At 74.4% G+C, this 113,185-nt stretch carries 109 protein-coding genes, 3 tRNA genes and 1 other RNA gene (2 of these 113 cut by a window edge); 58 read left to right on the forward strand and 55 right to left on the reverse strand.

Annotation, left to right across the window (positions count from 1 at the left end; translation table 11 throughout):
• From ACOACO_RS13955 to panB, 3 genes are all read left to right on the forward strand, one after another.
• Positions 1-165, forward strand: the 3' portion of a protein-coding gene (locus ACOACO_RS13955; protein ID WP_420296879.1) for an antibiotic biosynthesis monooxygenase family protein. 192 nt of this gene lie to the left of the window's left edge; only the last 165 of its 357 coding nucleotides appear in the window; its start codon lies beyond the left edge, outside the window; its stop codon occupies positions 163-165.
• Between the two features lie 8 nt (positions 166-173).
• Positions 174-1,217 carry a zinc-dependent alcohol dehydrogenase gene (locus ACOACO_RS13960; RefSeq protein WP_420296880.1) on the forward strand — a complete coding sequence of 348 codons (1,044 nt, stop codon included), beginning with the start codon at positions 174-176 and terminating at the stop codon, positions 1,215-1,217.
• Between the two features lie 142 nt (positions 1,218-1,359).
• A complete protein-coding gene (panB, locus tag ACOACO_RS13965; RefSeq protein ID WP_420296881.1) occupies positions 1,360-2,241 on the forward strand; it encodes a 3-methyl-2-oxobutanoate hydroxymethyltransferase in 882 nt (293 codons plus the stop codon).
• 42 nt (positions 2,242-2,283) lie between these two features.
• Here the strand turns inward: panB and ACOACO_RS13970 are convergent, their stop codons facing one another.
• Entirely contained in the window at positions 2,284-2,499 is a 216-nt protein-coding gene (locus tag ACOACO_RS13970; protein WP_420296882.1) for a hypothetical protein, read from the reverse strand.
• A gap of 46 nt (positions 2,500-2,545) precedes the next feature.
• Between ACOACO_RS13970 and map the strand changes: the two genes are divergently transcribed.
• Genes map through ACOACO_RS13990 form a run of 4 tightly spaced genes read left to right on the forward strand, consistent with a single transcriptional unit; the run spans position 2,546 to position 6,850 of the window.
• The gene (gene map, locus ACOACO_RS13975) at positions 2,546-3,397 is read left to right on the forward strand and encodes a type I methionyl aminopeptidase (RefSeq protein WP_420296883.1); all 852 of its coding nucleotides are present in this window, start codon (positions 2,546-2,548) and stop codon (positions 3,395-3,397) included.
• 50 nt (positions 3,398-3,447) lie between these two features.
• On the forward strand, positions 3,448-5,079 hold the full coding sequence (locus ACOACO_RS13980) for a circularly permuted type 2 ATP-grasp protein (RefSeq protein ID WP_420296884.1): 1,632 nt from the start codon (positions 3,448-3,450) through the stop codon (positions 5,077-5,079).
• Positions 5,073-6,008 carry an alpha-E domain-containing protein gene (locus ACOACO_RS13985; protein WP_420296885.1) on the forward strand — a complete coding sequence of 312 codons (936 nt, stop codon included), beginning with the start codon at positions 5,073-5,075 and terminating at the stop codon, positions 6,006-6,008. The genes ACOACO_RS13980 and ACOACO_RS13985 overlap by 7 nt, the downstream gene beginning before the upstream one ends.
• Positions 6,009-6,010: 2 nt before the next feature.
• On the forward strand, positions 6,011-6,850 hold the full coding sequence (locus tag ACOACO_RS13990) for a transglutaminase family protein (RefSeq protein WP_420297240.1): 840 nt from the start codon (positions 6,011-6,013) through the stop codon (positions 6,848-6,850).
• A gap of 48 nt (positions 6,851-6,898) precedes the next feature.
• Here the strand turns inward: ACOACO_RS13990 and ACOACO_RS13995 are convergent, their stop codons facing one another.
• Positions 6,899-7,345, reverse strand: coding sequence for a tetratricopeptide repeat protein (locus ACOACO_RS13995; protein WP_420296886.1), 447 nt, complete (start codon positions 7,343-7,345; stop codon positions 6,899-6,901).
• A 73-nt stretch (positions 7,346-7,418) separates the two neighbouring features.
• On the opposite strand from ACOACO_RS13995, the gene rnpB reads away from it, so the two are divergent.
• From rnpB to ACOACO_RS14030, 7 genes are all read left to right on the forward strand, one after another.
• Positions 7,419-7,822, forward strand: an RNA gene (gene rnpB / locus ACOACO_RS14000) — RNase P RNA component class A.
• A gap of 128 nt (positions 7,823-7,950) precedes the next feature.
• On the forward strand, positions 7,951-8,373 hold the full coding sequence (locus ACOACO_RS14005; protein WP_420296887.1) for a PPOX class F420-dependent oxidoreductase: 423 nt from the start codon (positions 7,951-7,953) through the stop codon (positions 8,371-8,373).
• A 5-nt stretch (positions 8,374-8,378) separates the two neighbouring features.
• On the forward strand, positions 8,379-9,272 hold the full coding sequence (locus ACOACO_RS14010; protein ID WP_420296888.1) for a M23 family metallopeptidase: 894 nt from the start codon (positions 8,379-8,381) through the stop codon (positions 9,270-9,272).
• A 57-nt stretch (positions 9,273-9,329) separates the two neighbouring features.
• The gene (locus tag ACOACO_RS14015; RefSeq protein ID WP_420296889.1) at positions 9,330-10,004 is read left to right on the forward strand and encodes an endonuclease; all 675 of its coding nucleotides are present in this window, start codon (positions 9,330-9,332) and stop codon (positions 10,002-10,004) included.
• Between the two features lie 109 nt (positions 10,005-10,113).
• Positions 10,114-11,895, forward strand: coding sequence for a thiamine pyrophosphate-requiring protein (locus ACOACO_RS14020; protein WP_420296890.1), 1,782 nt, complete (start codon positions 10,114-10,116; stop codon positions 11,893-11,895).
• A gap of 52 nt (positions 11,896-11,947) precedes the next feature.
• A complete protein-coding gene (locus ACOACO_RS14025; protein ID WP_420296891.1) occupies positions 11,948-12,253 on the forward strand; it encodes a hypothetical protein in 306 nt (101 codons plus the stop codon).
• Between the two features lie 54 nt (positions 12,254-12,307).
• Positions 12,308-13,117 (forward strand): YidC/Oxa1 family membrane protein insertase, encoded by an 810-nt coding sequence (locus ACOACO_RS14030; RefSeq protein WP_420296892.1) that lies wholly within the window; start codon positions 12,308-12,310, stop codon positions 13,115-13,117.
• Positions 13,118-13,130: 13 nt separating this feature from the next.
• Here the strand turns inward: ACOACO_RS14030 and ACOACO_RS14035 are convergent, their stop codons facing one another.
• Positions 13,131-15,881, reverse strand: a complete 2,751-nt coding sequence (locus ACOACO_RS14035; protein ID WP_420296893.1) for a SpoIIE family protein phosphatase — start codon at positions 15,879-15,881, stop codon at positions 13,131-13,133.
• Between the two features lie 182 nt (positions 15,882-16,063).
• A complete protein-coding gene (locus ACOACO_RS14040; RefSeq protein ID WP_420296894.1) occupies positions 16,064-16,969 on the reverse strand; it encodes a hypothetical protein in 906 nt (301 codons plus the stop codon).
• 162 nt (positions 16,970-17,131) lie between these two features.
• On the opposite strand from ACOACO_RS14040, the gene ACOACO_RS14045 reads away from it, so the two are divergent.
• The 3 genes from ACOACO_RS14045 to yaaA all read left to right on the forward strand — a co-directional run bounded on the left by ACOACO_RS14045 (position 17,132) and on the right by yaaA (position 19,768).
• Positions 17,132-18,271, forward strand: coding sequence for a zinc-dependent alcohol dehydrogenase (locus tag ACOACO_RS14045; protein ID WP_420296895.1), 1,140 nt, complete (start codon positions 17,132-17,134; stop codon positions 18,269-18,271).
• Between the two features lie 14 nt (positions 18,272-18,285).
• Entirely contained in the window at positions 18,286-18,912 is a 627-nt protein-coding gene (locus ACOACO_RS14050) for a hypothetical protein (protein ID WP_420296896.1), read from the forward strand.
• Positions 18,913-18,991: 79 nt separating this feature from the next.
• Positions 18,992-19,768 carry a peroxide stress protein YaaA gene (yaaA, locus tag ACOACO_RS14055; protein WP_420296897.1) on the forward strand — a complete coding sequence of 259 codons (777 nt, stop codon included), beginning with the start codon at positions 18,992-18,994 and terminating at the stop codon, positions 19,766-19,768.
• Between the two features lie 63 nt (positions 19,769-19,831).
• On the opposite strand, the gene ACOACO_RS14060 is transcribed toward yaaA, so the two are convergent.
• Genes ACOACO_RS14060 through ACOACO_RS14075 form a run of 4 tightly spaced genes read right to left on the reverse strand, consistent with a single transcriptional unit; the run spans position 19,832 to position 24,506 of the window.
• Complete coding sequence (locus ACOACO_RS14060) at positions 19,832-21,046, reverse strand: bifunctional RNase H/acid phosphatase (protein ID WP_420296898.1); 1,215 nt, start codon at positions 21,044-21,046, stop codon at positions 19,832-19,834.
• Positions 21,043-21,789, reverse strand: a complete 747-nt coding sequence (locus tag ACOACO_RS14065) for a zinc ribbon domain-containing protein (RefSeq protein WP_420296899.1) — start codon at positions 21,787-21,789, stop codon at positions 21,043-21,045. The genes ACOACO_RS14060 and ACOACO_RS14065 overlap by 4 nt, the downstream gene beginning before the upstream one ends.
• The gene (locus ACOACO_RS14070; protein ID WP_420296900.1) at positions 21,786-22,943 is read right to left on the reverse strand and encodes a Nif3-like dinuclear metal center hexameric protein; all 1,158 of its coding nucleotides are present in this window, start codon (positions 22,941-22,943) and stop codon (positions 21,786-21,788) included. Before ACOACO_RS14070 ends, ACOACO_RS14065 begins: the two co-directional genes overlap by 4 nt.
• Before the next feature lie 30 nt (positions 22,944-22,973).
• Positions 22,974-24,506: an AMP-binding protein gene (locus ACOACO_RS14075; RefSeq protein WP_420296901.1), complete on the reverse strand. Its 1,533-nt coding sequence runs from the start codon at positions 24,504-24,506 to the stop codon at positions 22,974-22,976.
• Positions 24,507-24,660: 154 nt separating this feature from the next.
• Between ACOACO_RS14075 and ACOACO_RS14080 the strand changes: the two genes are divergently transcribed.
• From ACOACO_RS14080 to ACOACO_RS14090, 3 genes are all read left to right on the forward strand, one after another.
• Entirely contained in the window at positions 24,661-25,119 is a 459-nt protein-coding gene (locus ACOACO_RS14080) for a hypothetical protein (RefSeq protein WP_420296902.1), read from the forward strand.
• A gap of 53 nt (positions 25,120-25,172) precedes the next feature.
• Positions 25,173-26,603, forward strand: coding sequence for a sensor histidine kinase (locus tag ACOACO_RS14085; RefSeq protein WP_420296903.1), 1,431 nt, complete (start codon positions 25,173-25,175; stop codon positions 26,601-26,603).
• Between the two features lie 112 nt (positions 26,604-26,715).
• Positions 26,716-27,387, forward strand: a complete 672-nt coding sequence (locus ACOACO_RS14090) for a response regulator transcription factor (RefSeq protein WP_420296904.1) — start codon at positions 26,716-26,718, stop codon at positions 27,385-27,387.
• Between the two features lie 145 nt (positions 27,388-27,532).
• On the opposite strand, the gene ACOACO_RS14095 is transcribed toward ACOACO_RS14090, so the two are convergent.
• Both ACOACO_RS14095 and ACOACO_RS14100 read right to left on the reverse strand, forming a co-directional pair.
• Positions 27,533-28,078 (reverse strand): hypothetical protein, encoded by a 546-nt coding sequence (locus tag ACOACO_RS14095; protein ID WP_420296905.1) that lies wholly within the window; start codon positions 28,076-28,078, stop codon positions 27,533-27,535.
• Positions 28,079-28,232: 154 nt separating this feature from the next.
• The gene (locus ACOACO_RS14100; RefSeq protein WP_420296906.1) at positions 28,233-28,673 is read right to left on the reverse strand and encodes a class I SAM-dependent methyltransferase; all 441 of its coding nucleotides are present in this window, start codon (positions 28,671-28,673) and stop codon (positions 28,233-28,235) included.
• Positions 28,674-29,133: 460 nt separating this feature from the next.
• On the opposite strand from ACOACO_RS14100, the gene ACOACO_RS14105 reads away from it, so the two are divergent.
• Positions 29,134-29,583 (forward strand): hypothetical protein, encoded by a 450-nt coding sequence (locus tag ACOACO_RS14105; protein ID WP_420296907.1) that lies wholly within the window; start codon positions 29,134-29,136, stop codon positions 29,581-29,583.
• Between the two features lie 101 nt (positions 29,584-29,684).
• Here ACOACO_RS14105 and ACOACO_RS14110 read toward each other — a convergent pair whose 3' ends face one another.
• The 8 genes from ACOACO_RS14110 to ACOACO_RS14145 all read right to left on the reverse strand — a co-directional run bounded on the left by ACOACO_RS14110 (position 29,685) and on the right by ACOACO_RS14145 (position 34,903).
• The gene (locus ACOACO_RS14110) at positions 29,685-30,266 is read right to left on the reverse strand and encodes a carboxymuconolactone decarboxylase family protein (protein ID WP_420296908.1); all 582 of its coding nucleotides are present in this window, start codon (positions 30,264-30,266) and stop codon (positions 29,685-29,687) included.
• Entirely contained in the window at positions 30,253-30,585 is a 333-nt protein-coding gene (locus ACOACO_RS14115; protein WP_420296909.1) for a hypothetical protein, read from the reverse strand. Before ACOACO_RS14115 ends, ACOACO_RS14110 begins: the two co-directional genes overlap by 14 nt.
• Before the next feature lie 27 nt (positions 30,586-30,612).
• Positions 30,613-31,107: an SRPBCC family protein gene (locus ACOACO_RS14120; protein ID WP_420296910.1), complete on the reverse strand. Its 495-nt coding sequence runs from the start codon at positions 31,105-31,107 to the stop codon at positions 30,613-30,615.
• Positions 31,104-31,592: an ArsR/SmtB family transcription factor gene (locus ACOACO_RS14125; protein ID WP_420296911.1), complete on the reverse strand. Its 489-nt coding sequence runs from the start codon at positions 31,590-31,592 to the stop codon at positions 31,104-31,106. The genes ACOACO_RS14120 and ACOACO_RS14125 overlap by 4 nt, the downstream gene beginning before the upstream one ends.
• A 318-nt stretch (positions 31,593-31,910) precedes the next feature.
• Positions 31,911-31,984 (reverse strand) — tRNA-Val (locus ACOACO_RS14130).
• A gap of 216 nt (positions 31,985-32,200) precedes the next feature.
• Positions 32,201-32,716: a peroxiredoxin gene (locus ACOACO_RS14135; RefSeq protein ID WP_420296912.1), complete on the reverse strand. Its 516-nt coding sequence runs from the start codon at positions 32,714-32,716 to the stop codon at positions 32,201-32,203.
• Between the two features lie 57 nt (positions 32,717-32,773).
• Complete coding sequence (locus ACOACO_RS14140) at positions 32,774-34,402, reverse strand: AMP-binding protein (RefSeq protein WP_420296913.1); 1,629 nt, start codon at positions 34,400-34,402, stop codon at positions 32,774-32,776.
• Between the two features lie 105 nt (positions 34,403-34,507).
• Entirely contained in the window at positions 34,508-34,903 is a 396-nt protein-coding gene (locus ACOACO_RS14145) for a DUF3052 domain-containing protein (RefSeq protein ID WP_420296914.1), read from the reverse strand.
• Between the two features lie 306 nt (positions 34,904-35,209).
• On the opposite strand from ACOACO_RS14145, the gene aceE reads away from it, so the two are divergent.
• On the forward strand, positions 35,210-38,011 hold the full coding sequence (gene aceE / locus ACOACO_RS14150; RefSeq protein WP_420296915.1) for a pyruvate dehydrogenase (acetyl-transferring), homodimeric type: 2,802 nt from the start codon (positions 35,210-35,212) through the stop codon (positions 38,009-38,011).
• A 128-nt stretch (positions 38,012-38,139) separates the two neighbouring features.
• Here aceE and ACOACO_RS14155 read toward each other — a convergent pair whose 3' ends face one another.
• On the reverse strand, positions 38,140-39,120 hold the full coding sequence (locus ACOACO_RS14155) for an alpha/beta fold hydrolase (RefSeq protein WP_420296916.1): 981 nt from the start codon (positions 39,118-39,120) through the stop codon (positions 38,140-38,142).
• A 127-nt stretch (positions 39,121-39,247) separates the two neighbouring features.
• On the opposite strand from ACOACO_RS14155, the gene ACOACO_RS14160 reads away from it, so the two are divergent.
• The 6 genes from ACOACO_RS14160 to ACOACO_RS14185 all read left to right on the forward strand — a co-directional run bounded on the left by ACOACO_RS14160 (position 39,248) and on the right by ACOACO_RS14185 (position 46,034).
• Positions 39,248-40,570, forward strand: a complete 1,323-nt coding sequence (locus tag ACOACO_RS14160) for a PucR family transcriptional regulator (protein WP_420296917.1) — start codon at positions 39,248-39,250, stop codon at positions 40,568-40,570.
• A gap of 79 nt (positions 40,571-40,649) precedes the next feature.
• Positions 40,650-41,834: an acyltransferase domain-containing protein gene (locus ACOACO_RS14165; protein ID WP_420296918.1), complete on the forward strand. Its 1,185-nt coding sequence runs from the start codon at positions 40,650-40,652 to the stop codon at positions 41,832-41,834.
• Positions 41,834-42,841 (forward strand): beta-ketoacyl-ACP synthase III, encoded by a 1,008-nt coding sequence (locus ACOACO_RS14170; protein WP_420296919.1) that lies wholly within the window; start codon positions 41,834-41,836, stop codon positions 42,839-42,841. Before ACOACO_RS14165 ends, ACOACO_RS14170 begins: the two co-directional genes overlap by 1 nt.
• 154 nt (positions 42,842-42,995) lie before the next feature.
• A complete protein-coding gene (locus tag ACOACO_RS14175) occupies positions 42,996-43,238 on the forward strand; it encodes an acyl carrier protein (RefSeq protein ID WP_277498925.1) in 243 nt (80 codons plus the stop codon).
• Positions 43,239-43,293: 55 nt separating this feature from the next.
• Complete coding sequence (locus ACOACO_RS14180) at positions 43,294-44,541, forward strand: beta-ketoacyl-[acyl-carrier-protein] synthase family protein (protein WP_420296920.1); 1,248 nt, start codon at positions 43,294-43,296, stop codon at positions 44,539-44,541.
• Complete coding sequence (locus ACOACO_RS14185) at positions 44,541-46,034, forward strand: acyl-CoA carboxylase subunit beta (protein WP_420296921.1); 1,494 nt, start codon at positions 44,541-44,543, stop codon at positions 46,032-46,034. The genes ACOACO_RS14180 and ACOACO_RS14185 overlap by 1 nt, the downstream gene beginning before the upstream one ends.
• Before the next feature lie 102 nt (positions 46,035-46,136).
• On the opposite strand, the gene ACOACO_RS14190 is transcribed toward ACOACO_RS14185, so the two are convergent.
• The gene (locus ACOACO_RS14190; RefSeq protein ID WP_277498939.1) at positions 46,137-46,655 is read right to left on the reverse strand and encodes a DUF3145 domain-containing protein; all 519 of its coding nucleotides are present in this window, start codon (positions 46,653-46,655) and stop codon (positions 46,137-46,139) included.
• Between the two features lie 218 nt (positions 46,656-46,873).
• Here ACOACO_RS14190 and ACOACO_RS14195 point away from each other — a divergent pair, with 218 nt between their 5' ends.
• From ACOACO_RS14195 to ACOACO_RS14230, 8 genes are all read left to right on the forward strand, one after another.
• Positions 46,874-48,379 carry a pyridoxal phosphate-dependent decarboxylase family protein gene (locus ACOACO_RS14195; protein ID WP_420296922.1) on the forward strand — a complete coding sequence of 502 codons (1,506 nt, stop codon included), beginning with the start codon at positions 46,874-46,876 and terminating at the stop codon, positions 48,377-48,379.
• Positions 48,379-49,686, forward strand: coding sequence for a lysine N(6)-hydroxylase/L-ornithine N(5)-oxygenase family protein (locus tag ACOACO_RS14200; RefSeq protein ID WP_420296923.1), 1,308 nt, complete (start codon positions 48,379-48,381; stop codon positions 49,684-49,686). Before ACOACO_RS14195 ends, ACOACO_RS14200 begins: the two co-directional genes overlap by 1 nt.
• Complete coding sequence (locus ACOACO_RS14205) at positions 49,683-50,246, forward strand: GNAT family N-acetyltransferase (protein WP_420296924.1); 564 nt, start codon at positions 49,683-49,685, stop codon at positions 50,244-50,246. The genes ACOACO_RS14200 and ACOACO_RS14205 overlap by 4 nt, the downstream gene beginning before the upstream one ends.
• Entirely contained in the window at positions 50,243-52,075 is a 1,833-nt protein-coding gene (locus ACOACO_RS14210) for an IucA/IucC family protein (RefSeq protein ID WP_420296925.1), read from the forward strand. The genes ACOACO_RS14205 and ACOACO_RS14210 overlap by 4 nt, the downstream gene beginning before the upstream one ends.
• Before the next feature lie 44 nt (positions 52,076-52,119).
• Positions 52,120-53,505 carry an acyltransferase family protein gene (locus ACOACO_RS14215; protein ID WP_420296926.1) on the forward strand — a complete coding sequence of 462 codons (1,386 nt, stop codon included), beginning with the start codon at positions 52,120-52,122 and terminating at the stop codon, positions 53,503-53,505.
• 22 nt (positions 53,506-53,527) lie between these two features.
• Positions 53,528-56,746: a response regulator gene (locus ACOACO_RS14220; protein WP_420296927.1), complete on the forward strand. Its 3,219-nt coding sequence runs from the start codon at positions 53,528-53,530 to the stop codon at positions 56,744-56,746.
• Positions 56,747-56,827: 81 nt separating this feature from the next.
• The gene (locus tag ACOACO_RS14225; protein WP_420296928.1) at positions 56,828-57,241 is read left to right on the forward strand and encodes a hypothetical protein; all 414 of its coding nucleotides are present in this window, start codon (positions 56,828-56,830) and stop codon (positions 57,239-57,241) included.
• Between the two features lie 55 nt (positions 57,242-57,296).
• The gene (locus ACOACO_RS14230; RefSeq protein ID WP_420296929.1) at positions 57,297-57,560 is read left to right on the forward strand and encodes a DUF3072 domain-containing protein; all 264 of its coding nucleotides are present in this window, start codon (positions 57,297-57,299) and stop codon (positions 57,558-57,560) included.
• Positions 57,561-57,583: 23 nt separating this feature from the next.
• Here the strand turns inward: ACOACO_RS14230 and ACOACO_RS14235 are convergent.
• Positions 57,584-57,657 (reverse strand) — tRNA-Ile (locus ACOACO_RS14235).
• Positions 57,658-57,783: 126 nt separating this feature from the next.
• Here ACOACO_RS14235 and ACOACO_RS14240 point away from each other — a divergent pair.
• Both ACOACO_RS14240 and ACOACO_RS14245 read left to right on the forward strand, forming a co-directional pair.
• A complete protein-coding gene (locus ACOACO_RS14240) occupies positions 57,784-58,701 on the forward strand; it encodes an NAD-dependent epimerase/dehydratase family protein (RefSeq protein ID WP_420296930.1) in 918 nt (305 codons plus the stop codon).
• Positions 58,702-58,711: 10 nt separating this feature from the next.
• Entirely contained in the window at positions 58,712-58,939 is a 228-nt protein-coding gene (locus tag ACOACO_RS14245; RefSeq protein WP_420296931.1) for a hypothetical protein, read from the forward strand.
• Between the two features lie 138 nt (positions 58,940-59,077).
• On the opposite strand, the gene ACOACO_RS14250 is transcribed toward ACOACO_RS14245, so the two are convergent.
• From ACOACO_RS14250 to ACOACO_RS14290, 9 genes are all read right to left on the reverse strand, one after another.
• Positions 59,078-60,109 carry a GNAT family N-acetyltransferase gene (locus ACOACO_RS14250; protein WP_420296932.1) on the reverse strand — a complete coding sequence of 344 codons (1,032 nt, stop codon included), beginning with the start codon at positions 60,107-60,109 and terminating at the stop codon, positions 59,078-59,080.
• Positions 60,110-60,244: 135 nt separating this feature from the next.
• A tRNA-Asn gene (locus tag ACOACO_RS14255) sits at positions 60,245-60,317 on the reverse strand.
• Positions 60,318-60,440: 123 nt separating this feature from the next.
• Positions 60,441-60,986, reverse strand: a complete 546-nt coding sequence (locus ACOACO_RS14260) for a hypothetical protein (RefSeq protein WP_420296933.1) — start codon at positions 60,984-60,986, stop codon at positions 60,441-60,443.
• The gene (gene dnaG, locus ACOACO_RS14265) at positions 60,983-62,896 is read right to left on the reverse strand and encodes a DNA primase (RefSeq protein WP_420296934.1); all 1,914 of its coding nucleotides are present in this window, start codon (positions 62,894-62,896) and stop codon (positions 60,983-60,985) included. Before dnaG ends, ACOACO_RS14260 begins: the two co-directional genes overlap by 4 nt.
• An 11-nt stretch (positions 62,897-62,907) precedes the next feature.
• The gene (locus tag ACOACO_RS14270) at positions 62,908-64,269 is read right to left on the reverse strand and encodes a deoxyguanosinetriphosphate triphosphohydrolase (RefSeq protein ID WP_420296935.1); all 1,362 of its coding nucleotides are present in this window, start codon (positions 64,267-64,269) and stop codon (positions 62,908-62,910) included.
• 94 nt (positions 64,270-64,363) lie between these two features.
• Positions 64,364-65,350, reverse strand: coding sequence for a hypothetical protein (locus ACOACO_RS14275; protein WP_420296936.1), 987 nt, complete (start codon positions 65,348-65,350; stop codon positions 64,364-64,366).
• Positions 65,351-65,497: 147 nt separating this feature from the next.
• Positions 65,498-66,658 (reverse strand): tRNA dihydrouridine synthase DusB, encoded by a 1,161-nt coding sequence (gene dusB / locus ACOACO_RS14280; protein WP_420296937.1) that lies wholly within the window; start codon positions 66,656-66,658, stop codon positions 65,498-65,500.
• A gap of 52 nt (positions 66,659-66,710) precedes the next feature.
• On the reverse strand, positions 66,711-67,457 hold the full coding sequence (locus ACOACO_RS14285) for a hypothetical protein (RefSeq protein WP_420296938.1): 747 nt from the start codon (positions 67,455-67,457) through the stop codon (positions 66,711-66,713).
• A 121-nt stretch (positions 67,458-67,578) separates the two neighbouring features.
• Entirely contained in the window at positions 67,579-68,976 is a 1,398-nt protein-coding gene (locus ACOACO_RS14290; protein WP_420296939.1) for a glycine--tRNA ligase, read from the reverse strand.
• 185 nt (positions 68,977-69,161) lie between these two features.
• Between ACOACO_RS14290 and ACOACO_RS14295 the strand changes: the two genes are divergently transcribed.
• The 4 genes from ACOACO_RS14295 to ACOACO_RS14310 are packed head-to-tail and all read left to right on the forward strand — an operon-like array spanning position 69,162 to position 72,720.
• Positions 69,162-70,409 carry a metal ABC transporter solute-binding protein, Zn/Mn family gene (locus tag ACOACO_RS14295; protein WP_420296940.1) on the forward strand — a complete coding sequence of 416 codons (1,248 nt, stop codon included), beginning with the start codon at positions 69,162-69,164 and terminating at the stop codon, positions 70,407-70,409.
• Positions 70,406-71,359, forward strand: a complete 954-nt coding sequence (locus ACOACO_RS14300; protein WP_420296941.1) for a metal ABC transporter ATP-binding protein — start codon at positions 70,406-70,408, stop codon at positions 71,357-71,359. The genes ACOACO_RS14295 and ACOACO_RS14300 overlap by 4 nt, the downstream gene beginning before the upstream one ends.
• Positions 71,356-72,231, forward strand: coding sequence for a metal ABC transporter permease (locus tag ACOACO_RS14305; protein ID WP_420296942.1), 876 nt, complete (start codon positions 71,356-71,358; stop codon positions 72,229-72,231). The genes ACOACO_RS14300 and ACOACO_RS14305 overlap by 4 nt, the downstream gene beginning before the upstream one ends.
• A gap of 24 nt (positions 72,232-72,255) precedes the next feature.
• Positions 72,256-72,720 carry a Fur family transcriptional regulator gene (locus ACOACO_RS14310; RefSeq protein ID WP_420296943.1) on the forward strand — a complete coding sequence of 155 codons (465 nt, stop codon included), beginning with the start codon at positions 72,256-72,258 and terminating at the stop codon, positions 72,718-72,720.
• Between the two features lie 19 nt (positions 72,721-72,739).
• Here ACOACO_RS14310 and ACOACO_RS14315 read toward each other — a convergent pair whose 3' ends face one another.
• Positions 72,740-73,540, reverse strand: a complete 801-nt coding sequence (locus ACOACO_RS14315) for an isoprenyl transferase (RefSeq protein ID WP_420296944.1) — start codon at positions 73,538-73,540, stop codon at positions 72,740-72,742.
• Between the two features lie 38 nt (positions 73,541-73,578).
• Here ACOACO_RS14315 and ACOACO_RS14320 point away from each other — a divergent pair, with 38 nt between their 5' ends.
• Entirely contained in the window at positions 73,579-74,043 is a 465-nt protein-coding gene (locus tag ACOACO_RS14320; protein WP_420296945.1) for a MarR family winged helix-turn-helix transcriptional regulator, read from the forward strand.
• Between the two features lie 4 nt (positions 74,044-74,047).
• Here the strand turns inward: ACOACO_RS14320 and recO are convergent, their stop codons facing one another.
• Complete coding sequence (gene recO, locus ACOACO_RS14325; protein ID WP_301799783.1) at positions 74,048-74,812, reverse strand: DNA repair protein RecO; 765 nt, start codon at positions 74,810-74,812, stop codon at positions 74,048-74,050.
• A gap of 110 nt (positions 74,813-74,922) precedes the next feature.
• Between recO and ACOACO_RS14330 the strand changes: the two genes are divergently transcribed.
• The 3 genes from ACOACO_RS14330 (at position 74,923) to ACOACO_RS14340 (ending at position 78,340) form a co-directional block, all read left to right on the forward strand.
• Positions 74,923-75,726 (forward strand): ion transporter, encoded by an 804-nt coding sequence (locus ACOACO_RS14330; RefSeq protein ID WP_420296946.1) that lies wholly within the window; start codon positions 74,923-74,925, stop codon positions 75,724-75,726.
• A 134-nt stretch (positions 75,727-75,860) separates the two neighbouring features.
• On the forward strand, positions 75,861-77,339 hold the full coding sequence (locus ACOACO_RS14335) for a hypothetical protein (RefSeq protein ID WP_420296947.1): 1,479 nt from the start codon (positions 75,861-75,863) through the stop codon (positions 77,337-77,339).
• Positions 77,336-78,340 (forward strand): phosphatase PAP2 family protein, encoded by a 1,005-nt coding sequence (locus tag ACOACO_RS14340; protein ID WP_420296948.1) that lies wholly within the window; start codon positions 77,336-77,338, stop codon positions 78,338-78,340. The genes ACOACO_RS14335 and ACOACO_RS14340 overlap by 4 nt, the downstream gene beginning before the upstream one ends.
• Here the strand turns inward: ACOACO_RS14340 and leuA are convergent.
• On the reverse strand, positions 78,327-80,030 hold the full coding sequence (gene leuA / locus ACOACO_RS14345; protein ID WP_420296949.1) for a 2-isopropylmalate synthase: 1,704 nt from the start codon (positions 80,028-80,030) through the stop codon (positions 78,327-78,329). The two genes, ACOACO_RS14340 and leuA, sit on opposite strands and share 14 nt — an antisense overlap.
• 218 nt (positions 80,031-80,248) lie before the next feature.
• Here leuA and ACOACO_RS14350 point away from each other — a divergent pair, with 218 nt between their 5' ends.
• Genes ACOACO_RS14350 through ACOACO_RS14360 form a run of 3 tightly spaced genes read left to right on the forward strand, consistent with a single transcriptional unit; the run spans position 80,249 to position 82,507 of the window.
• Positions 80,249-80,752 (forward strand): flavodoxin family protein, encoded by a 504-nt coding sequence (locus tag ACOACO_RS14350; RefSeq protein WP_420296950.1) that lies wholly within the window; start codon positions 80,249-80,251, stop codon positions 80,750-80,752.
• Positions 80,753-80,807: 55 nt separating this feature from the next.
• Complete coding sequence (locus ACOACO_RS14355; protein ID WP_420296951.1) at positions 80,808-81,650, forward strand: septum formation family protein; 843 nt, start codon at positions 80,808-80,810, stop codon at positions 81,648-81,650.
• Positions 81,647-82,507: a septum formation family protein gene (locus ACOACO_RS14360; RefSeq protein WP_420296952.1), complete on the forward strand. Its 861-nt coding sequence runs from the start codon at positions 81,647-81,649 to the stop codon at positions 82,505-82,507. The genes ACOACO_RS14355 and ACOACO_RS14360 overlap by 4 nt, the downstream gene beginning before the upstream one ends.
• Before the next feature lie 56 nt (positions 82,508-82,563).
• Here ACOACO_RS14360 and era read toward each other — a convergent pair whose 3' ends face one another.
• From era to ACOACO_RS14410, 10 genes are all read right to left on the reverse strand, one after another.
• On the reverse strand, positions 82,564-83,499 hold the full coding sequence (gene era / locus ACOACO_RS14365; protein WP_420296953.1) for a GTPase Era: 936 nt from the start codon (positions 83,497-83,499) through the stop codon (positions 82,564-82,566).
• Positions 83,496-84,320, reverse strand: a complete 825-nt coding sequence (locus ACOACO_RS14370) for a siderophore-interacting protein (RefSeq protein ID WP_420296954.1) — start codon at positions 84,318-84,320, stop codon at positions 83,496-83,498. The genes era and ACOACO_RS14370 overlap by 4 nt, the downstream gene beginning before the upstream one ends.
• A 54-nt stretch (positions 84,321-84,374) precedes the next feature.
• Positions 84,375-85,013 (reverse strand): GNAT family N-acetyltransferase, encoded by a 639-nt coding sequence (locus ACOACO_RS14375; protein ID WP_420296955.1) that lies wholly within the window; start codon positions 85,011-85,013, stop codon positions 84,375-84,377.
• A gap of 16 nt (positions 85,014-85,029) precedes the next feature.
• Positions 85,030-86,319 (reverse strand): class I SAM-dependent methyltransferase, encoded by a 1,290-nt coding sequence (locus ACOACO_RS14380; RefSeq protein ID WP_420296956.1) that lies wholly within the window; start codon positions 86,317-86,319, stop codon positions 85,030-85,032.
• Positions 86,316-87,707, reverse strand: a complete 1,392-nt coding sequence (locus tag ACOACO_RS14385; protein WP_420296957.1) for an FAD-binding oxidoreductase — start codon at positions 87,705-87,707, stop codon at positions 86,316-86,318. Before ACOACO_RS14385 ends, ACOACO_RS14380 begins: the two co-directional genes overlap by 4 nt.
• Before the next feature lie 116 nt (positions 87,708-87,823).
• Positions 87,824-88,177, reverse strand: a complete 354-nt coding sequence (locus ACOACO_RS14390) for a cytidine deaminase (RefSeq protein ID WP_420296958.1) — start codon at positions 88,175-88,177, stop codon at positions 87,824-87,826.
• Positions 88,174-89,469 (reverse strand): hemolysin family protein, encoded by a 1,296-nt coding sequence (locus ACOACO_RS14395; protein WP_420296959.1) that lies wholly within the window; start codon positions 89,467-89,469, stop codon positions 88,174-88,176. The genes ACOACO_RS14390 and ACOACO_RS14395 overlap by 4 nt, the downstream gene beginning before the upstream one ends.
• 14 nt (positions 89,470-89,483) lie before the next feature.
• Positions 89,484-89,939: an rRNA maturation RNase YbeY gene (gene ybeY, locus ACOACO_RS14400; RefSeq protein WP_420296960.1), complete on the reverse strand. Its 456-nt coding sequence runs from the start codon at positions 89,937-89,939 to the stop codon at positions 89,484-89,486.
• Complete coding sequence (locus ACOACO_RS14405; protein ID WP_420296961.1) at positions 89,936-90,991, reverse strand: PhoH family protein; 1,056 nt, start codon at positions 90,989-90,991, stop codon at positions 89,936-89,938. The genes ybeY and ACOACO_RS14405 overlap by 4 nt, the downstream gene beginning before the upstream one ends.
• A gap of 108 nt (positions 90,992-91,099) precedes the next feature.
• Positions 91,100-91,438 (reverse strand): histidine triad nucleotide-binding protein, encoded by a 339-nt coding sequence (locus ACOACO_RS14410; RefSeq protein ID WP_420296962.1) that lies wholly within the window; start codon positions 91,436-91,438, stop codon positions 91,100-91,102.
• A gap of 140 nt (positions 91,439-91,578) precedes the next feature.
• Here ACOACO_RS14410 and ACOACO_RS14415 point away from each other — a divergent pair, with 140 nt between their 5' ends.
• Positions 91,579-92,478 (forward strand): Gmad2 immunoglobulin-like domain-containing protein, encoded by a 900-nt coding sequence (locus ACOACO_RS14415; protein ID WP_420296963.1) that lies wholly within the window; start codon positions 91,579-91,581, stop codon positions 92,476-92,478.
• Positions 92,479-92,530: 52 nt separating this feature from the next.
• Here the strand turns inward: ACOACO_RS14415 and ACOACO_RS14420 are convergent, their stop codons facing one another.
• The 3 genes from ACOACO_RS14420 to hrcA are packed head-to-tail and all read right to left on the reverse strand — an operon-like array spanning position 92,531 to position 95,560.
• Positions 92,531-93,274, reverse strand: coding sequence for a 16S rRNA (uracil(1498)-N(3))-methyltransferase (locus ACOACO_RS14420; RefSeq protein ID WP_420296964.1), 744 nt, complete (start codon positions 93,272-93,274; stop codon positions 92,531-92,533).
• Between the two features lie 8 nt (positions 93,275-93,282).
• Positions 93,283-94,473: a molecular chaperone DnaJ gene (dnaJ, locus tag ACOACO_RS14425; RefSeq protein ID WP_420296965.1), complete on the reverse strand. Its 1,191-nt coding sequence runs from the start codon at positions 94,471-94,473 to the stop codon at positions 93,283-93,285.
• Between the two features lie 58 nt (positions 94,474-94,531).
• Positions 94,532-95,560, reverse strand: coding sequence for a heat-inducible transcriptional repressor HrcA (gene hrcA / locus ACOACO_RS14430; RefSeq protein WP_420296966.1), 1,029 nt, complete (start codon positions 95,558-95,560; stop codon positions 94,532-94,534).
• A 172-nt stretch (positions 95,561-95,732) separates the two neighbouring features.
• Between hrcA and ACOACO_RS14435 the strand changes: the two genes are divergently transcribed.
• From ACOACO_RS14435 to ACOACO_RS14450, 4 genes are read left to right on the forward strand one after another with little or no spacing between them, the layout of a single operon-like run.
• Positions 95,733-96,434, forward strand: a complete 702-nt coding sequence (locus tag ACOACO_RS14435; protein WP_420296967.1) for a hypothetical protein — start codon at positions 95,733-95,735, stop codon at positions 96,432-96,434.
• 39 nt (positions 96,435-96,473) lie between these two features.
• Positions 96,474-97,355, forward strand: a complete 882-nt coding sequence (locus ACOACO_RS14440) for an MBL fold metallo-hydrolase (RefSeq protein WP_420296968.1) — start codon at positions 96,474-96,476, stop codon at positions 97,353-97,355.
• Between the two features lie 48 nt (positions 97,356-97,403).
• Positions 97,404-98,261, forward strand: a complete 858-nt coding sequence (locus ACOACO_RS14445) for a DUF3097 domain-containing protein (RefSeq protein WP_420296969.1) — start codon at positions 97,404-97,406, stop codon at positions 98,259-98,261.
• 16 nt (positions 98,262-98,277) lie between these two features.
• Entirely contained in the window at positions 98,278-98,838 is a 561-nt protein-coding gene (locus ACOACO_RS14450; RefSeq protein ID WP_420296970.1) for a DUF4870 domain-containing protein, read from the forward strand.
• Between the two features lie 57 nt (positions 98,839-98,895).
• Here ACOACO_RS14450 and hemW read toward each other — a convergent pair whose 3' ends face one another.
• From hemW to ACOACO_RS14465, 3 genes are all read right to left on the reverse strand, one after another.
• Positions 98,896-100,137: a radical SAM family heme chaperone HemW gene (hemW, locus tag ACOACO_RS14455; protein ID WP_420296971.1), complete on the reverse strand. Its 1,242-nt coding sequence runs from the start codon at positions 100,135-100,137 to the stop codon at positions 98,896-98,898.
• Positions 100,138-100,160: 23 nt separating this feature from the next.
• Positions 100,161-101,117 carry a 3,4-dioxygenase subunit beta gene (locus ACOACO_RS14460; RefSeq protein WP_420296972.1) on the reverse strand — a complete coding sequence of 319 codons (957 nt, stop codon included), beginning with the start codon at positions 101,115-101,117 and terminating at the stop codon, positions 100,161-100,163.
• A gap of 101 nt (positions 101,118-101,218) precedes the next feature.
• Entirely contained in the window at positions 101,219-103,048 is a 1,830-nt protein-coding gene (locus tag ACOACO_RS14465; RefSeq protein ID WP_420296973.1) for an AMP-dependent synthetase/ligase, read from the reverse strand.
• A gap of 161 nt (positions 103,049-103,209) precedes the next feature.
• Here ACOACO_RS14465 and ACOACO_RS14470 point away from each other — a divergent pair, with 161 nt between their 5' ends.
• Complete coding sequence (locus tag ACOACO_RS14470; RefSeq protein ID WP_420296974.1) at positions 103,210-103,680, forward strand: hypothetical protein; 471 nt, start codon at positions 103,210-103,212, stop codon at positions 103,678-103,680.
• The gene (locus ACOACO_RS14475; RefSeq protein ID WP_420296975.1) at positions 103,677-103,976 is read left to right on the forward strand and encodes a transcriptional regulator; all 300 of its coding nucleotides are present in this window, start codon (positions 103,677-103,679) and stop codon (positions 103,974-103,976) included. The genes ACOACO_RS14470 and ACOACO_RS14475 overlap by 4 nt, the downstream gene beginning before the upstream one ends.
• Positions 103,977-104,006: 30 nt before the next feature.
• Here ACOACO_RS14475 and ACOACO_RS14480 read toward each other — a convergent pair whose 3' ends face one another.
• Positions 104,007-104,903, reverse strand: a complete 897-nt coding sequence (locus ACOACO_RS14480; protein ID WP_420296976.1) for an aminoglycoside phosphotransferase family protein — start codon at positions 104,901-104,903, stop codon at positions 104,007-104,009.
• Positions 104,900-105,745: a helix-turn-helix domain-containing protein gene (locus tag ACOACO_RS14485; protein ID WP_420296977.1), complete on the reverse strand. Its 846-nt coding sequence runs from the start codon at positions 105,743-105,745 to the stop codon at positions 104,900-104,902. Before ACOACO_RS14485 ends, ACOACO_RS14480 begins: the two co-directional genes overlap by 4 nt.
• Positions 105,746-105,797: 52 nt before the next feature.
• Here ACOACO_RS14485 and ACOACO_RS14490 point away from each other — a divergent pair, with 52 nt between their 5' ends.
• A complete protein-coding gene (locus ACOACO_RS14490) occupies positions 105,798-106,436 on the forward strand; it encodes a TIGR03086 family metal-binding protein (protein WP_420296978.1) in 639 nt (212 codons plus the stop codon).
• Positions 106,437-106,485: 49 nt separating this feature from the next.
• Here ACOACO_RS14490 and ACOACO_RS14495 read toward each other — a convergent pair whose 3' ends face one another.
• The gene (locus ACOACO_RS14495; protein WP_420296979.1) at positions 106,486-107,424 is read right to left on the reverse strand and encodes a serine/threonine dehydratase; all 939 of its coding nucleotides are present in this window, start codon (positions 107,422-107,424) and stop codon (positions 106,486-106,488) included.
• Positions 107,421-109,313: a translation elongation factor 4 gene (gene lepA, locus ACOACO_RS14500; RefSeq protein WP_420296980.1), complete on the reverse strand. Its 1,893-nt coding sequence runs from the start codon at positions 109,311-109,313 to the stop codon at positions 107,421-107,423. Before lepA ends, ACOACO_RS14495 begins: the two co-directional genes overlap by 4 nt.
• Positions 109,314-109,513: 200 nt before the next feature.
• Between lepA and rpsT the strand changes: the two genes are divergently transcribed.
• Positions 109,514-109,774 (forward strand): 30S ribosomal protein S20, encoded by a 261-nt coding sequence (gene rpsT / locus ACOACO_RS14505; RefSeq protein ID WP_420296981.1) that lies wholly within the window; start codon positions 109,514-109,516, stop codon positions 109,772-109,774.
• A gap of 106 nt (positions 109,775-109,880) precedes the next feature.
• Here the strand turns inward: rpsT and holA are convergent, their stop codons facing one another.
• Together holA and ACOACO_RS14515 are read right to left on the reverse strand one after the other, a co-directional pair.
• A complete protein-coding gene (holA, locus tag ACOACO_RS14510; protein ID WP_420296982.1) occupies positions 109,881-110,897 on the reverse strand; it encodes a DNA polymerase III subunit delta in 1,017 nt (338 codons plus the stop codon).
• A 67-nt stretch (positions 110,898-110,964) separates the two neighbouring features.
• Positions 110,965-113,185: the 3' portion of a ComEC/Rec2 family competence protein gene (locus ACOACO_RS14515; RefSeq protein WP_420296983.1), read on the reverse strand. The gene runs 191 nt beyond the window's last position; the window shows 2,221 of its 2,412 coding nt (coding positions 192-2,412); its start codon lies beyond the right edge, outside the window; it ends in the stop codon at positions 110,965-110,967.

Raw genomic sequence — 113,185 nt, forward strand, 5'->3', positions numbered from 1 at the left:
TGGCGCGACGAGGGCAGCGCACGGGCCTGGAAGCAGGTGGTCGAGCACCTGGCGGCCCAGGGCGAGGGCCGGCGCCGCTGGTACGCGGCGTACCGGGTGCGGGTGGCGACGGTGCACCGCGAGTACGGCTGGCCCGCGGGCCGGGGTCCGCACCCCGACCTATAGTTGAAGATGTGACTATCACTTTCGCCGCCGTCGTCGGACCCTCCAGCACGAGCCTCGCGCAGGAGGAGGCGCCGGCCGAGCTGGCCCCGGGCACGGTGGAGGTCGCGATCACCTACTGCGGCATCTGCGCCACCGACACCCACAACCACACCTCGGGCGGGAAGGTCCCCCCGGCCGTGTTCGGCCACGAGTGGACCGGCACGATCACCCGCGTCGCGGACGACGTCACCGGCCTGGAGGTCGGCCGGCGCGTGCTGGCCAGCGTCGGCCCCGCCTGCGGCACCTGCGCCATGTGCCGCGCGGGCCACGCCGACCACTGCGACCTCGCCTTCGCCGAGGCCAACGGCGTCGCGCCGGGCTCGCCCGTGCACGGCGGCTTCGCCACCTCCCTCGTCGTGCCTGCCCGCCGCGTCGCGCCCGTGCTCGACGCGCTCAGCGACGTCGAGGCCGCGCTCGTGGAGCCGACCGCGGTGACCTTCCACGCCGTGCGGCGGACCCGGCAGCGCCTCGGCGCGGTCGTCGTCGTGCAGGGCGCCGGTCCCATCGGGCTGCTCACCGCCCAGCACGCGCGCCACGCGGGTGCCGGCCGGATCGTCGTCGTCGAGCCCAACGAGGCCCGCCGCCGCGCGGCCACCGAGCTCGGCTTCACCGAGGTGCTGGCCCCGGGCGACGCCGCCCGCGACGCCGTGCTGGCCGCGAGCGACGGGCTGGGCGCCGACGTGCTCTACGAGTGCACGGGCGTCGCCGCCCTCCTGCAGCCCTCCGCCGAGCTGGTCCGCCGCGGCGGGACCCTGTCGCTGCTCGGCTTCCCCATGACCGACTCGACCGTCAGCTACGGCGACTGGCAGGTGCGCGAGCTGACCGTGATCGGCTCGCTGGCCTACACCCACGACGACTTCCTCGGCGCGCAGCGCGCGATCGCGGACGGCTCCGTCCGGGTCGAGGGCCTCCACACCGGCACGATCGGCCTGGGCGAGCTGGAGGCGATGTTCGCCGAGCTCGACTCGGGCGCGACCGAGCACGCCAAGGTGCTCGTCGACCCGCGCCGCTGAACGGGCGTGGTCGCGGCGCCCGTCACCCACCCACCCGAGGTGACGGGCGCCACACCCCCGTCGGGCGCGCCGGTCGTACCCTGGGCGCGGTCCGGGGACTCCACCAGGGAGCCGCGAGAACGCACAGATCGGGAACTCGACGATGAGTGACGCCACGAACGAGGGGCCCAGCCCGTACGGATCGGGGTCGCAGGCCACCGCCGCGACACCCCCGGGCAGCGGGGGCGCCCCCCGCCGCATCCGCACCCACCACCTGCGCGACATGAAGGCGCGCGGCGAGCGGTGGACGATGCTGACGGCCTACGACATGTACACCGCACAGGTCTTCGACGAGGCGGGCGTCGAGGTCCTGCTGGTGGGCGACAGCGCCTCGAACAACGTGTTCGGCAACGAGACCTCGCTGCCCGTGACCGTGGACGAGCTGATCCCCCTGACCCGCGCCGTCGCCCGCTCCGCGCGCCGTGCGCTCGTGCTCGGCGACCTGCCCTTCGGCAGCTACCAGGCGAGCCCGGAGCAGGCCTACCTCACTGCGGTGCGCTTCATGAAGGAGGGCGGCGCCCACGCCGTCAAGCTCGAGGGCGGCGCCGAGATGGCCGCCACCATCACGAAGCTGACGCAGGGCGGCGTGCCGGTGTGCGCGCACATCGGCTTCACCCCCCAGTCCGAGCACACCCTGGGCGGGTACCGCGTGCAGGGCCGGGGCGAGGCCGCCGAGCGCGTGCTGACCGACGCCCGTGCCGTCGCCGAGGCGGGGGCGTTCGCCGTGGTGATGGAGATGGTGCCGGGCGACGTCGCCGCGCAGGTCACCCGCGAGCTGGCGATCCCGACGGTGGGCATCGGCGCCGGGCCCGACTGCGACGCCCAGGTGCTCGTGTGGCAGGACGCCTTCGGGCTCCGCTCCGGGCGGATGCCGCGGTTCGTCAAGCAGTACGCCGACGTCCGCTCCGTGCTGCTCGACGGCGCGCGGGCCTACGTCGACGACGTGCGGGGCGGGACGTTCCCCGGCCCCGAGCACACCTTCTGAGCCCGCGCCACGACGGCGGTCACCGGCACGGCGACGACGGGCTCAGCCCTCGCGGGGCTCGTCGTCGTCCTCCTCCTCAGCCGCGTCCCAGGCCTCGTTGCGGGCCTCGACCCGCTCGAGCGCACCGGCCGCCTCCTCGCGGGTGTCGAACGGCCCGAGCCGGTCGGAGTTGCGGCACCCCTTGCGGGGCTCGACCGTGTGGTGCTTGAGGCAGAACCACCAGTCGTCGGGGGTGTTGTCGGAGGAGGTGCGGGCCATGCCCCGAACCTACGGGGCGCCCGGGGCCGGCGGTAGCGTGACGCGCATGCGTCCCCCGCTCGTCCCCGGCACCGTGTCCCCCACCCGTCCCGTCCCGCGGCACATCCCGCGGCCGGAGTACGTCGGCAAGCCGGCCCCCGCCCGCTTCGAGGGCGACGACGTGCAGGACGAGGAGACGATCGCGCGGATGCGCGTTGCGGGTCGGGTGGCCGCGCAGGCGCTGGCCGAGGTGGGCCGTGCCGTGCAACCCGGCGTGACGACCGACGAGCTCGACCGGGTCGGCCACGAGTTCCTCTGCGACCACGGCGCCTACCCCTCGACGCTCGGCTACCGCGGCTACCCGAAGTCGCTGTGCTCCTCGATCAACGAGGTGATCTGCCACGGCATCCCCGACTCGACCGTGGTCGAGGACGGGGACATCGTGAACATCGACATCACGGCGTACCTCGACGGGGTGCACGGCGACACGAACGCGACCTTCCTGGCCGGCGACGTCGACGAGGAGTCGCGCCTGCTCGTCGAGCGCACGCGCGAGGCGCTGGAGCGCGGCATCAAGGCGGTGCGCCCCGGGCGGCGCACCAACGTCATCGGGCGGGTCATCGAGGCCTACGCGAAGCGGTTCGGGTACGGCGTGGTGCGTGACTTCACCGGTCACGGCATCAGCACGCACTTCCACTCCGGGCTCGTGATCGCGCACTACGACAACGACCACTACGCCGACGAGATCCGCGTCGGCATGACGTTCACGATCGAGCCGATGCTCACCCTCGGCACGCCGGAGCACGACATGTGGGACGACGACTGGACGGCCGTCACCAAGGACCGCCGCCGCACGGCGCAGTTCGAGCACACGCTGCTCGTGACGCCGACCGGCGCCGAGGTGCTGACGCTCCCCTGACGCCCGCCCGGCGCAACACCGGCGTTACGGGCCGTCGGTAACCTCCGAGCATGACCGCCATGTTCGAGGGCTACCCGGGAGCGCACGGGCCGGCGTACGACGAGATGTTCGACCCCACGGGGCTGCGCACGTCGTACCAGCAGCTGTCCCGCTCGCTGGAGGAGATGAGCGAGTCCGACCTGCGCGGGCGCGTGGACGCGCTGCAGACGGCCTACCTCGACCAGGGCGTCACCTTCGACATCGGCGGCGAGGAGCGGGCGTTCCCGCTCGACATCCTGCCCCGCGTCATCGAGATGGAGGCGTGGAACCGCATCGAGCGGGGCGTGCAGCAGCGCGTCAAGGTGCTCGAGATGTTCCTCGACGACGTGTACGACGCGGGCCGCGTCTTCGAGGACGGCGTCATCCCCCGCACGGTGGTGACGACGTCGTCGCACTACCACCGGGCGGCCGCCGGGATCACGCCGCCGAACGGCGTGCGGATCCAGGTGTCGGGCATCGACCTCATCCGCGACAACGTGGGCGAGTTCCGCGTGCTCGAGGACAACGTGCGGGTTCCCTCGGGCGTCTCCTACGTCATGACGAACCGGCGGGCGATCTCCTCGGCGCTGCCGGAGACGTTCGCCCAGCACCGCATCCGCCCGGTCGCCTCCTACCCGCAGCGGCTGCTCTCCGCGCTGCGCGCCGCGGCCCCCGCGGGCGTCGCCGACCCGACCGTGGTCGTGCTGACGCCGGGCGTCCACAACGGCGCCTACTTCGAGCACGCGCTGCTCGCACGCACCATGGGCGTCGAGCTCGTCGAGGGTCGCGACCTGGTCTGCCGGCGCGGCCGCGTCATGATGCGCACCACCCACGGCCTGGAGCAGGTGCACGTCATCTACCGCCGTGTCGACGACGAGTTCCTCGACCCCGTGCAGTTCCGCGGCGACTCGCTGCTCGGCTGCCCCGGGCTCATCAACGCCGCCCGCGCCGGCAACGTGACGATCGCGAACGCGGTCGGCAACGGCGTCGCCGACGACAAGCTCGTCTACACCTACATGCCGGACCTCATCCGCTACTACGTGGGCGAGGAGCCGGTGCTGCGCAACGTCGACACCTGGCGGATGGGCGAGCCGGAGCACCGCGAGGAGGTCATGGACCGCCTCGACGAGCTCGTGCTCAAGCCGGTCGACGGCTCGGGCGGCAAGGGCATCGTCATCGGCCCCCGCGCGACGCGCGCCGAGCTCGACGAGCTGCGCGCCAAGGTGCTGGCGGACCCGCGGGCGTGGATCGCGCAGCCGGTCGTGCAGCTCTCGACGGTGCCCACGTTCGTGGGCGGCCGGATGGCCCCGCGGCACGTCGACCTGCGCCCGTTCGCGGTCAACGACGGCCAGCGGGTGTGGGTGCTGCCGGGCGGCCTGACCCGCGTGGCCCTCGCCGAGGGCGAGCTCATCGTCAACTCCTCGCGCGGCGGCGGGTCGAAGGACACGTGGGTGCTCGCCGGCCCGGGTGCGGGCCAGCACCGCCCGCTGGCGACCCGGCCGACGGCCACGAGCACCTCTCCCCCGGTCTCCGGCCCCGCGCTGGGCGCGGTGACCGGCGTCGAGCAGGAGCAGCAGCAACAGCAACAGCAACAGCAGGCGGGAGAGCGGGCGGGGCGGGTCCCCGCGCCCGGGACCGAGGTCGAGGAGGACGGCGCGTGCTGAGCCGCATCGCGGAGTCGATGTTCTGGATCGGGCGCTACGTCGAGCGCGCGGAGGACACGGCCCGCATCCTCGACGTGCAGACCCAGCTCATGCTGGAGGACCCGACGGTCGACGAGGCCGCCACCTGCCGGACCCTGCTGTCGATCATGGGCGTGCCCCACGACGAGGACGCGCCGGTGAACCGCCAGACCATCCTCGAGCTGCTGGCGTACGACGCGCAGGCCCCCGCCTCGATCGCGGCCGCCCTCGCCGCCGCCCGGGAGTCGGCGCGCCGGGCGCGCGAGACGTTGTCGGAGCCGATGTGGGAGGCGGTCAACACCACGTGGCGGGCGCTCCCGTCGGGGCGCTTCCGCACGCTGCGGCCCCCGGCGGTGTTCGGCTGGGTGCGCGACCGCGCGGCCCTGGTCAACGGCACGGCCGAGGCGACGATGACGCGCGACGAGGGCTACCAGTTCCTCGTGCTCGGCCGCAGCATCGAGCGGGCCGACATGACGGCGCGGCTCGTCGCGACGGCGGCCCTGACCGGGTCGAGCGGGGCGTCGGCGTGGACCTCCACGTTGCGTGCCTGCGGTGCGTACGAGGCGTTCCTGCGCACCTACCGCGGCCTGGAGACCGACCGGGGCGCGGCGGAGTTCCTGCTGCTGGACCGGCTGTTCCCCCGCTCGATCGTGCACTCGATCAGCCGGGCCGAGCAGTGCCTGGAGAACCTCGAGGCCGGCGGCCAGCGCGCCGGCTTCCAGAACGACGCGCAGCGGCTGCTGGGCCGCACCCGCGCCGACCTGGAGTACCGCTCGCTGTCCGACGTCGTCGCGAACCTGCCGGCGGAGATGGAGCGGCTGCAGTACACGTGCGCCGCCGCGACGGAGTCCGTGACCCGCCGGTACTTCGCCGGCTCCGAGGCGACCGAGTGGCACGGAGGTGTCCTGTGAGCATGCAGCTGCGCATCACCCACACGACCGGCTACGAGTACGACGGGAAGGCCATCACGTCGTACAACGAGGCGCGGCTGACCCCGCAGACCTCCCCCGAGCAGATCGTCGTGCACACCCGGCTCGACATCACCCCGACACCGTGGACGCACACCTACCGGGACTACTTCGGCTCGCAGGTGACGGCGTTCGAGGTGCTCGACCCGCACGACGCGCTGACGGTGCAGGCGCACGCGACCGTGCACACCAACCGCTCGCCGCTGCCCCCGCCGGCGCTGGCCTGGGCCGACCTCGCGACGCCCGAGGTGGCCGACGTGCACACGGAGTACCTCGTGCTCTCCGAGGCCGTCGCCCCGACCGACGACTTCGCCGCCGAGGTGCGGGCGATCGGCACGGACGCCGCCACCCCGGGCGAGGCCGCGATCGGCGTGTGCGCCCTGGTGCACGCGGAGGTCGACTACCTGCCGGGCTCCACCGAGGTCGGCAGCCGCGCGGCCGTCGCGTGGGAGCAGCGCGCCGGCGTCTGCCAGGACATGACGCACCTCGCCATCGGCGGCCTGCGCACCCTCGGCATCCCCGCGCGCTACGTGTCGGGCTACCTGCACCCGCGCGCCGACCCCGAGATCGGTGCGACCGTGCAGGGCGAGTCCCACGCCTGGGTCGAGTGGTGGGACGACGGCTGGCACGCCTTCGACCTCACCAACGACCAGCCCATCGGCGACCGCCACGTCGTCATCGCGGCCGGGCGCGACTACGGCGACGTGCGCCCCCTGTCGGGCATCTTCGCCGGCGCCCGCACCTCGCGGATGTTCGTCGAGGTCGAGGTCACCCGGCTGGCCTGAGGGCCGACCCGCGCCCGGCCCCACCGCGGACGCGGGGTACGGCGCACCTCAGCGCAGCTGGTCGAGCGTGCCCGTCCGCTCCGCGAGGCGACGCTCGATGCGCAGCACGGTCGTCTCGTGCTCGGGGTCGCCCGTCATCGCGGCCGCGAGGCGCGCGTGCGGGAGGGCGTCGGCGTACCGGGACTGGCGCTCGAGGCTGCGCGCCAGCGCGTGGCGCACCCAGTCGTCGCTGGGGTTCTCGTCGGCGAGGCCGCGCAGCTCGGTGTCGGCGCGCTGCAGCTGGGCGCGCAGCAGGTACGCCCACGCGCGCAGGCTCCGCAGCCCGTAGTTGCCCGGGTCGACCTCGAGCGCAGGCTCGAGCACGTCGAGCGCCTCCTTCGGCGCGCGGCGGGCGAGGAGGTCGTACGCCGTGCGGTGGGCACCCGCCGGGTCGGCCGCCTGGCCGGGGAAGACGATGGCCGGGGCCTGGATCTCGTGCTGGATCTCGTCGTTCATGGTGCTCCTCTCGTGGGGCGCCCGGACAACGTTCGGCGCCCCGGTCGGATTCCCCTATCCTTGCGCGAGCGGATGGGCTGGCCGGGCGGCCGCGGCGCGCTCCACGGAGGGCGTCGAGGAAGGTCCGGGCTCCACAGGGCGAGGTGGTGGGTAACGCCCACCCGGGGTGACCCGCGGGACAGTGCCACAGAGAACAGACCGCCCGCGCCGACCTCGGTCGGTGCGAGCAAGGGTGAAACGGTGGTGCAAGAGACCACCAGCGCTCCGGGCGACCGGAGCGGCTCGGTAAACCCCACCTGGAGCAAGGTCGAGAAGCCTCCCCACGGGGAGGTGCGCGTGCGTTCGAGGGCTGCCCGCCCGAGCACGCGGGTGGACTGCACGAGGTCGTCGGCAACGGCGGCCCTAGATGGATGGCCGCACATCGGTGCCCGGCGACGGGCCCGAGGACAGAACCCGGCCTACAGGCCAGCCCGTCCGCTACCCCCGCGCAGGCCGGCGACGCCGGTCGCTGCGGCGTCACCTGCCGTTGGTGCGCCTGTGGCACGGTGGAGGCGACCCCTGCGAGCACGCACCGCAGACACCCCGACGCGATGGAGATGATGCACGTGAGCGACTCCCCGTTCTCCCCCTCGGCCCGCGAGATGCTGGCGAAGCCCAACCCGGCCGTCATCGCCACCACCCGCCGCGACGGGCAGCCCGTCTCCGCGGCGACGTGGTACCTGCTGCAGGACGACGACCGCATCCTCGTCAACATGGACGAGGGGCGCGTGCGTCTCCAGCACCTGCGGCGCGACCCCCGGGTCAGCCTCACCGCCATCGACCAGGCCGACTTCTACACCCACCTCACCGTCATCGGCCGCGTCGTCGACATCCACGACGACCCCGACCTCGTCGACATCGACGCGCTGTCCCGCCACTACACGGGCGAGCAGTACGCGCGGCGCGACCGGCTCCGGGTGAGCGCCCTCATCGAGGTGGACCGGGTGCACGGCTGGGGCGCCCAGAAGAACAACGACCAGGCGTCGTAAGGCCCGTGGCACGCGTCGTCGCCCGCCTGCGCCCCGTCTGGTCGAGGGCGATGGTGGCGCTGCTCCTGCTGCTCGTCGTCGAGGTGGCGGTGGTCCTGCTCGACGCGCCCGTCGAGGGCATCCTCACCCGCGCCGACTGGGGCCCGCCCGCCCTCGCCGTCGCGCTCGTCGTGCTGTGGGTCCTCGTGGGGGTGGCCCCGCGGTCCCACGTCGACGATCCGGTGACCCTGGCGCCCCCGGTGCGGGGCGAGTGGGTCGCGGTCAACAGTCCCGGGCAGAAGCTGCCGAGCCACGGCACGCGCACCCGCGGGCAGTACAGCGCCGTCGACGTCTGCGGCCGGGCGGCGGCGGGCGGCCCACCCCTCGTGCGCTGGGGACTGCGGGGCACCGCGCCCGCGCGCTACCCCGGGTACGACGAGCCGGTGCTGGCGATGGCCGCCGGGGAGGTGGTGCGGGTGCTCGACCGGCAGCGGGACCACCGGGCGCGGGACACCTGGCAGGCCCTCATCCTCATGGTCGCCCTCGAGGGGCTGCTGCGGGAGCTGGGCGGCACCCGCAAGGTGCTCGGCAACCACGTCGTGGTGGCCCACGACGACGGCACGGCGGCGGTCTACGCCCACCTGCGCCGCGGTTCGGCCGCCGTGCGCACGGGCCAGCGGGTCGCCGACGGCGAGCCGCTCGGCCGGGTCGGCAACACCGGCAACACCTCGCTCCCCCACCTCCACGTGCAGCTGATGGACCACGTGCACGTCGACGCCGCCGCCGGCATCCCCCTCGCCTGGTCGGACGTCGAGCCCACCGGCGAGATCGACGAGCGGTTCGCGTCGTACGCCAAGCCGCCCGCGGACTCGGCGCTGCCGACGATGCCGCGCAACGGCGAGGTCTTCGTCGCGGGGTGACGGTGGCGGGGTGACGGCACCGCCGCCCGTGACCGCCCGGGGCCTACGCTCGGCCGGATGAGCGACCCCGACGTCGTCCGCGCGCTGCTGGAGCGGCACGGCACCACGTTCGCCGAGGACGCCGGCATCCACCTCGCCGACGAGCCCGCGCCGCTGTGGCGGCTGCTCGTGCTGACCCTGCTGCTCTCGACCCGCATCCGGTCGGCGACCGCCGTCGTCGCCGCCCGGGCGCTGTCCGACGCGGGCTGGACCACCCCCGCCCGCATGCGGGACTCCCCGCGCCGCCAGCGCGTCGCGGTGCTCGGCCGCGCCGGCTACCGCAGGTACGACGAGCGCACCGCCACCCGGCTCGGCGAGCTGGCGGACGCCGTGCTCGACCGGTACGACGGGGACCTGCGCCGCCTGCGCGACCACGTTCGGGACGACACCGACGGCGCGGACGGCGCCGGCGACGCCCGCGTCGTCGAGCGGGCGCTGCAGGGCTTCGCCGGCATCGGCCCGGGCGGCGCCGCGATCTTCTGCCGGGAGGCCCAGGGCGTCTGGCCGGGGCTCGCGCCGTACGTCGACGACCTCGCGGCCCGCGGCGCCGAGCGGCTCGGGCTGCCCGCCGCCGACGACGAGCTGGCCCGGCTGGTCTCCCCCGGCGACCTGCCCCGCCTGGTCGCGGCCTGCGTCCGCGCGGCCCGCGACCCGGCCGTGGTCGCCGACGTCACCGGCCACCGCGACGGCTGAGCGCACACGGCCCGCGCGGCACGTGCGCCCGGTCGGGCTGGGTACCAGCCGACGTGGACCACACCAGCACCCGCACCGCCCGCACGCCCCGGACGTCCGGGGGTCGCTCGTGACCCGCACCGTCGCCGACCTCGTCGTCGAGCGCCTGCGCGCCTGGGGCGTCCACCGGGTCTTCGGCTACACCGGCGACGGCATCAACCCCGTCATGGGTGCCCTGCGCCGCGCCGACGGCGACCCCGCCTTCGTGCAGGCCCGCCACGAGGAGCAGGCCGCCCTGATGGCCGTGGGGCACGCGAAGTACACCGACGGCATCGGCGTCGTCCTCAGCACCCAGGGCCCGGGCGCCGTCCACATCCTCAACGGCCTGTACGACGCGAAGCTCGACCACGTGCCGCTCGTCGCCATCGTCGGCCAGCAGCCGACCACCGCGCTGGGCTCGGAGTACCAGCAGGAGATCGACCTGCCCGCGCTCTTCAAGGACGTCGCGGCCCAGTTCGTGCAGTCGGCCCTGTCGCCCGAGTCGGCGCCGATGGTCATCGACCGGGCGTTCCGCACCGCGCTGGCGACCCGCAGCCCCTGCGTCGTCGTCATCCCCCACGACGTGCAGACCGCCGAGATGCCGGAGAGCCTCCCCCACACCCACGGCGTCGTGCCGACGACCCCGACCTGGCGCACGCCCGTCGTCGTGCCCCGTGACGACGCCCTGCACGCCGCCGCCGAGGTGCTGAACGGCGGCGAGCGCGTCGCCCTGCTCGTCGGCCAGGGCGCGAAGCACGCCGGCGACGCGGTGCAGGCGGTCGCCGAGCGGCTCGGGGCCGGCGTGACGACCAGCCTGCTCGGCAAGCCGTGGTGGGACGAGTCGCTGCCCACCAGCGCGGGGGTGATGGGCCACCTCGGCACCACCGCGTCGGGCTGGCTGATGGACGAGTGCGACACCCTCCTCGTCGTCGGCAGCAACGACCCGTGGACGGAGTACTACCCCGCGCCCGGCCAGGCCCGCGCGGTGCAGGTCGACATCGACGGGCGCCACCTCGGCAACCGCTACCCGATCGAGGTCGGGCTCGTCGGCGACGCCGCCACCACGCTCGAGCGCCTGCTCCCCCTGCTGCACGAGCGCACCGACCGCTCCTGGGAGCAGCAGGTCGTCGCGCAGGTCGGGCGCTGGCACGACATCGCCGAGCGCCGCGCCCGCATCGAGGCGCGCCCCCTCAACCCCGAGCTCGTCGTACGACGCCTGTCCGACCACCTGCCGGCCGACGCCATGGTCGCCGTCGACGTCGGGTCCGTCACCTACTGGTACGCCCGCCACCTGCGCCTGCCGCCCGGCGTGCCCGCCCACCTCTCGTCCACGCTGGCGAGCATGGGCTCGGCGGTGCCGTACGGGCTGGCCGCCAAGCTGGAGGAGCCCGGGCGCCCCGTCGTCGCCCTCGCCGGCGACGGCGCCACCCAGATGACCGGGCTGGCCGAGCTCGTCACGGTCGCCTCGCGCTGGCGCGACTGGGCCGACCCGCGCTTCGTGCTCCTCGTGCTCGCCAACCGCGACCTCGCCGAGGTGACCTGGGAGCAGCGCGAGATGGAGGGCGAGCCCCGCTTCGACACCAGCCAGTCGCTGCCGGACGTGCCGTACGCCGGGTGGGCCGACCTGCTCGGGCTGCGGGGCATCCGGCTCGACGACCCCGCCGACGTCGACGACGTCTGGCGGGCGGCGCTCTCGGCCGACCGGCCCGTCGTCATCGAGGCGGTCGTGGACGCCGACGTCCCGCTGCTGCCCCCGTTCCCCGCCGGCGCCCAGAAGCTCGAGAGCTTCCGCGGAGCCCTCGACCAGGAGGGCGCGGACGGCGAGCACGCGCGGGCGCTGCTCGACGAGCACGCCGCCCACGAGGGCGGCTGATCCGGACGCCGCCCCCGTCCCCGCCCTCGTCCCCGGTCGTAGGATGACGCGCGTGACCCCGACGAGCCCGGCCGGCCGGACGCCCCTGGTGGCGTTGCTGGTCGGCGTGCTCGCCCTGCTGCTCCCGGCCGTGCTGGCCGCCGGGGCCACCGGGGGCGCGGACGGGGCCGGGGCGGTCGCGGTCACGCTGTCCCTCGCCGCGCTCGCGCTGCTCCTCGGCCCGCGCGGCGGGCGGCTCGTGCTGCCGCGGCCCGCCCGTGTGCACGCCGCGTCGTCGTACGACGGCCCTCCCGCCCGCGGTCACGTCACCGACGTCGGGCACCACCCGCTCCTGCCCCGCGCTCCGCAAGCGGCCTGACGCGCTCCCGCGCGCCCTCAGGCCCCTTCCGCACGAGCACCCAGGAGCACCGCTGTGTCCGTCCTCGATCCCCTCACGCACGCCCTCGCCGCGCTGGTCGCGGCGACCCACGCCACCCTCACCCACCTCGGCGCCGCGCCCGACGGGGCGCTCGCGTGGTGCCTCGCCCTGCTGGCCGTCGTCGCGGCCGTCCGCCTGCTCCTGCTGCCGCTCGTCGTGCACGGGGTGCGGCAGGCGCACGCGTCGGCCCGGGCCCGTTCGGACCTCGCCGAGCTGGCGCGGCGCTACCGCGGGCGGCGCGACGCCGCGAGCCTGCGGGCGTACGCCGACGAGCGGCGCCGCGTCGGCGCCGAGCACGGCGTCTCGCGCTGGGGCTGCCTGCCCGTGCTGGTGCAGCTGCCGGTGTGGGTCGCGCTCCTGCACCTCGTCAGCGACACCGCCGCCGGCGCGTCGGTCGGCGCGCTCGACGCGGGCCTCGTCGCCTCGTTGGGCGCCGCGACCATCGCCGGCGTGCCGCTCGCCGATCGCGGCCTGGCGGGCGGCGCCCCGGGGCACGTCGCGGTCGTGGCGCTGCTGGCGGGCACGGCGGCGGTGCTGTCGTACGTCACGCAGCGCTTCCTCGTGCTGCCCAACCTGGTGCTCGACGGCGCGCCCGAGGCGGTCGTGAGCGCGCAGCGCCTGATGCCGGCCCTGTCCGCGCTCGGGCTCGTCGCCGCGGCGGGCGTCGTGCCGGTGGCGCTGCTCGTCTACTGGGTCGGCAACGCGACCTGGACGCTGGGCCAGAGCGCCGTGGTCGCGCGCTGGTTCCCCACCCCCGGCAGCCCTGCGGCGGTACGGCGGGAGGCCCGCCGCTCGCCGGCCTGAGCCGGCCCTCCGGCTACGCCGGACCGCCGGAGGACGCCGCCGGTCCCCCGCCCGCCGGCGGGGTGACCGCCGGCGGCGGGGCGACACCGGTCGGCACCTTCCCGCGGCCGGCCGTCGGCGGGCGCGGCCGGTCCTCCGGATGCAGGCGCACGGCCACGATCGCGACGTCGTCCTCCGTCCAGCCCGGCAGCATGCGGTGCAGCAGCTGGTCGCTGAGCTCCTGGAGCGGGAGGTCCTGGCGCGCGAGGTCGGTCAGGACCTCGCGCAGCTGCTCCAGCCCCTCGTCCAGGACGTGCCCGCGACGCTCGACGAGCCCGTCGGTGTAGAGCAGGAGGGTCGAGCCCCGCGGCAGCACGACCACGGAGTCGTCGCGCGGCTCCTCGTCGCCGGGGATGCCGGTGAGCAGGCCGAGCATGGGGTTGGCCGCGTCGGCCCAGAGCAGGCGCGACGTCATGCCGCCGTCCTCGGTGGGGACGACCACGACGGGCGGCGGGTGGCCGGCGTTGGACCACCGCAGCCGGGTCACGCCCTCCGCCCGCTCCTGGGGCGTCTGCTCGAGCCGGGCGACCACGGCGGTCGCCATGGTGTCGACCTGCAGGGTCGTCATGGCCGCGTCGACCCGCCGCAGCACGGCGGCGGGGCCCTCCTCGGTCGTCACCGCGATGCCCCGCAGCAGCGTGCGCACCTGGCCCATCGCCGCAGCGGCTGCGGTGTCGTGGCCGATGACGTCGCCGATCACGAGGGTGGTCGCGCCGTCGGGCTGGAGGAACGCGTCGTACCAGTCCCCGCCCACCTGGGCGGCCTCGGCCGCGGGCTCGTAGCGCACCACGACCTCGAGGTGGTCGGGCTCCGGCGGAGCGGTCAGCAGGCTGCGCTGCAGGCCCTCGGCCAGCTCCCGCTGACCGGCGTACAGGCTCGCGTTGTCGAGCGCCAGCCCCGCCCGCTCGGCCACGTCGGCGAGGACCTCGATGTCCTCCTCGGTGAACGTCTCGCGCCCCTCGCCGCGGAACACGCTCATGAGGCCCGCGACGCGACCGCGTCCCCTCAACGGGATGACCACGGCCGCCGACGGCGCCAGGCGACGGCAGATGTCGGTGGCCTCGCCGGGCTGGAGGATCGAGGCGATGCGGTCGGCGGCACCCTCCGGCACGACGACCGGCGCGCTGGACACGAGCGCCTGCACGACGAGGGACTCGTCCGTCAGCGCCGGCACGCGCAGCTGCGCGTAGCGCTCGACGAGCGGTCGCAGCGCGGGGTCGTCGGCCCACCAGCCGACGTCGCGCAGCCGGCGGCGCCAGGACCGCTCGGAGAGGAGGTCGTCCGGGAGCGTGCCGTCGACCAGGGTCACGACGCACCAGTCACCCAGGGCGGGCACGAGCAGCTTGGTGAGCCGCCCGACCGCCTCCTCCTCGTCGAGGGTGTCGGTGAGCGCCTTGGTCGCCTCGGCGAGCAGGGCGGCGCGGCGCGCCCGGCGGGCCAGCAGCTCCTGGGCGCGCCGCCGCTCCGTGATGCCGAGGAAGTAGACCGAGAGGCCGTCGGGCGCGGGCCAGCAGCGCACCTCGTACCAGTCGTCGAGCGGCGGCGGGTAGTAGGCCTCGAACGAGGACGGCTCGCCCGAGGCGACGGAGCCCCGGTAGTGCCGCTCGAACTCCGTGCCCCGGGCGGCCGGGAACAGCTCCCAGATGTCGTGGCCGACCACGTCGGTGCCGATGCCGCCCAGCAGCAGCCGGGCCTCGGGGTTGGCGTAGGTGAAGCGCCACTCGGGATCGAGCTGGAAGAAAGCCGTCGGCATCGCCTCGAGGATCCGGCCCACACGGGCCTCCCCCTCGCGCACCGCGGTGGTGTCGTACGCCGCGCCCACGACCCGCACCGCCGAGCCGTCCTCACCCGTCACGGCGTGGCCGCGGGCGGCGACCCAGCGCAGCCGGCCGTCGGGCCGGACGACGCGGTACTCCGCCTCGTACTCCCCGCAGGTCTCGATCGCCTCCTGCAGGGCGGCACCGACGCGGGCGCGGTCGTCCGGGTGCACGCACTCCTCGAACGCCTGGATGGTGCCGCCGAAGGTCGTGCGGTCGTGGCCGAAGAGGGCCAGGAGCCGCTCGTCCCAGCGGAGCGCGCCCGTGGCCAGGTCCCAGTCGAAGGCACCGACCCCGGCCGCGTCGACCGCGAGCTGCCACAGCACCCGGTCTTCCTCGTAGCTGGTCTCCAGGGCGGCGAGCTCGAGCTCGGTCATGGCCGGGCCCGTCAGCTGCTGCAGCAGCGCGACGTCGTCGTCGGACCACGCCCGGGGCTCGCGGCCGAAGACGCAGAGGGCGCCCACCACGTGGTCGCCCGCGCGCAGCGGCACCCCGAGGTAGGAGCCGATGGCGCCGGAGGTCACGGCCGGGAGGTCGCGCACCCGCGGGTCGAGCGTGGTGTCGGGGACGAGCACCGGGGCGCCCGCCTCCACCGTCACGGTGCACAACGAGTCCGCCGCGGCGGTGCGCACACCCACCGTCTGCGACGCCACGCCGGCGCCGCCCATCACGGTCTGCTCGTCGGCGACGACGGAGACCTGGGCGGACTCGACACCGAGGAGCTGCGCAGCCAGCTCGGCGAGCCGGTTGAGCGGGAGCAGGCCACCGCGGCGCGCCGCCAGCTTGCGGGCGCGCTCGACACGGGCGGTGTCGCGGGCGCCGGGCGACCCGAACGGGGTCGTCCGGCCACCCCCGGCCCGGAGGTCGCCGTCCGTGTCGTCGGGACTCGGTTCTGCTCCCGTCGTCACGGCGTCGGGACGTCGCGCACGGCTCAATCGGACTCCACTCGACGACGCCCCGCGGCCGGTGCCCGGGACGTGGAAATGTTGACCGACAGTGTCCCACAGGGGGCCGCGTCCACCGCCTCGACGCGGAGGGGGACGGACGGGTGTGGAAGGGCGCGGAGGCGCCTGAGGGCGGCGCGGTCCCCTCAGGGGGTCGCCGCCCCGTCGGCCCCCCAGCCGCAGTGGGTGCCGACGAAGCACCGCAGCGCACCGCGGGTGGTGTCGTCCAGCGGCAGGTACGGCGCCACGTCCGGCACCCCGGTGCCCGCCAGGCGGGTGGCGAACAGCGTCCCCACCTTGTCCTCGGCGACCGCGTGCGGGTCGCAGCGGGCGGGGACGAGGCGCAGCAGCAGGTCGACGGGCGGGTCGCCGGCCCCCAGGGGCACCGCGACCTCGCCCGCAGCCGCCGACCCGGATGCATGGGCCAGCAGGACCGTGCGCTCGAAGCCGCCGAGGACGAGGTCCGAGCCGCCGCCCGTCGGCGCGACGCGGACCGGGAGCTCGAGCACCGAGCCCCGGCCGGTGCCCACCACCCGGGGCGGACCCACCGAGACGTCGGCCGCGGCGGCCAGCAGCCCCGCGGCGCAGTCGCGGTCCAGCAGCAGCGCGAACGCGCCGTACCGGTCGTGGGCGGTGGTCGTCGAGACCCGCGGCGCGCCACCGTCCACGTCGTACGTCAGCCGCACCCCGACCTCGGCGCCGGTGCCGCACCCCGCCGGGGGCAGGGCGAAGGCGAGGTCGGCCTCGTTCACGAAGCTCCGCTCCCCCGTCCAGGTCACGGGGGCGAACCGGGGCGAGGTGATCTCGGCGTGGGTGACCCGCACCCGCCGGCCGGTGTCGTTGAGCAGCCGCACGAACACCTCGCGCCCGACCCGCGCGGACCGCGCCTGGTCGACGACGGCGGTGAGGCCGGCCGGCAGGGGCGCCGGGACCGGCGGGGGCCCGGGCGGCGCACCGGTCGGGGTGCCCGGCCCGCTGCAGGCCGCGAGCAGCACGGTCGCCGCGACCGCCGACGCGACCGTGCCCAGCCGACCCCTCCGCACCGGGCGCACCCGGGCATCGTAGGTCCGCGCCGTGGCCGCCCGCCCGCCCCGTACGCCGCCGCGGGGCCGTTGTCGGCGACGGGCGTGGGTACCAGTCCGGAGCGCCCGCTCCCACCCCGAGACCCACCCCGAGACCCACCCCGAGACCCACGGAGGCAAGCCTTGAAGGCGATGACGTACCGCGGCCCGTACCGCATCCGGGTGGAGGAGAAGGACCGCCCCGCGATCGAGCACCCGAACGACGCGATCGTGCGGGTCACCACCGCGGCCATCTGCGGCTCCGACCTGCACCTCTACCACGGCCTCATGCCGGACACCCGCGTCGGCCACACCTTCGGTCACGAGTTCGTCGGCGTCGTCGACGAGGTCGGCCCGTCGGTGCAGTCGCTGCAGGTCGGCGACCGGGTGATGGTGCCGTTCAACGTGTTCTGCGGCTCCTGCTTCTTCTGCGCTCGCGGCCTGTACTCCAACTGCCACAACGTGAACCCGAACGCCACGGCGGTCGGCGGCATCTACGGCTACTCGCACACGACGGGCGGGTACGACGGCGGGCAGGCCGAGTACGTCCGCGTGCCGTTCGCGGACGTGGGGCCCTCCCTCATCCCGGACTGGATGAGCGACGAGGACGCCGTGCTGCTCACCGACGCCCTGCCCACCGGTTACTTCGGCGCACAGCTGGGCGACATCGTCGAGGGCGACACCGTCGTCGTGTTCGGCGCCGGGCCCGTGGGCCTGTTCGCCGCGAAGTCGGCCTGGCTCATGGGGGCGGGGCGGGTGATCGTCATCGACCACCTCGACTACCGCCTGGAGATGGCCCGCACGTTCGCGCACGCGGAGACGGTCAACTTCACCCACCACCGCGACATCGTGGTGCACCTCAAGCGCACGACGGGCCACCTCGGGGCCGACGTCGCCATCGACGCGGTCGGCGCCGAGGCCGACGGCAACCTCCTCCAGCACGTGACCGCCGCCAAGCTGAAGATGCAGGGCGGGTCGCCGATCGCGCTGAACTGGGCGATCGACGGCGTGCGCAAGGGCGGCACCATCTCCGTCATGGGCGCCTACGGCCCCATCTTCAGCGCCGTGAAGTTCGGCGACGCCATGAACAAGGGCCTGACGATCAACGCGAACCAGTGCCCGGTGAAGCGCCAGTGGCCGCGGCTGCTGGAGCACATCCGCAACGGCCACCTGCGCCCGAGCGACATCGTCACCCACCGCTTCCCCCTCGACGAGATCGCCGAGGGCTACCACGTCTTCTCCGCCAAGCTGGACGGCGTCGTCAAGCCGCTCGTCGTCCCGTCCGCGGCGTGAGGAAGGAGCTCGACATGACCGAGAGGCGCGACCCCGCCGACCTGACCTCCGACGAGCGTGCGGAGCTCGGGACCCGCTACACCTACACGCCCCACAAGCCACCGCTCGCGGAGAGCAGCGACGAGCTGCGGGCCCGCATCCCCGGCTGGGGCGCCGACCTCGACCCGGCGGACCGCCCGGCCGTGCCGAAGATGCGGTTCGACCCGGGCGCCACCGGGGCCCGGTGGGAGTTCCCCGAGCGCCAGCCGGAGCTGCGGCCGCGGGAGCGCTCCGTCGAGCACGCCTTCGTGACGCCCGTGTTCGGCACGGGCCAGCCCCTCAAGGGCCTCTCCGGCGTCGTCCGCCGACTGTCCTACCAGCGCTTCAGCGAGGCCCGGGCCGCGCACTGGCTGCTGCTCATCGCGGCCGACCGGGTCGACGTCGTCGAGAGCAGGGTGACCTCGGCGTTGCGCGGGCGCCCCGACCGCCTCGTGGCCGAGACCGGCATCAAGGGTGAGGCGGGCCGCGGGCCCGTCTCGTCCCGCGCCGGTCGCGTCGACGTGCGCCACCAGTGGATCGACCCCCTCATCGTCGTGGGGCCGATGGCGGTGGCCGGCGTCGTCGCCGTCCGCGTGCTCCGACGGGCCCGCTCGTCCCGGTGACGGCTCCAGTGGCGGCTCCGGTGACAGCCGGGGCCACGGCCGGCGCGACGGGCGCGGGGACGACGCCTAGGCTCGACGGATGCTGATCCTGCTGCCGCCCAGCGAGGGCAAGGCCGCGCCGGCGCGTGGCAAGCCGCTCGACCTGGCCACGTTGTCGTTCCCGTCGCTCACCCCGGCCCGGGAGCAGGTGATCGACGCGCTGGTCGACCTGTGCTCCGGCAACGAGCGGCACGCCGCGGAGGTGCTCGGCCTCGGCGCGACGCTGGCCGACCTCGTGCCCCACGACGCCGCGATCCGCTCGGCGCCGACGGCCCGGGCGGAACTCGTCTACACGGGCGTGCTCTTCGAGGCCCTCGACGCGCCCACGCTCGACGCGGGCGCCCGGCGCCGGCTGCGCCGGGTGCTCGTCACGTCGTCGCTGCTCGGGCTGGTGCGCCTCGGCGACCGCATCCCGTCGTACCGGCTCGGGGGCGACGTGTCGCTGCCCGGGGTCGGCCCGGTGGCCGGCGTGTGGCGCGAGCACCTGGGCCAGGTCGTGGAGGCCGAGGTCGGCCGGGGCCTGCTCGTCGACCTGCGCTCGAGCACGTACGCCGCGTTCTGGCGCCCCGAGGGCGACGTCGCCGCCCGTACCGCCACGGTCCGCGTGCTCCACGAGCACGAGGGCGAGCGCAAGGTGGTGAGCCACTTCAACAAGGCCACGAAGGGGCGCATCGTGCGCTCCGTGCTCACCGACGGCGGCGACCCGCGCACCCCGGCCCGCTTCGCCGAGCAGCTGCGCGACCTGGGGTGGAACGTCGAGGAGCAGGAGTCGGGCCCCCGCGGCACGCGCCTCGACGTGGTCGTCCGGTCGCTCTGACGCCATCCCCCCGGACGTCATGCGGATCGAGGCCCCTGGCCTCGGTTCCGCATGACGTCCGGGTCAGGCGCCGAACGGACCCGTGCCCGCCACGCCGTTGAACAGCCGCAGGCTCGCCATCGGCTCCGCGCCGTCGTCGCCGGCGAAGTGGCTGACGACGGTGACCGACGCCGGGGCCAGCTCCATGCGGAACACCGCCTCGAGCGGGGCGCCGAGGGCGTGGGCGACGAGCACCTTGATGGGCGTCACGTGCGCCACGACGACGATGGTTCCGCCGGCGTGCTCGGCGAGCACGCGCCGCAGGCCGTCGAGCACGCGGCGCTCCACGGTGCGGAACGACTCCCCCGTGCCGCCCGGCCGGGCGTCGAGCGAGCCGAGCCAGGCGTCCAGCCCGGCCCGGTCGCGCTCCGCGACCTCGCCGAACGTCGACCCGTCCCAGGCGCCGAACTCCATCTCCGCGAACCCGGGCTCCTCGCGCAGCGGACCGGCGTCAAGGCGCTCCGCCACGATCTCCGCGGACTCGCGGGCGCGCCGTACCGGGGAGGTGACGACGGCGGTGACCCGTTCCGCGAGCGGGGCGAGCCAGTCGGCGGTCGCCCGGACCTGCGCCCGGCCCTCGTCGGTCAGCGGGGGGTTCGCCGAGGCGAGCCCGCCGGAGAAGCTCTTGCGCTGCGTGTGCGCGGTGACGCCGTGGCGCACGAGCACGAGCGTCGTGGTCGTGCCGCCCGGCGACCAGCCGCGCGCGGGCGCCGGGCCCGGTGCGGACGCGGTGGCGACGGGGGCGCCGTCCCTGGCCTCCTGGGCGCCCGCGTCCACCTGCCGCTGCAGGGGGTCCCCGGCCAGGTGCTCGACACCGGAGCGGGTGCCGTCGAGGGCCTCGTTGGCCAGGCGGTCGGCGTAGGCGTTCTCGGCGCGCGGCACCCACGTCCACCGGGTGCCGGGCGGGGCCAGCCTGCTCGCCTCGAGCGCGAGCGGCTTCATGTCGGGGTGCTTGATGCGCCAGTTGCCGGCCATCTGCTCGACGACCAGCTTCGAGTCCATCCGCACCTCGACGGACGCCTCGGGCGCGAACTCGCGCACCAGCCGCAGCCCGGCGATGAGACCCGAGTACTCCGCCACGTTGTTCGTGGCCCGCCCCAGCGTCGCGCCGTCGTGCGCGATGACCTCACCGGTCGTCGCGTCCCGCAGCACCGCGCCGTACGCCGCGGGGCCCGGGTTGCCGCGCGACCCGCCGTCCGCCTCCACGACGACCTCGCGGTACGTCGGGGCGTCGCTCACAGACCCGACTCGCCCGTTCGGACGAGGATCCGCGAGCACTCCTCGCACCGCACGACGGTCTCGACGCCGGCGTTCCGGATGACGGCGAGCTCGGCGTTGTCGAGGGTGAGGCGGCAGCCGCCGCACTCGCGGCGACGCAGGAGCGCCGCACCGACGCCGCCCTTCTGCTCGCGCAACCGGTCGTAGAGGGCCAGGAGGTCGGCGGGCAGGTCGGCGACGAGGGGGCCGCGGGCCGCGGTGGCGGCGGCGAGCTCCTCGTCGATGGCCTGCTGCTGCGCGGCGACGTCCGCCTGCAGCGCCCGGCCGCGCTCGTCGATCTCGGCGAGCTGCGCGGTGGCCGCGTCGAGCCGGCCCTGCGCCTCCTCGAGGCGCTCCATGATCTCGATCTCGGTGTCCTCGAGCGACGCGATGCGCCGCTCCAGCGAGACGAGCTCCGCCTGCATGCGCTCGAGGTCGCGGGGGTTGGTGACGAGGCCGGCGTCCATCCGCTGCTGGTCGCGGGCGCGGCGGGCCTTGACCTGCTCGACGTCCGCGTCGGCCTTGCGCTGCTCCAGCGCGAGGTCGTCGACCGCGATGCGGGCGTCCCGCGCCTCGTCGTCCACCACCCGACGGCGGGCGGTGAGATCGGCGAGCTCGGCGAGGCCCGGCAGCGAGCGGCGCTGGTGGCGCAGCACGTCGATGCGGGAGTCGACCTCCTGGACGTCGAGCAGCTTCAGCTGCGCGAACGGATCGGCTTTGATCACTCGCTCCTCTCGGTGCGGTCAGCGGGGTCCGTGGACACGGTGCGGAACTGCCACGGATCGGTGCGCAGCTCGCTGACGCGGACGTCCACCTTATCGCCGAACGCGTCCTGCACGCGCCGCCGGACCACGGGCAGCCAGGTCCACTCGGCCGCCCAGTGGGAGACGTCGACGAGGGCCGGCCCGCCCGCCGCGACGAACTCGGCGGCCCGGTGGTGGCGCAGGTCGCTCGTGACGTAGACGTCGACGTCGGAGCCGGCGAGCCGGTCGAGCAGGAAGTCGCCCGCGCCGCCGCAGACCGCGATGCGCCGCACCGACCGCGCGGGGTCGCCGGCGACGCGCACGCCGCCCTCGGTGGCCGGCAGGGCGTCGGCGACGACCTGGGCGAAGGCGCCGAGGGTCGTGCGCTCGACGACGCCCACGCGACCGGTGCCGCTGACCAGCGCGTGCGGGTCGGCGAGCTCCACGACGTCGTACGCCGGCTCCTCGTACGGGTGGGCGGCCAGCAGCGCGGCGACCACCTGGCGGCGCAGCCGCCTGGGGAGCACCGCCTCGACCCGCTCCTCCTCGACGACCGCGATGTCGCCGGTGGTGCCGATGGTCGGGTTCGAGCCCTCCAGGGGGCGGAACCGCCCCTGGCCCGGGACGGAGAACGTGCAGTGGTCGTAGTGGCCGATGGCCCCGGCGCCCGCCTCGGCGATGGCGGCCCGCACGGGGGCGGCGGCGTCGGTCGGGACCGTGACGGTGATCTTGTCGTAGGGGTCGGCGCGGCCGGGGAGGATCGGCTCCAGCTCGCTGAGTCCGAGGGCGAGCGCCAGCGCCTCCGACACCCCGCCGACCGCCTGGTCGGCGTTGGTGTGCGCCACCAGCAGCGCGCACCCGGCCGCGGCGAGGCGGCTCAGCGTGCGGCCCTTCGGCGTGGTGGCGGCGAAGCCGTGCACCGGGGTGAGGAAGAGCGGGTGGTGCACGATCAGGAGGTCCGCACCCCACTCGACCGCCTCGGCCGCGACCGCCTCGTCCACGTCGACGGCCAGCATGACCTTGCGCACCTGCTGGGCGGGATCGCCGTACACGAGTCCGACGGCGTCCCAGTCCTCCGCCGTCGCCGGCGGGTACCAGGAGTGGAGGGTGGAGACCAGCTCGTCCAGCGACGTCATGGCTCGTACCGTAGCGGCCCTGCCCGGGGGTCAGTTGACCTGGCGTTCCCGCCCCTCCCAGTACGGCGCGCGCAGCTTGAACTTCTGCAGCTTGCCCGTCGCCGTGCGGGCCAGCTCGTCGCGCACCTCCACCGACGTGGGCGCCTTGTAGCCCGCCAACCGCTCCTTGCACCACCTGATCAGCTCGGCCTCGTCCGCGCTCGAGCCGGGCGCCAGCACGACCAGCGCCTTGATCGTCTCGCCCCACTTCTCGCTGGGCACCCCGATCACGGCGACCTCCTCGACGTCGGGGTGCGAGAACAGGACGTCCTCGACCTCGATCGACGACACGTTCTCGCCGCCGGTGATGATGACGTCCTTCTTGCGGTCGCTGATGGTCAGGTAGCCGTCGTCCCCGATGACGCCGCCGTCGCCGGTGTGGAACCAGCCCCCGGCCAGGGCCTTCTCCGTCTCGGCGGGCTGCTCCCAGTAGCCCTCGAGCACCTGGTTGCCCTGCGCCAGCACCTCGCCGTGCTCGTCGACCCGCAGCCGCACGCCGAGGGCCGGTGCCCCGGCGCGCACGAGCCGGGAGGCACGCTCCTCGGCGCCCAGGTCGTCCCACTCCGCGCGCGTGCGGTTCACGGTGAGCAGCGGGGAGGTCTCGGTGAGGCCGTAGATCTGGATGAACTCCCAGCCCAGCTCCTCCTCGACGCGGGCGACGGTGCGGGTGGGCGGCGGCGCGCCGGCGACGATGATGCGCACCCGGTCGCGCCCGGGCACCTCGCCCTCCCACGTCTGCGCGGCCTCGAGCACGGCGGCCACGACCGCCGGCGCGGCGCACAGGAAGGTCACGCCGTGCTCCGCGACGCGGCGCAGGATCTCCGCACCGTCCACCTTGCGCAGCACGACCTGCGGGATCCCGAGGCCCGTGGTCGCGAACGGCATGCCCCAGCCGTTGGCGTGGAACATCGGCAGCGTGTGCAGGTAGACGTCGCGGTCGCTCAGCCCCGCGTGCAGGGCGAAGGTCGTCGCGTTGACCCAGATGTTGCGGTGGGTGATCTGCACGCCCTTGGGGCGCGCGGTGGTGCCCGACGTGTAGTTGATGCAGGCCGTGGCGTTCTCGTCCGGCTCCCACGGCTCCGGCTCCGCGCCCTCGGGGGCGTAGAGGTGCTCGTCGCGGCCGAGCACGTAGCGGTGCTCGCACCCGACGTCGGCCAGGGCCTCGTCGAGCTCGGGGTCCACGTAGAGGACCCGGGCGCCGGAGTGCTCGACGATGTAGCGCACCTCGTCGGGCCGCAGGCGGAAGTTGACGGGCACGAGCACCCGGCCGTGACCCGCGACGCCGAAGAACGAGCCGAGCAGGCGGGCGCTGTTGTGGGAGACGACGGCGACGCGGTCGCCCACCCCGACACCCAGGGCGTCGAGGTGCGCGGCCTGGCGCCGCGCGAGGTCGTCGAGCCGGGCGTAGGTGACGGAGCCGAGCGACGGCGCGGGCTGGTCGGGCTCGTCGACGACGCCCACCCGGTCGGGGTAGACGGCGCGGGCCCGGTCGATGAAGTCGCGGACGCTCAGCGGCACGAACATGGCACTCCCTGTGGCTCCGGGGCCCGACCCGGCGGTCGGGCACGTGACGCCCGTCACTCTAGGGCGGGTGCGGTCGGCGCCGCGGCGGCGGGTCGTGAGAGCCCTCTCATGAACCTGGGCCGCGGGCCGTCGGTGGGGCAGGATCGACCCCGACATGTCCAGCGTCCTCAAGGTCCTCCTCGGCGTCGTCGTCGGTCTCGTCGTCGGCGGCGTCGGCATCCACGCCCTCGCGGGCGAGGTCGCCGACCCCGAGGTCGGCGGGGTCGTGAGCCCCTCGGGCACCGCGACCCCCGGCGAGCCGGTGGGCACCGGCACCGCCTCCCCCACCACCGCTCCGACCGCACCGGCCCCCGCACCGGCCCCCGCACCGACCGCCGCGCCACCCGCACCACCGGCGCCGCCCGCGCCCCGGCCGACCGGCCCCCGCACCGTGCACCCGACCGCCGTGCCCGTCCCGCCCGACGACGACGGGGACGACGACGGGCCCCGCGACGCGGACGACGGGGACGACGACGGGGACGACGACGGGGACGACGACGGGGACGACGACGGGGACGACGACGGGGACGACGACGGGGACGACGACGGGGACGACGACGGGGACGACGACTGAGCACGCCCCGCACCCCCGCGTCGCGCACCCCCGCGTCGCGCACCGGCGCGTCCGTGCGCCTGCGCATCACGACGACGGTGGCGGTGCTCGTCGCGCTCGCCCTGGCCGGCGCCGGGCTCAGCTTCTTCCTCATCGAGGACCGGCGCATCGACACCGAGCGGGTCGCGGCGATCGAGCAGGAGCTCGCCGAGTTCCGGCAGTTCGCCGCCGCCCCGGGTCCCTTCAGCCAGCCGGACCCCGCCACCGGCGAGCGCCGCACCGGGATCGCCGACCTCCTGTGGGGGTACGTCGAGAGCAACGTGCCGACCGACGACGAGCTGCTCGTCGGGTGGTGGGACGACCGGCTCCAGGTGCGTCCCGGCACCGGTGAGGGTCGCGACGCGGCGGTGACGGAGGCGGAGGCGTTCAGCGACACCGTACGCCCCCTCGTGGCCTCGGGCGGCTCCACCACGGTCGAGGTGGCGGGCGAGCCGCTGTTCCTGACGGTGCAGCCCGCGACCGCGACGGACGCCGCGGGCGTCGTCGAGGGCGGTGCCCTCGTGGTCGTCACGTTCACCGACGTCGCCGAGCAGCAGCTGGCGGAGACGGTGCGCACCTACGCGATCGTCGCGAGCATCGCGCTGCTCCTCGTGGTCGGCGCCGCTGCGTGGCAGTCGGGACGCCTCCTGCGCCCGCTGCGCGTGCTGCGCCGCAACGCCGAGGAGATCGGCGAGACCGACCTGTCGCGGCGCGTCCCCGAGACGGGCAACGACGACATCACGGCCCTGACCCGCACCGTCAACGGCATGCTCGCCCGGCTCGAGAACGCCTTCGCGGCGCAGCGCCGCTTCCTCGACGACGCCGGCCACGAGCTCAAGACGCCGCTGACGATCGTGCGCGGCCACCTCGAGCTGCTCGAGACCGACAGCCCCGACGCGGCCCAGACCCGCGACCTCGTGCTGGACGAGGTCGACCGCATGGCCCGCCTCGTCGGGGACCTGCTGCTGCTGGCCAAGAGCGACCGGCCCGACTTCCTGCGCACCGCGCCCACCGACCTCGGCGACCTCGCCCTCGACGTGCTCGCGAAGGCGCGCGCGCTCGGCGACCGCACCTGGACCCTCGACGTCCCGGACCCGGCCGCGGGATCCGCCGGCGCCGTCGTCGAGGCCGACCCCCAGCGGCTCACCCAGGCCCTGCTGCAGCTGTGCGACAACGCCGTCAAGCACACGCGGCCGGGCGACGAGGTGGCCGTGGGGTACGACGTGCCCTCCCCCGGCACCGTGCGCCTGTGGGTGCGCGACACCGGGCCGGGCGTGCCCGAGGCCGACCGCGACCTCGTGTTCGAGCGCTTCGGCCGCAGCCGTGTCCCCGACGGCGACGAGGGGTTCGGCCTGGGCCTGTCCATCGTCGCCGCGATCGTGCAGGCCCACGGCGGGACGGTCGCCGTCGAGCAGGCCGACCCACCGGGCGCCCGGTTCGTCGTCACCCTCCCGGAGTCGGGATGAGGCCGCCCGCTCCCCCGCGGGCCGCCGTACCGACCCGCGGCCCCCGCACCACCCGCACCACCCGCACACCGACAGGCACCGCACGCATCCCACGCACCGGAGGAGGACCAGGGTGGCCAGCATCCTGATCGTCGAGGACGAGCAGCGCATCGCGTCGTTCGTCGCGAAGGGCCTGAAGGCCGACGGGCACACCGTGACGGTCGTCGGCGACGGCGTCGACGGCCTCGACGAGGCGCTGGGCGGCGGCCACGACCTGATGGTGCTCGACATCGGGTTGCCGCGCATGGACGGGTTCGAGGTGCTCGACCAGCTGCGCTCGCAGGGGTCGCGCATGCCCGTCATCGTGCTGACCGCCCGCGACTCGGCCGCGGACACCGTCTCCGCGCTCGACGGGGGCGCCGACGACTACATGCCGAAGCCGTTCCGCTTCGCCGAGCTCCAGGCCCGCATCCGCGCCCGCCTGCGGCAGGTGCCCGCCGGCGGCGGCGAGGCCGCCGCGACGGTGCTCGACGTCGGCGGTGTGCGGCTCGACCTGCGCACTCGCCGCGCCACCGTCGCCGGCCGCACCCTCGAGCTGTCGGCCCGCGAGTTCACCCTCGCCGAGATGTTCCTGCGCAACCCCGGGCAGGTCCTGTCCCGCGAGCAGCTGCTCGACAAGGTCTGGGGGCTCGACTTCGACCCGTCCTCCAACGTCGTCGACGTGTACGTCGGGTACCTGCGCCGCAAGTTCGGCGCGCACACCATCGGCACCGTCCGCGGGATGGGCTACCGCTTCAACTCCTGACGGGCCCGGGCGCGACTCCTGACCGACCAGGCGCGACCGACCGGGCACGACCACCGGTCGCGAACACCGGGTACGACGGCGCCCCCGCGACCGGTGGTCGCGGGGGCGCTGTCGCCCGGGGGGGTCCGTACGGCGGGGTGCGGCGTCAGTCGTCGTCGCCGTCGTCGTCGCCACCGCGGTCATCTGCGTCGTCGTCCCGGTCGTCCCGGTCGTCCCGGTCGTCGCCGTCGTCGTCACCGCGGTCGTCTCGGTCGTCGTCGTAGCGGTCGTCGTCGTCGTCCCGGTCGGGGGCCGGCGCCGCCGGTCGGGGCGCAGGGGCGGGGGTCGACCGCGGCGCGGGCGCCGACGAGCGGTCGTCCCGGTCGTCGTCCCGGTCGTCGTCCCGGCCGTCGTCGTCCCCGTCGTCGTCACGGTCACGGTCACGGCGCGGTGTGGCGGGGGCGGGGGCGGGGGCCGACGGTGCGGCCGAGGGGGCCGCGGAGGGCGCCGCGGACGGCGCGGCCGAGGGAGCCGCCGAGGTCGGCGCGCTCGTGGGGGCGGTGGCCCGGGCGTCGTCGGTCTCGTCGTCGCCGACGGAGGTGATGGTGACGGCCTCGGGCTGCGGGCCGCCCGACCCGGGGAGGGCGAGCAGGGCCGCGCCGCAGAGGCCGAGCAGGGCGACGAGGCCGGGGAGCACGATCTTGAGCAGCATGGGGTGTCCTCTTCTCGACGGGCCCGTGGGCCCGGTGGGGTGATGGGGACGACCCTCCCGCCGCGCCGTGAAACCACGGTGAGGGCTGCGTGAGAGCCCTCTCACCGTCGCCGGGACGGGCGCGACGCCGCCACCGCCTGCCGCGCCGGCCGGCTCAGGGCGCAGCCTCAGGCAGCGTGCCGTAGCTGTTGGCGTAGACCTTGCCCGGCTTGGGGTGCGTGAACTTCAGGCCCGCCCACACGTCGTCGATCCGCAGGCAGGTGCTCTCGACCATGCCCAGCTCGTACCCGATCGCGATGACCGACTTGATCGTCAGGTCCGTCCCGAGCCGGCCGCCCTTGGGCCACGAGACCCAGAGCATGCCGCCGGGTCGGAGGTGGTCGCGCAGGTCGGGGAAGGCGGCCCGCATCTCGTGCTGCCGGGTGGTGAACAGGTGCAGGTAGTCGAACTCCCCGCCGAGCTGCTCCGGCAGGTCGAGGTCCGGCAGGTCCATCGCGGCCGTCGCCGTGGCGGGGGCGCCGCAGAGGTGGGCGCGGGAGCCCGGGGCGACGCCCATCTTCTGCGCCACCGTCCGTGTCGGTCGTGCTGCAGGCATGTCGCCGACGGTAGCGGTCCGATCCGACGACGCACCAGCGTCGCGAGGAGGAGCGGACCTCGGCGGCCGGTCCCGGCTCCTCAAGCACCAGGACACGAGCGCGACGTTGCCGGGCAGTACCCGTTCCTGACTGAAGGGCGGGCTCGGGCCGGAGGAAATCTCGGTCGGCCAGGATCTCTACTCGGGTGGGTCGTTCGTCAATGACCCGCAGCAGCTCTACCGGCGCGGGATCATCACCGCCCGAACGTCGCGCTCGCCGGCGTCGTTGGCTCCGGCAAGTCGAGCCTGGCGGAGTCCCATTACACGCGCTCGTTGCCGGGCGGGCGGGCGGGCGGGCGGGCGGGCGGGCGGGCGGGCGGGCGGGCGGGCGGGCGGGCGATCATCCTCGGCCGCGGCCTCCGCCACCGCCTCAACCCCCTCGAAGGGCCACCGGCCCTCCACGGTGTCGGACGCGGAGTGGGTGATGCAGGTCGCCTCCCGCCGCCGGGGCCTCATCGGGGCCCTGGCAGAGACGGTGCTGGACCGGGCGCTGACGCCGTTGAAGCACACCGCGATCGACCTCGCCCTCCAAGACGCGGTGCGGTCGGCGGAGGTGCCGATCCTCCCGATGGTCGCCAACCGCATCCCCGCCCCCCATCCCGAGGACGACGAGGACGGACGCCTCGCGGAGGACGGCTGGCTTGTCGGCCACGCGCGCTACAGCGACTCGTGGCTGGCGACATCCAGGGACTGTTCGACGGGCCCTCCACCGAGCGGTTCGACCCGAGCCCGCCAATGGTGTCGCCCGACCTATCCCGGGTTGAGGAGAACAGCACGCATCTCGGTGCTGATGACCCGCTCGTCAGGCGATCTCGACACCACCGGCCGTATGACCTCTCATTGCCTGGAGTTCACGGATGGTGAGCCTTGAAACGGTGGGAACTCACCGGTTCGGGGCCAGTGCTAATACGGTTGAGTGTGCGAGTTCGCGGAACTCACTCATTGCCCTCGACTCGCACTCGGCTCCGGTGGTCAGCTGTAGCCGCGCTTGAGCATCATCCCGGCTGCTTTGTCGAACTCCTGCTCGGTGGGAACTGTGAAGTCGAGAGCGTCGGCGTATCGGGTGATGATGTTGAACACCGTCGCCACGGCAGCAGCGTCGACGAGCTGGGCCTGGGACGCGCCAGCGTCGAACGCCGCTTGTGCGTGGACGGTGTTCAGTTCGTCCGGGTGGAGGGTCATGGCCTCCAAGAAGGCGAGAGTGGCGCGCAGCCGTTCGGGGATGGGTGCTGATCGGTAGTCGGTCAGGCACGTGTCGACCGTCTCCGAGTCGATTCCGCGGACGGCGATGGCGCGGTGGGCGCCGATGCAGAATGCGCAGGAGTTCCAGCGGGCGACCATTGCGGCCATCAGCTCGCGTTCCCCGATGCTCCATTCGCTCGGGCCGCGCATCACGGTTTGAGCCCATGCGGCGAGCGTGGGGCCGATGTAGTTCTTGTGGTAGAACGCGACCCGGGCGGCGTCGGGCAGACGGATGCCTGAGACGGTGGAGATGATCCGGATCAGGGTGCGGGAGCGCAGGCTGTCGCCACGCTCGACTTCAGGAAGCCGCATCGATGGCCTCCTCGATCACCCGAGCGGCCGCGTCCCAGCGGACCAGTCCTGCCCCGACGCATGCGGACATGATGACTTCGAACGCGGCCTTGTCGCTGCCTGCCGCTTCGCGGACGGCCGCGACGTGCGCGTCGGTGACCCGGTAGGCCGCTTCCCCGATCTGTCGCGCGAGGGTGTCGTAGGGCTCCGCGACCGGGGCGCCTCCGGCGGCCCTTTCCAGCACGGAGTCCCGCAGTGTCGCGTCGGTTTCCGCGCCGTCCCCGATAGCGGCCGCTCGCAGCGCGGCGGCGTGCTGCTGGTTCACGTTGATCGGTTCCATCGGTGGTGCCCTCCTCTCGCCGCGGGCTCACGGGGCCGACGTTGAGTGCTCGACCGCAGCACGGAAGCGTTCGAGGTAGAGCGGCCAGCCATTCCTGGTCTCCAGGTTGGTGAAGCCTTCCCATCCGGCGCCGTGCCGGTCCAGGTGTCGGTGCTCGAGCTCGATGCGGGTGCGCTTCGTGGATTCGGGGGTGAAGCGGATCTCGACTTCGCTCGTCCGGGTCGGGTCCGGCTCGATCTCCCACTGCGGGCTGATGTCCCAACTGAGCACGAGCCGGTGCGGGGGCTCGTAGGCGAGCACTCTCGCCCAGGTGCAGGTGCTGCCGTCGGTGCCGATGTCATAGACAGTGCCGCCGGTCCGAGGCTCCATGACGGTGCGGTCGATGGGGACCGAGAGCAGGTTGTGCTCGTGGGGCTTGATGTCGTCAAAGCGTTCGGTGAAGACACGGAACGCGTGCTCGACGGGGGCGTCGACGATCACCGTAGCGTGGATGCTGGTGAGTTCTTCGGGTGAGGCGCTCATCGCGACGGGGTTCCTTCCTGTGCTGTGGCGTCCGTCTGATAGGTCTGTTCGGCGAGGGTCTTGAACGTCGCGAGCGTCTGGGCCCAATAGGACTCCAGCTCCCGCCGAAGCCCGGCCAGACCGTCATGCCGAGGCCGATAGAGACGTTCACGTCCTTGGCGGCGGACGTCCACCAGCCCGGCGTCCAAGAGGACCCGCAGGTGCTGGGACACCGCTGGACGGCTCACCGGCAGCTCCCGAGCGATCTCCGTCACTGAGCACGGACCACCTGCAACCCGGCTGAACACCCGGCGCCGGGTCGGGTCAGCCAGCGCGTACCAGGGATCGATCATCACGGCAGACATGAAAGGTAAGTTACCACTTACGCATTCTCGTTGGTGGGGCAAATCGATCCGGTCGAACGCCTTCGCACAGCGGGCGGCCGAGTCGATGTCGATGTCGAAGAGGTCGCCGATGCGGCGGATGTCGCTTCCGCTGGCGTGCACTCCTGGATGATGCGCTCGGTGCGTAGCGCCTGCGCCGAGATGCCGGCTTTCCACCCGGGGAACTGGTGGACGGGCGCGCTGAGCCGCGGGGCGGCGTAGTTCCTCACGAACAGGTAGGGGTTCAGCGTGCGCGGCCCTGTCGCCGCGCGATGGTCGAGCCAGGCGGCCAGGCGGCCAGGCGGCCGGGCGGACGGGTTCGGCGAGTGGGATGAGCAGCCCGTCCGGGGGAGAGCCGGCCGTCGACGATGTCGACGAGCTGGATGAAGCGGACCTGGAGGTTGGCGCTGACATCGCGGGCTTGGACGTCAAACCTACGGGTGGGCGAAGAGGGGCTCGAACCCCCGACCTTCCGGGTGTAAACCGGACGCTCTGACCAGCTGAGCTATTCGCCCTCGGGCGGCGCACAGCCTACGACAGCCGGGAGGGACTCACCGACCGGGCCGGAGGCGGGAAAATGAATGTCGCGCCGCTGGAGTCTCGGGTCACCAGCGGCGCGACAGGACGATCATGCAACGGTTGATCGTTGAACTTCCAGGGAACGCCAGATCCGTCTCACATTCCGACCACCGGTCCAGACCGGTCCGGCCCGCGCGGGCCGACCCGGCCCGTCAGACCGCGGCGCGGAGCGCAGCGAGGTGGGCGTCGAGGTCGCGCCCCTGCGAGCGCTCGTTGTGCACCGCCCACCGCACGACGCCGTCGGGTCCCACGACGTACGACGAGCGCCGCGGGCAACCGCGGGCCTCGTCGAGCACGCCGTACGCCGACGCCACCGCGCCGTGGGGCCAGAAGTCCGAGAGCAGCGGCAGGTTCAGCCCGTCGCGGTCCGCGAACGCCCGCAGCGCGTAGACGGGGTCGCACGAGACGACCAGGGCCTCGGTGTCGAAGGTGAGGAAGTCGGCGATGCGGGCCTGCAGCCCCCCCAGCTCGCCGGTGCACACCCCGGAGAACGCGAACGGGATGAAGACGACCGCGACGGCCTTGCGGTCGCGGAACGACGACAGGGTGACGCTCTGGCCGAACTGGTCGCGCAGCGTGAAGTCGGGTGCCTGCGCGCCGACCGGGATCCCCGGGCCGGCCGCGCCGGCGCCGGGTCCGGTCGGGAGGTCGAGCTGCAGGTCGGGCATGCCCTCCATCCTCGCACCCTCCTCCGACGCCACCCGCGACACCGCTCGCGGCACCGCTCAGCCCGCGTCGAGCTCCCGCTTCAGCACCTTGCCGGTGGCGTTGCGCGGCAGCTCGTCGAGGAACACGATCTCGCGCGGCACCTTGTAGCGGGCGAGGTTGGCGCGCACCCAGTCCTTCAGCCCCTCCTCGTCGACCGACCCGTCCGCGGTCAGCACGACGAACGCGCGCAGCCGCTTGCCGAAGTCGTCGTCGGGCACGCCGACGGCCGCCACCTCGCTGACGGCCTCGTGCCGCACCAGGCAGTCCTCGACCTCGCGGGGGAAGACGTTCTCGCCGCCGGAGACGATCATCTCGTCGTCGCGACCCTCGACGTACAGCCGGCCGTCCGGACCGAACCGGCCGACGTCGCCCGTCGACATGAGGCCGTCCACGACCTCCTTGGCGCCGCCACCCGTGTAGCCCTCGATCTGCAGGTCGTTGCCGACGAAGATGCGCCCGGGCTCGCCGTCGGGCACCGGTCGGCCCTGCTCGTCGAGGATGCGGATGACGGTCGCGTGCGGCAGCCGGCCCGCCGAGCCGGGGGCCTCCCGCAGGTCGGTCGGGTCGGCGATGCTCGCCCAGGCGACCTCCGTCGAGCCGTACGTGCTGTAGAGGTTGTCGCCGAAGCGGTCCATCCACTCCAGGGCGAGGTCGCCGGGCAGGGCCGACCCCGACGAGGCGACGACCTGCAGGTCGCGCAGGCGGTGGCGGTCCAGCTCCTCGGCGGGCAGCGCGAGGATGCGCTGCAGCATCACGGGGATGACGACGAAGGACGTGCAGCGCTCCTCCTCGAGCAGCGCCAGCGCCTCGGCCGGGTCGAAGCGGCGGCGCAGCACGAGCGTGGTGCCGAGCAGCATCGCCAGCTGGTAGTGCGCGAAGCCCCAGGTGTGGAAGAGCGGCGCGGCGACGTAGCAGCGCCACCCGGCCCGCAGCGGCATGCGGGAGAGCAGGGAGACGGCGGCCGGCACGCCACCCTGGGGCCGCGGCGCACCCTTCGGCGTGCCCGTCGTGCCCGACGTCAGGATGATCGTGCGTCCCTCGCGCCCCGGCGGGCTGAGGTCGGCGTCGCCGCCGGCCGCGGTCGCCGCCTCGACGAGCCCGTCGATGGTGGGCGGGGCGTCGGGGCCCGTCGGCTCGTCGTCGACCCAGGCCAGCACCCGCAGCTCGACGTCGACGCCGGCCAGCAGGTCGGTGAACTCCTCGTCGTGGACGAGCACGCGGGGCTGCTCGCGCTCCACGACGTCCGCGAGCTGCGGGCCGGCGAACGCGGTGTTGAGGTAGAGGACGTCGGCCCCGAGCTTGCTGACCGCGATCGAGGCCTCGACGAAGCCCCGGTGGTTGCGGCACATGAGGGCGACGCCGTCACCCTCGCGGATCCCCTGCTCGCGCAGGGCCGCGGCCAGCGCGTTGGTACGGCGGTGCAGCTCACCCCAGGTGAGCACGCCCCGCTCGTCGACGACGCCGGGCTGGTCGGGGGCGCGCAGCGCGAGGGTGCGGAAGCCGCCCGCCGGCGCGGTGCCCCACGCGCGCAGCGTGCCGACCAGACCGGCCAGCACCTTCGGGGAGTACGGGCGGACGATGCCCGACCTGACCAGGACCCGCAGGCTGGTGCCCGCGTCGGACGCCTTCGTCCTGAGTGCGCTCATGACCGACCTTTCCTCGAGAGGGTAGGGCGACCCTACGTCTCGGGGAGCGGTCTTGAACAGGAAGTGTCACGCGCTGTTACGGATCCGGGCCGGCAGGCCCGCCGCTCAGCCCTGCGACTTCGGGGCGACGAGCCGCGTGGCCGACCAGTCCTTGCTGACCGGGGCGGTGGTCGTCTGCGCCAGGCCGGCCACGGGAGCGGCCTCGGCGATGTCGGCGGGGTCCACGCTGCCGGGACGTCCCACCTTGGGGGTGAGCAGCCAGATCGCGCCGCCGCCCACGAGGTCGGTCAGCGCGTCGACGAGCCCGTCGACGAGGTCGCCGTCGTCCGCGCGCCACCACAGGAGCACGGCGTCGACCACGGCGCCGTCCGCCTCCTCGACCAGGTCGGCGTCGATCTCCTCCTCGATCGCGGCTCGGAGGGCGTCGTCGCAGTCCTCGTCCCAGCCGAGCTCCTGGATCGTCATGCCCTTCACCAGGCCCAGCCGGGCCGCCGGGCTCATGCCCGCGGTCTGGGTGGATCCACCACCCGGGGTCGCACTCACTGACTCCTCCAGTCCTTCGTTCGCGGTAAGACGGCGGCCTCGTGCCGCAGCGTGCCCCGTAGTCCACCGGGTTTCCGCAGGCTGCGCAACCTCTTCGCACCACGTCGCGCGCGTCGGAGCGGCCCGGGACGACGGATGAACGCCACCCGAACGCCGACCGGACGACGGTGGGACGCCCGTGGGACGCCGGTGGGACGCCGACCGGGTGGTCGCCTGCCGGACGTACTCACGGGTAGATTTCGTGCGGGTTCCGCACGTGCGACGATGGCGCGCGTGACCGCTGACTCGACACCCCGACCCGGCCAGTCGCGCTCCACTTCCACGTCCGTGATCCACGAGGGCCTGCCGACCCAGTTGCCCGACATCGACCCGGACGAGACCCACGAGTGGCTCGACTCCTTCGACTCCCTGATCGACGACCGAGGGCGGGAGCGCGCGCGCTACGTCATGCTCCGGTTGCTCGAGCGGGCGCGTGAGAAGCAGGTCGGCGTGCCGGCCCTGCGCTCCACCGACTACATCAACACCATCCCGCCCGAGCGCGAGCCGTGGTTCCCCGGCGACGAGGACGTGGAGCGTCGCATCCGCGCCTTCATCCGGTGGAACGCCGCGATGATGGTCTCGAGCGCGAACCGCAAGGGCCTCGAGGTCGGTGGCCACATCGCGACGTACCAGTCGTCGGCCAGCCTCTACGAGGTCGGCTTCAACCACTTCTTCAAGGGTCGCGACGCCGAGGGCGGGGGCGACCAGGTCTACATCCAGGGCCACGCCTCCCCCGGCGTCTACGCCCGCGCCTTCCTCGAGGGCCGGCTGTCGGAGCAGCAGCTCTACCGGTTCCGCCAGGAGGTCCAGCACGGCGTCGGGGAGGGCCTGTCGTCGTACCCGCACCCGCGGCTCATGCCGGACTTCTGGGAGTTCCCGACGGTCTCCATGGGCCTGACGGCGATCAACTCGATCTACCAGGCGCGGTTCAACCGCTACCTGCAGAACCGCGGCGTCAAGGACACGAGCAAGCAGCGTGTCTGGGCGTTCCTCGGCGACGGCGAGATGGGCGAGCCCGAGTCGCTCGGCGCGATCCGCACCGCGGCCCGCGAGGAGCTCGACAACCTGACCTGGGTCGTCAACTGCAACCTGCAGCAGCTCGACGGTCCGGTGACGGGCAACGGCAAGATCATCCAGGAGCTGGAGTCGTACTTCCGCGGCGCCGGCTGGAACGTCATCAAGGTCGTGTGGGGCCGCGAGTGGGACCAGCTGCTGGCCCGTGACGTCGACGGCGTCCTCGTCAACCAGATGAACGCGACGCCCGACGGCGCGTTCCAGACCTACTCGGTCGAGTCGGGCGCCTACGTGCGCGAGGACTTCTTCGGCGGCGACCAGCGCCTGCGGGCCATGGTCGAGCACATGAGCGACGACCAGATCCGCAAGCTCCCGCGCGGCGGCCACGACTACCGCAAGGTGTACGCCGCGTTCGACGCCGCGACGAAGCACGTCGGCCAGCCGACCGTGATCCTGGCGAAGACGATCAAGGGCTGGACGATCGACTCGCTCGAGGGCAAGAACGCGACGCACCAGATGAAGAAGCTGACGAAGGACGACGTCAAGCGCTTCCGCGACCGCCTCTACCTGCCGATCTCCGACCGCGACCTCGAGATCGCGTACGAGGAGACCGGGGCCGCGCCGTTCTTCCACCCCGGGGCGAAGTCGCCCGAGATGGAGTACATGATGGAGCGCCGCGCCCAGCTGGGCGGCTCGCTCCCCCGTCGCGAGAACCGCTCGACGATGCTGAAGCTGCCGGGCGACAAGGTCTACGCGGAGCTCAAGAAGGGCGCCGGCAAGAACAAGGTGGCCACGACGATGGCCGCCGTGCGCCTGCTGCGCGACTGGATGAAGGACCCGGAGATCGGTCAGCGCGTCGTGCCGATCGCGCCGGACGAGTACCGCACCTTCGGCATGGACTCGATGTTCCCGAGCGCCAAGGTCTACAACCCGATGGGTCAGACCTACGAGTCGGTCGACCGCAACATGCTGCTCGCCTACAAGGAGTCGACCTCGGGGCAGCTGCTCCACGAGGGCATCTCCGAGGCCGGCGCGATGGCGTCCGCCACGGCGGCGGGCTCGGCGTACAGCACGCACGGCGAGCACATGATCCCGTTCTACATCTTCTACTCGATGTTCGGGTTCCAGCGCACGGGTGACTCCATCTGGGCCATGGCCGACCAGCTCGCCCGCGGCTTCCTCGTGGGCGCGACGGCCGGTCGCACCACGCTCACCGGCGAGGGCCTCCAGCACGCCGACGGCCACTCCCCCCTGCTCGCGGCGACCAACCCGGCGGTCGTGCACTACGACCCCGCGTTCGCCTACGAGGTCGGCCACGTCATGCGCTCGGGCCTCGAGCGGATGTACGGCGCGAGCGAGGAGCACCCGACGGGCGAGGACGTCATCTTCTACCTGACCGTCTACAACGAGCCGGTCGAGCAGCCCGCGGAGCCCGAGGACCTCGACGTCGCCGGCCTGCTCAAGGGCATGTACCAGGTGTCTGCGTCCGAGGCGGAGGGCCCGCGGGTCCGCCTGCTGGCCTCGGGCGTCGGCTTCCCCTGGATCAAGGACGCCCAGCGCATGCTCGCCGAGGAGTGGGGCGTGGCCGCCGACACCTGGTCGGTCACCTCCTGGAACGAGCTGGCCCGCGAGGCCATCGCGTCGGAGGAGTGGAACCTGCTCCACCCGGACGAGGCCCCGCGCACGGCGTACGTCTCGGAGAAGCTCAGCGACTCGTCGGGCCCGGTCGTCGCCGTGTCGGACTACATGGCCGCCGTGCCGCTGCAGATCGCCCGCTGGGTGCCGGAGGACTACCGCGTGCTCGGCGCGGACGGGTTCGGCTTCGCCGACACCCGCCCGTCGGCCCGCCGGTTCTTCAACATCGACGCCCAGTCCGTCGTCGTCGCCTCGCTGCAGGCACTCGCCGACGCCGGCGAGATCGACCCGGCGCTGGTCCGCAAGGCGTTCGACAAGTACCGGATCGACGACCCCACCGCGGTGAAGGACGTCGCGCAGGAGGGCGGCGACGCCTGACGCGTCGCCCCTGACGAGGGCCCCGGGTCCGCCCGGCGAGGAGCAGCACTCCTCGCCGGGCGACCCGGGGCCCTCGTCGTTTCGTGGAGGTCGTGGCCGGCGGTCGCGACCGTGCGCGGCGCTCCGGCTCAGGCGCCGCGCACGAGGCGCGGGCGCCGCGGCGCCGGCTGGGCGGGCGGGTCCCCCGCCTCGGCCTGGACCGCGGGCACCGGCGGTCCGTCGAGCAGGTGACGGCGCCACCTCGCCCCACTGTGCCGCGCGGGCTCCGTCGTGGCGACGAAGTCCTCGATGACCGCCGCGAAGCGGTCGGGGTGGTCCTTGTGCGGGAAGTGGCCCGAGTCGTCCAGCACCTCGACCCGCGCGCCCGGCGCCAGCCGCGCGGCGTTCTCGGCGTGGGTCACCGGGATCACGTCGTCGTCGCGGCCCCACACCACGCACATCGGCAGCGACTCCGTCAGGTAGGCGCGGTCGGCCATCGTGATGATCTGGCCGCGCCGGTCGACGACCCCGCGCACGACGTGCCGGATCGCCGCGCGGGCCCGGGGGTCGCGGAACGACTCCACGATGTCCGCCACCTCGCCCAGGTCGCGCGTGCGGCGCCCCGGCACCCGGCCCAGCGCCCGCAGGCCGCCGACCACCGCGTGCCGGACCCCGGGCGCCGTCACCACTCCCATGGCCTCGTGGAACCCGGGCATCGTCACCGCCCGGAGCAGCGGGCTCACCTCGGGACCCAGGCCACCGCTCGCCACCAGCACCAGGCGCTCCGTGCGCTCGGGGAACTGGTAGGCGAACTGCATCGCGACGCCGCCGCCGAAGCTGTGACCCACGACCGTCACGCGGTCGACGCCCAGCACGGTGAGCAGGTCGCGCATGCCGTTGGCGTAGCCGCCCACGCTGTAGTCGGCGCGCGGCTTGTCCGAGCGGCCGTGCCCCAGCAGGTCCGGGGCGATGACCGTGTGGCGCTCCGCGAGGCCAGCCAGCGCCGGCAGCCACGTCGTGTGGTCGCAGCCGAGGCCGTGCAGGAGGAGCAGGGCCGGGCCGCTGCCGGCCACGACGAAGGCGCGCCGGTGGCCGTGGACCTCGACGTGCTGCAGCTGGGGGTCCGACACGTTCCCTCCTCGGCGTGGGGTCGTGCGGGATTCAACCAGACCCCCGGCGCCGCGCGGGCGCCGGCGGGCGGGCGGTGACCCAGCCGTCACCGGAGCGTGACCGGCGCGACGCACTAGGCTGTCGCGGGTGGTCCTCCCCCCGCTCCCCGGCCCCGGTGAGCCCCCCGCGGACCTCCCGGCCGCCGCCGTACCGCCCGCCGACGTACCGCCCGCCGCCGACCGGTCGCGGGCGCCGTCGCCGGAGTCGACGCCCGACGCCGCACTGCGCGCCCGGACCTCCGACGTCCTCCAGCGGGGCGCCGGACGGCTGAGCACCGCGGCCACGGCCCGCATGGAGACCGAGGTGGGCTGGTTCCGCGACCTCTCGGCCGAGGACCGGTCGTGGGTCGGCCTCATCATCCAGGCCGGCATCCGCAGCTTCGTCGACTGGTGGCGGGCCGGCGGGGGCGCGCAGCCCTCGGACGCCACCCTGGCCACCGCCGTGTTCGGCGCCGCGCCACGGGCGCTGGCGGGCGTCATCACGCTGCAGCAGACCGTCGACCTCGTACGACTCGGCATCGACGTCGTCGAGGAGCACCTCGACCAGGTGCTCGCCCCGGCCGACAGCCCGGTGGTGCACGCGGCGATCCTGCGCTACGGCCGCGAGCTGGCGTTCGCCACGGCGACGGTCTACGCCCGGGCGGCCGAGGCGCGCGGCGCCTGGGACGCCCGGCTCGAGGCGCTCGTCGTCGACAGCGTCCTGCGCGGGGACCCGGACGACGAGATGCTCTCCCGGGCCAGCGCACTCGGCTGGGAGTCGCGCGGCGGGGTCTGCGTCGTCCTCGGCGCGGCGCCGCAGGAACGGGTCGCCCCCGACCTGGTGGGCACGGTCCGCCGCCACGCCCTCACGGCCGCCACCGACGTGCTCTCCGCGATCCAGGGCCACCGCCTCGTCATCGTGCTGGGCGGCGTCGACTCCCCCGTCGAGGCGGCCGCCGCGGTCGTCGGGAAGTTCGGCGCCGGGCCCGTCGTGGTGGGGCCGCGGGCCGACGACCTCGCGTCGGCCTACCTCTCCGCGCGGGAGGCGGTGGCCGGGTACGACGTCGCGGCCGCCTGGCCCGAAGCCCCGCGACCCGTGCACGCCCTGGACCTCCTGCCCGAGCGCCTGCTGGCCGGCGACCGCGGCGCCGCGGAGCACCTGCTCGACCGCGTGCACCAGCCGCTCGCCGAGCACCGCTCCGCCCTGGTCGAGACCCTGACGTCGTTCTTCGCCCACCGCTCGTCGATCGAGGGCACCGCGCGGGCGCTGTTCGTCCACGCCAACACGGTGCGCTACCGCCTGGCGCAGGTCGCCGAGGTCACGGGCTGCACCCCGACCGACCCCCGGGACGCGTTCACCCTGCAGATCGCGCTCGTCGTGGGCCGTCAGCACGCGGCGACGGCCCGACCGACGGGTAACTCGGTTTTGTAGGGTTCCTCCAACGTCGCCCGGCCGAACTTCGTCGCCGTCGGACCTGAATGGTGGGAACGGCACAAGGCACAGTGGAGGCGTGCTCGTCGTACTGGCCCCCGGCCAAGGCTCCCAGACCCCCGGTTTCCTCCGCCCCTGGCTCGCCGACCCCACGTTCGCGACCCGCTTCGACTACCTCGCGAGCGTCGCCGACCTCGACCTGGCGCACTACGGCACCGAGGCGGACGCGGAGACCATCCGCGACACGGCGATCGCCCAGCCCCTGCTCGTGGCCGCCGGGCTCGTGGCCGCCCTCGAGCTCTTCCCGCACCCCTCCGACGCGTTCGCGCGCGTGGGTGCCGTCGTCGGGCACAGCGTCGGCGAGCTCGCCGCCGCCGCGGGCGCCCGGGCCATCAGCGCCGAGCAGGCGATGGTGCTCGTGCGCGAGCGCGGACGGGCCATGGCGGCCGCCGCCGCGACGACCCCGACCGGCATGACCGCCGTGCTCGGCGGCCAGCGCGAGGACGTGCTCGCGACCCTCGAGCGCCACGGCCTCGTGGCCGCCAACGACAACGGCCCCGGCCAGGTGGTCGCCGCCGGTACGACGGAGCAGCTCGCCGCCCTCGCCGCGGACCCGCCGACCCGCGCCCGGCTCATCCCCCTCAGCGTGGCGGGCGCGTTCCACACGCACCACATGGCCCCCGCCGTCGAGCGGCTCAGCGGCCTCGCCGCGGCCGTCACGACCCACGACTCGCGCATCCCCGTGATCTCGAACCGCGACGGCCGGGTCGTGCACGACGGCCAGGACGTGCTGCGGCGGATCGTCACCCAGATCGCCAACCCGGTGCGCTGGGACCTGTGCATGGAGACGATGCTCGACCTCGGCGTCACCGGCGTGCTGGAGATGCCCCCGGCCGGCACCCTCACCGGCATCGCCAAGCGGGCCATGAAGGGCGTCGAGACGTTCGCGCTCAACACCCCCGACCAGCTCGACGACGCCCGCGCGTTCGTGCGCAAGCACGGCGAGCGCTCCCTCATCTCCACCACCCCGACGTGGCGGATGGTCGTCGCCCCGGCCAAGGGCACGTTCGAGCGCGACGAGGAGGCCGGCGCCGCCGACCTGCTCGCCCCGCACGCCACCATCGGCTCGATCGTCTCGCTGCGCGACCGCACGCCGGTCACCGCGGCGCACGGCGGGCACGTCGTCGAGTGGCTCGTCGAGGACGGCGACCTCGTCTCCCCCGGCCAGCCGCTGCTGCGCCTGCACCCCGCGGGCGCCGCCTGATGGCCGGGCTCGCCCTCGAGGCCGGCACCGGTTCCCCGCACGCACGCATCCTGGGTGTCGGGGCCTACCGTCCGCGCCGCGTGGTGCCCAACAGCGAGGTCGTCGACGCGATCGACTCGAGCGACGAGTGGATCCAGCAGCGCAGCGGCATCCGCAGCCGACGTTGGGCCGAGGCCGACGAGACGATCGAGATGATGTCGGTCGAGGCGTCCCGGGTGGCGCTCGAGCAGGCCGGGATCGACGCCCGCCAGGTCGACTGCGTCGTCGTCGCCACCGTCAGCCACATGCTCAACCTGCCCTCGGCCGCGGCCGCGATCGCCCACCAGCTCGGCACCGACCAGGCGGCGGCGTTCGACGTGTCCGCCGCGTGCGCCGGCTTCTGCCACGGCGTCGCCCTGGCCTCCGACATGGTGCGGGCCGGGTCCGCCCGCCACGTGCTGGTCGTCGGCGTCGAGCGGCTCTCCGACATGACCGACCCCACCGACCGCGGCACCGCGTTCATCTTCGCGGACGGCGCCGGCGCGGTCGTCGTCGGACCGTCGGAGACGCCCGGCATCGGCCCCGTGGTGTGGGGCTCCGACGGCGAGCAGTACGACCTGATCCGGCAGAAGGACGACTGGCGCGACGTGCTGGCCGCCGACGAGCCCGCCTTCCCCTTCATGACCATGCAGGGCGCCGCGGTCTTCCGCTGGGCCTCCTTCACCATGGCCAAGACGGCGCAGCAGGCCCTCGACCGCGCCGGCATCACGGTCGACGACCTCGACGTGTTCGTGCCCCACCAGGCGAACATGCGGATCACCGACGCCATGGCGCGCACCATGAAGCTGCCCGACACGGTGCGCATCGCCCGTGACATCGCCGACGCCGGCAACACCTCGGCGGCCTCGGTCCCGATGGCGCTCGAGCGCATGGTCGCCGAGGGCGACGCCCGCTCCGGGGACCTCGCCCTCCTCATCGCCTTCGGCGCCGGCCTGGCGTACGCCGCCCAGGTCGTCGTCGTCCCCTGAGGCGGGGGCGCCCGGTCCGCCGGTCGCTCCCGCCGGCACCACCCCCAGCACCCCCCAGCACCACCCCGAGCACCACCCCAGCACGACCACGAGCAGCACCATGCGACCACGGGGACGCACCCCGCGCCCCGGGTCCCGACCGAGAGGAAGCACCATGCCCAGCACCGATGAGATCCGCGCCGACCTCGCCGACATCGTCAACGAGGTCGCCGGCATCCCGGCCGACGACGTCCAGCTCGACAAGTCGTTCGTCGACGACCTCGACGTCGACTCCCTCTCCATGGTCGAGGTCGTCGTCGCCGCCGAGGAGAAGTTCGGCGTGACCATCCCCGACGACGAGGTCAAGAACCTGAAGACCGTCGGTGACGCCGTCAGCTTCATCGAGAACCGCCTCTGAGGCTGCCGCCCACCGCGCGCGCCCGCCGTACCCCCACCAGCGAAGGGAACCCCCCATGACCAGCACCCGAGTCGTCGTCACCGGACTGGGCGCCACCTCTCCCGTCGGTGGTGACGTCGCCAGCACCTGGAGCGCCCTCCTCGAGGGCCGTTCCGGGGTCCGGCCGCTCACCGAGGAGTGGGCGGAGCCGTTGGGCGCGCGCATCGCGGCCCAGGTCGCCGTCGAGCCGACGGAGGTCCTGGAGCGCGTCAAGGCCCGCCGTCTCGACCGCTCCGGCCAGCTCGCGCTGGTCGCGGCGATCGAGGCCTGGGCCGACGCCGGGTTCACCGGCCCGGCGGGCGAGGTCGACGTCGACCCCGAGCGGCTGGCCGTGGCCGTCGCCTCGGGGATCGGCGGCGTCACCACGCTGCTGTCCAACTACGACAACCTGCTCGCCGCGGGCCCCCGCCGGGTCTCGCCGCTGGCGATCCCGATGCTCATGCCGAACGGCCCGGCGGCCGCGGTGGGGCTGCGGTTCAACGCGAAGGCCGGCGTGCACACCCCGGTCTCCGCCTGCGCGTCGGGCAACGAGTCGATCGCCCTCGGCGTCGACATGATCCGCCTGGGCCGCGCCGACGTCGTGGTCGTCGGCGGCACCGAGGCCGCGGTCCACCCGCTGCCGATGGCCGCCTTCGGCCAGATGATGGCCCTGTCGAAGCGCAACGACGACCCCGCCGGGGCCTCGCGTCCGTGGGACAAGGGCCGCGACGGCTTCGTCCTCGGCGAGGGCGCCGCCGTGCTCGTCCTCGAGTCGGCCGAGCACGCCGCCGCCCGCGGTGCCCGCGTGTACGCCGAGGTGGCCGGCGCCGCGATCACCGCCGACTCCCACGACATCGCGCAGCCCGACCCCGCCGGTCTCGGCGCGACGCGGGCCATGAAGCGCGCCCTCGTCGAGGGCGACCTCGCCCCGCGCGACGTGCTCCACATCAACGCCCACGCCACCTCCACGCCGCAGGGCGACGTGGCCGAGGCGCTCGCCATCCGCAACGCCCTCGGCGACGCCGCCGGTGGCGCCGTGGTCACCTCGACGAAGTCGATGACCGGCCACCTCCTCGGTGCCGCGGGTGCGCTGGAGTCGGTCGCGACCGTGCTGGCCCTGCACCACCGCACGGTGCCCGGCACGATCAACCTCACCGACCCCGAGGACGTCGGCCTCGACCTGGCCGACAAGAACCGCGACCTGCCGGCCGGGGACATCGCCGCGCTCAACAACTCGTTCGGCTTCGGCGGCCACAACGTCGCCATCGCCTTCCGGAGCGCCTGATGACCCAGACCGTCGACCCGGCCGCCGAGCCCGCCGCGGCCCCCGGCGTACCCGTCGCCGCCGGCAGCGTCCCGCGGGTGCAGAAGCCGAAGGTCCCGCGCGAGCAGGACCCGCGCAACCCGCTGCACCGCCTCACCGCGCTGCTCGACGAGGGCTCGCTCGAGCTGCTGACGCCCGACGACCTGTCGGGCATGCTCGCCGCGACGGGAACCGTGCGCGGCACCCGCGTGGTCGCGTTCTGCTCGGACGCCACCGTCATGGGCGGCGCCATGGGCACCGACGGCTGCCAGGTCGTCATGACGGCCTACCAGCGGGCCCTCACCGACGGGGTGCCGATCATCGGGCTGTGGCACTCCGGCGGCGCCCGGCTCGCGGAGGGGGTGGCCTCGCTGCACGCCGTGGGCCGCATCTTCGCGATCATGACGCAGGCCTCGGGCCGCATCCCGCAGATCTCGGTGGTGCTCGGCCCGGCGGCCGGCGGCGCGGCGTACGGCCCCGCCCTCACCGACGTCGTCGTGCTCGGGCCCGAGGGACGGATCTTCGTCACCGGCCCCGAGGTCGTCCGCTCCGTGACGGGCGAGGACGTCGACATGCTGCGCCTCGGCGGACCGGAGCCGCACGGGCGCCGCTCCGGCGTCGTCCACCTGCTCGCCGACACCGAGGAGGACGCCCTCGAGCACGCACGGGCCACCGCCTCGCTCCTCGGCGGCCAGGGCACCCTGCGGCCCGAGGACGTCGCGGACACCGACCTCGCGGACCTCCTGCCCGAGTCCCGCAAGCGGGCGTACGACGTGCACCCCCTCATCGAGGGCATCCTCGACGAGGGCACCGCGCTCGAGCTGCACCCCCGCTGGGCCCCGAACGTCGTCACGTCGCTCGGCCGCCTCGGCGGCCGCACCGTCGGCGTCGTCGCGAACAACCCGCTGCGCCTCGGCGGCTGCCTCGACTCGCTGTCGGCGGAGAAGGCGTCCCGCTTCGTGCGGCTCTGCGACGCCTTCGGCGTGCCCCTCGTGGTCGTCGTCGACGTGCCCGGCTACCTGCCCGGCGTGGGCCAGGAGTGGGACGGCGTGGTGCGCCGCGGCGCCAAGCTGCTGCACGCGTTCGCGGAGTGCGTGGTGCCGCGGGTGACGCTCGTGACCCGCAAGACGTACGGCGGCGCCTACATCGCCATGAACTCGCGCTCCCTCGGCGCGACGAAGGTGATGGCCTGGCCCGGCGCCGAGGTGGCCGTCATGGGGGCCGTCGCGGCCATCCGTATCCTGCACCGCCGCAAGCTGGCCGAGGTGCCGCCCGACATGCGCGAGCAGGTCGAGGCCGAGCTCGCCGCCGAGCACGAGCGGATCGCGGGCGGGGTCGACAAGGCCGTCGAGATCGGCGTCGTCGACGAGATCGTCGAGCCGTCGCGCACGCGCAGCGCGCTCGCCGCGGCGATCGACGTCGAGGTGCAGACCGCGGGCGTGCGCCGCGGTGCGCACGGCAACATCCCGCTCTGAGCCACCCACCAGGCAGCACGAACGGCGCCCGTCGAGGGATCTCGACGGGCGCCGTTCGTCGTCCCGGGCGGGCGACCCTGCGAGGGGCTGCCGCCCCCGGCGTCACACGACCTGGTGCAGCCACCTCACGGGAGCGCCGTCACCGGCGTGGCGAAACGTCTCGAGCTCGTCGTCCCACGGCTTGCCGAGCAGGCGGTCGATCTCGTCGAGCACGTCCGCCTCCCCCAGGGCCGACTTGAGGACGGCGGCCTTGAGCCGGTCCTCGGGGATGAGGATGTCGCCGTGCACCCCGGTGACGGCGTGGAAGATGCCGAGCTCGGGGGTGGCGGAGAAGCGGCTGCCCTCGGCGCCCGAGGACGGCTCCTCGGTGATCTCGAAGCGCAGGTGCTCCCAGCCCCGGAGGGCCGAGACGACCCGGGCGGCAGAGCCGACGGCGCCGGTCCACGACAGCTCGGCACGGTAGGTGCCGGCCTGCGCGGGCTGGGGGGTCCAGTCCAGGTTCACGGGCACGCCGAGGACGCCCGCGACGGCCCACTCGACGTGCGGGCAGAGCGCGGACGGCGCAGAGTGCACGTAGAGGACGCCCCGGGTCGCGGCGCGAACGGTGCTGTGGTTGGTCATCGGATCTCCTTCATCCTCGGCGAGCTACGCCTTCCCCAGCGGTCTCGTGCGGAGGATCGAGGTGATCGAGATGACACGTGTGTGATTGTGCGTGGTTCCGTCGGCCATTGTGGCCCAACTCGCGGCCCGCCACCAGTGGTCTGCCTCACTCGACTTGACACCACAGACCTGCGATGCGCTTAGGTGAGCCTTGCCTAACCAACTTCCAGGAGGTCTGCGTGAGCTCGGCACCCACCACCCCCGTGGTCCCCCCGTCACCGGACGTCGACCGGCAGCGCCCCCTCGCTGCCCTCCTCGACGCGACGTCCGCCGACGACCTCAGCACCCAGCTCGACGCGACGCGCGACCTGCTCGCACGCGCCTTCTCCCGTGTCCGCCAGCCGCTCTCGGGCGTCTCCCCCACCGAGGCGGCCGCCCTGGTGGCCGCCGTCGACCTCGACGCTCCGCTCGCCGGCACCGCGGAGGTGCTCGAGGAGGTCCAACGCGTCTACCTCGACCACGCCGTCTGGTTCCACCACCCGCACTACCAGGCCCACCTGAACTGCCCGGTCGCCCTTCCTGCGGTCATCGGGGACGTCATCGCGGTGGCCGTGAACTCCTCGCTCGACACCTGGGACCAGTCGGGCACCGCGACCCACATGGAGCGTCACCTGCTCGCGTGGACGGCGCGGCGCATCGGTCTCCCGCCCTCGGCGGACGGCATCTTCACGACCGGCGGCACCCAGTCGAACCTGCAGGCGCTCCTGCTCGCGCGCGGCGAGGCCCTCGCCGGCGGCGCCGACCTGGCCGACCTGCGCGTCGTCGCCTCCGTCAACGCCCACTTCTCCAGCCGCAAGGCCGCGATGGTGCTCGGCCTCGGCGAGGACGCCGTCGTGCACACCGCGGTCGACGCCCACGGCCGCCTCGACGTGGACGACCTCGACCGGGTGCTGACCCGCCTGCGCGCCGAGGGCCGCACGGTGATGGCCGTCGTCGCCACCGCCGGCACGACCGACCTCGGCTGCATCGACCCGTTGGCCTCGGTGGCCCGGGCGTGCCGCCGGCACGGGGTCTGGTTCCACGTCGACGCGGCGTACGGCGGGGGGCTCGTCACGTCGCGCCGGCGCCGGCACCTGCTGACCGGCATCGAGCGCGCCGACTCCGTGACCGTCGACTTCCACAAGACGTTCTTCCAGCCGGTCGCGTGCAGCGCCGTGCTCGTGGCGGACCGCCGGACCCTGCGGCACGTGACGCACCACGCGGCGTACCTCAACCCCGCGAGCGACGTCGTCGACGAGATCCCCAACCAGGTCGACAAGAGCCTGCAGACGACCCGGCGCTTCGACGCGCTGAAGCTGTGGACCACCCTGCGGGCGCTCGGCCCCGACCGCATCGGCGAGCTGCTGGACACCGTCGTCGACCTCGCCGCACGGGTTCGTCAGGACCTCGTGGGCGACCCCGACTTCCGCGTCGTGCCCGACGGCGACCTCTCGACCGTGCTGTTCCGCTTCGTCGAGTCCGACGTCGCCGACGACGTGCTCGACGTCGTGAACGAGACCGCCCGGGCGCGCCTCTACGCCACGGGGCTCGGCGCCGTCGCCCGCACCCGGTACGACGGGCGCACCTGGCTCAAGCTGACGCTGCTCAACCCGGCCACGACGCTCGCCGACGTGCAGCAGGTGCTCGACCTGGTGCGGGGGCACGCCCGCGCGGCGCTGGCCCAGGTGGACGGGGAGGTCGCCTGATGCGCGTGCACGACGTCGTCGGCATCGGCCTCGGCCCCTTCAACCTCGGGCTGGCCTGCCTGGCCGAGCCGCTCCCCGACCTCGACTGCGTCTTCCTCGAGGCCCGCAGCGAGTTCAGCTGGCACCCCGGCATGCTCCTGCCGGACGCCACCCTCCAGGTGCCGTTCCTGGCCGACCTGGTGACGCTGGCCGACCCCACCTCGCCGTTCTCGTTCCTCGCCTACCTCAAGGAGGTGGGCCGGCTCTACCCGTTCTACGTGCGGGAGTCCTTCTACCCGATGCGCCGCGAGTACGACGCGTACTGCCGCTGGGCGGCCGACCGCCTGCGCTCGCTGGAGTTCGACCGGGCCGTCACCTCGGTCGAGTGGGACGAGGCGGTCGACGGCGGCGCCTACGCCGTCCGCAGCACCGACCCGGGCACGGGCGAGCAGCACACCCACTGGGGCCGCCACCTCGTGCTCGGCGTGGGCACCCGGCCCCACCAGCCGCCCGCGCTGCGCGACCTCGACGGCCCGGCGTGGCACAGCTCGCGCTACCTCGAGGTGCGCGACGACCTGCTGGCCCGGCCCGACGTGACCGTCGTCGGCTCGGGGCAGAGCGCGGCCGAGATCTTCAGCGACCTCCTCGCCTCGGCCGACCCCGACGTGCAGCTGCGGTGGGTGACGCGCTCGCCGCGCTTCTTCCCGCTGGAGTACACGAAGCTGACGCTCGAGCTGACCTCCCCGGAGTACAGCGCGCACTTCCGCTCGCTGCCGCCCGAGCGGCGCGAGCGCCTGCTGGCCTCGCAGGCGGGTCTCTACAAGGGCATCAGCGGTGACCTGGTCGACCAGGTGCACGAGCAGCTGTACCGCCGCAGCCTCACCGACGCCCGTCCCCCGCAGCTGCTGACGGCGGCCGAGGTGACCGCGTGCACCCACGACGGCGACCGCTTCGACCTGACGCTGCACCACCAGGAGACCGACGAGACCTTCCACCTGACGACGAGCGCGCTCGTGACCGCGACCGGCTACCGCGCGGAGGTGCCGCCGTTCCTCACCCCGGTCGCCGACCGGATCCGGTGGGACGAGCGGGGCCGGCCCGTGGCCTCGGAGCACTTCACCGTCGACCACGACGACCGGTCCGTCTTCGTGCAGAACGCGGAGCTGCACACGCACGGCTTCGTCGCCCCCGACCTCGGCATGGGCGCGTGGCGCAACTCGGTGATCCTCGCCCGGGTGCTCGGCCACGAGCCGTACCCCGTCGAGCGCCGCGTGGCCTTCCAGGAGTTCGGCGTGCCGGCCCCGCAGCCGACGGAGGTGGCGCGATGACCACCCCCTCCACCACCTCCGCGACGGCGCCCGCGGCGGCCTTCACCACCCGCCCGCTCGACCTGGAGCGCGACGTACCGCTCGTGCACGCCTGGGTGACGAACGAGCGGGCCCGCTTCTGGGGCCTGCAGCACGCCTCGCTCGCCGACGTGCACCGCGAGTACGCCGCGATCGCCGCCTCCGGGCACCACCGGGCCCGCATCGGCTCGCGCGCCGGCACCCCGGTCTTCCTCATGGAGACCTACGACCCGCACCGCCACGAGCTGGCCGCCCACACCACGCTCGCCCCCGGCGACCTGGGCATGCACTTCCTCGTCGCCCCCACCGACGCCCCCGAGCGCGGCTTCACCCGAGCGGTGATCGAGGCCGTGCTCTCCGAGTGCTTCGCCGACCCCGCCGTGGGTCGCGTCGTCGTGGAGCCCGACGCCCGCAACACGGCGGTGCACGCGCTCAACGCCGCCGTGGGCTTCGAGGTGGAGGACGAGGTCCGTCTGTCGGACAAGACGGCCCTGCTCAGCACCTGCACCCGCGCGGCCTTCGAGGAGAGGACCCGACGATGACCACCACGCAGCTGCCCCCGCCCGCCACCGCGCCCACCCCGGCGTCCGACCTGGCGCCCGACCTGGTCGCGCACCTGACCCCCGAGCGGATGGCGCGTGCCCAGCACGCCCAGGTCGCGAAGATGCTCGGCGAGCTGGCCCACGAGTGCCTCGTCGAGCCCCGTGAGGACGCCGGGCGCTGGCTCGTCGCCGGCGACGACCCGTCCGTCGTGTGGGAGTTCTCCGCCCGCCGGCTCCCCCTCGACCACTGGCAGGTCGACCCGTCCTCGGTGCGCCGCACCGTCGACGGCGCGGGCTCCCCCGTCGACGCGCAGCAGCTGGTGCTCGACCTGCAGCGCCGGCTCGGGCTCTCCGACGCGGTGCTCCCGACGTACCTCGAGGAGATCGCCGCGACCCTCGCCGGCCGGGCGTGGAAGCTGCGGCCCGAGGCGCCCACCGCGGCGGAGCTGGCGGACGCCGGCTTCCAGGATCTCGAGGGCGCGATGACCGAGGGCCACCCCTGCTTCCTCGCCAACAACGGCCGCATCGGGTTCGGCGTCGACGACTACCACGCCTACGCCCCCGAGACGGCTCCGCGCGTGCACCTGGAGTGGGTCGCGGTGCGGGCCGAGCACGCCGTGTACGCCGGTGTCGCCGGCCTGGAGGACCAGCGCGTCCTGCTCGCCGACCAGCTCGACGCCGACGAGCTCGACGCGTTCGAGCGGGTGCTGCGGGCGCGGGGGCTGGACCCCCGTGACTTCCTGCTGGTGCCGTGCCACCCCTGGCAGTGGCGCAACAAGCTGGCGGTCACGTTCGCGCCGCAGCTGGCGAGCGGTGACCTCGTGCACCTGGGCACGGGCCGCGACGCCTTCCAGCCGCAGCAGTCCCTGCGGACGTTCTTCGACCTCGACCGCCCCGAGCGCCACTACGTCAAGACCGCCCTGTCGGTGCTCAACATGGGGTTCATGCGGGGGCTGTCCGCGGCGTACATGGCGGTCACCCCCGCCATCAACACCTGGGTCGACGACCTGGTGGCCGGCGACGACGAGCTGCGGGCGCTCGGCTTCTCGGTGCTCCGCGAGGTCGCGGCCGTCGGCTACCGCCACCCCGTCCACGAGCAGCACGGGCCGTCGCCGTACCAGAAGATGCTGGCCGCGCTGTGGCGCGAGAGCCCCGTGACGCGCGTCGCGCCGGACGAGCGGCTGATGACGATGGCCGGGCTGCTCCACGTCGACGCCGAGGGGCGGTCGCTGGCGGCCGAGCTCGTCGACCGGTCGGGGCTGGAGCCGCGGGCGTGGCTCGCGACGTACCTGCGGGCGTACCTGCGCCCGGTGCTGCACTGCTTCTACGCGCACCGGCTGGTGTTCATGCCGCACGGCGAGAACCTCATCCTCGTGCTGCGCGACCACGTGCCGGTGCGGGCGCTGATGAAGGACATCGGCGAGGAGGTCGGGCTCTTCGACCTCGAGGCCGAGCTGCCCGAGGAGGTGCGGCGGATCCGCGCCGACCTGCCCGAGCACCGGCAGGTGCTGGCCATCGCCTCCGACGTCGTCGACTGCTACCTGCGCTTCCTCGCCGCTGCGCTCGACGACGCCGGCACGCTGCCCGCCGACGACTTCTGGGCCGAGGTCGCGGCGTGCGTCGCGGGCTACCAGGCCGACCACCCGGAGCTCGCCGAGCGGTTCGCCGCGCACGACCTGTTCGCGCCCACCTTCGAGCGGATGTGCATGAACCGGCTCCAGCTGCGCGACAACCAGCAGATGGTCGACCTCGCCGACCCCTCCAGCGCGTTCCAGCTCGCCGACCCGCTGCCGAACCCGTTGAGCGCCCACCGGCCGGCGACCAGGTAGGCGTACTCAGGCCCTCCCCCCTGGTCCGGGGGGAGGGTCGGGTCATGTCCGTGAGCACCCCCTCCTCCCGCCCGTCCGCGTCGTCGTCCGCGTCGCCGTCGGTCGCTGACCTCGTCGCCGCCACGCCGGCCGACCGCAACCGCGTCGTCGACCTGCTGCGCGGCGCGGCGATCCTCGTCGTCTGCCTCGGCCACTGGCTGATGGCCGGCGTCCACGTCGACGGGGCCGGCGAGCTGCGCCGTACCGGCCTGCTGGGGATCGCCACCTGGACGCACCCGCTCACCTGGGTGCTGCAGGTGATGCCGGTCTTCTTCCTCGTCGGCGGCTACGCCAACGCGATCTCGTGGCGCGGCGCGCGGGCCCGGGGCACGACGTACGGCGGGTGGCTGCGGGCCCGGCTGCGGCGGCTCACGATCCCGCTGCTCCCCCTCATGCTGTTCTGGGCCGCCGTCGCGCCGCTCGCGAGCGCGCTCGGCGTCGACGGCGGCACGCTGCGCATCGCCTCCATGGCCTCGCTCGTGCCGACGTGGTTCCTCGCGGTCTACCTGCTCGTCGTCGCCCTCACCCCGCTGACGCTCGCGCTGTGGGAGCGCTGCGGCTGGTGGTCGGTCCTGGGCGGCGCAGCGGTGGCCGGTCTGGTGGACCTGGTCAGCGTGGGCGGCGACCTGCTGGCCGTCGGCTTCTGCAACTACCTGTTCGTGTGGGGCACGGTGCACCAGCTGGGCTACGCCTGGCGCGACGGCGCCCTGCCCGGCGCGGCCCACCGCCTCGGGCTCGCCGCCGTGGGGCTGGTCGGCCTGCTGCTGCTCGTCGGGGTGGGCCCGTACGGCGTGAGCATGGTCGGCGTGGGCGGGCACGGCGTCGACAACTCCTACCCCGCGCGCGTGACCCTGCTGTTCCTCGGCCTCCTGCAGGCCGGCGTGGTGACGGCCCTCGAGCCGGCCCTCGCCCGGTTCGCCGCCCGCCCCCGCGTGTGGGCCGCGACCGTCCTGGTGAACGCCCGGATCATGACCGTCTACCTCTGGCACCTGACGGCGCTCGGCATCGTCGTCGGCCTCTCCCTGGCCCTCGGCGGCGTCGGTCTGCACCTGCAGCCCGGCACCGGCACGTGGTGGGCGACCCGGCCCCTCTGGTTCGCCGTGCTCGCCGCCACCACCGCGCTGCTCGTCACCCTCCTGGGTCGCCTCGAGCAGCCCGCCCCGGACCCGCGGCCCGCCCCGCCGGCGGTGCTCCCGGTGGCCGCCCTGCTGGCCACCTGCGCCGGTCTCGCGGTCATGGCGGACCTCGGCATCGCCGACGCGGACGGCACGGTCAACGCGTGGCTGCCGTGGGTGCCGCTCGTCGCCGCGGTCGCCCTGGGGACGGTCCGGCTCCCCGCGGTGCGGCGGCGCGGGGACCGTTCGGCACCCGGGGGGTACCTCGCGCCGTAGGCTCTCCGCGGAGGGAGGCCACGTGGAGCAAGAGGACCTGTACCGCCAGGTGGTCAGTTCGTTCACGGACGGCATCGTGGTGGTCGAGCTCGACGGCACGATCCGGTACGCGAACGAGTCCTGCGGCGCCCTCCTCGGCATCGACGCCGCCGACCTGCGGGGCCGGTCGATCTCGGCCTTCCTCGACGAGGAGGGGCGCGCGCACTCCGAGGCGCACCTCGAGCGCGCCGCGCGGGGCGAGCTGCTCGCCGACGAGGTCGACACCATGCTCGTGGACGTGCGGGGCCGACCGGTCTGGGTGCGGCTCAAGCAGATGGGGCTGGTCGAGGACGGTCGCCCCAGCGGCGTCATCCTGCGGCTCACGGACAACAACGAGACCAAGCAGCTGCTCGACGAGCTCGAGGCGAGCCGGCGCGGCTTCGTGCGGGCGGAGCGGATCGCGCGCCTCGGCAGCTGGTCGTGGGACCTGCGCGCCCAGGAGGTCTGGCACTCCGAGGGCCTGGAGGAGCTGTACGGCAGCCGCACCGGCGACCTGCTGAGCCGCGACATCGAGCGGGTGCTCTCCGTCACCCACCCGGAGGACCACGAGCGCCTGCGCGAGGCGGTGCAGGCGCTCCTCGACGGCACGCAGCCGCGCATGGACGTCGAGATGCGCCAGGTCGGCGACGAGGGCTACATGTGGGTCCGCATGCGGGCCCTCGCCCACGTCGACGCCGACGGCGCGGTCGTCGGCGTCTCGGGCACCCACCAGGACATCACCCGGTCCCGGGCGACCGAGGACGAGCTGCAGGACCTGGTGACGCAGAACTCGCTCATGCAGGCGATCACCAGCGCCGCCAACGAGGCCACGACGCTCGACGAGGTGCTGGTGCACGCGCAGGCCATGGTGGTGCTGCACGACGACTGGAAGCGCGGGCGCGCGTTCCTCCCCACTCCCGACGGCACCGACGTGGCGCCCCGCTACTTCAGCGATGAGGACCGCACCGGCGACCTCGCCGAGCCCGAGGTGGCCGCCCGCGAGCTGGCCACCGCCCGGGAGTGCCTGCGCACGAGGGAGCCCGTGTGGGACCCCGACGTGCAGCTGACGATCGCGTTCCCCGTCGTCCTCGGTGGGGAGCCGTTGGCCGTCATCACCATCACCTCCGACCCGCCGCTGTACCGCCACGACATGATCCGCCGCCTGGTGGAGCAGACCGCGGTGCAGCTCTCCCGCGTGGCCGAGCGGGAGCACGCCGCCCGCGAGGTGGCGGAGGCCCGCGACCGGGCGCTCGAGGCGTCCCGCCACAAGTCGGAGTTCCTGGCCACGATGAGCCACGAGATCCGCACCCCGCTCAACGGGATCCTGGGGCTCACGGAGCTGCTCGACCGCACCGCCCTCGGGGCCCAGCAGCGCCACCTGACCTCCGGCATCGCCGTGTCCGGGCGTGCGCTGCTGTCGGTCATCAACGACATCCTCGACTTCTCGAAGATCGAGGCCGGCCGTCTCGAGGTCGAGAGCATCGACTTCGAGGTGCGCGACGTCTTCGAGCAGGTCACGGCCGTGCTCGCCGAGAGCGCCCGGGCCAAGGGGCTCGACCTGCAGGTCTCCTGCCACCCCGACGTGCCGGAGGTGCTGGCGGGCGACCCCACCCGCCTGGCGCAGGTGATCACCAACCTCGGCTCGAACGCCGTGAAGTTCACCTCGCGCGGGTCGGTGTCGATCCGGGCGACCTCCACGACCCTGGAGGACGGCGGCACCTGCCTGCGCGTCGAGGTGCGCGACACCGGCGTCGGCATCTCCGAGCAGCAGCGCGCCCACGTGTTCCAGCCGTTCGCGCAGGCCGACACCTCCACGACCCGCCGGTTCGGCGGCACCGGGCTCGGCCTGGCCATCTCCGCCGAGATCGTCGAGGCGTTCGACGGCGAGATCGGGGTGGAGAGCACCCTGGGCGGGGGCAGCACGTTCTGGTTCACCGCCCTCCTCCGCCCGCCCACCGGGAGCCGCCGCGACGCCCGGCTGCGCCGTACGCGGGAGCTGCTGGGCGCCAAGCAGGTGCTCGTCGTCGACGACAACGTGCAGAACCGTCTCGTGCTGCGCGAGCAGCTCGGCTGGTGGCACGTGACCTCGACGGGGGTGGCCAGTGCCCGGGAGGCCGTGAGCGCCCTGGTCGCCGCGGCCGAGGCCAACCGTCCGTACGACGCCCTGCTCCTCGACGTGGCGCTGCCCGGCGGGGACGGCGCCGCGCTCGCCCGCGAGCTGCGCGCCGACCCGCGCTTCGCCGACCTGCCCCTGGTGGCCCTGTCGTCGTCGGCGCCGGGCTCGGACGACCTGGAGGGCGTCGGGGTCGCGGAGCGCCTGACGAAGCCGGTGCAGGCGCCCCAGCTGCGCGAGGTGCTCCTGCGGGTGCTGGCGGGCCGCGACGCCCGCGACGACGTCCAGCCCGACGACACCACCGGGGACGCGCACGGCAAGCGCGTCCTGGTCGTGGAGGACAACGCCGTCAACCAGGTCGTGGCCCAGGGCCTGCTCACGTCGATGGGCTACCTGGTCGACACCGCCGACGACGGCCAGGAGGCCCTCGACCTCACCGCCCGCGTCGAGTACGACGCCGTGCTCATGGACCTGCAGATGCCCCGCCTCGACGGGTACGCCGCGACCCGGGCGCTGCGCGAGCGGGAGCGGGCCACGGGCGTCCGCCGTACCCCGGTGCTGGCCATGACGGCCGCCGCGATCACCGGCGAGCGGGACAAGTGCCTCGCCGCGGGGATGGACGACTTCATCACCAAGCCCGTGGCGCCCGCGACGCTGGCGACGGCGCTCGCGCGCTGGACCGCGGCCGACCAGCCGGCCGACGAGGAGCCCCGCGGGGACGTGGGGGCGCCCGGCCCGGCCAGCACCCACCTCGACCTGGAGCGCCTCGAGATGCTGCGCGAGCTCTCCCCCGACGACAACGCCTACCTCGACCGGGTGATCGACGGGTTCGTGGCGCGCACCCCGGACGCGCTCGGGCGACTCCGCGCGGCGGTCGCGGCGAGCGACTCCGCGGTCGTCTCGGCGGAGGCCCACAGCCTCAAGGGGACGGCGCTCAACATCGGCCTGCCGACGGTGGGGTCGCTGGCGGCCCAGCTCGAGGCCCTCGGCCGCTCGGGCGTCGTCACGGGGGCCGGCGACCTCGTGCTGCGTCTCGACGCGGTGGTGCTCGACGCCACCGAGGCGCTCCGGTCCTACCAGGACTGGTACCGCTCCCTCCCTGCGGGCTGAGGCTCGGTTGTCCCCCGCGCCCGCCGGGTACCGGCCGCCACCGCCCGCCCGGGGCGGCACGAGGACGGGAGGTGGTGCACGGTGGGCGAGGTCGCAGCAGTGGTGTGGGGGGTGACCGCCGCGATCGGCGCGTTCATGTTCACGCGGACGGTGACGGGGCCCCGGACCGCCACCGGCGAGTCGCCGACGGCCCTGCCGAGCGGACTGATCTTCGGCCACGGCGGCCTCGCGCTCGCGTCGCTCGCCGTGTGGGGCATCGCCTGGGGCTACGGCAACGAGCTGATCGCCTGGATCGGCGCGGCCGGGCTCATCGCTGTCATCGGCGGGGGCACCCTGCTGTTCCTCAAGTGGGTCGGCGCCCGACGGGCGCACGCCGCAGGGCCGGACGGCACGCCGTACGCCGAGGAGCAGATCCCCGCCGGGGTCGTCGTCGCCCACGGCGTGGGCGCGCTGGCCACCGTCGTGCTGGTCGTCGCGGCCAACCTCGCGCTCTGACGAGCCTGGGGACGGAGTCCTTGGGAACGTCCGGACGAGCCGGTAGCGTCGTCGCATGGAATCGAACACGCGTACGAACGACGACCGGAACGAGCCCGAGGTCCTCGGCTCGGAGACCGCCGACCCGTCGGCCACGGTCAAGGACCCGTCCGACTGGGTGACGGGCGACCAGCCCGCGACCGGCGCGCAGAAGAGCTACCTCGACACCCTGGCCCGCGAGGCCGGCGAGACGATCCCCGCCGAGGGCCTCACCAAGGCCGAGGCCTCCGAGCACATCGACCGCCTCCAGGACGAGGACGGGACGACGGGCGGCGCCTGACGCCCGTCGCGCGTGCGACCGGGTAGGGCGGGTGGGGCTCGAACCCACGACCCAAGGATTATGAGTCCTCTGCTCTGACCGACTGAGCTACCGCCCCGAGGTGGCCCCTGGTCACCCCGGGGCGCGGCGAGCCTACCGGTGGTCGAGGTAGCCGCCCCCGCTTCCCCGGTGGTCGGGCGCCGCGCGGACTCCCCGTCACCACCCCCGTGATTGGCTGCGGGACATGCGCATCTTCTTCACCGGGGGCAGCGGCAAGGCGGGGCACCACGTGGCGCCGTACCTCGCTGCCCAGGGCCACCAGGTCGTCAACGCCGACCTCGCCCCGCTGGGCCATCCCGACGTCGTCGACCTCCGGGTCGACCTGACGGACGCCGGCGAGGTGTACTCCGCGCTCGCGGGCGTGCCGACGCCGGGCGACTTCGACGACACCGGCCTCGACCTGACCCGCGGGTCGGCGTACGACGCCGTGGTCCACTTCGCCGCGGTGCCGCGCCCGCAGGTCGTGCCCGACGCCGCGACGTACGCGACGAACGTGCTGTCCCAGTACAACGTGTTCGAGGCCGCGACCCGGCTCGGCATCCGGAAGGTCGTCTTCGCCTCGTCGGAGACGACGTACGGCGTGTGCTTCGGCCAGGGCGAGCGCAAGCCGCTCTACGTGCCGGTCGACGAGGAGCACCCGGTCGTGCCCGAGGACTCCTACGCCATGTCGAAGGTCGCCGGCGAGGTGACGGCGCGCTCGTTCCACGCCCGCACCGGAGCCGACCTCTACGGGCTGCGCATCAACAACGTCATCGAGCCGCACGAGTACGCCGAGATGTTCCCGGCCTTCCTCGACGACCCGGCCCTGCGCCGCCGCAACCTGTTCGCCTACATCGACGTGCGCGACCTGGGCCAGATGACGCTGCGCTGCCTGGAGACCGACGGCCTCGGCTTCGAGATCTTCAACGTCGCCAACGCCGACATGTCCGTCGCGGCCACGACCCGGGAGGTCATCGACCGGTTCTACGAGGGCGTCGAGGTGCGCCGCGAGATGGGTCGGGACGAGACCTTCTACAGCATCGACAAGGCCCGCGCGCTGCTCGGCTACGAGCCGGAGCACTCGTGGCGCGACGTGCTGACGGACCCGCGCGCCGGCGCCTAGGGTCCGGCGCGTGCGGACGGAGCTGACGAGGGGCGCTGCGGTCGTGACGGCCCTGTGCCTCACGGGCCTGCTGATGATGGTGCTCGCGGTGCCGGGGACCCACGCCGGGCCCGTCGTGGTGTCGGTGCGCGACCGCGGCCTGCACCTCTACGACGTGCCGGCTCTGTTCCTGTGGCTCATCGGGGTGCTGGGGTGCGCCGTCACCTGGCGCACGGCCGCCCGGCTGCGACAGGACTGAGACGGCCCGCGGACCCCGACGCCGTGGCGGCAAGAAGAAGCCACGCGCCCCGAACGGCGTACGTCGGGTGCGCGTGGCTGTCCACCAGGTACCCGAGACACGGTGCGACATACGCCACGCGCAGAACTTTCTTCTCGATCAGTCGACGCGGGCCTCGACGACGTGCTCACGGTCGACGAGGACGAAGCCGAAGGCGCGGTTGACCGCCTGCATCGGTGCGTTGTCGGTCGCCACCCAGGTGTGCACCGACGTGCGCTCGGGGTGCTCGTCGGTGACGACCTCGATCGTGGTCAGCTTGAGCAGCGTGCCGAGGCGACGGCCCCGGTGCTCCGGCATGACGAGGGTGTCGCCCTGGTAGGCGGACTCCTCCCCCGGCTGCAGCACCAGCACGGTGTAGCCGGCCATCGTGCCGTCCTCGACGCGGCGGGCGGCCGCGGTGATGGTCGTGTACGACGCGGCGCGACGCCGGTCCTCCTCGCGCCGCAGGCGCTCCGGCGTGACGACGACGGCCTCGACGTCGGCCTCACCCGTGGGGACGTCCTGGTTCATCCGCGTCCGCATGGTGCAGAACGCGTCGACGAGGTCGTCGGGGCACCGGTCGGTCCAGGTCACCACGTCGTACCCGGCGGCGGCCGCTAGCGCCTCCTGCCCCAGCCGCTCGAGGTGCGCGGGGTCGACGGGCAGCGGGAGCGCCAGGTGGTCCTCGACGAGCACGGTGCGCACACCGAGCGCCTCGGTGAAGCCGACCCCCGGGGCGTCGCCACCGGCGGGCGTCGTCACCTCGCCGGCGATCGTCGTGCGGCCCAGCTCACGGGTGCGGCGGGCCATCTCCTCCCACAGCACGCGGCCCGCGCCGCGTCGGCGGTACGCCGGGAGCACGTGCACGTCGAACTCGACCAGGTGCGTGTTGTCCGTCAGCGGCCAGCACAGCTCGGCCACCCCGACCATCGTGCCGTCCTCGTCGTAGGCCGCGAGCAGCACGCCGTCCTCGAACTGGCCCCAGGCGTCGCGCGTGGCCCGCACCGCCTCGAGCGTGCGGTGCGGCGCCGTGGGGTCCTGGGCCGTCACCGACGTGTGCTCGACCTCCCACCAGGTGCGCAGCGCCTCCTCGTCGCCCGGCACGAGCGGGGACACGGTGAAGGGCGCGCGGTGGGACTCCGGGGACGTCATGGCCCCACCCAAGTCGGCCGCGGCGGCGTGCGCAAGCCCGCTCCCGCACGGCGGAGCCGTCGCCGTCGCAGGGACGGCTCCTGGCCCGGGACAGACGAAGGGCCTGGTCGGCTGACGCTGACCAGGCCCTCTCTGCTCCCCCAATTGGACTCGAACCAATAACCCTTCGATTAACAGTCGAATGCTCTGCCAGTTGAGCTATGGGGGACTGCTCGTGGAGCGCGCACAGGTTAACAAGTCCTCCGCCGCCGTGCTAATCGGGTGCAGCTCGCGACGACTCGGCGGGCCGGGGCGTGCCGCTGGCGACGACTCGGCGGGCTCGGGCGTGCCGCTAGCGACGACTCGGCGGGAGGCCGAGGTCGGAGCGGGCGGCGGCGAGCGCGGCGGCCGCGGCGCGGCGTACCTCGCGGTCGTCGGGGTCGACGCCCGCGTCGAAGCGGAGTCCCCACGCGATGTCGTCCCCGCCCGGCGCGCGGCGGGCGAGCACGTGCACGCCGGCCGCCCCCACGAGGCGCACGTGGCGCTGCAGGACGACCGTGGCGGTGATGCGCTCCCGCACCAGCTGCAGCAGGCGGTCGCGGGCCGGTGCGGCCGGCTCCCCCGGCGCCGTCAGGCGCACGCGGTGGCGCGGCGCGGTGTCCGGCTCCGGCCCGATCTCGCGGACCGTCAGGACGCCCTCGTCGGCGTCCCAGTCGGCGGCGTCGACGCGCTCCCAGGGCACCCGGACCGGCTCGTCACCCGGCCCGTGGGGCACGTGGAGAGCCCGCTGCGTGCCCACCACCGCTCCCCCGTCGACCTCGACGGCGGCGAGCACGCGCTCGCCGCCCAGGGCCGTGGCCGGCAGCGCCGGACGCGCCCCGCGGCGCGGGAACCTCACTCGCCGACGGCCCGCTCGCGCAGGGCGCGACGGGCCTGCTCGAGGGCGACGAGCTCGCCGAACATCTTGTTGTACTCCGTCGCGGCGTCCACCGGGTTCGTGCGCTGCAGCCGGGACTTCAGGGTGTCGATCCGGCGGGCCAGCGTGAGCTCCTGCAGCCGGTAGACGTGCGCGGCGACGTAGCGCGGGTCGGGCGCCGCCGAGCCGCGCAGCGACTCCACGGTCAGCTCGCCCAGCACGCGGGCGACGACGGTGTCGCCGCCGGCGGCCTCGCGGAGCCGGCTCGACCAGGCGGGGTCCGCGCTGCCCGCCGCGGGCCCGCCCGCCTTCGCGACGACCTCCCACACGGCGCGGTACGTCGGGTGGGTGAAGTCGTCGCCGTCGACCCCGGCGATCGTGCTGCCGACCGCGCCCGGGTGCTGCACCACGAGCTTCAGCGTCTCCCGCTCGATGAGGAACCGCGGGTCGCGCAGGTCGGGCAGCCGGGGCGCGGGCGGCGCCGCCGCGGCGGCCTCGTCCTCCGCGCGCCGCGCCGTGCGCTCGACGCGCGTGGATCGGTCCGGTGCGGCCGCCGGTCCGCGGGCCGCGGCACGGCGCACCTCGGCGCGGGCCTCGTCGATGTCGATGCCGATCATCTGTGCCACCTCGCGGGAGAACGCGTCGACCTTCGAGCGGTCCCGGATGCTCGACACGAGCCGGGCGGCCTCGCGCAGCGCGTCCACGCGGCCGTCGGCGCGGTCGAGGTCGTACTTGCCGACGACGTTGCCGAGCACGAACCGGTAGAGCGGCACCCGGCGGGCCACGAGCTCGCGCACCGCGGCGTCGCCCTCGGCGATCCGCAGGTCGCACGGGTCCATCCCGGAGGGCTCGACCGCGACGTACGTCTGCGACACGAAGTTCTGGTCGCCGCCGAACGCGCGCAGCGCCGCCTTCTGGCCGGCGGCGTCGCCGTCGAAGGTGAAGATGACCTCGCCGCGGAACTCCTCGTGGTCGTCGAGGAAGCGGCGCAGCACGCGGGCGTGGTCGTCGCCGAACGCCGTGCCGCACGTGGCGACCGCGGTGCCGACACCGGCGAGGTGACAGGCCATCACGTCGGTGTAGCCCTCGACGATGACCGCCTGCGAGGTGCGCCCGATCTCGCGGCGGGCGAGGTCGAGGCCGTAGAGCACCTGGCTCTTCTTGTAGAGCGTCGTCTCCGGGGTGTTGAGGTACTTGGCCTCGATCTTGTCGTCGTCGAAGAGCCGGCGGGCCCCGAAGCCGATGGTGGCGTTGGAGGCGTCGCGGATCGGCCACAGCAGCCGCCCGCGGAAGCGGTCGTAGGGCGAGCGGCCGATGGCGACGACACCGGCGGCGACCGCCTCGTCGGTGGTGAAGCCGCGGTCGAGCAGGTGCCGGTGCAGCGCCTCGCCGTCCCGGGGCGCGAAGCCCAGCCCGAAGCGCGCCGCGGCCGCCTGGTCGAAGCCGCGCTCGTCGAGGAAGCGCCGGGCGACGACGGCGTCGGGACCGGCCAGCTGCTCGGTGTAGTACTCCGCCGCGACCCGGTTCACCTCGACGAGCCGGCTGCGCTGCGGCCCGCGGGGGCCGGACTGCTCGCGCTCGTTGCCCTCCTCGCGCTGCAGCACGACGCCGAAGCGGTCGGCCAGCTGCTCGACGGCCTCGACGAAGCCCAGGCCGGCCATCTCCTGCAGGAACGAGATGACGTCGCCGCCCTTGCCGCAGCCGAAGCAGTGGAAGAAGTGCCGGGCCGGGGTGACGTGGAACGAGGGCGACTTCTCGTCGTGGAAGGGGCACAGCCCCTTCATCGAGCCCCCGCCCGCGTTGCGGAGGGTGACGAAGTCGCCGACGACCTCGTCGATGCGAGCCGTCTCACGGACCTCCGCGATGCTGGAGTCCCTGATCTTCCCGGCCACGACGCCCGAGTCTACGCACCCGTGCGGGCGCCGGACCCCGGCCCGCACAGGCGCCGCCACCAGGCGTGGGCGCTGCCGTCGGTGAGCGAGGCGACCTGGTCGACCACGACCCGCAACCGCGCGGCGTCGTCGGCCGCCGCGGCCCAGTCGTCGGCGAACGGACGCTCGAGCGCGTCGGGCCCGCGCTCGGCCAGCGCCCCCACGAGCTCGGCCAGCAGCTCGCGCTGGCGACCCATGAGCGCGATGCGGTCGTCGGCCCGCATGACGAGGTGCGCCGCGATGCCCTTGAGCACCGTGATCTCCAGCGCGGTGCGCTCGGGGACGACGATGTCGGCCCGGTGGCGCACCGGGGGGCCGTCGACCCCGGCGGCGAACGTGGCGGCCTGCACCGAGCCGCAGAAGCGGCCCACCAGGTCGCTCGTCAGGTTCTTCAGCGCGGCCAGCGCGCGGCGGCTGCCGTCGTACGGCGCGCGCGGCCACGACCCGACCGCCCGCAGCCCCGCGAACACCTCGTCGAGGTCGGCGTCGGCCGCGCCGGGGGCGTACCACTCCCGCACCGTCGCCCAGATCGCCGGCAGCTCCGGCTCCAGCGTCGTCAGGTCGATGCGGCCGGCGACGATGCCGTCCTCGACGTCGTGCACCGAGTAGGCCACGTCGTCGGCGAGGTCCATGACCTGCGCCTCGACGCACTGGCGCCGGGCGTCGCCCACCCCGTCGCCCACCCCGGCACGCAGCCACGCGAAGGCGGGCAGGTCGTCGTCGTACACCCCGAACTTCACGACGACCCGGGGCGACCCGTCGCCGTGCACGCCGGCCGGTGCGGGGGCGTCGGCACGCGCCCAGGGGTACTTGGTGCAGGCGTCGAGCGTGGCGCGCGTGAGGTTGAGGCCCGCGGAGGCGCCGTCGGCGTCGAACGACTTGGCCTCGAGCCGGGTGAGCAGGCGCAGCGTCTGCGCGTTGCCCTCGAAGCCGCCGCACGGCTGCGCGAGCTCCGCGAGGACCGCCTCGCCGTTGTGCCCGAACGGCGGGTGGCCCAGGTCGTGGGCGAGCGCCGCGGTCTCCGCGATGTCGGGGTGGCAGCCCAGGGCGCGGGCGAGGTCACGCGCGACCTGCGCCACCTCGAGGCTGTGGGTGAGACGGTTGCGGACGAAGTCGTCCGCCTGCGGCCCCATCACCTGGGTCTTGGCGGCCAGCCGCCGGCTCGAGGCGGCGTGCACCACCCGGGCGCGGTCGCGCTCGAAGGGCGCCCGCACCGGGGCGTCCACGCGCTTCGGGGGCTCGGGCACCCACCGCTCGCGGTCGTGCTCGTCGTACGCCGCCGCCACGTGCGCGTCGGCGGTCGGCGCGGGGTCGAGGCGTGCGGGGCTGCTCATCGCGCGCAGCCTACGACCGCCCGCCGACGGCCCACGCCCCGGCTCGGTAGGCCGGCTCGGGAGACCGGCCAGGCGGATCGGCTCGACGACCGGCTCAGTAGACGCTGACGTGCACGTGGTCGAAGTGGTTCGCCGTGGCGGACCCGCGGTCCTCCATCGAGCGCCAGCCCTCGCCCGAGCGCTCGACCGACCAGATCTGCTGCTCGTAGATGACGTTGTTGACGTCCCACGTGGAGTAGTTGGCGCGCACGAACTCGGCGACCTCCCAGCCCCGGTCGCCCGAGACCATGATGTCGAGCGCGAGACCGCGGCCGTGGTCGCCGTCGCCGCGCCACCCGCCGTACTGCGTGATGTCGGGGAAGGCGGCGCAGACGGCCTCGTGGAGGGCGACGATGTTCGCGGTCACCCCGGAGCCGACCGACGAGCCGTTGTCGCAGGTGCCCCCGACGGCGGGGGTGCCCGCGGTCTCGGAGGTGCCCGCGGCGGCCGGAGCGGCGGCCGCCGGCGCCTCGGTGGCGAGGTGACCGGCGGTGACCCAGCGCGACGCGCCCTCCCAGACGACCTCCTCGCGACCGTGGGCGCTGCGGCCGGTGACGAGCACCTCGGTGCCCTCCTCCAGCAGCCCCACGACCTCGGCGCCCTCGGTCGAGGCGGCGTGCAGGTCCAGGTCGGTGTCCGCCCAGCGCGGGGTGTCGGCCGCCGCGACGGCCGCGGCCGTGGCCGCCGCCTCGCCGCGCGCCCGCTCGAGCACGGCCGCGTGGTGGCGCCACACGGCGTACTGCTCCAGCGCCGCGTTGCGGGTCACGCCGGCCTCGACGGCCGCCAGCGCGTCGCGACGCGCGGACCGGCTGGAGGCCTCCGCGCGCTCGGCGAGGAGCCGGTCGGCGTCGATGTCCGGGGCCTGCGCGGACACGGCGGCGGACGGGGTGGTCACGTCGGTGCCGACCACTCCGACGCCCACCACGCCGAGCGTGGCGGCGACGGCGAGCGGGGCGGCGATGCGGGCCCGCGCGGGGACGCGGGCGAGCAGTCGACGGGTTCGGGCGAGACGGTCGTCCCGCTGGTGGCTGAGGTAGGCCACTGCGCTGATCCTCCTGTTGCCGGGCAAGTCGTGGCCCCGCAGGTCGTGCCGGGCCGTCGACGAGTAGAGCACAGGCCCTCCGACGAGGTCGAACCGACGCTCACGGTGCGGACGCGCCCCCAGGGCCACGGCGGCGCCGCGGGCGGCTCAGCCGCCGGAGGTCTCCCCCACGTCCTCGCTCATGCAGAGGTCGCGCCCGTCGGTGTCGTCGAGCCAGCCCTCGGGCAGCACGACGCGGTCGCGCGGCGAGCCCTGGCGGCCCCGCGGGGCGCCGAGCTCGGAGACCGGGTACGGCGCGGCCGGGTCGAGCTGGGCGAGGAGCCCGTCGAGCTCGGCCAGCGTGGTGACCAGCGCCAGCGCCCGGCGCAGGTCGCCGCCCGCCGGGAAGCCCTTGAGGTACCAGGCCACGTGCTTGCGGAACTCCTTGCAGCCGCGCTCGGCGCCGAGGTGCTCCACGAGCAGCTCAGCGTGGCGGCGCATCATGACCGCCACCTCGCCGAGCGTCGGCAGGGTCTGCACCTGCTCGCCCGCGAACACTGCGGCCAGGTCGCGGAACAGCCACGGCCGGCCCAGGCAGCCGCGCCCGACGACGACGCCGGCGGCCCCGGTCTGCTCGACCATCCGCACCGCGTCCGCGGCCTCCCAGATGTCCCCGTTGCCGAGCACCGGGATGTCGACGGCGGCGACGAGCTCGCCGATGGCGTCCCAGTCGGCCACGCCCGAGTAGGCCTGCGCGACGGTCCGCCCGTGCAGCGCGATCGCCGCGACCCCGGCGTCCTGGGCGATGCGCCCCGCGTCGAGGAACGTGAGGCGCTGGTCGTCGAGGCCCTTGCGGGTCTTCATCGTCACGGGGACGCCGTACGGCTCGGCCGCCTTCACGGCCCGGGTGAGGATCTCGCCGAGCAGCCCGCGCTTCCACGGCAGCGCACCGCCGCCGCCCTTGCGGGTGACCTTGGGGACGGGGCAGCCGAAGTTGAGGTCGACGTGCGCCACGCCGTACTCGTCGCAGAGGATCTCGGTCGCCCGCGCCACGTACGTCGGGTCCGTGCCGTAGAGCTGCACGGAGCGCGTCGTCTCGAGCTCGTCGAAGACGAGCATCCGGCGGGTGACGTCGTCACCCTCGACGAGACCGCGGGAGGTGATCATCTCGCAGACGTAGAGACCGGCGCCCTGCTCGGCGCACAGCCGGCGGTAGGCCGCGTTCGTGATGCCCGCCATCGGCGCCAGCACCACCGGCACGTCGACGACCAGGTCGCCGAGGTGCAGCGGTCCCGGCAGTCGCGGCGCGGACACGGTGGAGGTGCTCATGGGCACCATCCTCCCGCGCGGCCGCCCGCGCGCGGGAATCGACGGGACCGGCTCAGGGGGTGCCCGGCGCCGTCGACGGAGTGCCCGGGGCGGACGACGGGACGCTCGACGGGCTGCTCGATGCGGGGGCGGGGGCCGTCTCCCACACGACCGGCTCGAGCCCGTCCCACGGCTGGAACGCCAGGCCCTCGACGGCCGTGCCCTCGGCGGCGAGGTGGACCTGGCACTGGGTCGCGCTCGCGCCGGGCCCGAACGGCGTCGGCAGCGGGGTGCTCGGGCAGGCCGGGAACTCGGCCCCGAACCGGGAGGCCGGCACGAGCGCGGCGTCGTCGCGCAGCAGGTAGAGCGGCACGTCCTGCCCGGCCAGGTCCTCCTCCCCCACGTTCTCCACGGTCGTCGCCACGAAGTACGGCGTGGCCGCCACGCCCGCGCCGCCCACGAGCCAGCCGTCGAACGCGCCGGCCGGCGCCGGCACCACCGAGGTCACCCGCACGGCCAGCGCGCCGACCCGGTCCGCGGCCGGGCGCCAGGCGATCGTCGCGACGTCCCCCAGCGCGAGCCGGGTGCCGGGCTCCGTCAGCTCGACCGCGGCGGGCACCTCGAGGTAGTCGGTGGCACGCCCCGTGGCCGACGACGTGGCCACCGACGGCGAGGGGTCCGCGGTGGTGGGGGCGTCCGCCGTACCGGCGCGGTCGTCACCGCCGCACGCGGCGAGGGGCAGCAGCAGCGCGACCGCCAGCGCGACGGACGGGACGGACGGGACGGTGGACCGCACGGGCAGACGGCGGGAGGGCGTCATGCGCGTCATTGTGCACCTGCGCCTCCGGGAGTCCCGGGGACGGCGACGGCCGCACACCCTGAGGGGCGTGCGGCCGTCGTGGCCGGCCGTGGTGGGCCGGGAGCGGTGCAGCGACTGCGGCTCAGGCGCCGACGAGCCGCTCGGCGAAGTAGCCGACGATGCGGTCGAGGCCCACGCGCTCCTGGCTCATCGAGTCGCGCTCGCGGACGGTGACCGCGTTGTCCTCGGGCGTGTCGAAGTCGACGGTGACGCAGAACGGCGTGCCGATCTCGTCCTGGCGGCGGTAGCGGCGGCCGATCGCGCCGGAGTCGTCGAAGTCGACGTTCCAGTTCTGGCGCAGGTCGGTGGCCAGCTGCTTGGCCTTGGGCGAGAGGTCGGCGTTGCGGCTCAGCGGCAGCACCGCGACCTTGACGGGCGCGAGGCGCGGGTCGAGGCGCAGCACGGTGCGCTTGTCGACGCCGCCCTTGGTGTTGGGCGCCTCGTCCTCGTGGAACGCGTCGACGAGGAACGTCATGAGGCTGCGCGAGAGGCCGGCTGCCGGCTCGATGACGTACGGCGTGTAGCGCTCGTTGCTGGCCTGGTCGAAGTAGGACAGGTCCTGGCCCGAGTGCTGAGCGTGGGTCGAGAGGTCGAAGTCGGTGCGGTTCGCGACGCCCTCGAGCTCACCCCACTCCGAACCGGCGAAGCCGAAGCGGTACTCGATGTCGACGGTGCGCTTGGAGTAGTGGGACAGCTTCTCCTTCGCGTGCTCGTAGTGGCGCAGGTTGTCCGGGTTGATGCCCAGGTCGGTGTACCAGCGCGTGCGCTCGTCGATCCAGTACTGGTGCCACTCCTCGTCCTCGCCCGGCTTGACGAAGAACTCCATCTCCATCTGCTCGAACTCGCGGGTGCGGAAGATGAAGTTGCCGGGCGTGATCTCGTTGCGGAAGCTCTTGCCGATCTGGGCGATGCCGAACGGCGGCTTCTTGCGGCTCGAGGTCACGACGTTGGCGAAGTTGAGGAAGATGCCCTGGGCGGTCTCCGGGCGCAGGTAGTGCAGGCCCGACTCGTCCTCGACGACGCCCAGGTAGGTCTTCATGAGGCCGGAGAACTGCTTGGGCTCGGTCCACGCGCCGCGGGTGCCGCAGTTGGCGCAGACGACGTCGCTCATCGGCACGGCGTCGGGGTCGTCGAGCCCCTTCTTCTCCGCGTACGCCTCCTGCAGGTGGTCGGCGCGGTAGCGCTTGTGGCAGGACTGGCACTCGGTCAGCGGGTCCGAGAACGTCGCGACGTGGCCGGACGCCTCCCAGGTCTGGCGCGGCAGGATGACGCTGGAGTCGAGGCCGACGACGTCCTCGCGCGCCTGCACCATCGACTTCCACCACTGGCGCTTGATGTTGTCCTTGAGCTCGACCCCGAGCGGTCCGTAGTCCCAGGCCGATCGGGTGCCGCCGTAGATCTCGCCGCAGGGGTAGACGAACCCCCGGCGCTTGGCGAGCGAGACGACGTGGTCGACGGTGGTTGCGGGCGGCTTGGCCACGAGAGGTGCTCCTGATGTGCGAGTACGCCGGCTGGCTGCCGGATGCGACCGCAGAAGGCTATCCGTCCCGCGCGGCGCCGCCCCGCGCGGGGCCGGGACGCGGTGGCCCCCGCCGCCGGGGCGGTCCCCGCACGACGCGATCCGTTGAATTGACAAGGGTTCTCAGTGTTCTGAGAATGGGTCTCATGCCCTCTTCGCTCCGTCGCTCCGCCCGTCGTTCCACCGCCGCCCGTCGGGGTCGCGCGCCCGGGTTCGCGCCGCTCGCCGCGGCCGTGGCGCTGCCGCTCGTGCTCGCCGGTTGCGGTGCGCTCGGCGTGGGCGACGACGACACGGCCGCCGACGGCGGGTCGGGCGGTGGCGTCGACGACGTCGTCGCCGCCTTCTACCCCCTGCAGTACGCCGCGCAGCGCGTCGTGGGCGACGACGTCGAGGTGGCGAACCTGGTCGAGGCCGGCGGCGAGCCGCACGACCTCGAGCTGAGCGTCGAGCAGACGGGCCGCATCGCCGACGCGGACCTCGTCCTCTACCTCTCCGGCTTCCAGCCGAGCGTCGACGCGGCCGTCGAGCAGTCCGCGCCCGACACCTCGCTCGACGTCGCCGACAGCGTGGCGCTGCAGGCGTTCGCCGAGGGCGGGCACGACCACTCGGAGGAGGAGCACGCCGAGGACGAGCACGCCGAGGACGAGCACGCCGAGGAGGAGGGCCACACCCACTCCGAGGACGAGCACGCCGAGGAGGAGGGCCACACCCACTCCGAGGACGAGCACGCCGAGGAGGAGGGCCACACCCACTCCGAGGACGAGCACGCCGAGGAGGAGGGCCACACCCACTCCGAGGACGAGCACGCCGAGGAGGAGGGCCACACCCACTCCGAGGACGAGCACGCCGAGGAGGAGGGGCACGACCACGACCACGGCTCGGAGGACCCGCACTTCTGGCTCGACCCGCTGCGCCTCGCCGACGCCGCCGACACGATCGCGGAGCGCCTCGGCGAGCTCGACCCCGACCGCGCGGAGGAGTTCGAGGCCAACGCGGCCGACCTGCGCAGCGACCTCGAGGCGCTCGACGGCGAGTACACCGACGGGCTCGCGTCCTGCGAGCGCGACCTGGTGGTCGTCAACCACGACGCGTTCGGCTACCTCACGAAGTACGGCCTCACCTTCGCCCCGGTCGTGGGCCTGACGCCCGACGCCGAGCCCACCCCGGCCGCGCTGGCCGAGCTGCAGGGCCTCATCGCCGACGAGGGCATCACCACCGTGTTCTCCGAGCGCCTGGCGAGCCCGGCCGCGGCCGAGTCGCTGGCCTCCGACACCGGTCTGACGACCGAGGTGCTCGACCCCATCGAGGGCCTGACCGACCAGACGGCCGACGAGGACTACCTTTCCCTCATGCGTTCCAACCTGGCTGCCATCACGGAGGCGAACGGCTGTTGAGCCGCCGCCCCGGGACCCCGGAGGTCACCGCCCCCGTCGTCGACGTCGCGGACGTCACCGTCGCCATCGAGGGACGGTCGGTCGTCCGCGACGTCAGCCTGACCATCACGGCGGGCGAGTTCGTCGTCCTGATGGGCGCCAACGGCTCGGGCAAGTCGACCCTCGTGCGCGCCATGACGGGCCTGCGGCCGGTCGCGGCGGGCGAGGTGCGCCTGTTCGGCACGCCGCTGTCCCGCTTCCGCCGCCGGGACCGCATCGGCTACGTGCCGCAGCGGGCCGGGGCCTCGGGCGGGGTGCCGGCCTCGGTCGCCGAGGTCGTCGCGTCGGGGCGGATCTCCCGGCGCGGGCCGTTCCGTCCCTCCGGGGCGGCCGACCGCCGAGCGGTCGCCGAGGCCCTCGAGGTCGTCGGGCTCGCCGACCGGGCGCAGGAGACCGTGACGGCGCTGTCGGGCGGGCAGCAGCAGCGCGTGCTCATCGCCCGGGCGCTCGCGGCCGAGCCGGAGGTCCTGTTCCTCGACGAGCCCACGGCCGGCGTGGACCTGCCGCACCAGCAGGCGCTCGTCGCCACCCTGGGTCGCCTCTCCGAGCGGGGCGTGACGGTCGTCCTGGTGGCCCACGAGATCGGCGTCGTGGCCCCCCTCATCGACCGCTGCCTCGTCATGCGCCAGGGCCGGCTCGTGTACGACGGGCTCCCCCTCAGCGAGGCGGACGTGCACCGCGCGGGCGCGCCGGCGGGGATGCCGCTCGTCGTACCGGGGGTGCACACCCACGTCGGCGACCACGCCCACGACCACGGCCACCAGCACGAGCACGGCCACCACCACGACCACGCGCACGAGCGGGCGCCGCACGAGTGCCCGCCGGGGCACTCCGACGTCGTGCCGGGCGTCTCCGGCCCCTTCGACCGCGCCTACGACCGCCGCGGCGGCCAGGAGGGCAGCCCGTCGTGATCGACCTGCTCGGCTACGAGTTCATGCAGCGCGCGCTGCTGGCCGCGCTCTTCACGGGCCTGGCCGCCCCCGTCATCGGCACCTACCTGGTGCAGCGCCGGCTCTCCCTCATGGGCGACGGCATCGGCCACATCGCCGTGACGGGCGTCGCCATCGGCCTGCTCACGGGCTGGTCGCCGACGTGGACCGCCGTGCTCGTCGCGGCGCTCGGGGCGATGCTGCTGGAGGTGATCCGCGAGCGCGGCAACACCTCGGGCGACCTGGCGCTGGCGCTGCTCTTCTACGGCGGCCTCGCCGCCGGCGTGCTCATCACCGGCCTCGCCGGCCAGAGCGGCGCGCGGCTGCAGCAGTACCTCTTCGGCTCGCTGACGACCATCTCCGTCGCCGACGTGTGGTTCACGATGGCGTTGGCCGTCCTCGTCCTCGTGCTCGGCCTGGGGCTGCGGCCGCAGCTGTTCGCCATCGCGCAGGACCGCGACTTCGCGGTCGTCGCGGGGCTGCGGGTGCAGGCCTACAACATGCTCGTCGCCGTGCTGGCCGCCGTGACGGTCACGATCGCGATGCGCACCGTCGGTCTCCTGCTCGTCTCCGCGCTCATGGTGGTGCCGGTGGCGACGAGCCAGCAGCTGGCCCGCTCGTTCCGCGGCACCCTGCTGCTCGCGATGGCGTTCGGCGCCGTCGCCGGCGTCGGTGGCCTGCTGGTCTCGGCCGAGCTGTCGTTCCACGCCACGGTGGCCCCGGGGCCGGCCATCGTGCTCGTCGCGCTCGCCGGGTTCGTGCTGGCCTGGCCCACCGGCGCCCTGCTGCGCCGACGCGCGGAGGCCCGTCGCCCCGACGAGGACGCGCTCGCCGACGAGGCCGTCGCCCCGTGAGCGGGAGCCAGTAGGTTGTCCAGCATGACGAGCACCGACGAGCACCAGCCCGGCCAGGGCGGAGGATCCGCCCCGGCGCGCACGGCCGCCCCCGGCGTCCCGGGCACCCGTCCCACGCGCCAGCGCCGGGCCGTCGGCGAGGTCCTCGCGTCGTTCGACGACTTCCGCTCCGCGCAGGAGATCCACGTGCTGCTGGGCCAGCGTGGCGAGTCCGTCGGGCTGGCGACCGTCTACCGCACGCTGCAGCTGCTCGCCGACGCCGGCGAGGTCGACGTGCTCCGCAGCGAGGACGGCGAGGCCATCTACCGCCGCTGCTCCGCCACGCACCACCACCACCTCGTGTGCCGCTCGTGCGGCGCCACCGTCGAGGTCGAGGGCCCGACGGTGGAGCGCTGGACGTCGGCCATCGCCGACGAGAACGGGTACGTCGACATCAGCCACACGCTCGAGATCTTCGGCACCTGCCGCGACTGCGCCGCCCGCGCCTGACCACGCGGCGTACCCCGCCTCAGGCGTTCGGCTGCGCGCCCCCGAAGCGGCGGTCGCGGCGCGCGTAGGTCTCGATCGCGGCCCACAGGTGGCGGCGGTCGACGTCGGGCCACAGCGTGTCGGTGAAGACCATCTCGGCGTAGGCCGCCTGCCAGAGCAGGAAGTTGGACAGCCGCTGCTCCCCCGAGCTGCGCCACACCAGGTCGGCCTCCGCGAGCTCGGGCACGTACAGGTGGCGGGCCAGGGTGCGCTCGTCGACCTTGTCGGCGCGCAGCCGCCCGGCGGCGACCTCCTGGGCGATCGAGCGGGCCGCGTCCGCCAGCTCCGCGCGACCGCCGTAGTTGACGCACATCGTCAGCGTCAGGACGTCGTTGTCGCGGGTCAGCTCCTCGGCCACCTGCAGCTCGCGGATGACCGAGCGCCACAGCCGCGGCGCGCGGCCGGCCCAGCGCACCCGCACGCCGAGCTCGTGCATCTCGTCGCGCCGGCGCCGGATGACGTCGCGGTTGAAGCCCATGAGGAACTTGACCTCGTCGGGCGAGCGCGACCAGTTCTCGGTCGAGAACGCGTAGGCCGAGATGGCCTTCACGCCGACCTCGATGGCCCCCTCCACCACGTCGAACAACGACGACTCCCCCGCCTCGTGGCCCGCGGTGCGGGGCAGCCCGCGCTCCTTGGCCCACCGGCCGTTGCCGTCCATGACGACCGCGACGTGGTGGGGCACGAGCTCGGCGGGCAGCTCGGGCGGCCGGGCGCCCGAGGGGTGCGGCCGGGGGGCCCGGACGGGCGGGCGCGGGGTCGGGCGGGCGGGCTTGCTCACGGGGCGCAGCCTATGCTTCGCCCCGACGAGGAGGTCGAGTGGACGAGCAGCAGGTGGCCCCGGTGGGTGCGGACGCGAACCGCCGGATCGAGCAGCACCTGTTCGCGCTGTTCCGGCGCACGAACTCGATCCACGTCGAGACCAAGGACGGCGACCACGAGCTGGAGCGCTCGACCTACGGCATCCTCTGCCTGCTCGACGACGCGGGCCCCCAGCGCCTCGGGTCCATCGCCGCGGCGTACCACCTCGACCCCTCGACGGTGACCCGCCAGGCCCAGGCCGTCGTGCGCCTCGGGCTGGCGCAGAAGTCGCCCGACCCCGACGACGGGCGCGCCTCGCTGCTCGCGCTGACGCCGGAGGGCCAGGTCGCGATCCGGCGGGCCCGGGCGCACCGCCGGGCGCGGCTCGAGGAGATGATGGCCGACTGGACCGACGAGGAGCGCGACCAGTTCGCGCACGCGCTCGAGCGCTTCAACGAGGCCCTGGCCCGCTGGGTGGAGTGACCGGTCAGCCTCGGGCGACGGGCCGGGGGCGGCCGCGCTCGACGTACGGCAGCGAGCGCAGGTCGCGCTCCAGGTGCCACGACAGGTACGCCGACACCAGCCCGCTCGCCTCCCGCTCCGCGCGGGGCTCGGCGGCGACGATCCGCTCGACCTCGGGCCAGTCGCCGGCCAGCAGCCCGGCCAGCAGCTCCAGCGACGCGGGCGCCGGGGTGGCGCAGCCCGGCACGCGGCACGTCACGCAGAGCACGCCGCCGGCGCTGTTGTTGAAGTAGCGGTGCGGCCCCTCGAGCCCGCAGCCGGCGCAGTAGAGGAACGACGGGGCGTACCCCGCGACGGCCAGGGAGCGCAGCAGGAACGAGTCGAGCACGTGGCTCGGCGCCCGCTCCCCGCCGGTCATGGCCCGCAGCCCGCCCACGAGCAGCAGGAACTGCTGCACGGCCGGCTCCTTGTCCTCCGTCACCAGCCGCTCGGCGGTCTCGAGCATAACGGTGCCGGCGGTGTAACGGTCGTAGTCGAGGCCGATGCCGGCGGCGAAGGGGCTGAGGGTCTCGGCCTGGGTGATGGTGTCGAGGTTGCGGCCCTCCGCGAGCTGGAGGTCGACGTGGGTGAACGGCTCGAGGCGGGATCCCCACCGCGACGTCGTGCGCCGCACGCCCCGCGCGACCGCCCGCACCCGGCCGTGGCGACGGGTCAGCAGCGTGATGATGCGGTCGGCCTCGCCCAGCTTGTGGGTGCGCAGCACGACGGCTTCGTCACGGTAGAGGGGCACCCCCCCATTGTGACGACGTGGACCAGCGGCGCCGCGGCCGACACGCACCCCGGGGCGTGCCGGGCCCGACACGCGCCCGGCGTGGGGTGCCATGCCCGACACTGGTGGGCGTGAGCACGCCGACGCCCGACCTGAGCGCCTACCCCACGAAGCCGCCGAGCCGCCCGCTCGAGTGGGTCATGCTCGCGCTGGCGGTCGTCTCGGTCGCGCTGCTGACCTGGGTCACGTTCTTCGACGTCGAGGACCGGGTCGAGCGCTGGGTGATCCGCGCCGACATCGCCATCTGCGCGATCTTCGCCGTCGAGTTCGTCGTGCGCTGGCGCCGCGACCGGGGTGACTGGAAGTACCCGTTCCGCTACTGGTACGAGGTCATCGGGATGATCCCGCTGTCGCACCCGTGGTTCCGCGCGTTCCGGCTGCTGCGCATCGTGGTCGTCCTCATGCGCGTCGCGCGAGCGGCCGACCGGGCCTTCGGCGACCGCGTCACCGCCGCGATCATCGACCGCTCGATGGACACCATCGTCCGTGCCGTCAAGCGGCCCGTGACCGTCGCCGTGGTCGACGAGGTCATCGCCGTGCTGAGGACCGGCCACTACACCGCCAACATCGCGCGGGCGCTCGGCGAGCACGAGGCCGAGGTGAAGGCGATGGTGCTGGAGAAGGTGAAGCAGGACCCGGTGACCTCGCGGCTGCGCTACGTGCCGTTCCACGACGACATCGTCGAGCTTGTCGCCGACACCACGTTCCGCATCGTGTTCCAGGTGCTCGCCGACCCGCGCACCGACCAGATGGTCACCGACGTGCTCGAGGAGAACACCGAGCAGATCCGGGCGGCCGTCGCGGGCAACGCCCACGAGCGCGTCGACGGGGGGATCGACGGGGGGATCGACGGGCGGCCGACCCACGGGGTCTGAGCCACCCGACCCACCCGCCCACCTCGCCCCGCCCGCGGCCCGACTCACCCGTTCGGAGGGTCCTCCGCCCGCGGGGGCCGCCCGTCGGGCACGATGAGGCGGTGAACGCAGGGGGCTCGCGTGCTGACGCGCGCGTGAACGACCGCAGGACGGTCGTCGGCGTCGCGGCGCTGGCGGCGCTCGCGGTGCTGCTGCGGCTCCCGTTCCTCGGCGCCCCGACGGGCTCGGACGAGGCGGGGTTCCTGCTCGTCGCCCACCAGTGGCACGACGGGGCGTCGCTGTACGGCGACTACTGGGTCGACCGCCCGCCGCTGCTGCTGGCCCTCTTCGCCCTCGTCCCCGACGTGACCGGGCTGCGCCTGCTGGGCTGTGCCTGCGCGGCGTCCGTGGTCGCGCTCTGCGCGCTCGCGGCCGGTGCCGCCGTCGACCCCGCACGCTCCCGCAGGGCGGCCCTCGCGGCCGCGGCGACCGCGGCGCTCCTCTGCTCGGCACCCTGGCTCGGCACGGTCCGCGTCAACGGCGAGGTGCTGGCCGCACCCTTCGTCGCGGGAGCCCTCGCGCTCACCGTGCTCGCGCTCCGCGAGGACGCCCGCCGCCCGCTCGTGCTCGCGGCGGCCGCCGGCGTGCTGGCCGCGTGCGGCGTCGGGGTGAAGCAGTCCAGCGTCGACGGCGTCGTCTTCGGCACCGTCGCCCTGCTCGTGCTCGCCCTCGTGCGCCCGGCGCGACGGCGCGCCGCGGCGGTCCTCCTCGGGGTGGCGGTCGCCGGTGCCGTGGTGACGGCGGCGCTGCTGGTCGGGGCGGCGACCCTGCGGGGCACCGACCCCCTCGCCCTGTTCGACGCCGTCGTCACCTTCCGCGTCGACGCGGGCGAGACCATCCGCTCCTCGGCCTCCGGCGCCACGACGGAGCGCCTCGTCGTGCTCCTCGGGACGTGGGCGGTCTCGGGCCTCGCCGTGCTCGGCGTCGCGGCCCTCGTGCTGGCGGCGCGGCGGCGTACCGACCCGGTGGCGGTCGCCACCGCGGCCACGATCGTCGTCGGCTCGCTCGTCGCGCTGCTGGGCGGCAGCTACTGGGCCCACTACCTGCTGCAGCTCGTGCCCGCCTCGGCGCTGGCGGCCGGCCTGGTGGCCGCCCGCCTGTCGGTGCCCGTCGTCCGCGCGTGCGTCGCGGTGCTGGCCGGGGTCACCGCCGTGCCGGTGGTGCTGAACCTCGTCTCCGGCGTGGGCGAGGGCTCGCGGGCGGAGGCGGTGGGCGGTGCGATCGCCCAGGCCGCCGAGCCGGGCGACACCGCCGTCGTCGCCTACGGCCAGCCGAACGTGCTGGCCGGCGCGGGCCTGGCCAGCCCCTACCCCTACCTCTGGAGCCTGCCCGTGCGCGTCCTCGACCCCGACCTGTCCGAGCTCACCACGACGGTCCGCTCCCCCGACGCCCCCACGTGGGTCGTCGAGTGGTCGCCCGGCTTCGACTCCTGGGCGCTCGACGCCCACGAGCTGGCGCGGGCCGTCGCGTCGCGCTACGAGCGGGTGGCGGAGGTCTGCGGCCGCGGGGTCTGGCGGCTGCGGGAGGTCGACCGTGCCCCCGTCCCCTCCGTCCCCGCCGAGGAGTGCTCGTGACCGCGCCCGCCACCGCGCCGCCGTCCGTCACCGACCACGGCGTCCCGCCCGGCCAGCCCCGGTGGTGGCGTCCCGCGGCCCTCACGCTCTACGCCGCCGCCCTCGTGGCGTGGGTGGTGACGGTGGGGCTGCCCACCGACCCGTTCCTGATGTTCGTGTGGCTGTGGGCCGCGACCGTCGCCTGGTACGTCGGGCAGCCGTGGCGCCGCCAGCTCGACTTCGCGCGCGACTGGTGGCCGGCGTTCGCCGTGCTGATCGTCTACATGTACAGCCGCGGGCTCTCCGACGAGCTGATCGGGATGCCCGTCAGCTACACCATGCCGGTCCGGGTCGACGAGTGGCTCACGGGCGGCACCCTGCCGACGGCGTACCTGCAGGACGTGCTGTGCGGCGACCCGTGCCTGCGCAGCAGCGATCCCCGCTGGTACGACGTGGTGCTCACGACCGTCTACTACACGCACTTCGTCGTCGCGCTGACCCTGGCGCTCGTGCTGTGGGTGCGCGACCGCGCCGAGTGGGTGGTGTGGCTGACGCGCTACCTCGCCATGAACGTCGCCGGGCTCGTCGTCTACGTGCTGTACCCGATGGCCCCGCCGTGGCTGGCCGCGCGGGACGGCTACCTGGCCGAGGAGGTGGTGCGGCTGACGGGCCGCGGCTGGCGCGACCTCGGGCTCGGCGGGTTCCACACCGCGCTCGCGGCGGTCGGCAACCCCGTCGCCGCCATGCCGTCGTTGCACGGCGGGATCGCGATGCTCGTCGCCCTCTACGCGTTCACGCGCCTGCGCGGGTGGTGGTGGCGCGCCCTGGTCCTCGCCTACCCCGCGGTCATGGGCTTCGCGCTCGTCTACTACGCGGAGCACTACGTCGTGGACATCGCCGCCGGCTGGGCGCTGGCCGGGGCCGTGACCCTGGCCGCGGTCCGGTGGGAGCGGCGTCGGGCCGGGCGGTCGCAGACGACCGCCCGACCCGACGGGGCCGCTTCGGGCGTCAGGCGCGGTTGACGGCGGAGACGATGGCGCGCATCGAGGCGCGCACGATGTTGGGGTCGATGCCGACGCCCCACAGCACCTTCTCGCCGACCGCGCACTCGACGTACGCCGCGGCCTGCGCGTCGCCGCCCGAGGAGAGGGCGTGCTCGGCGTAGTCCAGCACGCGCACGTCGTACCCGAGGCCGTTGATCGCGTCGACGAACGCGGCGATGGGCCCGTTGCCGGTGCCCTCGAGCGTGCGCGGCTCGCCGTCCACGGCGACGTCGACGGTGAGGGCGTCCCGGTCCCCGGCCGACGAGGTCGAGTGCACCGAGTCGAGGCGCAGCGGCGTGGTGGGGGTGAGGTACTCCCCGGAGAAGACGTCCCAGATCACCTCGGGGGTGACCTCGCCGCCCTCGGCGTCGGTGCGCTCCTGGATGACGCGGCTGAACTCGATCTGCGCGCGCCGCGGCAGGTCGAGCTTGTGCTCGGCCTTGAGGATGTAGGCCACGCCGCCCTTGCCGGACTGGCTGTTGACGCGGATGACGGCCTCGTAGGTGCGGCCGACGTCCTTCGGGTCGATCGGCAGGTACGGCGCCTCCCACGGCAGCTCGCCCACCGGCTTGCCCTGCTCGGCGGCCTGGCGCTCGAGGGCCTCCAGGCCCTTCTTGATGGCGTCCTGGTGCGAGCCCGAGAAGGCCGTGTAGACGAGGTCGCCCGCGTAGGGGTGGCGCGGGTGCACCGGCAGCTGGGTGCAGTACTCGACCGTGCGGCGCACCTCGTCGATGTCGGAGAAGTCGATCATCGGGTCGACGCCCTGGCTGAACAGGTTCATGCCCAGGGTCACCAGGTCGACGTTGCCGGTGCGCTCGCCGTGACCGAACAGGCAGCCCTCGACCCGGTCCGCGCCGGCCATCAGGCCCAGCTCGGAGGCGGCGGCCGCCGTGCCGCGGTCGTTGTGGGGGTGCAGGCTGATGGCCGAGTGGGCGCGGCGCGACAGGTGGCGGCCGAAGTACTCGATCTGGTCGGCGTAGGTGTTCGGCGTCGACATCTCGACGGTCGCCGGCAGGTTGAGGATGATCTCGCGGCCCGCCTCCGGCTGCCACACGTCGGAGACGCGCTCGCAGACCTCGAGGGCGAAGTCGGTGTCGGACTGGGTGAAGATCTCCGGGGAGTACTGGTAGCCGAAGTCCGTGCCGGCCAGCAGCTGCTCGGCGTACTTGACCACCCACTCGGTGCCGCGGGTGGCGATCGCGATGCACTCCGCCTCGCTCACGCCGAACACCACGCGCTGGAAGAGCGGGGCGGTCGCGTTGTAGAGGTGCACGGTCGCCTTGCCGGCGCCGGCCAGGGAGGCCACGGTGCGCTCGATGAGGTCCTCGCGGGCCTGGGTCAGCACCGAGATGCGCACGTCGTCGGGCACCAGGTCCTGCTCGACCAGCTGGCGCACGAAGTCGAAGTCGGTCTGGCTCGCGGCCGGGAAGCCGACCTCGATCTCCTTGTAGCCCATCCGCACCAGCAGCTCGAACATCTTCAGCTTGCGGGCGGGGCTCATCGGGTCGATCAGCGCCTGGTTGCCGTCGCGCAGGTCGGTGGAGAGCCAGCGCGGGGCGGCGGTGATCTTCTGGTCCGGCCACGTGCGGTCCGGCAGCGTCACCGGCTCGAACGGGCGGTAGCGGTGGACGGGCATGCCGCTGGGCTGCTGGCTGGGGATGGTGGTCATGGGGTTCCTCGCTGGGTGGTCACGGGGTTCGGCCCGTGGTGACGGGCGCGAGCCGGGCGCAGCACGATCTCCGCAGCGAGGGGGTCCGGCACACCTCTGCTCCCGCGTGGGAGTGGGTCAGACCTCGCTGCGGCAGCGAAGGAGAAGCTGGCGCTCGTTCATGACTGTTCCCGATGCTAGCACCGGTCCGAGGCGGGGGCTCGCCGTAGGGTGGCGCGATGGCCCGGGTCCTCGTCGTCCACCACTCCCCCACGCGCTCGGTGCGCGCGCTGACCGACGCGGTCCTCGCGGGCGCCGGCGACGACGCGCTCGAGGGCGTCGACGTGGTGGAGCGGCCCGCCCTCGAGGCCACCGCCGACGACGTCCTGGGCTGCGACGGCATCGTGCTCGGCACGCCGGCGAACTTCGGCTACATGAGCGGCGCGCTCAAGCACTTCCTCGACTCCACCTTCCTCGCGATCGGCGGGGCGCTGGGCGACGACGGCGGCACGACCGGGGGCGAGCCCGCGCCGCCGACCGGTCGGGGCCGGCTGCCCTTCGGGCTCTACGTGCACGGCCGCTACGACACCGAGGGCGCCGTGCGCTCGGTGCTCACGATCGCGGGTGCCCTGCCGTGGCGGCGCTCCGCCGAGGTGCTCGCCGTGCTCGGCGACGTCGGCGACGCCGACCTCGCGGCCGGCTACGACCTGGGCGGTACGATCGCCGCGCTGGCGGCGCCGTGACCCGCCGACCCCGCCCACCGACGACCGACCGACGAGCCAGGAGGAGCGCCCCGCCGTGCCCCTGACCCCCCTCCGGGCACCGCGCACGCTCGGTCCCGCGCTCCTCCTGCGGCCGCTGCTGGCCCTGCTGCTGGTCCTCCTGGTCGCCTGCACGTCGTCGGGCGAGCAGGGCGACAACACCGACCCCGCGCAGGTCGACGCCGTCGAGGTCCCCGAGCTGCGGGCGTGCCGCAACCTGTCGCCCGCCGACGTCGCGAAGCCCAGCAACGCCACGCGCACGGTGGACTGCTCGGAGCCCCACACCGCCGAGACCTACAAGGTCGGCACCCTGCCCGAGGAGCTGCACGACCTCCCCTACGACTCCGACTCGCTGGGCACGTGGGCCTACACGACCTGCAGCGACGCGTTCGAGGCCTTCCTCGGCGCCGACGAGAGCGTCGTCATGCGCGCCCGGGTCAGCTGGGCGTGGTTCCGGCCGTCGGAGCAGGCGTGGGACGAGGGCGCGCGCTGGTACCGCTGCGACGCCATCGGCGGCGGCGAGGCGTCGGAGGAGTACGACGAGCTCCCCGAGACCGCCGAGGGCCTGCTCCTGGGCGTGCAGCCCGACGACGACTGGATGACCTGCGCGAACGGCGAGACGGTCGACACCGCGGAGCGGGTCGCCTGCTCGGAGCCCCACACCTGGCGCGCCACGACCACCGTCCAGGTCGGGGACGAGAACACGGAGTACCCCGGCGACCGGGTCGTCGAGGTCCGCAGCCGCGACTTCTGCGCCGAGTCCGTGAGCGCCTGGCTGGGCTACCCGCCCGACTACGACTACGCCTACACGTGGTTCGGCGAGGGCCAGTGGAAGGCGGGGAACCGCCGCAGCATCTGCTGGGCGCGGACGGACCGGTGAACGTGCGGGCCGCCGTCCGTCGTACGACGGTGCTCGCCGCCGCGACCGTGCTCGCCCTGGCCGGGTGCTCCGGCGGGGGCGGTGACGGTGGCGACGGGGGCGGGACCGCGGACGCGCCCGCCACCTCCACGACCTCGTCGGCCACCGCGACGGCGCCGCCGACCGCGGCCGGGGTGCCCCGCCCGCCGCTCGACGCCTGCTACGCCCTGAGCGCCGAGGAGGCCGTCGCGCCGACGTCCACCGCCGAGCCGGTCGACTGCGCCGCCTCCCCGACGGCGGTGACCTACGAGGTCGGCGCCCTCGACCTGTACGACGCGGGTCACCTCCTCGCGGTCGACTCCGCCCAGGTGCAGCGCACGCTCGCCGCGACGTGCCGGGCGGGACTGGCGTCGTACCTGGGGACCGACGAGACGACCCTGCGGCTCAGCGTGCTGCGCTCCGTGTGGTTCTCCCCCACCCTGGAGCAGAGCGACGCGGGCGCGGACTGGTACCGCTGCGACGTCATCGCCGTGGTCGCCGAGGCGACCCTCGGCGCGCTCGAGCCCACCATGCGCGGCGTGCTGGCCGACGGGGTCCGCACCTGGGGCCTGTGCGGCACCGCCCGCCCGGGCGAGGCCGGCTTCCAGCGGGTCGCCTGCGGGCTCGAGCACACGTGGCGCGCGACCGAGGTCGTCGACCTCGGCACCGGGGCCTACCCGGGCACCGAGGCCGCGCAGGCGGCCGGCGACGAGCCGTGCCAGGAGGCGGCCCGGGAGCTCGCGGCCGACGCCCTCGACTACGAGTGGGGCTACGAGTGGCCCACCGCCGAGCAGTGGGCCGCCGGGCAGACCTGGGGCACCTGCTGGGCGCCGGCCTGAGCCGCGGCCCCGACCGGCCCCCGCCGGAACCGGGTCAGAACCGGGTCAGGACCGGGTCAGAAGCCCATCCGGCGCAGCTGGCGCGGGTCGCGCTGCCAGTCCTTGGCGACCTTGACCCGCAGGTCGAGGTGGACCGGGGTGCCGAGCATGGCCTCGATCTGGGCGCGGGCGCCCGTGCCGATCTCCTTCAGGCGCGAGCCCTTGTGGCCGATGATGATGCCCTTCTGCGACTCGCGCTCGACGAAGAGGTTGGCGTGCACGTCGAGCAGCGGGCGGTCCGCCGGGCGGTCGGGACGCAGCTTCATCTCCTCGACCACGACGGCGATCGAGTGGGGCAGCTCGTCGCGGACGCCCTCGAGGGCGGCCTCGCGCACGAGGTCGGCGACGATCGCCTCCTCGGGGGTGTCGGTCAGCTCGCCGTCCGGGTAGAGCGGCGGCCCCTCCGGCATCAGCCCCACCAGCAGGTCGGCCAGCAGGCCCACCTGGTCGCCCGCCACGGCGGAGACGGGGACGATCTCGGCCCAGTCGGTGGAGGTCTCGCGGCCCAGCTCGGCGATGGCGAGCAGGTGGGCACCGAGCTGCTCGGGCGTCGCCAGGTCGGTCTTGGTGGCGATCGCGACCTTCGTCGTGCGCCGCACCTTCGTGAGCTCGTTGACGATGAACCGGTCGCCGGGGCCGATCTTCTCGTTGGCCGGGAAGCAGACCGCGACGACGTCGACCTCCGCCCACGTGGTCGTCACCAGGTCGTTGAGCCGCTCGCCGAGGAGGGTGCGGGGGCGGTGCAGCCCCGGGGTGTCGACGAGGATCAGCTGCGCGTCGGGGCGGTGCACGATGCCGCGCACCACGGTGCGGGTGGTCTGGGGACGGGAGCTCGTGATGGCCACCTTCTGCCCCACCATCGCGTTGGTCAGCGTCGACTTGCCGGCGTTGGGACGGCCGACGAACGAGACGAACCCGGACCGGAACTCCCCCTCGGTACCTGCTGTGCTCACGGGGTCTCCTCCTGGTCGCGGGCGGCGTCGTAGTCCGCCCAGATCTGCTCGTCCGTCCGGCCGGCGGCCTTGCCCGCCCGCCAGATCGGACCCGGATCCACGGCGCGCGGCCGGCGCACCTGGCCACCGCCCCGCCAGTAGCCCATCACGTCGTAGGCGGCGCTCGGGAGCTTCACGACCCGCATGAGGTGCTTGCGGATCGCGCGCATCTGCGCGGACTCCCCCGCCATCCAGAAGTACCCGGGGCCCTCGGGCCACGCGATGCCCTCGACGACCGCCGCGAGCTCGCTCTCCCCGTCGCCGGGGGGCGCGCACCAGGTGACGTCGACGCCGCCGGGCAGGTAGGACGCGAGCACCGCCGGGTCGTCGGGCACCTCGGCCCACACACGCACCGGCAGGTCGGGGCGCGTGGCGGCCACCGTCTCCAGGGTGCGGGCGATGGCGGGCAGCGCCGTGAGGTCGCCGACCAGCAGCAGCCAGGTGGCGTCGTCGGGCAGCGCGAACGAGCCCTTGGGCTCGGTGACGGTCACGGTCTCGCCGACGCAGTCGCGGCGCGCCCACTCGGTGACGAGGCCGACGTCGTGGACGACGACGTCGAGCACGAGCTCGCCCCCGTCGCCGGCGGCGGGGTCCCACGAGCGCACGGTGTAGTAGCGGCTCTGGAACTGGTCGGGGACCACGAGCCCGACCCACTCGTCGCTCGTGCCCGTCGAGGCGAACCCCGCGAGGCCCGGCCCGGTCAGCACGAGGCGGACCAGGTGGGGCGTCAGCTGCTCACGGCGGGCGACCCGCGCGACGTACTGCTCGGCCCGGGTGCTCATCCGCAGCAGGGTACGGCGCGCGCCCACCCCGGCGCACGTCCGCGCCCCCGACCCTCAACCACCGCGGCGGTGCGGCGGGCGGAGCGGCGGGCGGCGCGGCGGGCGGCGCATCGGCACGGCACCGGCGCCGACGGGGTCGGTGATCTCGCCGACGGCGACGAAGCCGTGGCGTTCGTAGAGCCGTCGGCTGGCGGGGGTCGTGGCCTCGAGGAAGGCCTGCTGCCCGGTGGCGTCGACCTCGGCGAGGCGGTGCTCCAGCAGCGCGCGCCCGACGCCCAGGCCGCGGGCCGACGGCGACGCGCCGATGTCGTGCAGGTGCCAGCAGGGCCCCGCCGGCAGGTGCTCGGCCACCGCGCTGTCGTAGCGGCGCGCGGCCCGCAGGCCCGCGGGGCGCAGCGCCCACGCCGCGCGGAGCGCCACGAGCGGGTGCCGGAGGGCCGGCTCGCCGCCCGCCGGGGTGCGCCACACCGCCGCGCCGACCACCTCGCCGCCGGGTCCGCGCCGGGCGACGTCGACCCCGGCGCGACCCACCGAGCGCACGTCCCCGGTGAAGACCGCGACCAGCCGCGCTTGCCGTCGCCGGGCGCCCGGTGGCACGAGCCGCGCCACCGCGGGGTCGTCGGCGAACGCCGCGGCCAGCACCCGCGCCGCCGCCCGCACGGTCCGGGGGCCGACGCGCTCGACGTGGATCACGCCGTCGCCCGCCGGCTCACACGCCGAACGTGTGCCGCAGCGGGTACCCGCTCACGCCGCGCTCGTCGGTGCGCGTGGCCAGCACCTGGTGGAGCTGGATCTCATTGCGCTCGAACGCGATGCGCGAGCCCGTCATGTAGATGCCCCACACCTTCGCGGTGCCCTCGCCGACCTCGGCGACGGCCTCGTCCCAGTGGCGCTCGAGGTTCTCCGACCACCCCTGCAGGGTGCGCGCGTAGTGCGGCCGCAGGTTCTCGGTGTGCTGCACCTCGAGGCCCGCGTCCTGGGCGTCCATCACGATGCGGCCCGACCCGGTGAGCTCCCCGTCGGGGAACACGTAGCGGTCGATGAACGCGCCCGTGCGGGTCGGCAGGTTGTGCGCCCGCGTGATCGAGTGGTTGAGCAGCCGCCCCCCGGGCCGCAGGCGGTCCCGCAGGAACGAGAAGTACGCCGGGTAGTTGCGCACCCCGATGTGCTCGGTGAGCCCGATGGAGCTGACGGCGTCGAAGTCGTCCTCCAGGACGTCGCGGTAGTCGAGGTGGCGCACCTCGGCCAGGTCGGAGAGCCCGGCGGCGTCGATCGCCTCCTTGGCCCACGACGCCTGCTGCAGGCTGAGGGTGACGCCGAGCGCCTTCACGCCGTACTCGCGCGCGGCGTGCATCACCATGCCGCCCCAGCCGCACCCGACGTCGAGCAGCCGCTGGCCGGGCTGGAGGTCGAGCTTGCGGGCGACGAGGTCGAACTTGGCGGCCTGGGCCTCCTCCAGCGTCGCGTCCTCGGTCTCGAACAGGGCGCAGGTGTAGGCCATCGACGGGCCGAGCACGAGCTCGTAGAACCGGTTCGACACGTCGTAGTGGTGCCCGATCACCTCGGCGTCGCGGCTCAGCGAGTGCCGCAGGCCCTCGACGGCGCGGCGCCACCGGGGCAGGTGCTCCTGGGGCGGCACCGGCGGCGGCTTGAGGTGGCCCAGCCCGAGCCCGCGCAGCAGCCGGACGGCCTCGCCCGCGCTCGGGCGGCGGAACGAGAGCTGGCTCAGCAGCAGCACGAGCCCGTCGTACGGGTTGCCGGGGTGCACGCCGGAGACCTCGAGGTCGCCCATGACGTAGGCCCGGGCGATGCCGAGGTCGCCCGGCGCCGTGAGGATGTAGGACAGGCCGCGCTCGTTGCGCAGGTGGAGCCCCACCGCCGCGTCGGCCGGGCCGGCCGACGAGCCGTCGTACGCCGTGAACCGCACGGGCATCCCGTGCTTCATCAACGTGCCGATGGCCTCGCCGATCGTGATGGTCCTGCCGTTGTCCTGGGTCACTGCCTCCGCACCGCCTTCTCGTAGAGGGTGGACAGCCGCTGCTGCGGGTCGTAGCGCTCCTTGACGCGCGCCAGGTTGGCGCCGTCGTAGAGCCGGTCGAACGTCTCGGGGTCGTAGAACGCCTCGGAGTAGAGGGACTTGTGCCCGTCCAGCTCGTGCACCCGCGCCTCGATGGCCCGGTTGGTCGGCGCGTCGGGCGCCTCGGGGCCGACCGGCACGGTGCCCCAGAACCCGGCGTTGACGTAGGTCGTCCCCGGCTCGAGGGGGTACGACGACCACGTGCGGGCGCTGCCCGGGCCGTCGGGCTCGCGCAGGCGCAGCGGGCACAGCCACACCGGGCGCATGCCGACGCGCTCGTCGAACCAGGACAGGAACTCCGGGAGCCGCTCCAGGGGGACCTCCACGTCCTGCACCACGCGCTCGCGTCGCGGCCGGCGCTGCAGGCGGTCGAGCTTCTCGACGATCCCGAAGCGGGTGTCGAGGCCGACGAGGCGGTGGTAGACGTCGGAGCGCCGCTTCGAGCGCGGCCACAGCCGGCGCACGCGCGGGTCCTGCAGGCCGAACGCGCCGGAGCACCAGAACCAGTCGGTGTCCCAGCGCCACAGGTAGTCCTCGACCGTCAGCAGGTCGGTCGTCCGCTGCTGGACCGAGCGGTAGTAGACCTCGTCGACGTACGTCGAGGGCCGCTGCCCGGCGGCGTCGTCCGTCCAGCGGGCCAGCGTCAGGTAGAGCTCGTCGGGGCTGAAGGCGGTGCCGTCGAGGCCGTCGACCCGCTCCCCCTCCCAGGCGCCGTCCGCGACGATCGTCGCGACCGCCTCGACCAGCGCGGTCGCGTCGACGAACCGCACGTGCCGCAGCGCGGCGTACGCCGGGACGGGCTCCAGCTCGATGCGCAGCCGGGTGGCGTAGCCGAGCGAGCCGTAGGAGTTGGGGAAGGCGTCGAAGAGGTCCGCGTGCTCGCCGGTGGGCCGGGCGGTGACGATCTCGCCCGCCCCGGTCAGCACGTCCATCTCGAGCACGCTCTCGTGCGGCAGGCCGTTGCGGAACGACGTCGACTCGATGCCCAGGCCGGTGACCGCGCCGCCGAGCGTGATGGTGCGCAGCTGCGGCACCACGAGCGGCACCAGGCCGTGGGCGAGCGTGGCGTCGACGAGGTCCTCGTAGGTGCACATGCCCTGCACGTCGGCCGTGCGCGCGACCGGGTCGACCCCGATGACGCCGCCGAGCCCGGAGACGTCGAGACCGGGAGCGGTCGTCGCCGTGCGGGTGCGGAAGAGGTTCGAGGTGCGCTTCGCCAGCCGGACCGGCGAGCCCGCGGGGATCGCGGCGTACGACGCCAGGAGCGCCTCCGTGGCCGCCTGGTGCGCCTGCGTGCCGACCGTGTTCACCTGATCGACCCTAGACCGGGCTCCGGGCGCGGGCGTACCGACTTTGGTCGGTGATGTTGCTTTCTACAACCAAATCGGCGTGGTGTCCGCCACGTCCGGGTCGGGGCGGTCGCCGCTCAGGTGCGGACGGTGGCCGCGACGGTGCCGCGCGGGTCCCCCGCGTGCACGGGTACGCCGGTGCCCGCGAGGTCGCGGACCGCGGCCAGGTCGGCATCGGCCACCGCCCCCGCCTCGCCCAGCACGACGGCGGCCTCGAGCGAGCGGGCCCCCGACGCGACCGCCATCGCGACGCAGACCCCGAGGGCGCTGACCTGCAGCGAGGGGAGGTCGACCGTGGCCGCGGCGTACGTGCGACCGTCCTGGTCGCGCACCGCTGCGCCCTCGCGCGCGCCGGTGCGGGCCCGCGTCGCGCGGGCGAGCGTCACGAGCTTGCGGTCCTCGGCGGACAGCTCGGTCAGGGGGTCGGTCACGATGCCTCCTCCTCGTCGTCGTCGGCACCCAGCCGGGTGACGACCACGGTGCTGATCTTGTTGCGGCGCCCACGCACTCCCTCGGCGCGGAGCCGGAGGCCGTGCGCGTCGACGGTCGAGCCGGGGATGGGCACGAGCCCCAGGTGCTTGGCCATGAGGCCGCCGACGCTGTCGACGTCCTCCTCCTCCACGTCGAAGCCCTCGAAGAGGTCGTCGAGGTGGTCGACGGGGAAGCGGGACGAGACGCGCCAGACGTCGTCCCCGATCTTCTCGACATCGACCTCGGCCACGTCGTGCTCGTCGGCGATCTCGCCCACGATCTCCTCGAGGATGTCCTCGATGGTGACGATGCCGGCCGTGCCGCCGTACTCGTCCACCACGACCGCGATGTGCTGGCGCGAGGCCTGCATCTCCGCCAGCAGCGACGCCACCGACTTCGAGTCGGGCACGTGGTGCGCGGGGCGCATGTGGTCCTCGATGCGCTCGGTGATGTCGGCGTCGCCCTCCCGGTCCTCGAAGTCGAGGCGCGCGATGTCCTTGAGGTAGGCGAAGCCCAGCACCTCGTCGAGGTTCTCCCCCACCACGGGCATGCGGGAGTAGCCGCTGCGCAGGAACAGCGACATGGTCTGGCGCAGGTTGCGGTGCCGCTCGACGAAGACCACGTCGGGGCGGGGCACCATCACCTCGCGGGCGATGGTGTCGCCGAACTCGAAGACCGAGTGGATCATCTTGCGCTCGCCCGACTCGATGACGGCGCTCGCCTCCGCCAGGTCGACGAGCTCGCGCAGCTCGGTCTCCGACGAGAACGGGCCCTCGCGGAAGCCCCGGCCCGGGGTCAGCGCGTTGCCGACCAGGATCAGCAGGCGCGGCAGGGGCCCCAGCAGGCGGGTGAGCGCCCACACCGGCGCCGCCGAGCCCAGCGCCACCCGCTCGGGGTGCTGGCGGCCCAGCGTCCGCGGCGCGACGCCGATCGCGACGAACGACACGACCAGCATGATCGCGACGGTCAGCAGCACGCTCCCCCACCAGCTGCGCACCGACTCGTCCACCTGCAGGGTCACGAGCACGATCGCGGCGACCTCGGCGAGCAGGCGCAGCAGGATGAGGGAGTTGAGGTAGCGCGGCGGGTCGTCGAGCACCCGCAGCAGGTACGTCGCACCGGTGCGGCCCTCGGCGCCCAGCTCCTCGGCCCGCGCACGGGAGAAGCCGGACAGCGCCGCGTCGGCCGCGGCGATCAGGCCGGCCACCACGACGAGGCCGCCGGCCGAGACCAGCACCCACAGGTCGCTCATGGGCGCCGATCCTCTCAGGACCGGCTGCGCCAGCGGGCCAGCAGGGTGTCCTGCAGCCCGAACATCTCCTTGTGCTCCTCCGGCTCGGCGTGGTCGTAGCCGAGCAGGTGGAGGATCCCGTGGACCGTCAGCAGCTCGATCTCGGCCAGCGCGCCGTGGCCCGCCGTGGCGCCCTGGGCCGCCGCGACGGCCGGGCTGAGCACGAGGTCACCGAGCACGCCCTCCTCGGGCTCCTCGTCGGCGAGGCCGGGGCGCAGCTCGTCCATGGGGAAGGCGAGGACGTCGGTCGGCCCCTCCTTGCCCATCCACTGCTCGTTGAGCTCCGCGATGGTGTCCTCGTCGACCGCCTTGAGGCACAGCTCGGCCTCGGGGTGCACACGCATCTCGTCCATGACGAAGCGCGCCAGGCGCGCGAGGTGCTCCGGCTCGACGAGGTCCGTGCCGGACTCGTCGATGATCTCGATCGTCACGAGGGACGTCCTCCCCGGTTGGTGCGGCGCGGGCCGGTCGGCTCCGGGGTGCTCGAGGCCTCGCCGGCGTCGTACGCGTCGTAGGCCGCGACGATGCGGGCCACGAGGCGGTGGCGCACCACGTCGCTGCTGGTGAGGCGGTTGAACGACACGTCCTCGACGCCCTCGAGGATGCCCTCGACGACCCGCAGGCCGGAGCGCGTGCCGCCCGGCAGGTCGGTCTGGCTGGTGTCGCCGGTGACGACGATGCGGGAGCCGAAGCCGAGGCGGGTGAGGAACATCTTCATCTGCTCGGGCGTCGTGTTCTGCGCCTCGTCGAGGATGATGAAGGCGTCGTTGAGCGTGCGTCCGCGCATGAAGGCGAGCGGGGCGACCTCGATCGTGCCGGCCGCCATCAGCTTGGGGATCGACTCCGGGTCCATCATGTCGTGCAGCGCGTCGTAGAGCGGGCGCAGGTAGGGGTCGATCTTCTCGCTCAGCGTGCCCGGCAGGTAGCCCAGGCGCTCGCCGGCCTCGACGGCCGGGCGGGTCAGGATGATGCGGGTGACCTCCTTGGCCTGCAGCGCCTGCACGGCCTTGGCCATCGCCAGGTAGGTCTTGCCCGTGCCGGCCGGGCCCATGCCGAACGTGATCGTGTGGGTGTCGATCGCGTCGACGTACCGCTTCTGGTTGAGCGTCTTCGGACGGATCGTGCGGCCGCGGTTCGAGAGGATGTTGAGGCTCAGCACGTCGGCCGGGCGCTCGTTCGTCTCGGTGCGCAGCATGGCGATGACCCGCTCGACGGTCTCGCCGCTGACGCCCTGGCCGGTGCGGATGAGTGCCACCAGCTCGCTGAGGAGGCGCTCGGCGAGGGCGATCTCGGCCGGCTCGCCCATGAGCGTGATGCGGTTGCCGCGCACGTGCACGCGGGCACCGAACGCCTGCTCGATCGCACCGAGGTGCTCGTCGCCGGCGCCCAGGAGGCTCACCATGTCGATGCTGTTGGGCACCGTGACCGTGTGCTTCGTGGCGGTCGGCGATGCGAGCTGCGGTGCGCTGTCGGAGTCAGTCATGGATGCCCGGAGGGCTGCCCTTCTGGTGCGGCGGGACGGCGGGACGAACCCCTCCATCGTACGCCGCCGCCCCCACCCCCCGGCGAGCCGTTTGCGGCGCCGGCCCCCTCAGGAGGGCCAGCCCATCCGCTCCCCGCCGAGCACGTGCAGGTGGGCGTGGAAGACGGTCTGGCCGGCGTCGGCGCCGGTGTTGAACACGAGGCGGTAGCCGTCGAGGCCGTCGGCCTCGGCCACGGCGGCGGCGCTCGTCAGGAGGTCGGCCGCCGTGCGTGGCTCGGCCGCCGCCAGCGACGCCGCGTCCGGGTGGTGGCTGCGGGGCACGACGAGCACGTGGGTGGGCGCGACCGGGGAGATGTCGCGGAACGCCAGCGTCGTCGGCGTCTCGTGCACCACGGTGGCCGGCACGTCCCCGGCGACGATCTTGCAGAACAGGCAGTCGGCGCTCATGGCGACAACCTAGCGCCGCCCCGGAGGCGGGTGACCACGGTCGCGCCCGGTCCGCTCGCCCGTCGTCGCACGAGCCACTACCGTCACATCAGCACCTGCACCCGGTCGCCCCTCGAGGGCGCCGACCCTGGGAGGAACCGATGAACGCTCGCCCGCACGCCCGCCGCACGACCGCCCCGCTCGCCGTCGGCGCGGTGCTGGCCCTGACGCTGGCCGCCTGCGGCGAGGACGGGCCGGACGGCGCCACCGACCCGGGGACGAGCTCGTCCGCACCCACCAGCTCCGACACCGCGACGACCACGCCGAGCGACGACGAGGGCGGCGGGGGCGAGGGCGGCACCGGCGGGTCCGAGGGCGGCGCCGTGCCCGTCTACTACGTGCTGGAGGAGGGCCGGGCCGGACTGGTGCGCGAGTTCCACGCCGGCCAGGGCGACGACGCCCTCGGCTCCGCGGTGACGCTGCTGTCGACCCCGCCCTCGGACCCCGACTACACGTCGTACGTCGACGGGTGGGTGACGGCGGCCCAGGAGGCGGACGGCGAGATCGTCGCCACCGTCAGCGGCCCCGTGCCCGGCGACGACGCCGAGCTCGCCGTGCAGCAGGTCGTCTACACGCTCCAGGCGGCGGCCGGGCAGGTGCTGCCCGTGCGCTTCCTCGGGGAGTCGGGCGGCGACGCCGTCGGCCTGCCCGGCTCGAACCCCGTGAGCACCTCGCCCGAGCTCGAGACCCTGGCGCACGTCAACATCACCGACCCCGCCGAGGGCACCACGGTGTCGGGCACGATGACGGCCACCGGTCGCGCCAGCTCGCCGGAGAACAACGTCCGGTGGGAGGTCCGCTCGGGCTCCGACGTGGTGCTCGAGGGCTCGACGATGCACGAGGGCTCCTTCATGGACGAGCGCCTCAACGCCTGGACCGTCGAGGTGGACCTGACCTCGCTCGACCCCGGCACCTACACGTTCGTCGCGATGACCGACGACACGAGCGGCGGCGAGGGCTCCGGCCCGGCCACCGACACGCGCACCATCGTCGTCGGCTGACCCGCCGGCCCCGGTACGGCGGCGCGCGCCGCCGTGCCGCGGCTGGAGGGCCTCAGGCCCAGCGGGAGGTGCGGGCCAGCAGCGCGGCGACCGCGACGACGCCCGCCGTCGACGTGCGCAGCACCTCGTCGCCGAGCCGCACGGTCGTGGCACCGGCGGCCTCGAAGGCCGCCAGCTCCTCGTCGGTGAGCCCGCCCTCGGGGCCGACGACGACGCCCACCGAGCGCAGGTCGGCCGGCAGCGCGACCGAGGCCAACGGCGCGGTCGCCGCCTCGTGGAGCACCAGCACCACGTCCAGCGGCGCGAGGAGCGCCGCCGCGTCCGCGGTCGAGGCCAGGGGTGCGACGGTCGGGAACCATGCCCGCCGGGCCTGCTTCGCGGCCTCGCGGGCGGTGGCGGACCAGCGGGCGTGGGCCTTCGTCGCGCGCTCGCCCCGCCAGACCGCGACGCTGCGTGCCGCCGCCCACGGGACGACCCGCTCGACGCCGACCTCGGTGAGCACCTCGACGGCCAGCTCGCCCCGGTCCCCCTTGGGCAGCGCCTGCACGACCGTCACGGCCGGCACGGGGGCGGGGACGTCGACGACGTCCGCCACCTCGACCTCGAGGGCGCGCTTCGCGGTCGCCGTGACCGCGCCCGTCACGGCGCGCCCGGCACCGTCGACGAGGCGCACCTGCTCCCCCACGGCCAGGCGGCGCACGGCCACCGCGTGGTGGGCCTCGTCACCCTCGACGCGGACGACGGACCCGGGTCGGGCCCCGGCCAGGTCGGGGTGGAGGTGGACCGGCAGCGACACCGTCGACCTCAGTGGGTGTGGAACTTGTCGCGGAAGCGGCCGAAGACGCCCCCGCGGCGGTGCACCTGGACCTGGCCGTCGGTCGCCTCCTCGCCGCGCAGCTCGGCGAGCTCGCGCAGCAGCGCCTCCTGGCGCCCGTCGAGCCGCTGCGGCGTCTCCACCGCGACGGTCACGACGAGGTCACCGCGTCCGGCGCCCCGCAGGCCCGGCACGCCGCGCCCGCGCAGCACCTGCTCGGTGCCCGACTGCGTGCCCGGCTTGATCTCCAGGCGCAGCTCGGTCTCGAGCTCGGTCTCGGCGCCGTCCTCCACGAGGTCGGCCTCCAGCAGCGGCAGGGTGACGTCGGCGCCGAGCGCCGCGGCCGTCATCGGCACGGTCACGGTGCAGTGCAGGTCGTTGCCCTGGCGCAGGAACAGCTCGTGCTCGGCGACCCGGATCTCGACGTACAGGTCGCCCGCGGGCCCGCCGCCCGGGCCGACCTCGCCCTGCTCGGCCAGCTGCACGCGGGTGCCGTTGTCGACGCCCGCGGGGATCTTGACGGTGAGCGTGCGGCGCGAGCGCACGCGGCCCTCGCCGGAGCAGGTGCGGCAGGGGTCCGGGATGACGGACCCGAAGCCGCGGCACGCGGCGCAGGGGCGCAGGGTGCGGATCTCGCCGAGGAACGAGCGCTGCACGTGGGCGACCTCGCCCGCTCCGCGACACGTCGTGCAGGTCTGCGGGCTGCTGCCGGGGGCCGCGCCGTCGCCGTGGCAGGTCTCGCAGACCACCGCGGTGTCGACCTTGAGCTCCCGCGTCACGCCGAAGGCGGCCTCGGCGAGCTCGACGTCGAGCCGGATGAGGGCGTCCTGGCCGCGACGCATCCGCGGGCGCGGGCCGCGTCCCGGCCCGCCGGCGCCGGGCTGTCCCGGCGCACCGCCGCCGAAGAAGGCGTCCATGATGTCGGTGAACGAGAAGCCCTGGCCCGCGCCCCCGAAGCCGGCGCCGCCGAACGGGTCGCCGCCACGGTCGTAGGCCGCGCGCTTCTGGGGGTCCGAGAGCACCTCGTACGCCGCGCTGACCTCCTTGAACCGCTCCTGGGTCTCGGGGTCGGGGTTGACGTCGGGGTGGAGCTGGCGGGCCAGACGCCGGTACGCCTTCTTGATGGCGTCGGCGTCGGCGTCGCGGTCGACGCCGAGCAGCTCGTAGAGGTCCTGGCTCACGTGTGTCCTATCCATCGTTTCCGTGCAGGTGGGGCGCGCCGTCGTCGGTCGGCGCCGGTCAGGCGTTGTTGTTCTCGTCGAGGATGCGCGACATGTAGCGGGCGACCGCACGCACGGCGGCCATGGTGCCCGGGTAGTCCATGCGGGTGGGTCCCACGATGCCGAGCGCGGACAGCATGTCGGCTCCGGGGCCGTACCCGGTGGTGACGACGCTGGTGCCGGCGAGCTCCTCCACCGGCCCCTCGGCGCCGATGCGGACCGTCACGGCGCCGCCGGTCGTGGCCTCGCCCAGCAGCCGCAGGAGGACGACCTGCTCCTCCAGCGCCTCGAGCATGGGGCGCAGCACGGTGTCGAACCCGTCACCGAAGCGGGCGAGGTTCGCCGTGCCGCCCACGACCACCCGCTGGTCGGAGGAGTGGTCGGAGAGGGCGTCGACCAGCACGCCCACGACCTCGCTCGTCGGGCCGTCGGCCGGCGCCTCCTCGGTGCGCAGGCGGGCCAGTGCGTCGGCGGCGACGCCGAGCCGCTGACCGACGACCGCACGGTTGACCTGCGTGCGCAGGTCCCCGACCTCGGCGTCGTCGAGGTCGCGGTCGAGCTCGACCAGGCGCTGCTCGACGCGCCCGCTGGAGAGGATGAGGACGACGAGCAGGCGGTGGGGCGACAGGGCGACCACCTCGACGTGGCGCACCGTGCTCTGGCTGAGGATCGGGTACTGCACCACCGCCACCTGGCGGGTGAGCTGGGCCAGCAGCCGCACGCTGCGGCGCACGACGTCGTCCACGTCGACCGCGCCCTCGAGGAAGGTCGAGATGGCGCGCTTCTCGGCGGCCGTCAGGGGCTTGACCGTGCCGAGCCGGTCCACGAACAACCGGTAGCCCTTGTCGGTGGGGATGCGGCCCGCGCTCGTGTGGGGCTGGTGGATCAGCCCCTCCTCCTCGAGCACGGCCATGTCGTTGCGCACCGTGGCCGGGGAGACCCCGAGCCCGTGCCGCTCGACGAGGGCCTTCGAGCCGACCGGCTCCTCGGTCGACACGTAGTCCTCCACGATGGCCCGCAGCACGGCGAGCCGACGCTCCTCGACCATCACCTGCTCCTCCCGCGTGGCGTCCTCGCCGGCGGTCCGAGCCCTGCAGGGCCTGGCACTCCACCGGCGCGAGTGCCAATGGTACTCCGTCCCGTCCCACTCCCCGGGAACCGCTTGACCCCGAGGCCGCAGGCGGTAGGTTAGGCTTGCCTTAGTCATCTAGGAGGTCCTCGTGCTCCCCCTGCTCGCCTCGGCCGATCCCGACCAGCTCGCCGCGCGTGCGCGCAGCGCCCTGTCCTGCCCGGCCGCCGCCAGCATGGTGATCAAGGGCACGGAGCACCTCTTCGGGGGCGACGACCTCGGCCTGCAGGACCGCGGCGGCGTCCCGACCCTGGTGTGCCGGGCCGGCTCGGTCGTCGAGCGCGCCGGCGCCACCCACCAGAAGGCCCTGCTGCGCATCATCTCCGGCGTGGTGGAGGACGACGGCACGACCGAGTCGGTCGTGCTGGCCGGCAAGCTGGCGAGCCCCCGGCCCTGCTGCGACTCCTCGCTGCAGGCGGTCGCGATCGAGCCCACCATCATCATGCTCATCCGCACGCACGCCGACGGCTCCACCCGGCAGTACCGGGTGCCCACCTCGCTGTTCCGCAGCCCGGCCCACGCGCTCAACCGCGGCTACCTGCGCCGCTGCACCGAGCACGTCAACGAGTGCCACGACGCCGAGCTGCGCCAGGCGGTGTCGCTGTGCACGGGGACGCCCGCGCCGTACCTGGCCGGCGCGGCCCTCGCCGACCTCTCCCCGACCGGCGTGGACGTGCACTGGGTGGACGCCGACGGGGCCCACCGCCGCGCCGTCACCTTCGACGCCCCCGCCCGCACCCCGGACGACCTGGCCGAGGCGCTGCGCAGCCACCTGCACGCCGGCCTCTGCTGACCCGACCACCGGGCCGCCCGCTGGCCTAACCTCACGGGCATGGCCCGTGACACCGTCCTGCCCGACCCGACCGAGGTCGCCGACCGGGTCTGGGTCGCCCGCCACCCCTGGTTCGACGCGAACGTCACCGTCGTGGCCGGCGAGCGCGGCGTCGTGGTGGTCGACACCCACGCCGCGGAGGCCGTGGGCGAGCAGCTGCGCGACGCGGTACGCCGGCTCGCCCCCGCCCTGCCCCTCCTCGCCGTGGTCGCCACCCACGACCACCTCGACCACGTGCTCGGCACCGCCCCGTTGCTCGACGCCTGGCCCGACGCGGACGTCGTCGCCCACGAGGTCACCGCCGACCTGATGGCGACGAGCGTGCCCGCCCAGGTGGCGGCGTACGACGCTCCTCCGGCCCTGCAGGCCGCCGTGACGGGCAGCCGGCTGGCGCTGCCCACGCGGACGCTGTCGGGCGCGTGGGCGCTCGACCTGGGCGACCGGCTGCTCGAGGTCGTGCACCCCGGGCGCGGCCACACCGGCGGCGACGTCTGCGTGCGGGTGCCCGACGTCGACGTGCTCGTCGCCGGCGACGTCGTCGAGGCCGCCGACGACCCCGAGGCCGCGGTGCCGGCGTACGGCGGCGACTCGTGGCCGCTGGAGTGGCCCGGCAGCCTCGAGCTCGTGATCGGGCTCCTGACCCCCGCGAGCACCGTGGTCCCCGGCCACGGACCGGTCGTGGACCGCGCGTTCGTACACGCCCAGCAGGCGGCGGTCGCCGAGGTCGCCGGCCAGGTGCACGACGTGGCGGCCGCCGGGGTGCCCGCCGACCGGGCCCTCGCGGAGGGCCGCTGGCCCTACCCGGCCCACGCCCTCGCCGAGGCCGTGCGCCTGGGCTACGCCCACCTCCCGCCCGGCGCACGCCGGCTGCCGATGGCCTGAGCGGCGTGCCTGGCGGGGACCGTCGGTCCCGCGCCCTAGCGTGGGGACGTGACCCCGCACGACCGCTACGGATCCGACGTCCTCTCCGGCGACTGGCGCGCGCCCAGGCGCGGCCGGGCGACCGAGCACCCCGCCGACGCCGGGCTGGTCGTCGAGGAGGTCACGACCGACTGGTGCGGCGAGATCGTCACGGTCGACCGCGACCTCGACACCGTCACGCTGGAGGACCGGCGCGGCAAGCGGCGCACCTTCCCCCTCGGTCCCGGATTCCTCCTCGAGGGCCGCCCCGTCATCCTCACCGCCCCGGTGCGCGCCGCGGCCCCGCGCCGCCCCACCCGCACGGCGTCGGGCTCGATCGCGGTTCCGGACGCGCCGGCCCGGGTCGCCCGCGCCTCCCGCATCTTCGTCGAGGGCCGCCACGACGCGGAGCTCGTCGAGAAGGTCTGGGGCGACGACCTGCGCGTCGAGGGCGTGGTGGTGGAGTACCTGGGGGGCGTCGACGACCTCGCCGACCACCTCGTCGGGTTCAAGCCCGGTCCGGGCCGCCGGGTGGGCGTGCTCGTCGACCACCTGGTGCGCGGCTCGAAGGAGAGCCGCATCGCGGACGGCATCGCACGCTCGGCCGTCGGCAAGCACGTCCTCATCGTGGGCCACCCGTTCGTCGACGTCTGGCAGGCCGTCAAGCCCGAGCGCGTGGGCCTCACCGCCTGGCCGAGCATCCCTCGCTCGGTGGAGTGGAAGCACGGCGTGTGCCAGCATCTGGGGTGGCCCCACCGCAACCAGACCGACATCGCGCGGGCCTGGAAGCACATCCTCGGGCGGGTCGAGTCCTACGCCGACCTCGAGCCGGCCCTGCTGGGCCGGGTCGAGGAGCTGATCGACTTCGTCACCGCCCCCGACGCGTGAGCACCAGGAGACTCCCTTGAGCACCTACGGCGACCAGCCCGGCGGCCCCCACAGCCAGGACCAGCCCGCGGGCTGGGGCGTCCCCGGTCAGCCCGCTCAGCCCGGTCACCAGGGCCGGCCCGACCAGGGCCAGCAGGGCTGGGGCCAGGGCGACCCGGGCGGGTGGGGCGCGCCGTACGGCGGTGGCCCGGGCGACCCCGCCGGCCAGGTGCCCGCGCCGTCGGAGGACCGCGCCTGGGCCGTCGCGGCCCACCTCGGAGCGCTCGTCACCGCGTGGTTCGCGTTCGGCTTCATCGCCCCGCTCATCGTGCTGCTGGTGCGCGGCCGCTCCCCCTTCGCGCGCCGGCACGCGGTGGAGTCGCTCAACTTCCAGCTGTCGATGCTGCTCTACAGCGTGATCGCCTCGATCGTGGCGATCCTGTTCGTCATCGTCACGCTCGGGCTCGGCGTCCTGCTCCTGATCCCCCTCGCCGCGGTCGTGCTGCTCGTGCTGCTCGTGCTGGTCATCGTCGCCTCGATGCGGGCGAGCGCCGGCGAGACCTACCGCTACCCCTTCACGCTGCGCCTGATCCGCTGAGGACGGCGGGGACGGCGACGCAGCCGTGGACGCAGCCGTGGACGCAGCCGGGAACGCTCAGCCCAGCAGGTCGCGCACGACGCCGTCGGCCAGCAGGCGTCCCTCGCGGGTGAGCACGACCCGTCCCGCGGGTCCGCCGTCGAGCGGGCCCGCCTCGACGAGCCCGCGGCGCACCAGGTCGGGCAGGGCCTCCCGGCCGTCGCCGTCCAGCACGTCGAGCGCCAGTCCCTCGCGCAGCCGCGTCTCGAGCAGCACCCGCTCGACGCGGCGCACCTCGTCGTCGAGCAGCTCCCGCTCGTGCCCCGGGGAGCGTCCCGCGGCCAGCCGCTCGGCGTACGGCGCGGGGTGGCGCACGTTCCACCAGCGCACGCCGCCGACGTGGGAGTGCGCGCCGGGGCCCACCCCCCACCAGTCGTCGCTGCGCCAGTAGGCCATGTTGTGGCGGCACTCGCTGCCGGGACGCGACCAGTTCGACACCTCGTACCAGTCGAGCCCGCCGGCGGTGAGCACCTCGTCGGCGAGGTGGTACTTGTCGGCCAGGTCGTCCTCGTCGGGGGCCGCGACCTCGCCGCGCCGCACGCGGCGGGCCAGCGCCGTGCCGTCCTCGACGATGAGCGAGTACGCCGACACGTGGTCGGGCGCGCAGGCCAGCGCGGCGTCGAGACTGGCTCGCCAGTCGGCGAGGCTCTCGCCCGCCGTGCCGTAGATGAGGTCGAGGCTGACCTCGTCGAACCCGGCGGCGCGGGCGTCCGCCACCACGCCGGGCACCCGGGCGGGGTCGTGGGTGCGCTCGAGCACCTGCAGCACGTGGGGCACGACCGACTGCACCCCGAAGGAGAGCCGGGTGAAGCCGCCGGCGCGCAGCACGTCGAGGTCCTCCCGCGAGACCGAGTCCGGGTTGGCCTCGGTGGTCACCTCGGCGCCCGGCGCCAGGCCGAACTCGTCCTCGACCGCCCGCAGCACCCGCACCAGGTGCTCGGGCGGCAGCAGGGTCGGCGTGCCGCCGCCGAAGAAGACGGTGTCGACGGGGCGGTCGACGTCGCCCAGCACCCGCCGGGCCAGGCGGACCTCGGCGACGGCCGCGTCGGCGTACGTCGTGCGCGACGCCCCGGGCGGCGCGGAGGGGCCGCCGAGCTCGGTCGCCGTGTAGGTGTTGAAGTCGCAGTAGCCGCACCGGACCCGGCAGAACGGGACGTGCACGTAGAAGGCGAGGGTGCGCTCCCCCAGGCCCGCGAGCGCCGACGCCGGCAGGGCGCCGTCGACGGGGACCGGGTCGCCGGGCGGAGGGGTGGAGGGCATCCCCCCAGTCTCCCAGAGCGGGCTCAGACGGGCACGTTGAGACGCAGCACGTAGCCCTCGGCGACCGAGCCGGTCAGCGTGGCCATCTGCAGCGAGTGGCCGTCGGAGAACACGTTGTCCGAGTCCAGGCTCACCTGCGCGAGGTTGCCGACGCTCGCGTCGTACCCCTGGGTGGTGCCGTAGACCTCGTCGCAGACGTCCTGCGGGAAGGCGATCTGGGAGGTGCGCAGCTTGCCGCTCGCGCTCGTCGCGTCGTCGACGGACGGGTAGACCTCGAAGTGCAGGTGGGGCCAGCGGCCCGGGTAGGTCGCCGGGAAGATGCTGGTGAACGACAGCGACCCGTCGGCCTGCGCCACCTGCACCCCGCGCAGGTAGTTCTCGCCCTCGATGCCCGACGAGTAGAGCGAGTACGCGCCGTCGCGGTCGCAGTGCCACAGGTAGACGGCTGCCCCTTCGTACGGCGTGATGCCGTCCGCGGCGTTGTCGTAGACCTTCAGCTCGATGGTGAGGGGCACGCCCTCGGCCACACCGGACGCGTCGCCGAAGCTGGTGGTGATGTCGCGGCGCACGATGCCCGACGCGGTGAGCACGTTGACGCCGTTGCTCCCGTCGGCCGGGTAGGGACCGTTCGTCTCCTCGGGGATGTCGCCGTCGTCGAGGCCCTCCTGGCTGACGGCGCCTGCTCCCCCGCCCGGGCCACCCGCCGGCGGGGTGCCACCGGGGCCGCCCCCGGAGCCGGCCGCCGCGCCGACGCTCGTCGCGGCGCTGCTCGCGGTGCCCGACGAGCCCGACGTGGCCGCCTCGCCCGCGCACCCGACGAGGGTGACGGCGCCGATGCCGCCGAGGAGGCCGAGCACGCCGCGGCGGGCCAGGGGACGCCGCACCATGCCGGCGTCCTGCATCACGGGCAGGTCGTGCGCGAGGCCCTCGCGATGCTCGTCGTGGTCGTGCGGGGGGTGGTCGTGCGGGGTGGAGGTCATCGGTGCTCCTCGCAGGAAGGCGGATGGGTGCCGGCGCGTTCGCCGACACCCATCCGATCCCGCGGTGCTGTGCGCGTCCTGTGGACGCCCTGTCCCTGCCGTCAGGAGCTGTAGAGACCCTCGATGACGCTCTTGTTGTTGGCCTCCACGACCGGGCGCTTGACCTTCAGCGACGGCGTGAGCTCGCCGGCCTCGATCGTGAGGTCGTGGTCGAGCACCTCGTAGCGCTTGACCGTCTCCCAGCGGTTGAGGCGGGCGTTGAGCTGCTCGACGTACCCCGCGACCAGCTCCTGCATCCCCTCGGAGCGGACCACCTCGGCGTACGGCTTGCCCTCCATGCCGTTCTGGGCGGCCCAGCCCTCGACCTGGTCGGGGTCGAGGGTGATGAGGGCGACCACGTAGTTGCGGTTGTTGCCGACGACGAGGAACTGGCTGGCGTAGGGGCACAGCGCCTTGAACTGCGACTCGATCGCCGACGGCGCGATGTACTTGCCGCCGGAGGTCTTGAAGAGGTCCTTCTTGCGGTCGGTGATCTTGAGGAACCCGTCCTGGTCGAGCTCGCCGATGTCGCCGGTGTGCAGCCAGCCGTCGGCGTCGAGCGCCTCGGCCGTCTTGTCGGGCAGGTTGTGGTAGCCCTGCATGACGTTCGGGCCCTTGACGAGCACCTCGCCGTCCTCGGCGATCTTCACCTCCCCGCCCGGGAAGACGTGGCCGACGGTGCCGAACTTGTTCTGCTCCGGGTGGTTCACGAAGGCGCCCGCGGCGGTCTCGGTGAGGCCGTAGCCCTCGAGCACGAGGATGCCGGCGGCGTTGAACCACTCCGCCACCTCGCGGTTCAGCGCCGCGGAGCCCGAGATGAAGAACCGCACGCGACCGCCGAAGCGGTCCCGCACCTTCGAGAACACCAGGCGGTCGAACAGGCGGTGCTGCACCTTCAGGCCCACCGGCACCGAGCGGCCGTCGCGCTTGCGGCGCTCGACCTCGAGGCCGACCTCGAAGGCCTTCTTGAAGATCTTCTCCTTGGCGCCGCCCTCGGCGGCCTGCATCGTGACGATCTTGCCGTGCGCCTTCTCGAAGATGCGCGGTGCGGCGCCCATGAACGTCGGCTTGACGACGCCCAGGTTGTCGACGATGCGCTCGACCCGGCCGTCGATGGCGGTGGCGAAGCCGCAGGCCAGCTGGGTGCTCAGCAGCACCTTGCCGAACGAGTGCGCCATCGGCAGCCACAGGAACTGCAGGTCGGTCTCGTCGAGGATGCCCTGGCTGCGGATCGCCTCGCCCTCGTAGACCCACGCCCGGTGCTGCAGGCGCACGCCCTTGGGACGACCCGTCGTGCCGGAGGTGTAGATGAGCGTGGCCAGTGCCTCGGGCTCGATGGAGTCCGCGACCTTGCGCACCGCGTCCGGCGTCTCGGCCAGCAGGGCGTCACCGAGCACGGCGAGGTCCTCCAGCCCGATGACCCAGTCGCCGTCGGTCGTGCCCGTGAAGGTGACGACCTTGGAGACGCTGGGGATCTCGTCACGGTGGGCCCGCAGCTTGGCGACCTGCTCGTCGTCCTCGGCGAAGACGACCTGGCAGTCGGCGTCGGCCACGATGTACGCCGTGTCGTCGGCGTTGGTGGTCGGGTAGACGGTGGTGGTGGCGCCGCCGGCGCACATGACGGCGAGGTCGGCGAGGACCCACTCGTAGCGGGTCGCCGAGGCGATGCCCACCCGCTCCTCGGCCCCGAGCCCGAGGGAGAGCAGGCCGGCGGCCATGCGGTTGACCCGGTCGCCCACCTGGCGCCACGTGACGGAGTCCCACCCGTCGTCGCCGGCGGTCGGGAAGCGGTAGGCCTCGCGGTCACCGGACCGCTCGACGCGGTCGAGGAACTGCACCGCCACGTTGCGCGGCATGCGCTCGATGAAGGAGGCGTCGTGGTTGATCGGCATTGCGTGCGTACCTGCTTTCTCGGGGCCGTGCCCTCGGTCGCGGGCCCGGAGGGGTTGCCTCCGTAACCTAGATCACGTCACTACCCCGCGGTAGCCGAACCTCCGGCCCAGTGCCGACTTTCCACTTGCACAACCGGAAAGCTTTGCCTATGGTTTCCGATATGGAAAGCGAAGAGCTCCGGAACAGCCTGCGGGACCTCGAGCGCGCCGAGGCCGCTCCCTACGTGGACCACCCGCCCACCCCGTGGTGGTACTTCCTCGTCGTCCCCGCCTGGGCGGCGGGGATGACCACCGCCATGCACCTCGCGCTCGTCGAGGACGTGTCGAGCTGGTGGCTCACCCTCGGGATAGTCCTGCTCACCGCGCTCGTGGGCGGGTTCTTCGGGTGGTACAGCCGCTACCACGGCGCCGTCCCCTCCCTGCGCGGCGCGAAGCCGCCGGAGATCCGGACCGCCTACCGCCAGTACGCCGTGGGCGCCGCCGTGGTGCTCGTCGCGATCGGCGTCGCCGTCGCCACCCTCCCGTGGTGGGGCAGCGCGGCCGTGGCGTTCGTCCTCGTGGGAGCGGGCGTGTGGCTCTACGAGGTCGCCTACGCCCGGGCCGCGACCGCCGTCCGGGAGCGCCTCGCGTGAGCACCGGCGCCCTGGGCGACCTCGACCCCGTCATCCACGCCCCCAAGCGCCTGGCGGCGATGGCGGTGCTGTCCTCCTCCGACCAGGTGACCTTCCAGTTCCTCAAGGAGCACCTCGGCATCGCCGACGCCGACCTGTCCAAGCAGATGTCCGCGCTGGAGGCGGCGGGCTACGTGAAGATCCACAAGTCCGGCCGCGGCCGCGGGTCGAGCACGACGTACTCGCTCACCCGCGACGGGCGCGCCGCCTACCGGCGCCACCGGGCGGCGCTGCAGGCCCTGCTCGCCGAGGACTGAGGCGGGCCGCGAGGAGCGCGGACCCCGGCGTCAGTCCTGCACGGCCTTCGCGATGGTGACGGCGCGCGTCACCCGCTCGCGGTCACCCGCGTGGCGGTGCGCGTCCAGGACGCTGCGCACGACCACCCAGTCGCGGGCCCGGTGCTCGTCCAGCCCCGCCACGTCGACGAGGGTGTGGAAGCGGCGCCGGATCCCGTCGCGCACCGAGTCGCCGGGCACCGCGCCGTACTGCTCGAAGTCGTGGCGCAGGGCGGGCTCGGGCTCGAAGTGCGGGTCCCCCGACAGCGGCTCCGGGTCGATCGCCAGCCAGCCGCGCTCGTCGGTGCCCAGCACGTTGCCGGGGTGCAGGTCGCCGTGGACGGTGGTGCCCGCGCTCGCCGGGTCCGCCCCCAGGTCGCGCGCCAGCGCCAGGCACTGCTCGACGAGGCGGCGCGGGACGGGCACCGAGCGGGCGTCGCGGGCGAGCGCGGCGGCCCGCTCCCCGACGTACGACGGGAGCGTGCGCAGCTGCGGCGGCGCCGGGCGGTGCAGCAGTCCGTAGAGCCCGCCCAGCACCTCGCAGGCCTCGACGTCCCACAGGTCGGCGAGCACCTCGGGGCCGGCCCGCTCGAGCAGCAGGGCGCGCCGTCCGGGGTCGGCGCGTAGCAGGCGCACGGCACCACGGCCGCCCCAGCGCTGCAGCACCAGGTGCTCGTGCTCGGAGGCGGCGTCGGGGAACCCCAGCTTGAGCACCGTCGGCTCCCGGCGCGGGGTGCGCACCGGGACGACGAGCGAGTCCCCGCCGTGCGTCGCCGGCCCGTCGACGACGAGCTCCCAGGCCGCCAGCAGGTCGCTCGTGCGGCGCGGGAGGAGGTCGAGCCACGCGGCGCGATCGTCCCCGGCGTCGCGCTGGGCCTCGAGCCCGGCCGGGAGGGCGAACGGGGTCACCGGGTGCCCGGCTGGTCGGCGAGGTAGCGCCCCGGGGTCGTGCCCGTCACCGACCGGAAGTCGCGGGTGAAGTGGGCCTGGTCGGTGTAGCCCAGGTCGGCGGCCACCGCCGCCAGCGAGGTGGTGCCCGCCTTCAGCGCGACGACGGCGTCGTGCAGCCGCCGGCGCTGGAGCAGCCACTTGGGCGACAGCCCGACCCGCTGCTCGACGAGCCGGTGCAGCGCCCGCTCCCCCAGGCCGTGCGCGGCCGCCACCTCGCTCACGCGGGTGACCTCCGGGTGGGCCTGGAGCCAGGCCACGACCTCGTTGATGAGGAGGCCCTGCGGGTCGACGGGCAGGAGGGTGCGCAGCCGCCGCTCGTACGCCGCGATCGCCGCCCGGTGCCCGCTCTCCGCGCCGGGGTCGGGGCCGACGGCGGCCCGGACCTCGGCGGTCAGCGCCGCGCCGTCCATCGTCGCGAGCTCGGCGAGGTCGCACCAGCCGTCGACCAGCTCGCCGACCGGACGGCCCAGGACGAGCCGCCCCGCCGCGGGCCGCAGCATGACGCCGACGGCGTACCCGTCGCCCTCCAGCACCACCGTGGACAGGCCGCGGGAGACCCCGTAGCAGCGCGCGTAGGTGCCGCTGACGACGAGCAGGCAGACCGGGTGCTGCAGCGTGCTCTGCGTCGACGGCTCGCGCAGCGACCACACGGGGATCCAGTAGCGGTCCACGAGGTCCGCGAGGTCGGGCGAGGGGAGGTAGCGGTGGATGGGGGGCGTCGGCCGGCTCACGCCCGTGAGGTGGGCGCGGTCGATCGGCGTCACGCGCTCCACGGCCCCGTCGCCGCCCCCGTCGTCCACGTGTCCGATTATCACAAGAGCCGCCGCAGGGACGGGCCCTAGCGTCGCGCCCATGAGCGCCCCCGACACCGCCGCCGCCCCTGCCACCGCTGCTCCAGGCGAGCTGCACCCCACCACCGCCTACTACCGCGACCAGTCCGCCCGCTTCGCCGCCGTGCTCGACGGCGTCGACACCACCGGCGGGCGGTGGGACGCCCCCACCCCCTGCGAGGGCTGGACGGTGCGCGACGTCGTCGCCCACGTCGTCGACACCGAGCGGGAATTCCTCGAGCGCCACGACCTCGCCGGCGACCTGCCGGCGGTCGCCACTGCGACCGCCGGGACCGGGAGCGACCCGGCCGCCACCTGGCGGACGTGGTCGGCGGCGGTCCTCGACGTGCTCACCGCCGACGGGGTCGCCGAGCGAGCCTTCGAGGGGTACTTCGGCCCGACGACCGTCGGGGAGACGCTGCGCGACTTCTACGCGTGGGACCTCGTCGTCCACGGCTGGGACGTGGCGCGGGCGACCGGGCAGGACTACCCGATCAGTGACGCCGAGGCCCGCGAGGTCGGGGCCCGGGCGGACGGGTGGGGCGACGCGCTCTACTCCCCCGGCGTCTGTGCCGGACCCGTGGCGGTGGGCGAGGACGCCACCGAGGCCGAGCGGCTGCTGGCGCGGCTGGGCCGCGACCCGTACTGGACGGCGCCCTGAGCGGGACCGGCTCCGGCGAGCGCTGCCGGGCCCGCCGTCGAGCGCGTCCTCAGAGCTCGGCGGGGTCGCCGTTGCCGCCGCACACGACGACGGCGACCCGCTCGTCGGAGGCCGGCACGTAGGCACCCGAGCGCAGGGCCGCCAGCGCCGCTGCACCACCGGGCTCGGTGGCCAGCCGGGTCTGGGCCCACAGCCACGAGCGGGCCTCGCGGATCGCGTCCTCGGTGACGAGCACCGACGTCGCGTCCCGCAGGGCGGCGAACCCGATCTCGCCGATGCGGGAGGCGCCGAGCGAGTCGGCGCCGAGGCCGGACGGGGTGACCTCGACCGGCTCGCCGGCGGCGAGCGCGGCGTGGAGGGTCGGGCAGCCGACGGGCTCCACGGCGACGACGCGGGTCGTCGTACCGGCGAACCAGGCGGCGACGCCGCCCGCCAGACCGCCGCCCCCGACGGCCACGAGCACGGTGTCGAGGCGGTCGCCGACGGCGCCGTCGGCGACCTGCTGCTCGAGCTCGCGGGCCAGCGTGCCCTGCCCGGTGACGGTGAGGGGCGCGTCGTACGCGTGGAGGGCGAGGGCCCCGGGCGCGGCGGCGGCCTCGAGGCTGGCGGCGTAGGCCTCGGCGTACGTCGTGCCGACGAGGTGGACGTGCGCACCGCGGGCGCGCAGGCCCGCGACCTTGACCGCGGGGGCGGTGGCGGGCACGAAGACCTCGGCCGGGATGCCGAGCGTGGCGCCGACGTAGGCGACGGCGAGCCCGTGGTTGCCGCCCGAGGCCGCCACCAGCCGCGCCGGCGTCTCGGGGGCGGCGAGGACGGACGCGAAGGCACCGCGCGGCTTGAACGAGCCCGCGTGCTGCAGCAGCTCGAGCTTGAGCGTCACGAGCTGCCCCTCGACGTCGACGTCGAGGACGGGGGTGCGCCGCACGTACGGCGCGATCGCCGCCGCGACCTCCTCGACCCGGGCGCGGGTCGGGACGACCGTGCTCACTTCTTCGTCTTCTCCGCCGCCTGGGTGGTCGACAGCGCGGCCACGAACGCCTCCTGGGGGACCTCCACGCGACCGACCATCTTCATGCGCTTCTTGCCCTCCTTCTGCTTCTCCAGCAGCTTGCGCTTGCGGCTGATGTCGCCGCCGTAGCACTTCGCGAGCACGTCCTTGCGGATGGCGCGGATGTTCTCGCGGGCGATGACACGGGCGCCGATGGCGGCCTGGATGGGCACCTCGAACTGCTGGCGCGGGATGAGCTCCTTGAGCTTGCCGGCCATCATCACGCCGTAGCCGTAGGCCGCGTCGCGGTGCACGATCGCGGAGAAGGCGTCCACCGGCTCGCCCTGCAGCAGGATGTCCACCTTCACCAGGTCTGCGGTCTGGTCGCCGGACCGCTCGTAGTTGAGCGAGGCGTAGCCCTTGGTCTTCGACTTCAGCTGGTCGAAGAAGTCGAAGGCGATCTCGCCCATCGGCAGCGTGTAGCGCATCTCCACGCGGTCCTCGGACAGGTAGTCCATGCCGAGCAGGGTGCCGCGCTTGGCCTGGCAGAGCTCCATGATCGTGCCGATGTAGTCGGACGGGGCGAGGATCGTGGCGGACACGACCGGCTCGCGGACCTCGTGGATCTTGCCGTCGGGGTACTCGCTGGGGTTGGTGACCGTCAGCTGGGTGCCGTCCTCCATGACGACTTCGTAGACCACGTTGGGCGCGGTCGAGATCAGGTCGAGGTTGAACTCCCGCTCGAGCCGCTCGCGGGTGATCTCCATGTGCAGCAGGCCCAGGAAGCCGCAGCGGAAGCCGAACCCGAGCGCCCCGGACGTCTCCGGCTCGTAGGCCAGCGAGGCGTCGTTGAGCTGCAGCTTCTCCAGCGCGTCGCGCAGCTCGGGGTACTGGTCGCCGTCGATCGGGTAGAGCCCGGCGTAGACCATCGGGGTGGGGTGCGCGTAGCCACCGAGCGGGTCGGTGGCTCCGTGGTGCTGGCTGGTGACGGTGTCGCCGACGCGGGACTGACGGACGTCCTTCACGCCGGTGATCAGGTAGCCGGTCTCGCCGACGCCGAGCTCGCCGGCCTTGAGCGGCTCGGGGCTGATCACGCCGACCTCGAGCATCTCGTGCACGGCGCCGCTCGACATCATCTTGATCCGGTCGCGGTGCTTGAGCGAGCCGTCGACCACCCGCACGTAGGTGACGACGCCGCGGTAGGTGTCGTAGACGGAGTCGAAGATCAACGCCCGCGCCGGCGCGTCGGCGTCGCCGACGGGGGCCGGGACCTGCTTGACGATCTCGTTGAGCAGCGCCTCCACCCCGACGCCGGTCTTGGCGGAGGTCAGGAGCACGTCCTCCGGCTCGCAGCCGACGAGGTTCGCCAGCTCGAGGGCGTACTTGTCGACGTTGGCCGACGGCAGGTCGATCTTGTTGAGCACCGGGATGATGTGCAGGTCGGCGCCCATGGCCAGGTAGAGGTTCGCGAGCGTCTGCGCCTCGATCCCCTGCGCCGCGTCGACCAGCAGGATCGCCGCCTCGCAGGCCTCCAACGAGCGGGAGACCTCGTAGGTGAAGTCGACGTGCCCGGGGGTGTCGATCATGTTGAGCACGTAGGTGCCGGGGCCGGCATCGATGCCGTGCCGCTCGGTCGCCTCCTCGGTGACCGTCCAGGGCATCCGCACGGCCTGCGACTTGATGGTGATGCCGCGCTCGCGCTCGATGTCCATCCGGTCGAGGTACTGCGCCTTGGCCTCACGCTCGCCCACGACGCCGGTCAGCTGCAGCATCCGGTCGGCGAGGGTCGACTTGCCGTGGTCGATGTGCGCGATGATGCAGAAGTTGCGGATGATCGCGGGGTCGGTGCGCCCCGGCTGGGGCACGGCGGACGCAGGCGTAACAGGCACCGACCGATCCTCCCATCCCGTGGGGGCGCCGTCACAACCGGCGCTCGGTGGCGCGCCGCGGGTCACCGATTTGAGGCGGCCGCCGTCGCGCTGGTAGTTTCTCCCCTCGCGTGTCTGGCTGCTCCTGCCCTCATGGGGTGAGCGCCGGCCGCCCCCCGTACGACGTACCCGACGACGAGCACCGAAGGCAGAGGCGCACAGTGGCCAACATCAAGTCCCAGATCAAGCGCAACCGACAGAACGAGCTGCGCCACGAGCGCAACAAGTCGGTCAAGTCCGCCCTGAAGACCGCGGTCCGCAAGTTCCGCGAGGCGGCCGAGTCCGGCGACAAGGACCAGGCCGTCCAGCTGGGTCGCGAGGCGTCCCGCAAGCTCGACAAGGCCGCGTCCAAGGGCGTCATCCACGCCAACCAGGCCGCGAACCGCAAGTCGGCCATCGCGAAGCGCTCCGCTTCCCTCTGACCCGCACTCCGAGCCGGCGCACCGCGCCGCTCGACGTCGTCGTACGCACAGGGCGTCGACCCCTCCGGGGGTCGGCGCCCTTCGGCGTACCCGGGGTCGGCGCCCTCTAACGACCGCGCAGGTCGGCGACGGTGAGGACGAGCCGCTCCAGCGTGTACGCCGCGTCGCCCCCGGCGCCCTTCACGTCGGCGTCGGCGGAGGCGACGGCGCGGATCGCGGCGCGCAGCGCGTCGTCGTCCCAGCCGCGGGCCTGGTCGCGCAGCGTGCGCAGCTTCCACGGCGGCACGCCCACCTCGCGGGCGAGGTCGGCCTCGCGCAGGCCCCGGGGCGCGGACCGGAAGCGGGCCAGCCCGCGCGCGCCGGCGGCGAACGCCGAGGTGACGAGGACCGGCGCGGTGCCCGTGTCCATCGCCCAGCGCAGCTCCTCCAGCGCCTTGGCGCGGCGCCCGCCGTACGCGTGGTCGGCCACCGCGAACGACGTGGCCTCGGCCCGGCCACCGAAGTAGCGGCCCACCTTCTCCGCGTCGATGCGCTGGCCCGCGAAGTCGCTGACCAGCTGGCTCGCGGCGGCGCTGAGCGCCCGCAGGTCGTTGCCGACCGCCTGCACCAGGGCCTCGGCCGCGGGCTCGTCGATCGAGCCGCCCGCGGCGCGCACCTCGCCGGCGACGTAGCGGGGCAGCTCGTGGGCACGCAGCTCGGCCGACTTCACCTCGGTGACGGTCGCCAGCTTGCGCAGCTTCGTCAGCGTGCCGCTGCCCTTCGGGCCGCCGGAGTGCACGAGCACGATGGCCACGTCGTCGGCCGGGGAGGCCGCGTAGGTCAGCAGCCCGTCGACGGACTCGTCGGGCAGGTTCTCCAGCGCCCGGACGACCACGCAGCGCGTGGTCGAGAAGAGCGAGGGCGCCGCGAGCTCGCCGAGGGTGCCCATCGTCAGCTCGGAGGCCGCGCACTCGGAGAGCTCCGCCTCGGCGTCGTGGCCGCGCACGGCGGCGCGCACGGCGACGACGGTGCGCTCGTTGAGGAACTCCTCCTTGCCCGTGACCAGCACGATCCGCCCGAGCACGTCGGCGGCCGAGGGCGCCGAGGTCGAGGCAGGGGCTGAGGCTCGGGACCGCGGGGGCATGGCGGCAGCCTGCCACAGCGCGCCGACGGTCCCGGAACCGTCCTGCCCCGCCCCTCGACCCCGTCCCTCACCCCCGCCGGGAGGTCGTCGCGAGGCCCTCGTCGTCGACCGTCACGGCGAGGTTGCCGAGCAGGTCCGTGCGCAGCACCCGGGCCCCCGCGCCCTCCAGCGCGTGCAGGACGGCGGGCGCCGGGTGGCCGTAGGTGTTGTCGGCCCCGACGCTGACGAGGGCCACCTCCGGCCGCACGGCCGTGAGCAGCCCCAGGTGCTGGTGGGGGCTGCCGTGGTGGGGCACCTTCAGCACGTCGACGTCGAGACCACCTCCCCCGTCGCGGGCCGCGAGCAGGCGCAGCAGCCGCCGCTGGGCGGGCGGCTCGACGTCGCCCGTCAGCAGCACCCGCACCCCGCGCACCTCCGCCAGGAGCACCAGGCTCGCGTCGTTGGCCCCGTCGCCCTCCTCGCCCTCCCCGGGCCCCTCGCCGCCGGACGGCCCGCCCGCGGGCACCGTGCCCGGCGCGGGCCACAGCACCTCGAGGCGCACGTCGCCGACGCGTCGCACGCTCCCGTGGGCCGGTACGGCGACCGCGGCGCCCCGGGCGACGGCGAGCCGGCGTACCTCCGAGGCGGCCGAGGCGGGCGAGGCCAGCGGGCTGACGTCGATCGCACCGACCGCCCGGTCGGCGAGCACGCCCGCCACTCCGCCGGCGTGGTCGTCGTGGAAGTGGGTAACGACGAGCAGCGGCACCGCCGTCACCCCGAGGTCGTCGAGGCACGCGTCGACCGCCGCCGGGTCGCCGCCGGCGTCGACCACCACCGCCTCCCCCGGACCCGCGCGCAGAACCAGCGCGTCCCCCTGGCCGACGTCGCAGGCCACCACCACCCAGTCCCCCGGTGGCCACCCCGGCGTCGGCGGGCGCACCAGCACCACGAGACCGACGGCCACGCAGGTCGCGGCGACCGCGCGCCGACGGCGTAGCAGGGCCGGGGCCAGGGGGACGGCGGCGGCGCACAACAGCGTCAGGAGGGTGACCGCCCCGGCCGAGCTGCCCCACGACAGTGCTGCGGCGGGCAGGTCGGCGCCGGCGCGGGCGACCGCGATCACCCACCCGACGCACCAGGCGGCCACGGTGCCCGGCACCCGGGCCAGCGGCGGGACGACGAGACCCACCAGGCCCCCGGTGAGGCCGAGCACCGTCGCGGGCCCGACCACCGGGGCGACGAGCACGTTCGCGAGCACCGCCACGAGGCTGACCTCGCCCGAGATGCCCGCCACGAGCGGCGTGCAGGCGAGCTGGGCGGCGGCCGGGACGGCGACCGCCTCCGCGACCCACCGCGGCAGCCAGGTGGCCAGCGCGTCGCGCCAGGCGGGCGCGAGCAGGAGGATGCCCGCGGTGGCGAGCACGGAGAGCGCGAAGCCCGCCGTAAGGGCCAGCCACGGCTGCACCAGCAGGAGGGCGACGACGGCCACGCCCAGGCTGCGGGTGCCGCGCTGCAGGCCGTTGCGTCCCAGCCCGACGAGCGCCACGGTGCCCATCGCGGCGGCGCGCACCACGCTGGGCTCCGTGCGGGCCAGCAGCACGAACCCGACGATCCCCAGCACGGCCACGACGAGCTGCCCCCGGCCGCGGACGCCCACCCAGCGCCCCAGCACCAGCAGGAACCCGACGATGAGGGTGAGGTTGGTGCCCGAGACCGCCAGCAGGTGGGTGAGGCCGGTCGTCGCGAAGTCGTCCGCCACCGCGGGGTCGAGGCCGGCGTCGTCCCCCACCACCAGCGAGGGCACGAGCACGGCCTGCTCCGGCGGCCGGTGCGCGACGCTGGCGCGCAGGGCCCGCCGGACGGCGGCGGCGCCGTCCCACCACGCGTCGGGCGCCTCGCGCACGTCGGGGTCGCCGCGGGCCTGCAGCACCGCCGCCAGGTCGCCCCCGTCGGGCTCGGCGAGGCGGCCCGCGACGGCGAGGCGCGCGCCCAGCTCGACCCGTTCCCACGCGGGCGAGGCGATGACGAGCACGCCGGCCGCCACCGCGTGGGTGCGGCCGCGTCCGGTGACCTCCTCGAGCCGGCCGCGGAGCACGACGTAGTCGCTGAACCGGCCCTGGCGCAGCCGCGGGTCACCCGTGACGACCAGCTCGCCGCGGACGCTGGCGCGCTCGGCCGCCAGCTCGGCCACCGGGCCCGTGCCCGCGTCGACCCGGTGGACCGTCGCGACCACGCACGCCACGACGGCGACGCCCAGCAGGGCACCCGCGGTGCGGACGGTGGCTCTCCGGTCGGCCCCGCGGCGCACC

It is taken from the genome of Nocardioides sp. CPCC 205120, assembly GCF_048654585.1.
In the GTDB taxonomy this organism is placed as follows: domain Bacteria; phylum Actinomycetota; class Actinomycetes; order Propionibacteriales; family Nocardioidaceae; genus Nocardioides.

Bases quoted from the DNA above. Each gene is read 5' to 3' on its own strand.
- panB (WP_420296881.1), top strand. From the start codon at position 1,360: ATGAGTGACGCCACGAACGAGGGGCCCAGCCCGTACGGATCGGGGTCG.
- ACOACO_RS13970 (WP_420296882.1), bottom strand. From the start codon at position 2,499: ATGGCCCGCACCTCCTCCGACAACACCCCCGACGACTGGTGGTTCTGC.
- map (WP_420296883.1), top strand. From the start codon at position 2,546: ATGCGTCCCCCGCTCGTCCCCGGCACCGTGTCCCCCACCCGTCCCGTC.
- ACOACO_RS13980 (WP_420296884.1), top strand. From the start codon at position 3,448: ATGACCGCCATGTTCGAGGGCTACCCGGGAGCGCACGGGCCGGCGTAC.
- ACOACO_RS13990 (WP_420297240.1), top strand. From the start codon at position 6,011: ATGCAGCTGCGCATCACCCACACGACCGGCTACGAGTACGACGGGAAG.
- ACOACO_RS13995 (WP_420296886.1), bottom strand. From the start codon at position 7,345: ATGAACGACGAGATCCAGCACGAGATCCAGGCCCCGGCCATCGTCTTC.
- ACOACO_RS14015 (WP_420296889.1), top strand. From the start codon at position 9,330: ATGAGCGACCCCGACGTCGTCCGCGCGCTGCTGGAGCGGCACGGCACC.
- ACOACO_RS14045 (WP_420296895.1), top strand. From the start codon at position 17,132: ATGACGTACCGCGGCCCGTACCGCATCCGGGTGGAGGAGAAGGACCGC.
- ACOACO_RS14050 (WP_420296896.1), top strand. From the start codon at position 18,286: ATGACCGAGAGGCGCGACCCCGCCGACCTGACCTCCGACGAGCGTGCG.
- yaaA (WP_420296897.1), top strand. From the start codon at position 18,992: ATGCTGATCCTGCTGCCGCCCAGCGAGGGCAAGGCCGCGCCGGCGCGT.
- ACOACO_RS14070 (WP_420296900.1), bottom strand. From the start codon at position 22,943: ATGACGTCGCTGGACGAGCTGGTCTCCACCCTCCACTCCTGGTACCCG.
- ACOACO_RS14075 (WP_420296901.1), bottom strand. From the start codon at position 24,506: ATGTTCGTGCCGCTGAGCGTCCGCGACTTCATCGACCGGGCCCGCGCC.
- ACOACO_RS14080 (WP_420296902.1), top strand. From the start codon at position 24,661: ATGTCCAGCGTCCTCAAGGTCCTCCTCGGCGTCGTCGTCGGTCTCGTC.
- ACOACO_RS14095 (WP_420296905.1), bottom strand. From the start codon at position 28,078: ATGCTGCTCAAGATCGTGCTCCCCGGCCTCGTCGCCCTGCTCGGCCTC.
- ACOACO_RS14100 (WP_420296906.1), bottom strand. From the start codon at position 28,673: ATGCCTGCAGCACGACCGACACGGACGGTGGCGCAGAAGATGGGCGTC.
- ACOACO_RS14110 (WP_420296908.1), bottom strand. From the start codon at position 30,266: ATGCGGCTTCCTGAAGTCGAGCGTGGCGACAGCCTGCGCTCCCGCACC.
- ACOACO_RS14115 (WP_420296909.1), bottom strand. From the start codon at position 30,585: ATGGAACCGATCAACGTGAACCAGCAGCACGCCGCCGCGCTGCGAGCG.
- ACOACO_RS14120 (WP_420296910.1), bottom strand. From the start codon at position 31,107: ATGAGCGCCTCACCCGAAGAACTCACCAGCATCCACGCTACGGTGATC.
- ACOACO_RS14135 (WP_420296912.1), bottom strand. From the start codon at position 32,716: ATGCCCGACCTGCAGCTCGACCTCCCGACCGGACCCGGCGCCGGCGCG.
- ACOACO_RS14140 (WP_420296913.1), bottom strand. From the start codon at position 34,402: ATGAGCGCACTCAGGACGAAGGCGTCCGACGCGGGCACCAGCCTGCGG.
- ACOACO_RS14145 (WP_420296914.1), bottom strand. From the start codon at position 34,903: ATGAGCCCGGCGGCCCGGCTGGGCCTGGTGAAGGGCATGACGATCCAG.
- aceE (WP_420296915.1), top strand. From the start codon at position 35,210: ATGGCGCGCGTGACCGCTGACTCGACACCCCGACCCGGCCAGTCGCGC.
- ACOACO_RS14170 (WP_420296919.1), top strand. From the start codon at position 41,834: ATGGCCGGGCTCGCCCTCGAGGCCGGCACCGGTTCCCCGCACGCACGC.
- ACOACO_RS14175 (WP_277498925.1), top strand. From the start codon at position 42,996: ATGCCCAGCACCGATGAGATCCGCGCCGACCTCGCCGACATCGTCAAC.
- ACOACO_RS14180 (WP_420296920.1), top strand. From the start codon at position 43,294: ATGACCAGCACCCGAGTCGTCGTCACCGGACTGGGCGCCACCTCTCCC.
- ACOACO_RS14185 (WP_420296921.1), top strand. From the start codon at position 44,541: ATGACCCAGACCGTCGACCCGGCCGCCGAGCCCGCCGCGGCCCCCGGC.
- ACOACO_RS14190 (WP_277498939.1), bottom strand. From the start codon at position 46,655: ATGACCAACCACAGCACCGTTCGCGCCGCGACCCGGGGCGTCCTCTAC.
- ACOACO_RS14200 (WP_420296923.1), top strand. From the start codon at position 48,379: ATGCGCGTGCACGACGTCGTCGGCATCGGCCTCGGCCCCTTCAACCTC.
- ACOACO_RS14205 (WP_420296924.1), top strand. From the start codon at position 49,683: ATGACCACCCCCTCCACCACCTCCGCGACGGCGCCCGCGGCGGCCTTC.
- ACOACO_RS14210 (WP_420296925.1), top strand. From the start codon at position 50,243: ATGACCACCACGCAGCTGCCCCCGCCCGCCACCGCGCCCACCCCGGCG.
- ACOACO_RS14215 (WP_420296926.1), top strand. From the start codon at position 52,120: ATGTCCGTGAGCACCCCCTCCTCCCGCCCGTCCGCGTCGTCGTCCGCG.
- ACOACO_RS14230 (WP_420296929.1), top strand. From the start codon at position 57,297: ATGGAATCGAACACGCGTACGAACGACGACCGGAACGAGCCCGAGGTC.
- ACOACO_RS14240 (WP_420296930.1), top strand. From the start codon at position 57,784: ATGCGCATCTTCTTCACCGGGGGCAGCGGCAAGGCGGGGCACCACGTG.
- ACOACO_RS14250 (WP_420296932.1), bottom strand. From the start codon at position 60,109: ATGACGTCCCCGGAGTCCCACCGCGCGCCCTTCACCGTGTCCCCGCTC.
- ACOACO_RS14270 (WP_420296935.1), bottom strand. From the start codon at position 64,269: ATGAGCAGCCCCGCACGCCTCGACCCCGCGCCGACCGCCGACGCGCAC.
- dusB (WP_420296937.1), bottom strand. From the start codon at position 66,658: ATGAGCACCTCCACCGTGTCCGCGCCGCGACTGCCGGGACCGCTGCAC.
- ACOACO_RS14285 (WP_420296938.1), bottom strand. From the start codon at position 67,457: ATGACGCCCTCCCGCCGTCTGCCCGTGCGGTCCACCGTCCCGTCCGTC.
- ACOACO_RS14295 (WP_420296940.1), top strand. From the start codon at position 69,162: ATGCCCTCTTCGCTCCGTCGCTCCGCCCGTCGTTCCACCGCCGCCCGT.
- ACOACO_RS14310 (WP_420296943.1), top strand. From the start codon at position 72,256: ATGACGAGCACCGACGAGCACCAGCCCGGCCAGGGCGGAGGATCCGCC.
- leuA (WP_420296949.1), bottom strand. From the start codon at position 80,030: ATGACCACCATCCCCAGCCAGCAGCCCAGCGGCATGCCCGTCCACCGC.
- ACOACO_RS14350 (WP_420296950.1), top strand. From the start codon at position 80,249: ATGGCCCGGGTCCTCGTCGTCCACCACTCCCCCACGCGCTCGGTGCGC.
- ACOACO_RS14370 (WP_420296954.1), bottom strand. From the start codon at position 84,320: ATGAGCACCCGGGCCGAGCAGTACGTCGCGCGGGTCGCCCGCCGTGAG.
- ACOACO_RS14395 (WP_420296959.1), bottom strand. From the start codon at position 89,469: ATGAGCGACCTGTGGGTGCTGGTCTCGGCCGGCGGCCTCGTCGTGGTG.
- ACOACO_RS14405 (WP_420296961.1), bottom strand. From the start codon at position 90,991: ATGACTGACTCCGACAGCGCACCGCAGCTCGCATCGCCGACCGCCACG.
- ACOACO_RS14410 (WP_420296962.1), bottom strand. From the start codon at position 91,438: ATGAGCGCCGACTGCCTGTTCTGCAAGATCGTCGCCGGGGACGTGCCG.
- ACOACO_RS14415 (WP_420296963.1), top strand. From the start codon at position 91,579: ATGAACGCTCGCCCGCACGCCCGCCGCACGACCGCCCCGCTCGCCGTC.
- hrcA (WP_420296966.1), bottom strand. From the start codon at position 95,560: ATGGTCGAGGAGCGTCGGCTCGCCGTGCTGCGGGCCATCGTGGAGGAC.
- ACOACO_RS14440 (WP_420296968.1), top strand. From the start codon at position 96,474: ATGGCCCGTGACACCGTCCTGCCCGACCCGACCGAGGTCGCCGACCGG.
- hemW (WP_420296971.1), bottom strand. From the start codon at position 100,137: ATGCCCTCCACCCCTCCGCCCGGCGACCCGGTCCCCGTCGACGGCGCC.
- ACOACO_RS14460 (WP_420296972.1), bottom strand. From the start codon at position 101,117: ATGACCTCCACCCCGCACGACCACCCCCCGCACGACCACGACGAGCAT.
- ACOACO_RS14465 (WP_420296973.1), bottom strand. From the start codon at position 103,048: ATGCCGATCAACCACGACGCCTCCTTCATCGAGCGCATGCCGCGCAAC.
- ACOACO_RS14470 (WP_420296974.1), top strand. From the start codon at position 103,210: ATGGAAAGCGAAGAGCTCCGGAACAGCCTGCGGGACCTCGAGCGCGCC.
- ACOACO_RS14490 (WP_420296978.1), top strand. From the start codon at position 105,798: ATGAGCGCCCCCGACACCGCCGCCGCCCCTGCCACCGCTGCTCCAGGC.
- holA (WP_420296982.1), bottom strand. From the start codon at position 110,897: ATGCCCCCGCGGTCCCGAGCCTCAGCCCCTGCCTCGACCTCGGCGCCC.